A 114,961-nucleotide genomic window follows, 5' to 3' on the forward strand; every position below is an offset into this window, starting at 1 on the left:
CAGCCCAGCGTCAACCTGCCCGAGCGGCAGCGCCATGAAGGCTACCGCCGGCACCCCACGCCGCAGGAGCTGCAGGTGCCGGAAGTCTACTGAGGCGCTTCCTGCATCAGCGATGCTTGCTCGCGAACCGCAGGCGGCTACCGGAGTACCCTAATCAAGTGTCCGAGGGCAGGATTTGCCCGGGAAATGCCGGAATGGCGCTTGCGAAGAATGTTCGCAGGAGAATGGCTCTTCTTCCTTCGCGAACATCATGAAAAAGCTTGTCGCTTTCCTTCCGATGCAGTGCGCGGCGGTGATTACTGCAAGTGTCGCTTAGGGATCGAAACTGATCTGAAGACGCAGGCAGAATTGGATGCTTACAAGGCTCGCTGAACTAAGTGGATTTGAAACAACAAGCCCGCACGTTAGCGGGCTTGTTGTTTCATTCCTCCTGCTGCTCCGATGCTTCCAGCAGCTTTACTGCACCTGATACCTCTCGGTGCAGCCTTACTCTCCGCCCACCCCATTGCGCTGATGCCGATAAACACTCACCGCCTCATAAACCGCCTTGCGAAGCCGGTTGATGCCGCCAATCGGTTGGTGCTCCGGCAGGGCGTGCCACGGGTTGTAGGAGATGTTGTCGCAGGCGAGGTTCTGCTCGCGGCTGTCGAAGTCTTGGGGCGGGATGCTGACGGTGGCGACGGTCTGGAAGGGGGCGTCGGATTCGCTCCATTCGACGCTGGTGTCTTCGATGGGCATGTATTTGCTCGGGTCCTGTTTCTGCACTTGCAGGGCAAAGCAGGCGGGCACGCGGTCGACCGAGAGCTGCTGGTACATGGCGGTGCGCAGGAAGTTGGGCAGTTTTTCGTTGAGCTTGGGTAGCTGGTAGGTCGGGCAGCCTTCTGCCTGCGGGATGACGCGGAACTTGATGTTGTTCGCCTCGCCCAGCTTGTACGGCGCGATGCCGTTGTAGCCGGTTTCGAAGGGGCTGTCGGGCGCGGGGGCGAGAGTCTGCAGGGCGATGACCAGGTGGCGGATTTCCCAGGTGCTGGGCTTCCAGCTGGGGAAGAAGGCGGCGACCTTCTGGCCGCTGGCCTGGGCGGCGAAGTTCTGCCGGTATTCGGCGACGTCACGCACGAAGAACACCGGGTGGTTGAACATGACGAAGTCCTGCTCGGTGTCGTGTCCTTTTCCGGGCATCAGCTTGGCGCCGGGGACGTCGAGCAGCTTGATCGCCATGCCGCGGGCGTCGCGGGCGCTGTCGAACTGCGGGTAGGCGTTGCCGTTGGAGAAACGGACCATAGCGTCCCACTTGTGGCCGGGCTCGGCGAACACGCCCTGGCGCAGGCCGGGGGCAATGTCGCTGGCGACCGTGACTTCGGCCTTCACGCAGCCGTGGGCCTTGGCGTGGGCGTCACGCAGTACGCGAGTGTTGTCGCGGTGCTGTTCGACGATGCGCACAGCGTCTTCGATGATGGCCTGGGTGAGCTGGGCTTCGCCCGGCGGGATTTCTTCCTGGGCGGAAACGGGGCCGGAGAATTTCCAGGCGTAGTAGAGGCTGCCGATACCCCAGCCGAGCAGGCCGATGGCGGCGACGGCGAGCAGCAGACGGCCGAGCCATTTGCCGAGGAAGAGCCAGATTCGGGTGAGCAGGGAGCGCATGGCACGGGGTCCTTTGGTCTTTTCTTTTTGTGGAGGGGATTCCGTTCCCTGGCCTGTGCGGGCTTGGTGTGGGGCGTTTCCCTCTCCCTAGCCCTCTCCCTGAAGGGAGAGGGGGTGGGGGCGGTGATTCGGTGGTGTTCGGGAGCTTTACCTGTAGGAGCGAGCTTGCTCGCGAACTGATTTTCCGTTGGCGCCGGAGCTGGTTGGGTTCGCGAGCAAGCTCGCTCCTACAAAAAATAAAAGACAGTTCAGCGCTGGACGGTCATTCGCACTTCGGCCCAGGCGTCCACGGCGGGGTGGGAACGTTCGGGTCGAGTTTTCTTTCGTACTCGGCGTTGCCCAGCACCTTCAGGTATTCCACCAGTGCCCAGCGTTCTTCCGGCGACAGGGCGCGACCGATGACGCCATCCTGGCGGCAGCCGTCGCGGAATTCGTGGCCGCGGTTGCTGTTGCCGGTGATGCTGGTCTTGTAGAGGAAGCCGCCGGGGAAGCGCTCGGTGCGGTAGCCGGCGAACTTGGGATCGTACTCGAAGCTGCCGACCCAGAACTGTGCGTCGCGCTCGGCCACCGGGGAGAGCATCTGGAACAGGTTGGGCACCGAGCCGTTGTGCAGGAAGGGCGGGGTGGCCCAGATGCCGTCCAGCGGTCGGGCCTTGTAGGCGCGCAGTTCGCGAACGCCGATGGGCAGGCCATAGCCGTTCATTTCCTGCTGCTGCTCCGGGCCGATATGCGCGTCGCGGTAGGCGCGCTGCTCAACGAAGGCGGTGACGTAGGCCAGGCCCTTGGCGGCGGAGATCTTCGACAGGTCCAGCGCTTCCTCGGGTTTGGGGATCAGCACGACGTTCATGTTCTGCAGCTCTTCCACCTTGAGCTTCAGCGGGCGGACGTCGAAGGTGTGGTCGGCGATGTTGTCGGCGGTAGTCGGGTCGGTGCCGATCTCGCTGGTGGGGACCATCTTCATCGCCCATTCGGGGACGCGCTTCTCGGCGATGGTGTCGGCGGCGCCCAGCGCCTTGATGTGCGGGCCGTGGCAGTAGACGCAGTTGGCCTGGAACAGGGCGCGGCCCTGGGAGGCTTTCTTCAGGTCGATCTCGCCGAAGACGTCCTTCGGCCAGGCCGGCGGCTTGAGCTGCTTGAGGGTTTCTTCCAGGGTGTAGAGGTCGCGCAGGCGCACGCTGGAGGCGTAGCGCTCATCGCCCATCACCGGCTTGCCGTCGCTCTCGAACATGCGCAGGGTGGCGCCGACACCGAGAGCTTCGCCGATGTTGCGCGCCATGGGCTGCATGGCCGAGCCGTTCCACTGCACCCAATCGAATTTCCAGATGTCCCAGACCTGCGGGTAGTTCACCGGGGCGTTGGCGACGCGGTAGTTGGAGGCGTCGATGCCGTCGCCGAACACGCTGTTGGCGATACGGCCGAAGGCGTCGGCGCGGCCGGGGCCTTCCAGGGTCGGGTAGAGGCCGCGGTGGGTGTCGTTCCAGGCAGTGGAAACGAGGGTGCCGAGCACGTTGCGCACGTCGCGCTTGAGCGCGGCCTTGCCCTTGGGATAGCGGTCGCCCAGCACGCCCTTGGCGAAGCGGTCGAACTTCCACGGTACGTAGTAGGTGGACGCGAGGCTGGCGCCCAGCGCCTGGCCGAACGCGCCGCCGCGCAGGGTGGGTACGGTGGAGGCGATGGAGTGCATGGCCGCGCCGCCGTCGATGCGCACGGCAGTTCCCTTGTAGCGCAGCTCGCCGGTGTGGCAGGCGGAGCAGGTGATGTCGAGGTACCAGGCGCCGGTCTCGCCGTCCTGGTGACGGGCGAAGCCGACCGGTAGGTTGCCGGGATTCTTGGCCGTGGCGGCCAGGGTGTCGTCAGGGGCGCGGCCGATCTGCTCGGGCTCGATGAGGAAGCCGAAGCGCGCGAGGTTCTCGGGGCTGGCGAACTTTTCCTTGGAGAACGGCTGCTCCAGATGAGTGAACCAGTCGTAACGCAGGCCTTTCACCTGGGTGCCCTGGGGCGTGTAGTAGTAGGTTTCGCGGTCCTGTTTGGACCACTGCTCATCGAGGTGGATCATCTTCTGCGGAGGGGTGTATTCCGGAAGATTGGGATGCGCGGTGTACCAGGCGATGACGCCCCCGATGAGCAAGAGCAGCAGAAGGACTGCAAGCAGGACGCGGCCAAGAATGCGCATCGAAACTTCCTTGTTATGTGTGCGAAAAAGAATCGGACGTTTATGCCAAGTACGCGCCGGCTTGGCAAGGTGATGCCGCACGGAAATCAGGGTTTTGTCGCCTGACTGAGATGCGATACAGGTGCTAGGCGCTCGGGCGCAGTTCCAGTAGCAGGCTCAGGCAGATTGCCGCGCCGATCAGCATACCGATCAGGCTGGCGATGATCAGTGGCCAGCGCAGACCGGGGCTGTCGTCCTCGTCATTGGGAATGCGCGCGTGAATGATGCCCCAGAGATTTTCCGGTGGCGGCAGTTCCGGCCAGGGTTCGTCGCTGGGCGGCGCAGAGGGATGGCCGGAGAGCTGGTAGAGCAGGGCGATCATCCAGTCCAGCGCGGCGATGCGTGTGGGGTGGTAGCGGTCGGCGTCGGTCCAGACGCGGAGGTAGGTATCGACCAGCAAGGCGTCGGCGTCTGTCTGATCGGTCTTCAGCTTCAGCGCCAGTGGGTAGAGCCGTGGGGCGGTGCAGCGATAGAGCGTGGCGAACGCGCGAGCGTCCCCGTCGCCGCTTTCGGCGAGCAGGTAGCTGAGGAAGTTGGCTTCGTCCGGGTCGATGGCGGCCTCCGGCGGTGTCGCGGCGAGCGGCGTGGCTGGAGGTTAAGGATAGTTCGCGGAGCTTCTATGTAGGAGCGAGCTTGCTCGCGAATGGCTTTACCGGTTGCTCCGGTGTCGGGCGATTCGCGAGCAGGCTCGCTCCTACAGAATGCGTCCGATCAGGCCACTTCCTCGAAAGGCAGCCCGACATAGTTCTCCGCGATGGTCGTGCGGCCGGCCTCGGAGCCGAGGAAGTAGTCGAGTTCGGTCTCCAGCATGCGCCGGGTGAAGGCGTCGCTGTCGGGGAACTGGTGCAGCATCGAGGTCATCCACCAGGAGAAGCGCTCGGCCTTCCAGATGCGCCGCAGGGCGATGGGGGAGTACTGTTCCAGCAGCTCGCGGCGGCCGTTGCCGCAGACCTCCACAAGAATGCGATACAGCGTGTTCACGTCGCTGGCGGCGAGGTTCAGGCCCTTGGCGCCGGTGGGCGGGACGATGTGGCCGGCGTCGCCGACCAGGAACAGCCGGCCGTATTGCAGCGGCTCCACCACGAAGCTGCGCAGCGGGGCAATGCTCTTTTCCAGTGACGGCCCGGTGATCAACTGCTGCGCGGCATCCTCGGGAATACGGCGTTTGAGCTCCTCCCAGAAGCGCCCGTCGGACCATTGCTCCACCTTGTCTTCCAGTCCCACCTGCAGGTAATAGCGGCTGCGGGTGGCGCTGCGCTGGCTGCACAGGCTGAAGCCGCGTTCGCTGCTGGCATAAATGAGTTCGTGGCTGACCGGCGGGGTGTCGCTGAGCAGGCCGAGCCAGCCGAACGGGTAGACCCGCTCGAAGACGCTCAGACGCTCGGCGGGAATGCTGCGCCGGGCCACGCCGTGGAAGCCGTCGCAGCCGGCGATGTAGTCGCAGTCCAGGCGTACGCGTTCGCCCTGGTGAGTGAAAGTGACGTAGGGCTTCTCGCTGGTAACGTCATGCAGCGCCACGTCGGCTGCTTCGTACACGCTCATCGCGCCGCTGGCCGCGCGGGCCTGCATCAGGTCGCGGGTGACTTCGGTCTGGCCGTAGACCATGACCTGCTTGCCGCCGGTGAGGGCCTTGAGGTCGATGCGTTCGCGGCGGCCGTTGAGGACCAGTTCGAAACCGTCATGCAGCAGCCCTTCGGCGTCCATCCGGGTGCTGGCGCCGGCTTCGCGCAGCAGGTCGGCTGTGCCCTGTTCCAGCACGCCGGCGCGGATGCGGCCGAGTACGTAGTCGGGCGTCTGGCGTTCGAGGATCACGGTGTCGACGCCAGCCTTGTGCAGCAACTGGCCAAGCAGGAGGCCGGCCGGACCGGCGCCGATAATGGCAACTTGAGTCTTCATGGGATGGCTCCTTGGAGAGCGCTGTTGTTTTTGTCTCCTGCATTTTTTGTGGATGGGATTCACCTTTGAAGGTAATTTCCAACAGTCTTCTTGGACTTTTCATGGATGTGGGCGGTGATCGAACAGCGCGCTGACAGACTTGTGCCGGTGTTCCGCCTGTATGGCGAAACCACCGCGTGGCCGACGCCGGATCTGATCCACTGCGAATCCATCGCCTCGCGCAGCCGCCTGCACGATTGGGAGATTCGCCCGCACCGCCATAGCGATCTTGTACAACTGCTTTATGTGCAGTCCGGTGAGGCGGAACTGGAAGTGGAGGGCCGGGTGACGCCGGTCCGCGAGGCGTCGTTGCAGGTCACACCGGCGCTGGCGGTGCATGGCTTCCGCTTCGCCGAGGACGTGCAGGGCTGGGTGCTGAGCATGGGGCTGCCGCTGGCCGAGCAACTGGGCGGACTGCTGGAAAGCTCCGTGCTGGAACGGCCCGCGTGCTACATCGTGGGCGAGGGTAAGCGTCATCTTGATGCGTTGTTCGAATCCATCGACCGCGAGTACGCCGAGCACGCGCCGGGCCGCGACCTGATGCTGCAGTCGTTGCTCAACATGCTGCTGGTCTGGCTCAGCCGCCGGGCGCTGGAACAGTCCCGCGCAGAGGCGAGCCAGCAGGATCGCGGCGTCGAGCATGTACATGCCTTTTCCCGTCTACTGGAGCAGGACTTCCGCGAACATCATCCCATCGAACACTACGCGGCGGCGTTGGGCATCAGCGCCGCGCACCTCAATGCGCTGTGCCGGCGCCTGGCCGGGCAGTCGGCCTTGCAGATGATCCACCAGCGCCTGCTGCTGGAGGCCAAGCGCAACCTGGTGTACACAGCCATGACCATTCAGCAGGTGTCGGACAGCCTGGGCTTTTCCGAACCGGCCTATTTCTCCCGATTCTTCAAGCGCTACGCCGGGGTTTCGCCCCGTGCGTTCCGCGAGCCGCGTTGAGCCGCCATGAATATCGATTCGCGTATCAAGTTCCGCCACCTGGTGTGTTTCCTCGAGGTGGCCCGCCAGGGCAGCCTGGCCCGCGCGGCGGATGCCCTGGCGGTCAGCCAGCCGGCGATTTCCAAGACGCTCAAGGAACTGGAGGACCTGCTGGAAGCGAGCCTGTTCGAACGCGGCAAGAGCGGCGCCAGTCTGACGGAAGCAGGTGTCGCCTTCCTACGCTATGCCGGCCCCTGCGTGCAGGCGCTGCGCGACGGCGTGAACAGCCTGCGCGGCGGCGAGTATGCTTCCAGCACCGTGCGCCTGGGCGTGCTCTCCACCGTGGAAAGCCTGCTGATGCCCGAAGTGGTGCGCCGCCTGCACGAGCGTCATCCGGCGTTGGTGGTCAGCGTGGTGACCGGGCCGAGCGCGCATCTGCTCTCGCAACTGCGTGTGGGCGAGTTGGACCTGGTCGTTGGCCGCATGACCGAAAGCCCGCAGATCCAGGGCCTAGCCTTCGAGCACCTGTACAGCGAATCCATGACCCTGGTGGCTCGCGCCGGCCACCCGCTGCTGGGCCGCCCGCTGCCGCCCTCGGCGCTGGACGACTGGCCATTGGTCATGCCGTTGGCCGGCACCACTATCCGCAAGTCTGCCGACAGCCTGCTGGTGCAAAGCGGCCTCGGCCAGCCACGCCAGAAGCTGGAAACACTCTCCACGGTACTCAGCCGCCGTTATGTATTGACCAGTGATGCGCTGTGGATCGCCCCGCTGGACTCGGTGCGCCTGGACCTGCGCTCCGGTGAGATGGTCGAGCTGCCGCTGGATGTACAGGAACCGGGCGGTTCGGTAGGGGTTTGCAGTAACTCCACGTTGCCGCTTTCCCTGGGCGCGCACTGGTGCCTGGAGGTGCTGCGCGAGGTGGGCGAGGCGTACCGGGAAGGGACTTATCCATAACCAATAGGTTATGGGTTGTCGGCATCTTTTCAGTTTTCGACGTGGATCATGCGGGCGACACTCCGTCGCACTGCCTGATGCAACAGGCTCCTATAAATCCAACAACAGGAGACCGACATGTCCGATGCGGAAAACAGCCGCTTCGTCATTCGTGACCGAAACTGGCACCCCAAAGCCCTGACGCCTGACTACAAGACCTCCATCGCCCGCTCCCCGCGCCAGGCGCTGGTGAGCATTCCGCAATCGATTTCCGAAACCAGCGGCCCGGACTTCTCGCACCTGAAGAGGGGCGAGCACGACAACGATCTGCTGCTCAATTTCAATAATGGTGGCCTGCCCATCGGCGAGCGCATCATTGTCTCCGGTCGTGTGATGGACCAGTACGGCAAGCCCGTGCCACACACGCTGGTGGAGATGTGGCAGGCCAATGCCGGCGGCCGCTATCGCCACAAGAACGACCGCTACCTTGCGCCGCTGGACCCGAACTTCGGCGGTGTCGGCCGTGCGCTGACCGACAGTGAAGGGCGCTACATCTTCCGCACCATCAAACCCGGCCCGTATCCCTGGCGCAACGGCCCCAACGACTGGCGCCCGGCGCACATCCACTTCTCCATCAGCGGCCCGTCGATCTCCACGCGGCTGATCACCCAGCTGTATTTCGAAGGTGATCCGCTGATCCCGATGTGCCCCATCGTCAAATCCATCGCCAACCCGGATGCGGTGCAAAGCCTGATCGCCAAGCTCGACATGAGCAACGCCAACCCCATGGACTGCCTGGCCTACCGCTTCGACATCGTGCTGCGCGGCCAGCGCAAGACACACTTCGAGAATCGCTGAGGAGGACCGACCATGCCTATCGAACTGCTGCCGGAAACCCCCTCGCAGACCGCCGGCCCCTACGTGCACATCGGCCTTGCGCTGGCTGCCGCCGGCAACCCGGCCCGTGACCAGGAAATCTGGAGCGAGATGGCCAAGCCCGGCGCGCCTGGCGAACACATTCTGCTGATCGGTCACGTGTATGACGGCAACGGTCACCTGATCCGCGATTCCTTCCTGGAATTGTGGCAGGCAAATCACGAAGGCGTGTACGACGCTGCCTTCGATCTGGAAAAGCCCTTCAACGGCTTCGGTCGCACGGCAACGACCTTCGACGCTGGCGAGTGGCAGGTGCAGACCATCAAGCCCGGTGTGGTGAAAAATGCCGCCGGCGTGCCCATGGCGCCGCACATCAACGTCTCGCTGTTTGCCCGTGGCATCAACCTGCATTTGCAGACGCGTCTGTACTTCGACGACGAGGCGCAGGCGAACGCGGTGGACCCGGTCTTGAACCTGATCGAGCAGCCCGAACGTCGGCAAACCCTCATTGCAAAGCGTTGCGAGGTGGACGGGAAGCTCGCTTACCGGTTTGATATCCGCGTCCAGGGAAATGCGGAAACGGTGTTCTTTGACTTCTGATACACGACTACATGAGACATCCGCCGAACCGGTCGCCGACCGCGTTCGGCGGCACTTCGCGGCCGCGCTCGACGAGCGCGGCTATCGGGCGGACGAGGCGCAGGTGACGGCGGTAGAGCACCTCGCCACCTGGCTCGACGACTTCCTCGCCGGTCGCCATGGCTTCCTGCGTAAGCCGGTGGCCGGCGTCTACCTGTGGGGCGGCGTCGGGCGGGGCAAGAGCTTCGTCATGGACCAGTTCTTCGCTGCCGCGCCCACGCAGGCCAAGCGCCGCGTGCACTTCCATGCCTTCCTGCAGGAGTTGCAGTCGCGCATGCTGGCGATTACCGGGCAATCCGACCCGCTGGTGCGTGTCGCCCGCGTCATCGCCGAAGAAACCAAACTGCTGTGCTTCGACGAATTCCACGTGCACGACATCGGCGACGCCATGCTGCTGGGGCGGATGCTGAAGGTGCTGGTGGATGAAGGCGTCGGCCTGGTCTGCACCTCCAACTATGAGCCGGAAAACCTCTGTCCGAATCCGCTGTACCGTGAGCGCTTCCGTCCGGCCATCGAGCTGATCGAAAAGCGCTTCGACGTGATCTCGGTGGATGCCGGGCAGGACTATCGCGAACACAGCACATCGCTGGAAGAGTGGGGCAGCTTTCTCTGGCCGGCGCGCGCCGATGATCTCGAACTGATCGGTTCCCGACTGGGGTTGGCGGCGGACGCGAAGTTCGACGAGGTGCTCAGCGTCAACCATCACCCCCTGAAAGTGCATGCCCATGATGATCACTGTGCATGGATGGATTTCAGCGAGATGTTCGAACGCCCGCGATCGGCCAGCGACTACCTCTGGCTGATCGAGCATTACCCGCGGATGGCCGTGAGCGGCCTTGGCCCGCTGGCGGACTACCCGCCGGATGTGAGCATGCGTTTCCTCAACTTCATCGACATCGCCTATGACCGGCAACTGAAGCTTCAACTGTTCGCCTCGGTGTCGCTGGAGGACCTGGCGGCGGGCGGCGCGGCGCTGGACTTCTCGCGCACACTGAGCCGGCTGCGGCAGTTGAAGCTGGAGCCGCTTTAGCGCGCGCGCGGGCTGTCGAGATTTGTTCGCGAGCAAGCTCGCTCCTACAGGAAACGCCTGCGTGCTCTTCGTAGGACCGAGGGGGACGACTAGTCCTTGCTCGCGAACCGAGGTCGGCGCCGATGTGCCGGTCGCTGGTCGGCGGATAACACTGGCGCGTTATCCGCCCAACGTCAGTCACTTCAGGCGGCACGGGCGCTGATAAGCTCTGTTCGATAATCGATCAGTTGTGTTGCGATAATCGCCCGTGCGTGTCGATAATCGCCCGGCATTCGCCTGCCAGGATAACAACAATGACCGACGCTCCCCGTGCCAGCCTGCCGCCCCTCGCGCCGCCAATCATCGCTTCGCCCGCCAAGCGCATCGAGGCTTTTACCGGCGACCCGAATTTCATGACGTCGCTGGCTCGCGGGCTGGCGGTGATTCACGCATTCCAGGAACGCAAGCGCCACCTGACCATTGCGCAGATCAGCCATCGCACCGAGATTCCGCGCGCGGCCGTGCGCCGCTGCCTGCACACGCTGATGAAGCTGGGGTATGTCACGTCCGACGGGCGTACCTATTCGCTGCTACCCAAGGTACTGACCCTTGGTCACGCCTATTTGTCCTCGACGCCACTGGCGGTCACCGCGCAGCCGATCCTTGATCGTCTGAGCGAGCAACTGCACGAGGCCTGCTCCATGGCGACGCTGGAAGGCGACGAAATCCTCTACATCGCTCGCTCCGCTACGCCGCAGCGCCTGATCTCGGTAGACCTGAGCGTCGGCAGCCGCCTGCCTGCCTACTGCACCTCCATGGGCCGCATTCTGCTCGCCGGGCTCAATGACGACGCGTTGGAGGATTACCTCGCCCACGCCGACCTGCAGGTGAAGACCAGCCGCACCGTGCACACCCCGGAAATGCTTCGCGCGAGCATCGCCGAGATCCGCCAGCAGGGCTGGGTGATCATCGACCAGGAACTGGAAGTCGGCCTGCGCTCCATCGCCGTGCCGCTGAAAGACTCCGCCGGCCAGGTGTTGGCCGCATTGAACGTCGGCACCCACGCCGGGCGCGTATCGAGGCAGGAGCTTGAAACGCGTTTCCTGCCGGTGCTGCTGGAAGCCAGCCGTGAGTTGGGGACGCGGCTGTTCCATTGAGTGGTCGCCGTATGCGGCCCTGAGGTAATCCCGTTCGCTAACCGCCCACAGGCGCGATTATCGAATTGAACGGCTGAACGTCTCTTCGTACTGTTGCTCAACCCGTCCAGCCGGACGGGCAATAACAACAATGAGCGTCAGCCATGGCCCCTGTGTGCCTGCCCCATCTGCCGGTCCGTGCGTCCTCCGGCTCGCGCCTCATTCCTGTCCAGCTTGCGGGAGTGCAGGGCGATCCAGCCGGCCTTCCCGCGACGACGCCCTCGCAGGAAGTCTTCGCATGACCAGTTCCGCCCACGTGCCCGCTGCCGGCACTCTCGACGTCCAGTCCTTCATCAACGCCCAGCCCCTGTCGCTGTACCAGTGCCGCATCGTGCTGCTGTGCTTCCTCATCGTTTTCCTCGACGGCCTCGATACCGCCGCCATGGGCTTCATCGCACCGGCGCTGACCCAGGACTGGGGCATCGACCGCTCCAGCCTCGGCCCGGTGATGAGCGCCGCGCTGATCGGCATGGTGTTCGGCGCCCTGGGTTCCGGCCCGTTGGCCGACCGCTTCGGACGCAAGGGCGTGCTGGTGGTGGCGGTGTTCCTGTTCGGCCTGTTCAGCCTGATGTCGGCCTACAGCAGCAACCTCGAAGAACTGATGGCGCTGCGTTTGCTGACCGGCATCGGCCTGGGCGCGGCGATGCCCAACGCCACCACATTGCTGTCGGAGTACACCCCCGAGCGCCTCAAATCGCTGCTGGTGACCAGCATGTTCTGCGGCTTCAACCTGGGCATGGCGTCAGGCGGGTTTGTCTCCGCCAAGCTGATCCCGGCCTACGGCTGGCACAGCCTGCTGCTGCTCGGTGGTGTGCTGCCACTGCTGCTGGCGGCGGTGCTGCTGGTGTGGCTGCCGGAGTCGGCGCGCTTCCTGGTGGTGCGCAATCGCGGCGCGGACAAGGTCAAGCGCGTGCTGGCGCCCATCGCGCCTTCCGAGGTGGTTGCCGCCCGTGACTTCAGTGTGCCCGAGCAGAAGACGGTGCAGAGCCGCAACGTGTTCAAGGTGATCTTCTCCGGCACCTACAGCGCGGGAACCCTGTTGCTGTGGCTGACCTACTTCATGGGGTTGGTGATCGTCTACCTGCTCACCAGCTGGCTGCCGACGCTGATGCGTGATGCCGGTGCGAGCATGGAGCAAGCCGCGTTCATCGGCGCGCTGTTCCAGCTCGGCGGGGTGCTCAGCTCGGTGGCGGTGGGCTGGGCCATGGACCGCTTCAATCCGCACAAGGTCATCGGCATCTTCTACTGCCTGGCCGGGGTGTTCGCCTACTTTGTCGGGCAGAGCCTGGGCACCGTGACGCTGCTGGCGACCCTGGTGCTGGCCGCCGGCATGTGCGTGAACGGCGCGCAGTCCGCGATGCCATCGCTGGCGGCGCGCTTCTACCCGACCCAGGGCCGCGCCACCGGGGTGTCCTGGATGCTCGGCATCGGCCGCTTCGGCGCCATTCTCGGCGCCTGGATCGGCGCAACCCTGCTGGGCCTGGGCTGGAACTTCGAGCAGGTGCTCACCGCGCTGATCGTGCCTGCTGCTATCGCCACGGCGGCGGTGGTGATCAAGGGGCTGGTGAGCCACGCCGACGCCACCTGACGGAAGCTTCCGACAGGGCCGCGATGCAAGGTCGCGGCCCTTCCTCCGGCGAGCTTTCCGAGCAGCTCGACGATCGACTGTCTGTCGGTGACTTTGACGTCAAAAGGATGAACGGTCGCTGAGCGTGTATGAACGGTCGAAAAAGTGCCTCGTTTCGTTGAATTGGATTCAACTCCCTGAAGAAATTGCTGTCGGACCAATAGCCAATCTTTGTCCTGGCACCCCGAAAGGGGGGCTCCATACGGGGCCCGGCCACCTGACCATCGTTGGAAAAGTCCATGTTTCTTCATGCAGTTGGATGCTCATTTCCCCGCCCGGATTCGTGGCGGGGCCCCGGACGCCAGGAAGGCTTCTCCCTGGTGGAGATGATGGTGGTTGTCGCGCTGCTGGCGATCTTCGCCGGCGTGGCGTTGCCGGGTTTCCGCTACCTGATCGAATCCAGTCGGGTGCAGAGTGGCGCCTCGACCCTGTACCGGTTGCTCCAGGCGTCTCGCGCTGACGCCGTGAATACTCGCCAGACCCTCACGCTCTGCCCCAGCAGCGGCAACCTGCAATGGGTGGTCGTGCGCGCCAGTACCTGTGGCTCGCTCGCCAGCACCCTGGTCAGCCAGCGCCTTGACCTGCCGGACAGCCTCAGCGTCAGCAGCAGCGTCAACACCCTCTCGTTCAAGCCCGATGGCACCGCTGCGGCCGCCGACCTGGGCATTTCCAGCAGCGGCACCAGCAAGGCGTTCAACATCAAGGTGGCGGCCTCGGGCTACATCAACCTGCAGGGAGCGAGCGCGCGATGAGCCGGCGCATGGCGGGGTTCAGCCTGGTCGAGGTCATGGTGGCCTTGCTGGTCACCTGCTTCGGCGTGCTCGGCATGCTGGCGATGCAGGGACGCACCATCGGCTATGCGCAGGACACGATCCTGCGCAGCAATGCCGCGGAACTGGCCGATGAGCTGCTGGAGATGATGCGCACGGACCTGTACTCCACGCAGGACGGCAGCTCCACCCAGGTGCTGCCGCCGACCAGTTGGGGTTACTACAAGGCCGCCAACGCGTCCTTTCCCGCTGCACCCAGCAGTTGCGCCTCGCTGGCGGCGCTGACCGCCAGCCAGCGCCTGGCCTGCTGGGCGCAGCGGGTGAACCAGGCGCTGCCGGGAGCCTCGGACCTTTCCAGCGAGTTCTACGTTTGCCGTACCAATGGCACCAGCAAGTGCAGTGGCAGCGGGTCGGCCATCGAGATCCAGCTGGCCTGGCGGGTGAAGGCAGGGGAGTGCCTGGATGCCAACGCCACCGGCGACAACACCATCTGCCGATATGTGCTGCGGGAGGAACCTTAGGATGCCTCGGCCAAGTGCGCGTCGGCAGGGTGGTGTAACGCTCATCGAATTGATGATCGCCATGGGCCTGAGCCTGTTCCTGATCCTGGGTGTGACCCAGATGTTCCTCGACGGGCAGAACCGCTCGCGCTACTTCGACGGCCAGGCGCAGAACCAGGATAACGCCCGCTACGCCCAGCAGATGCTCGAAGGGCGCCTGGCGAAGGCCGGATACCGGCGCCTGCCGTCCTCGCGAATGACCGCGGCGTTTCCCGCACAGACCAGCAACGGCTGCATTTTCACCGCCGGCCAGGCGCTGGTGCGGGTGGACGCCAATACCCTGTGCCTGCGCTACCAGCCGCGTGACACCAACGATACCGACTGCACTGGTGCCTCGCTGGGCAGCCGTAGCGGGGTGAACAAGCCCTACAGCACCTACAGCCCGAGCAACAACGTGGTCGAGAAGCTCACCCTGAGCAATGGGCAGTTGACCTGTAACGGCACCACCCTGGTGGAGAACGTCGTGGCCACGCGCTTCGACTTCGGTGTGGACGGCAGCAGCGACGAATTCAATCGCCAGGTGGCGCAGTACGTCGCCACCCCCGCCAGCGGCCAGACAGTGCGCAGCGTTCGCTATTCGTTGTTGCTCGCCAGCAGTGATTCGGTCAGCGGCGGCCTGGCCGCCACCACCTGCCAGCGCTGGCAGGACATCTACGGCAGCAAGGCCTGCACGGATGGCGACGGGCCCGTGCGGCGCATCGTCAGCGGTACCAGCATGTTGAGGAACCTGATGCCATGAACCGACATTCTTCCCGCCGGCAGCGCGGCGCGGTGTTGTTCGTCGCGCTGGTGATGTTGTTGCTGATTACCCTGGCTGCGGTCAGTGGCATGCGTGGCATGCAGTTGGAAGGCCGAATGACCGGCAACCGCCTGGAGCAGCAGCGCCTGATGAGCGCCGCCGAGTCCGCATTGCGCGAGGGGGAAGGGCGCCTGCGCCAGAGCAGCCGAGCGCTGGACAACTGCACGGCAGGGACCACGCCCTGTTTCACCGCGGCAGCGACGACCTACGCCACCGATTTCAGCAAATCCACTTTCTATACCGGCATGGACGGCGGCACCAGCCTGCTGCGCAGCGCGCGCTGGTACCTGCGCTACATCTCGAACAACTGCAAGGGTGGTGGGGGTGGCAGCGCCAACTCCTACCTGTCGAAGGGGCAGGTGGGGTGCACCTACTACTACGAGGTCAACTCCCAGGCCTACAAGGGAACGGCCACCAGCAAGGCCTGTGGTGCCGACGCGCTGTGCCTGCGCTCGACCTTCGGGCTGGTGATCCAGTGAATCGTTGCAGTCGTACAAGGATGCCGACGTCATGGCTTACTCCATGAGAATGTTGCGCGCGACGCTATTCCTGCTGCTCTCCTGCCTGGCTGGTGCCCCGGTCTGGGGCGCGTCCCTGGCGCAGACGCCGCTGTTCGTCAGCAACATCGCTCCGCCGATGAACATGCTGGTGGTCGGCCGCGATCAGAAGTTGTACTTCCCGGCCTATAACGATGCCTCCGACATCGACGGCGATGGCCAACTGGACACCTACTACAAGCCCGGCATCGACTACACCGGCTACTTCGACTCCTACAAGTGCTACATCTACGACGTGCTCAGCGGCACCTTCGCGCCGTCCAGCACCACCAGCACCAAGAAGTGCAGCGGTGCCCTGGGCCGCTGGAGCGGCGACTACCTCAACTACCTGACCATGTCGCGCCAGGACGTGCTGCGCAAGGTGCTCTACGGCGGCTATCGCTCCACCGACAGCACACTGTCGACGGTGCTCGAACGCGCCTTCATCCCCAACGATGCCCACAGCTGGGGCAAGGAGTACCTGAGCGTCGCCCGCGATGGCTACAGCCTGTCCGACTACACCCCGATCCCGGTCCCTACCAATGGCAAGTACGTGCTCTTCGCCAACACCTCGATCGGCTCCAGCACCCTGGGCTCGTACAACAGCAGCGCCGCACCGAGGCTGCGGATCATCACCAGTCTGCAGCAGGCCCTGCTCGGGACTTACCGGATCTGGGGCTGGGTCTCGCGGGAGTCGGCCCAGGGCACCAACACCCTCACCAGCACCACCAACAGCGACACCACCATCATTCCCGCCTACGACCTCAACGTCCGGGTGCAGGTGTGCGTGGCCGGCCTGTTGGAAAGCAACTGCGCCCAGTACGGCAGCCTCTACAAGCCCACCGGTGTGCTGCATGACTATGGCGCCGCCGACAAGATGTACTTCGGCCTGGTCACCGGCACTTACGCCAACAACCTGCGCGGCGGCGTGGTACGCAAGGCGGCGGCGTCCTTCAGCAATGAATACAACAGCTCCACCGGCCGCTTCCTGACCGATTCCACCACCGGAACCGGCTGCCTCAACGGCCGCTGCTACGTGAACAACAGCGGCATTGTCGCCAACCTCGACCGCCTGGTGTTCTCCGCCGGCTGCACCGACTCCAGCGGGTACAACCTCAACCCGCTGACCAACGGCAAGTGTGTCGACTGGGGTAACCCGCTGGGCGAGATGGCCTACGAGACCCTGCGCTACTACGCCGGCAAGGCACCCACCGCGGCCTACGCCGCCGGCACTGCCGACTCCAACCTGGGCCTCTCCAGCCTGACCAGCTGGAGCAATCCGTACAGCACCTATCCCTCCTGCACCCGGCCCTTCATGACGCTGATGAGCGACGTGAACCCGAGCTACGATTCCGACGTGCCCGGCAGCAGCCTTGGCACCGACAGCCAGCCGACCAGCGACATAAGCTTCAATTTCGCCAGCATCGGCGCGACCCTGTGGAGCCGTGAGGTAGGCGGTAGCGCCTCGGTGAACGTCGGCCAGTCCGGCGGCACCAACGACTCTGCGCCCACCGCCAAGACCGCCAGCAGTTTCGCCACCATCCGCGGGCTGGCCGAGGAACCCACGCGCCAGGGCAGCTACGCGACCTCGGCCGTGTCTTTCTTCGGTAGTCAGAACGCGTTGACCACCGTCGGCGCGAACAAGGTGCAGAGCTTCTCCATCGCCCAGTCCTCGACCCTGCCCAACATCCGCATCAAGACCAGCAAGGGCACGCTGCGGCTGGTGCCGTTCAGCATGAACGTCAGCCAGAACGTGGTCAGCCAGATCACTGGCTTCTACATCGATACCCTGGCCAAGGACAGCGCCGGCAACCTCACCTCCATCACCTTCCGCGTGGTCTACGACGACTCCGCCCAGGGCCGCGACTACGACATGGACGCCATCGTGCTCTACACTGTAACGGCCAGGAGCGACGGCACCGTGGACGTCACCAGTCAGACCGAATATTCGGTGGCCGGCGACGAATCGCACATGGGCTACACCATGGCGGGCACCACCAAGGATGGCGTCTACCTGGAAGTCACCGGCGGCGGCAGCGGCTCCGTGCGCAACAAGCTCGATACGCCTGACGGCAAGTATCCCGGCGACTGCTCGGCGACCGGCGTGACCTGTGCGCTGCTGCCTGGCCTCAATGGCAGCAGCGGGGCGCTCAGCGGCAATCGCCTGGCCTACCACTCGCGCAACTTCACGCCCTCGGCCACCACCGCCGTGACCAACCTGCAGGACCCCATGTGGTACGCCGCCAAGTACGGCAAGACCGACCTCACCAATTGGGACCGCGATGGCGACGGCGTGCCGGACAACTATTTCCTGGTCAGCAACCCGAGCAAGCTGGCCTCCCAGCTCAAGTCCGCGTTCGACGACATCCTCCAGCTCAACACCTCGGTCGCCGCCGTGGCGGTGGACTCGCAATCGCTGGACAGCGGCAGCTACACCTACGGCAGCAGCTTCGTCACCGGCGACTGGACCGGCGACCTGCTGAAGAAACAGCGCATCCTGACCACCAGCAGCTCCGGTGCGATCACCACAAGCACGACCACCTTGTGGCGGGCTTCGGCGCAACTGGGCACGCCCAGCGCGCGCAATATCCTGTTCGCCAAGAGCGGCTCGCTCACCGCGTTCAACTGGAGCAACCTGACTGCTGCCCAGCAGACTCAGCTCAACCGCACCGTCGCCGGTGTCGTGGACAGCCAGGGGCAGGCGCGGGTCGGCTTCCTGCGCGGCGAGAACAACACCTTCCGCACCCGTACGACGCTGCTTGGCGACATGATCAATTCGGCGCCGGTGCTGGTCAGCGGCTCCGACTACCTGGCTTCGCGCGCTGATGCCCTGGAAGGCAGCACGACCTACGCGGCGTTCGCCACGGCGCTGGCGGCGAAACCCTCTGTGGTCTACGTCGGCGCCAACGACGGCATGCTGCACGCTTTCAATGCGTCCACGGGTGCCGAAATCTTCGCCTTCATCCCCAGCGCGGTGATCCCCAACCTCAACGCCCTCACCGCGCCGGACTACGGCAAGCAGCAGGGCACCGAGCACCGCTATTTCGTGGACGGTACCCCGGTGGTGTCCGACGTCTACTACGGCTCGGCCTGGCACAAGGTCCTGCTGGGCAGTCTCGGAGCCGGCGGCCGCGAGGTGTTTGCGCTCGACGTCAGCGACCCCACCGCGCCCAGGCTGCTCTGGGAGTTCACCAGCGACAACGACAGCAGCCTGGGTTACACGGCGGCGCGGCCTTCCATCGCACGTCTGCACAACGGCAAGTGGGTGGCACTGGTGCCCAACGGCTACGACATTGGCAGCAGCAGCGCCTCGCTGCTGATCATTGACATCCAGACCGGCACGCTGCTGAAGAAAATCACCGCCACCCCAAGCCTGACCGCCGCCGAAACCGCCTCGTTGGATGCCCTCAACAATGGCCTGTCGCGGCTGTTCGTGGCCGACGCCAACAACGACGGCATCGCCGACTATGCCTATGGCGGCGATCTGCTGGGCAACCTCTGGCGTTTCGATCTGATCGACACCAGCCAGGGCGACCCGCTCAACAGCACCGCCTCGGAGGCGCGCTATGCCGTGTCCTTTGGCGGCAACCCGCTGTACGTCGCGCGCAATACCAGTGGCACGCGCCAGCCGATCACCACCGCGCCGTACCTGGTCGATCATCCCGGCGGCATCGGCTACATCGTGGCCTTCGGCACGGGCCGCTACCTGCTCACTGCCGACAAGACTTCCACCGCGCAGCAGAGTGTCTACGGCATCTGGGATCGCAAGATTGCCGGCGAAGCCACCAGCTCCTCGCTGACGGCCGCGCGCACGCGCAGCAACCTGCAGGCGCAGACACTCAGCGCGGGCACCCTCAACGGCACGTCGATCTACACCCTGAGCAACAACGACGTGGCCTGGTACGACACCTCAGGCAACACGGCCGACGCCAACGTCAACAAATGGGGCTGGTATTTCGACTTCCCGGTGGCCGGCGAACGGCAGATCTACGACATGACCCTCTACGGCTCCAGCCTCATCTTCACCAGTTCCACGCCGCAGACCGGTACCTGCGCCGCCGGCCTCTCCGGCACCCGCTACGCCATCGATCCGGAGCGCGGCGGGCTGGTGCCGTACAACGTCTTCGACCTGAACAACGACGGCACCTTCGATGCGCTCTCGGCCTTCATCACCGGAGGCGGCGACATTACCGTCTCGGGTGGTTACACCTACAGCGGCTCCGACAGCGGCACCACGGGCCTGCCGGATGCCATTCACACCAACACCGGCACGGTCAGCGGCCGGCGTACCTGGCAGATACAGCCGGCCAACTGACAAGGAGAAAGCATGAACGCACGTCGGCGGGAAAGGGGCTTTACCCTGATCGAACTGATGATCACGGTGGTGATAGTGGCGATCCTCGCCGCCATCGCCTTCCCCAGCTACCAGCGCTACGTGCTGCGCAGCCATCGCGTCGAGGGCCAGGCGCTGCTGAGCGAGGCGGCCGCCCGCCAGGAGCGCTACTACTCGCAGAACAACGCCTACGCGAGCACTGCCGCCGCGCTGAACATGACCAGCTACGTCAACGGCCTGCAGTACTACAGCCTGGCGATTTCCAACGTCACCGCCACCGGCTACACGCTCACTGCCACCGCCACGGGAGCCCAGGCCAAGGATACCCAGTGCTCTACCCTGACGCTCGACCAGGCCGGCACCCGTGGTAATACCGGCACGGGCACCGGCACCAGTTGCTGGCAATGAGTGCGTGATAAAAGCGGGCGATTGGCGAACACTGCGCCACAGGTCCAATTGCGCACGCCGGGAGCTGGCCCTAGGGTGAAGCGGATCAGCGGGCCTGCCTTGCACCTCGAGCGCCCGCGCGACCGTCCATCTCCGCCAATGCCCGTATTCCGGGCCACGGCATAGACTGGGCGCACGAGTCGCGACGAAGAGCGCGGCCAAACACAAGAGTGAGTGCCTGTATGCAAAGCCTGCTGAGCGAGCGCAGCCGCGTGTTCGAGCGTGCCGACCCCTATGCGGTGTCCGGCTACGTCAACCAGCATGTGGGCACCCACGACCTGCGCCTGCCGGCTCACGGCCATCCCCAGGCCAGCCTCAACCATCGCCGTTTCGCCAGCCTCGACCTGTGCCGCATCAGTTACGGTGGCGCGGTGCGCGTCACCTCGCCGGCGCTGGAAAGCATCTTCCACCTGCAGATACTGCTTAGCGGCCACTGCCTGTGGCGCGGCCAGCGCCAGGAACACTACCTGGCACCGGGCGAGCTGCTGCTGATCAATCCGGACGATCCGGTCGACCTGACCTACTCGGACGATTGCGAGAAATTCATCCTGAAGATTCCGGTGACCCTGCTCGAAGCCATCTGCGCCGAGCAGCGCTGGAATCATCCACGCGTGGGTGTGCGCTTCACCGAGAACCGCTACCAGCTGGGCGAACTGGAAGGTTTCGTCAACCTGCTGTCGATGGTCTGCCAGGAGTCTGAAGCCGGCGAACGTCTGGCACGGGTCGACGAGCACTACCAGCAGATCGTCGCCAGCAAATTGCTCACGCTGCTGAAGACCAATGTCAGCCGCGAGCCTATCGCCGGTGCCAGTGCCTCCTTCGAGCGCATCGAGGCCTACATCGAAGGCCACCTGCGCGAAGATATCGACGTCGAGGCTCTGGCGCGGCAGGCGTCCATGAGCCTGCGATCGCTCTACGCGCTGTTCGAGCGCCATGCCGGCGCCACACCGCGCCAGTACATCCGCCGCCTCAAGCTGGAGCGCATCCGCGCCTGCCTGGCGGACCCGGCCTGCAACGTCCGCAGCGTGACCGAGCTGGCGCTGGACTATGGCTTCCTGCACCTGGGGCGGTTTGCCGAGGGGTATCGGCAGCAGTTCGGGGAGCTGCCGTCGGAGACCTTCAAACGCCGAGCCTGATCCGCTCCAGCTGGTCGGCCCTGGCTCTAAGATTCGATTGGCGTGCAGTCTGGGTGTCCGGCGCCGCATCGGCGCGCGCGCGGACTCTTTGTTTCGCCCCCTCGGGCGACCTACTTTGGCAAACGCCCCAAAGTAGGCAAAGGTCTTGCCCCTCCATCCGGTTTTTCGCTTAGGCGAAAAATTCCCTCGTTGAATCGCAGTTTCAGGGGCACGCGCTGACGGGCCATCCCTGGCCCGACAGCGCTCTCGCGGCATCCATGCCGCTCAACCCCTGAAACTCCGATCCAACGAGGCCTCCTGAAAGGGGCGTTCCGGAGTGCTCGGAGGTCGCTCTGGAAGTCCTCAAGAGCAATCAGGAGCAGGTATTCCCTGTAGGAGCGAGCTTGCTCGCGAAGTCGCCTGCCACGTATCCCGCGCATCCGCTCACCAGCACGCCTGCACAAAACGGATACCACTCTGCACAAAGCGGATATTGCCCCCGCCAACCCAGCCCTAACCTGAGCCTGCCTGAACAATAACAACGGAGGCCCCGGCCATGTCCCTGGGTATCGACTACTTGCGTTCGCTGCTTGAGGAAAACCCCGAGGAGGGCGTCTACCGCTGCCGGCGGGAGATGTTCACCGACCCGCGCCTGTTCGACCTGGAGATGAAACACATCTTCGAAGGCAACTGGGTCTACCTCGCCCATGAAAGCCAGATTCCCGAGAAGAACGACTTCCTGACCACGATGATCGGTCGCCAGTCGATCTTCATCGCGCGCAACAAGGACGGCGTGCTCAACGCCTTCCTCAACGCCTGCAGCCACAAGGGCGCCATGCTCTGCCGGCACAAGTCCGGCAACCGCGCGAGCTACACCTGCCCGTTCCACGGCTGGACCTTCAACAACTCCGGCAAGCTGCTCAAGGTGAAGGACCCGGCCGAGGCCGGCTACCCGGAAGGCTTCAACTGCGAAGGCTCCCACGACCTGACGAAAGTAGCGCGCTTCGAGTCCTATCGCGGCTTCCTCTTTGGCAGCCTGAAGGCCGAGGTCAAGCCGCTGGTGGAGCACCTGGGCGAGTCGGCGAAGATCATCGACATGATCGTCGACCAGTCCCCCGAAGGCCTGGAAGTGCTGCGCGGGTCGAGCAGCTACATCTACGAAGGCAACTGGAAGCTCACCGCCGAGAACGGTGCCGACGGCTACCACGTCAGCTCCGTGCACTGGAACTACGCTGCCACGCAGAACCAGCGCCAGCAGCGCGAAGCCGGCGAAGAAGTGAAGACCATGAGCGCCGGCGGCTGGGCCAAGCAGGGCGGCGGCTTCTACTCCTTCGACCACGGCCACCTGCTGCTCTGGACCCGCTGGGCCAACCCCGAGGCGCGCCCCGCCTTCGAACGCCGCGACGAACTCGCCCGCGACCATGGCCGTGCCCGCGCTGACTGGATGATCGAGAACTCGCGCAATCTCTGCCTGTACCCCAACGTCTACCTGATGGACCAATTCAGTTCGCAGATCCGCATTGCCCGGCCCATCGACGTCAACCGCACCGAGATCACCATCTACTGCATCGCGCCCAAGGGCGAGAGCAGCGAGGCGCGCGCCCAGCGCATCCGCCAGTACGAGGATTTCTTCAACGTCAGCGGCATGGCCACGCCGGACGACCTGGAGGAATTCCGCTCCTGCCAGCAGGCCTACCAGGGCAGTGCCGGCGGCTGGAATGACATGTCGCGCGGGGCGAAACACTGGGTCGAAGGCGCCGATGACGCGGCGCGGGAAATCGACCTGGCACCTGCCCTGTCCGGCGTGCGTACCGAGGACGAAGGCCTGTTCGTGCTGCAGCACCAGTATTGGCAGCAGACCATGATCGATGCGCTCACCGCCGAGCAGGCCAAGCGTATTGCCGTGAAAGAGGAGGGCGTGTGATGAGCCGCTACGAACTCGTGCGCGATTTCCTCTACCGCGAGGCCCGCTACCTCGACGACAAGGACTGGGATGCCTGGCTGGAGTTGTACGCCGCCGACGCCACCTTCTGGATGCCCTCCTGGGACGACCGCGACCAGCTCACCGAAGACCCGCAGCGGGAAATCTCGCTGATCTGGTACGGCAACCGTGGCGGCCTGGAAGACCGCGTGTTCCGCATCAAGACCGAGCGCTCCAGCGCGACCCTGCCGGACACGCGCACCTCGCACAACCTCAGCAACATCGAGGTGCTCGGTGAGGCCGATGGGCAGTGCCAGGTGCGCTTCAACTGGCACACCCTGAGCTTCCGCTACAAGACCGTCGACAGCTACTTCGGCACCAGCTTCTACACGCTCGACGTGCGCGGCGAGCAACCGCTGGTCAAGGCGAAGAAGGTGGTCTTGAAGAACGACTACGTCCGGCAAGTCATCGACATCTACCACATCTGATTCGCCGTCAGGGCTGTGCGTCGCGCGCGTGGATTCGCCACGTGCGCCGCTGCCTGCGCGGCACCGAGGTGCACGCCATGAACCACAAGATCGCCCTTAACTTCGAAGACGGCGTTACCCGCTTCATCGACGCCAGCCCCAGCGAGACCGTGGCCGATGCGGCCTACCGCCAGGGCATCAACATCCCGCTGGATTGCCGCGACGGCGCCTGCGGCACCTGCAAGTGCTTCGCCGAAGCCGGCCGCTACGACCTGGGCCCGGAATACATCGAGGACGCGCTGAGCGAGGACGAAGCCGCGCAGGGCTATGTGCTCACCTGCCAGATGCGTGCGCAAAGCGATTGCGTGGTACGCGTGCCGGCTTCCTCGCAAGTCTGCAAGACCGCCCAGGCCAGCTTCGAGGCCAGCATCAGCGCGGTGCGCCAGCTCTCCGAAAGCACTATCGCGCTGTCGATAAAGGGCGAGTCGCTGAGCCGGCTGGCCTTCCTGCCGGGGCAGTACGTGAACCTGCAGGTTCCGGGCAGTGGGCAGAGCCGGGCCTACTCCTTCAGCTCGTTGCAGAAGGACGGCGAGGTCAGCTTCCTGATCCGCAACGTGCCGGGCGGCCTGATGAGCAGCTTCCTCAGCGGCCTCGCCAAGGCCGGCGACGCCATGTCCCTGGCCGGTCCGCTGGGCAGCTTCTACCTGCGCGAGATCAGGCGCCCGCTGTTGCTGCTGGCCGGCGGCACGGGCCTGGCGCCGTTCACCGCGATGCTCGAACAGATCGCCAAGCGCGGCAGCGAGCATCCGCTGCACCTGATCTACGGCGTCACCCACGACTTCGACCTGGTGGAGATGGATCGCCTGGAAGCCTTCGCCGCGTGCATCCCCAACTTCACCTGGAGCGCCTGCGTGGCCAGCCCGGAGAGCAGCTATCCGCGCAAGGGCTACGTCACCCAGCACATCGAGCCTGTGCACCTGAATGATGGCGAGGTGGACATCTACCTCTGCGGCCCGCCGCCGATGGTCGAGGCGGTGAGCGCCTACATCCGCGAGCAGGGCATCACGCCGGCGAATTTCTATTACGAGAAGTTTGCCGCCAGCGCTGCGTGAGTCCCCTTTACCCCGTCAGCCGGTGAGCGCCGCTTTTTGTAGGAGCGAGCTTGCTCGCGAACAGCTACGCAGCGGTGCATGGTTCGCGAGCAAGGGCTAGGCGCCCCCCTCGGTCCTACAGAGTGGGCACACCCCGACGTAACGAGGTCACTATGAACCGATTCAACAACAAGATCGCCCTCGTCACCGGCGCCGCCCAGGGTATCGGCCGGCGCGTTGCCGAGCGGCTGGTGGAAGAGGGCGCGAAGGTCATCGCCGTGGACCGCTCCGAGATCGTCCACGAACTGCAGGATGCCCTCGGCCAGCACGGCGAAGTCCTTACCCTGACCGCCGACCTGGAGCGCTTCGCCGATTGCCAGAGCGTGGTCGACCAGGCCATCGAATGCTTCGGCCGTCTCGATATCCTCATCAACAACGTCGGCGGCACCATCTGGGCGAAACCCTTCGAGCACTACGCCGAAGACGAGATCGAAGCCGAGGTGCGCCGTTCGCTGTTCCCCACGCTCTGGTGCTGCCGCGCCGCGCTGGTGCCGATGCTGGAGCAGGGTGCGGGCGCCATCGTCAACGTCTCGTCCATCGCCACCCGCGCGGTGAATCGCGTGCCCTACGGCGCGGCGAAAGGCGGGGTGAATGCGTTGACTGCCTGCCTGGCCTTCGAGACCGCTGAGCGTGGCGTGCGGGTCAACGCCACCGCGCCCGGCGGCACCGAGGCGCCGCCCCGGCGCATCCCACGCAACGCGACACAGCAGAGCGAGCAGGAGAAGGTCTGGTACCAGCAGATCGTCGACCAGACCGTGAGCAGCAGCCTGATGAAGCGCTACGGCAGCATCGACGAGCAGGTCGGCGCGATCCTCTTTCTCGCCTCTGACGAAGCCAGCTACATCACCGGCGTGACCCTGCCGGTGGGTGGCGGCGACCTGGGCTGAGGCGCGGCGATGTTGCGATTACGGCAGTGTTGCGCCGATCAGTTGCAGGCAGCGTTGCAGCGGCCCGCTGACGTCGCCGCGGCGCTGGCTGAGGATGATCGGCGAGACCGCCTCGGCGTCGGTCAGCGTGGCATAGCCGATGTCGGCGCGGTGCTGTTGCTGCACCGACGCCGGCACCAGCGCCACGCCCAGGCCGGCGGCGACGAGGCCGATGGCGGTCTGCAGTTCGTTGGTCCACTGCGCAACGCGCACGCTCAGGCCGTGATTGGCGAACAGCGCCAGTACATGGTCGGCATAGCTGGGGCGCGGGTTGGCCGGGTAGAGCACGAAGTCCTCGCCGGCCAGTTGCGCAAGGCTCAGCGGGGCGCCGAGCAGGTGATGCCCGGCTGGCAGCACGGCGACCATCGGTTCCTCGCGCAATACCTGCTGGGTAATGGCCGGGTCGTCGATGCGGATACGCCCGAAGCCGATGTCGATGCGCCCGCTTTTCAGTGCCTCGACCTGTTGCACCGTGGTCATTTCCTGCAGCCCCAGTTCCAGAGCGGCATCGCCGCGCAGCTCGCGGATCAGCTCGGGCAAGCCGTCGTACAGCGTCGAGGGCGCGAAGCCGATGCCGAACCATTGGCGCTCGCCACGACCAATGCGCCGGGTGCTCTCGCAGATGCTTTCCAGCTGCGCCAGCAGGGTGCCGGTCTGCTCGTGGAAGTAGCGTCCGGCGTCGGTCAGGCGCAGCGGCCGGCCGCGTTCCAGCAAGGGCACGCCGAGCAGCTCCTCGAGCTGCTGGATCTGCCGGCTCAGCGGCGGCTGGGCGATGTGCAGGCGCTCGGCGGCGCGGGTGAAGTTGAGGGTGCCGGCCACTTCACGGAAGTAGCGCAGGTGTCGCAGCTCCATGATACCTCCAGGGTATGCAACAAGACGGCATCGATATTGGACTGGCCGCAGGGCCCAGCGCAATCCTTCGTCAATCGTGAAAAGACCTTCCGGGTATCGCCAGTGCGTTGCCCGGTTCCACCAGAAACCCCAGAACGGAACGCCGTCCATGAGTAGCCCCGTCATCGAGCGCATCGAGTCGATCATCGTCGACCTGCCGACCATCCGCCCGCACAAGCTGGCCATGCACACCATGCAGCAACAGACGCTGGTGATCATTCGCCTGCGCTGCTCCGACGGCATCGAGGGCATCGGCGAAGCCACCACCATCGGCGGCCTGGCCTACGGCAACGAGAGCCCGGAAAGCATCAAGGCCAACATCGATGCGCACTTCGCGCCGCTGCTCCAGGGCCAGGACGCCAGCAACCTCAACGCCTGCATGCAGCGCCTGGACAAGTCGATCAAGGGCAACACCTTCGCCCGCTCCGGTATCGAGAGCGCGCTGCTGGATGCGCAGGGCAAGCGCCTGGGCCTGCCGGTCAGCGAACTGCTCGGCGGCCGCGTTCGCGACAGCCTGGAAGTGGCCTGGACCCTGGCCTCCGGCGACACCGCCCGCGATATCGCCGAAGCCGAGCAGATGCTGGACATCCGTCGCCACCGCATCTTCAAGCTGAAGATCGGCGCCAACCCGCTGGAGCAGGACCTCAAGCATGTGGTGGCGATCAAGCAGGCCCTGGGCGAGCGCGCCAGCGTGCGTGTGGACGTCAACCAGGGCTGGGACGAATCCCAGGCCATCCGTGGCTGCCAGGTGCTCGGCGAGAACGGCATCGATCTGATCGAGCAGCCCATCTCGCGCATCAACCGCAGCGGCCAGGTGCGCCTGAACCAGCGCAGCCCGGCGCCGATCATGGCCGACGAGTCCATCGAGAGCGTGGCCGACGCCTTCAGCCTCGCCGCCGACGGAGCCGCCAGCATCTTCGCCCTGAAGATCGCCAAGAACGGCGGCCCGCGCGCCGTGCTGCGCACCGCGCAGATCGCCGAAGCCGCCGGGATCGCGCTGTACGGCGGGACCATGCTCGAAGGCGCCGTCGGCACCCTGGCGTCCGCCCACGCCTTCATCACCCTGGAGAAGCTGACCTGGGCCACCGAGCTGTTCGGCCCGCTGCTGCTCACCGAGGAAATCGTCACCGAGCCGCCGGTTTACCGCGACTTCCAGCTGCACGTTCCGCGCACGCCCGGCCTGGGGCTGACGCTCGACGAAGAGCGCCTGGCGCGCTTCCGCCGTACCTGACTTTCAACCTGTTCCCGACTGCCCGATAGAGGAGATGACCCGATGCTGTTCCACGTGAAGATGACCGTGAAATTGCCCGTCGACATGGACCCGGCCAAGGCCGCCCAGCTCAAGGCCGACGAGAAGGAACTGGCCCAGCGCCTGCAGCGCGAAGGCAAATGGCGCCACCTGTGGCGCATCGCCGGGCACTACGCCAACTACAGCGTGTTCGACCTCGCCAGCGTCGAGGAGCTGCACGACACCCTGATGCAGCTGCCGCTGTTCCCGTACATGGACATCGAGGTCGATGGGCTCTGCCGCCATCCGTCCTCGATCCACTCCGACGACCGCTGATTTTCGTTCCGTACGACTCGACAAGAACAAGACTTGAGGATCGCACCATGACCGTGAAGATTTCCCAGACTGCCGATATCCAGAAGTTCTTCGAAGAAGCCAGCGGCGCCCTGAACGATGCGGGCAACCCGCGCGTGAAGAACCTCGTCCTGCGCATCCTGCAGGACACCGCGAAGCTCATCGAAGACATGAACGTCACCCCCGACGAATTCTGGAAGGCGGTGGATTACCTCAACCGCCTGGGCGCGCGCCAGGAAGCCGGCCTGGTCGTGGCCGGCCTGGGCATCGAGCACTACCTCGACCTGCTGCTGGACGCCCAGGACGCGGCGGTGGGTATCGAAGGCGGCACCCCGCGCACCATCGAAGGCCCCCTGTACGTGGCCGGCGCGCCGCTGTCCGAAGGCGAGGCGCGGATGGACGATGGCCAGGACGCGGGCACCGTGATGTTCCTTTCCGGCCGCGTGTTCGACCTCGACGGAAAGCCGCTGGCCGGCGCCGTGGTCGACCTCTGGCATGCCAACACCAAGGGCACATACTCCTACTTCGACAGCAGCCAGTCCGAGTACAACCTGCGCCGGCGCATCGTCACCGACGCCGAGGGCCGCTACAAAGCGCGCAGCATCGTGCCCAGTGGTTATGGCTGCCCGCCGGACGGCCCGACGCAGGAACTGCTGAACCAGCTCGGCCGCCACGGCCAGCGCCCGGCGCACATCCACTTCTTCATTTCCGCACCGGGGCACCGCCACCTGACCACCCAGATCAACCTGGCCGGTGACCAGTACCTGTGGGACGACTTTGCCTATGCCACCCGCGATGGGCTGATCGGCGAGGTGCGTTTCGTCGAGGATGCGGCTGTCGCCAAGGGGCGCGGTGTGGAAGGGCGTTTTGCCGAGATCGAGTTCGATTTCCAGCTGCAGCAGGCGGCTTCCGCCGATGCCGAAGACCGCAGCAATCGCCCTCGCGCCTTGCAGCAAGCCTGAAACCTGTAGGAGCGAGCTTGCTCGCGAACGGATTCCCCGGCCGCTCCAGCGCTGGACGGGTTCGCGAGCAAGCTCGCTCCTACAAAAGGCCGTGCCTTTCGCACACTCGTTCAAGTGGCAATCCATCCGCCCCGAGCAGCCGTTAGCCCCCTAAGAGAAGTGTTCGATATTCGCACCAATAGTCGATTATCGCATTGTTCGCCCATCCCCCCAGCGGTACCTTTTTCCCACCAGCACCACCCTACACAACGAGACCGACAATGGCTGAACTCCTGACTCTCCGCGAAGCGGTCGAGCGCTTCGTCAACGATGGCGACACCGTCGCGCTCGAAGGCTTCACCCACCTGATCCCCACCGCGGCCTCCCACGAGCTGATCCGCCAGGGCAAGAAAGACCTGCACCTGGTGCGCATGACGCCCGACCTGGTCTACGACCTGCTGATCGGCGCCGGCTGCGTGCGCAAGCTGACCTTCTCCTGGGGTGGCAACCCTGGCGTCGGTTCGCTGCATCGCCTGCGTGACGCGGTGGAGAAGGGTTGGCCGCGCGAACTGGAGATCGACGAGCACAGCCACGCCGACCTCGCCAACTCTTACGTCGCCGGCGCCTCGGGCCTGCCGTTCGCCGTGCTGCGCGCCTACGCAGGCTCCGACCTGCCGAAGGTCAACCCGAACATCAAGTTCATCAACTGCCCGTTCACCGGCGAGCAACTGGCCGCCGTGCCGTCGGTACGTCCGGACGTCACTGTGATCCACGCGCAGAAGGCCGACCGCAAGGGCAACGTGCTGCTGTGGGGCATCCTCGGCGTGCAGAAGGAAGCCGCCCTGGCCGCCAAGCGTTGCATCGTCACCGTGGAAGAAATCGTCGACGACCTCAACGCGCCGATGAACTCCTGCGTGCTGCCGACCTGGGCGCTGTCCGCCGTCTGCCTGGTGCCGGGTGGTTCGCATCCGTCCTACGCCCATGGCTACTCCGAGCGCGACAACCGCTTCTACCAGGCCTGGGACCCGATCGCCCGCGACCGCGACACCTTCAACGCCTGGATCGATACCTACATCCGTGGCACGAAAGATTTCAGCGAGTTTCGTAGCAAGCTCGCGGAGGCCAAGTAATGAGCGCCTACAGCACCAATGAAATGATGACCGTGGCTGCCGCCCGCCGCCTGAAGAACGGCGCCGTCTGCTTCGTCGGCATCGGCCTGCCGTCCAAGGCTGCCAACCTGGCGCGCCTGACTGCATCGCCGGACGTGGTCCTGATCTACGAATCCGGCCCCATCGGCGCCAAGCCCAGTGTGCTGCCGCTGTCCATCGGTGACGGCGAGCTGGCCGAAACCGCCGACACCGTAGTGCCCACCGGTGAGATCTTCCGCTACTGGCTGCAGGGCGGTCGCATTGACGTCGGTTTCCTCGGCGCGGCCCAGGTCGATCGCTTCGGCAACATCAACACCACCGTCATCGGCGATTACAACAAGCCGAAAGTGCGCCTGCCCGGCGCCGGCGGCGCGCCGGAGATTGCCGGTTCCGCCAAGGAAGTGCTGATCATCCTCAAGCAATCCCACCGCACCTTCGTCGACAAGCTGGCCTTCATCACCTCGGTCGGCTTCGGCGAGGGCGGCGACCACCGCCAGCAATTGGGCCTTCCCGGAAAAGGCCCGGTGGCGATCATCACCGACCTCTGCATCATGGAGCCGGAAGCCGGCAGCAACGAATTCATCGTCACCTCGCTGCACCCGGGCGTGACCCGCGAGCAGGTCGTCGAGGCAACTGGCTGGGCGATCCGCTTCGCCGACAAAGTCACCGAGACCATCGCGCCGACCGACGTCGAACTGGAAGCTCTGCGCGCCCTGGAGGCCCGCACTGCTGCCGCCCACGGTCAGCTGGGAGGTGAGGAATGAGCCGCGAGGTCTTCATCTGCGACGCCGTGCGCACGCCCATCGGCCGCTTCGGCGGCTCGCTGGCCGGCGTACGCGCCGACGACCTTGCCGCCGTGCCGGTGAAGGCGCTGCTGGAACGTAACCCGCAGGTCGACTGGGCAGCGCTGGACGAGGTCTACCTCGGCTGCGCCAACCAGGCCGGCGAGGACAACCGCAACGTCGCGCGCATGGCACTGCTGCTGGCGGGCCTGCCGGAGAGCGTGCCGGGCGTCACCCTCAACCGTCTCTGTGCCTCTGGCCTGGACGCGGTGGGTACCGCCTTCCGCGCCATCGCCAGCGGCGAGGCCGAGTTGGTCATCGCCGGCGGCGTGGAGTCCATGTCCCGCGCGCCCTACGTGATGGGCAAGGCCGACAGCGCCTTTGGTCGCGGGCAGAAGATCGAGGACACCACCATCGGTTGGCGCTTCATCAACCCGCTGATGAAGGCCCAGTACGGCGTGGACGCCATGCCGCAGACGGCCGACAACGTGGCCGACGATTACAGCATCAACCGCGCCGACCAGGACGCTTTCTCCCTGCGCAGCCAGCAGCGTGCCGGCGTTGCCCAGGCCAGCGGCTACTTTGCCGAGGAAATCGTTCCGGTGGTGATCAAGGGCCGCAAGGGCGAGACAGTGGTTGATACCGACGAGCACCCGCGCCCGGACACCACGCTGGAAGCGCTGGCCAAGCTCAAGCCGGTCAACGGCGAGGGCAAGACCGTGACTGCCGGCAACGCCTCGGGCGTGAACGACGGCGCGGTGGCACTGATCCTTGCCAGCGCCGAAGCGGTGAAGAAACATGGCCTGACGCCGCGCGCGAAAGTGCTCGGCATGGCCAGCGCCGGCGTCGCCCCGCGCGTGATGGGCATCGGCCCGGTGCCGGCGGTGCGCAAGCTGCTGGAGCGCTTGAACCTGTCGATGGGCCAGTTCGATGTCATCGAACTCAACGAAGCCTTTGCTGCGCAAGGGCTGGCAGTGACCCGCGAACTCGGCGTCGCCGATGATGATGCGCGGGTGAACCCCAACGGCGGCGCCATCGCCCTCGGCCACCCGCTGGGCGCCAGCGGCGCGCGCCTGGTGCTGACGGCCGTGCACCAGTTGCAGAAGACCGGCGGCAAGCTCGGCTTGTGCACCATGTGCGTGGGCGTAGGGCAGGGTGTGGCGCTGGTCGTCGAGCGCGTCTAGCTCTTGTAGGAGCGAGGGGGACGCCTAGTCCTTGCGCGCGAACAACCCCCGCTGCGGGGCTCAGGTTCGCGAGCAAGCTCGCTCCTACAGAGTCGTCCTCTGCGGTCATACTGTCCCGACCACGCCCGCCGATCTCCGGAGCTGCCTCGTGAGCACCAATCTTCTGTTCGACGCCTACTTCACCCAGCCCGCCATGCGCGCGATCTTCAGCGACCACGGCCGGGTGCAGGGCATGCTCGACTTCGAGGCCGCATTGGCTCGCGCCGAAGCCCGTGTGGGCGTTGTCCCGACGAGCGCCGTGGCGCCCATCGCCGCCGCCTGCCGCGCTGAACTCTACGATTTCGCGGCACTGGCCCAGGCCATCTGCAGCGCCGGCAATTCCGCCATTCCGCTGGTGAAGGCGCTGGGCAAGCGCATCGCCGCCGAGGATGCCGAAGCCGAGCGCTATGTGCATCTTGGCGCCACCAGCCAGGACGCCATGGATTCCGGGCTGGTCCTGCAACTGCGTGCCGCCATCGAGTTGCTGGAAAGCGATCTCGCCCAGTTGGCCGACGCGCTTGCCGTTCAGGCACAAGCCCAGGCCGGCACGCCCATGGTCGGCCGTACCTGGCTGCAGCACGCCACGCCCGTCACTCTCGGCATGAAGATCGCTGGCTGGCTGGGCGCGATTACCCGTCATCGCCAGCGCTTGAGCGAGTTCAAGCCGCGCCTGCTGTGCCTGCAGTTCGGCGGTGCCTCCGGCAGCCTCGCTGCCCTCGGTGAGCAGGGTTTTGCCGTGGCCGAGGCGTTGGCTGAAGAGCTGGACCTGCAACTGCCCGAGCAACCCTGGCACACCCAGCGTGATCGTCTGGTGGAGTTCGCCAGCCTGCTCGGCCTGATCGCCGGCAGCCTCGGCAAGCTGGGCCGTGATCTCAGCCTGCTGATGCAGACCGAGGCCGGCGAAGTCTTCGAGCCGTCCGCGCCGGGCAAGGGTGGCTCGTCCACCATGCCGCACAAGCGCAACCCGGTAGGCGCCGCGGTGCTGATCGGCGCGGCCACCCGCGCGCCGGGACTGGTCTCGACCCTGTTCGCCGCGATGCCCCAGGAGCACGAGCGCAGCCTCGGCCTGTGGCACGCCGAATGGGAAAGCCTGCCGGAGCTGTGCTGCCTCGTCTCCGGTTCCCTGCAACAGGCGCTGTCCCTCGTGCCGGGCCTGGAAGTCGACGCCGAGCGCATGCTCGCCAACCTCGATCTCACTCGCGGCCTGGTGCTCGCCGAAGCGGTGAGCATCGCCCTGGGCCAGCGCATCGGCCGCGATGCCGCCCACCATCTGGTGGAACAGTGCTGCAAGCAGGCGGTAAAGGACGGTGCGCACCTGCGCGCGGTGCTCGGCGCCAATGCCGAGGTCACTGCCCAACTGACTGCCGAGGAACTGGATCGCCTGCTCGATCCCGCCCATTACCTGGGCCAGGCGCGCCGCTGGGTCGACCGCGCGCTGGCCGAACATCAAGACCTTTCTTTGCGATAACTGGCTTTGCGATAACAGTCGCGATAGGAGCTTTGCATGCCTGCCGTACGTCTCGCCGATGGCGACCTGAACTACCTTCTTGAGGGGCCTGCTGGCGCCCCCGTGCTGGTGCTGTCCAACTCCCTGGGCACCGACCTGCACATGTGGGACGCGCAGGTCGCGGCCTTCAGCGAGCACTTGCGCGTGCTGCGTTATGACACCCGTGGCCACGGCGCCTCGCTGGTCACGCCCGGCCCCTACAGCATCGAGCAGAACGGCCGCGACGTACTGGCGCTGCTGGACGCGCTGGACATTCCGCGCGCGCATTTCTGCGGCCTGTCCATGGGCGGCCTGATCGGTCAGTGGCTGGGCATCCATGCGCCGGAACGCCTCGCGCGCCTGGTGCTGTGCAACACCGCCGCCAAGATCGGCACGCCCGAGGTGTGGAATCCGCGCATCGAGACTGTACTCAGCGGCGGTGCCGAGGCTATGCGTAACCTGCGTGACGCGTCGATCTCGCGCTGGTTCACGGCGGACTTTGCGGAAGGCTATCCGGGCAAGGTCGAGCCCATCGTCGGCATGCTCGCGCAGACATCGCCGGAAGGTTATGCGGCCAACTGCGCAGCCGTGCGCGACGCCGACTTCCGTGGCGAGATCGGCGCCATCACCGCGCCGACCCTGGTGGTCTGCGGTGCCGCCGATCCGGTGACCACCACCGATGACGGCCGCTTCCTGCAAGCGCGTATCCCCGGCGCCGAAATGGTGGAATTCCGCGCCGCGCACCTGTCCAACGTGCAGGCGGGGGATGCCTTCAGCCAGCGCGTACTGAGTTTCCTGCGCGCTTGATTGCTCTTCGTAGGAGCGAGCTTGCTCGCGAACCCCGACCCCTCAGCCGGATTGTTCGCGAGCAAGGGCTAGGCGCCCCCCTCGGTCCTGCAAGGTTCCGATTTGGAGTTTGAGATGGACGAAAAAGAACGCTACGAAGCCGGCATGCAGGTACGTCGCGCGGTGCTCGGCGATGCCCACGTCGACCGCAGCCTGGCCAAGCGCAACGCCTTCAACGAAGAGTTCCAGGAAATGATCACCCGCCACGCCTGGGGTGACATCTGGACCCGTCCCGGCCTGCCGCGCCACACCCGCAGCCTGATCACCATCGCCATGCTGATCGGCATGAACCGCGAGGGCGAGCTCACGCTGCACCTGCGCGCCGCGCGCAACAACGGGGTGACCCGCGAGGAGATCAAGGAAGTGTTGCTGCAGAGCGCGATCTATTGCGGCATCCCCGCTGCCAACGCCACCTTCCACCTCGCCGAGGCGGTGTGGGACGAGCTGGGTACCGAGTCGCTGGACGACGCCTGATCGTCAGCGCAGGCGTCCCCCGGACCACGCATCCGGGTGGCGTCTGATTTTGCCGGGAGGGTTCGCGAGCAAGCTCGCTCCTACAGGTTCGTTCCGCCGCGCTCTTCGTAGGACCGAGGGGGTGCCTAGTCCATACTCGCGATCCTGCCTGGGCATTGCGTATGACCAGCATTGGGCTCTTGTAGGAGCGGACTCCGTCCGCGATGGGTCTGCATCGCGCCGGAATCCATCGCGGACGGAGTCCACTCCCACGAGAGCAAGAGCCCCTAACCCTCTCCCGCAAGCGGGAGAGGGGACCGCCCGGGCAGGATGAAACCTAGACGTCAGCCGGCACGGACGGCTCCCTCTCCCTATGGGAGAGGGCTGGGGTGAGGGAAATGCGTAGGCACTGCGCTCCCCAGAGCCTCAGCTCTCCAGCTCCTTCCGGTCCCTGAACAACTCCAGCGCCTGCGGGTTGGCCAGGGCGTCGGTGTTCTTCACCGGCCGGCCGTGCACCACGTTGCGCACCGCCAGTTCGACGATTTTGCCGCTGATGGTGCGCGGGATGTCGGTGACCGCGAGGATCTTCGCCGGCACGTGGCGCGGAGTGGTGTTGCTGCGGATGGTCTGGCGGATGCGTTCCTGCAACGTCTCGTCCAACTCCACGCCATCACGCAGACGCACGAACAGCACCACGCGCACGTCGCCCTGCCAGTCCTGGCCGATGGCGATGGATTCCAGTACCTGCTCGACCTTTTCCACCTGGCGGTAGATTTCCGCCGTACCGATGCGTACGCCACCGGGGTTGAGCACGGCATCCGAACGGCCGTGGATCACCAGACCGCCGTGTTCGGTTTCCTCGGCATAGTCGCCGTGGGCCCAGACGCCGGGGAAGGTGGCGAAGTAGGCGTCGAGGAATTTCTCGTCGTTCTCGTCGTTCCAGAAGCCCACCGGGATCGATGGGAAGTGCTTCACACAGACCAGCTCGCCTTTCTCGCCGTGCACCGGCTGACCCGAATCGCCCCAGACCTCCACCGCCATGCCCAGCGCTTTGCACTGGATTTCCCCGCGCCATACCGGCGCGGTCGGATTGCCGATGGCGAAGCAGGAAACGATGTCGGTGCCGCCGGAGATCGACGACAGGCAGAGGTCGGGTTTCACGTCGCGGTAGACGTAGTCGAAGCTCTCGTGGGCCAGCGGCGAGCCGGTGGAGAGGAGCGCCTTCAGACGCTCCAGGGAGTGGGTCAGGCGCGGGCGCACACTGGCTTTCTCCAGCGCCGCGATGTACTTGGCGCTGGTGCCGAAGACACTGATGTGTTCCGCGTCGATCAGGTCCATCAGGCGCTCGGGGCCGGGGTGGAAGGGCGAGCCGTCGTAGAGCACCAGGGTGGCGCCCACAGCCAGTCCCGAGGCCAGCCAGTTCCACATCATCCAGCCGCAGGTGGTGTAGTAGAACAGCGTGTCGTCCTGCCCCAGGTCGACGTGCAGGCCGTGTTCTTTCAAGTGCTGCAACAGCACGCCGCCGGTGCCGTGGACGATGCACTTGGGCACGCCAGTGGTGCCCGATGAGTAGAGGATGTACAGCGGATGGTCGAAGGGCACCGGGGTGAACACCGGTTCGCCGCCGCTCTGGTAGAAGTCCTGCCAGAGGCTGACCTGCGCCGGGGTCTGGAAGTCGCTGCGGCGAGCGTGACCGTTGGCGTAGGGGACGATCACCAGCTGTTCCAGGCTGGGCAGTTGGGCGAGGATTTCGTTGAGCTTGGCGGTCAGGTCCAGCACCTTGCCGGCGTAGCGATAGCCGGCGCAGGCGATCAGCACCTTGGGTTCTATCTGGCCGAAGCGGTCGATTACGCCCTGGGTGCCGAAATCCGGCGAACAGCTCGACCAGGTGGCGCCCAGGCTGGTGGTGGCGAGCATGCCGACCACGGTCTGCCAGGTGTTGGGCATGAAAGCCGCGACCCGGTCGCCGACGCCCACGCCCGCTTCGCGCAGGGTGCGTTGCAGCCCGGCAACCTGAGCCGCCAGCTCGGCATGACTGATCACCTCGCGGCGTTCGTCTTCGCTGATGGCGATCAGTGCCGGCTTGTGATCGCGGCGGCGCAGCAGGTGTTCGGCGAAGTTCAGGGTGGCGCCGGGGAACCAGCGCGCATCGGGCATTTCCGGGCCTTCCTCGAGGACCGCCGTGGGCGCTTCGTGGAACTGCACGCCAAAGGTATCAACGATGGCCAGCCAGAAGGCTTCGCGCTCGGCGATGCTCCAGGCATGCAAGGCGGCGTAGTCGGGCAGGTCCAGCCCGTGCTGCTCGGCCACCTTGCGGCGGAAGGCGTCCATGCGGGTGGCGGCGATGCGTTCGGGGGAGGGGCTCCAGAGCGCCTGGTTCATCGACTACAACTCCAGCTGATTCGTGTTTGGCGGAAGGCACCGCCGACGAACGGTGCCTGCGCATCATGTCACGAAGCGCCGCAGGAACCCTCAAGTCACTGGGCGACCCAGCCGCCATCCATGTTCCAGGCGGCGCCGCGGACCTGGGCGGCAGCTTCAGAACACAAGAATAGCGCCAGCTCGCCCAACTGGTCGGCGGTGACGAAATCCAGCGATGGCTGCTTCTCCGCCAGCAGGTCGTGGCGAGCCTGTTCCGGGCTGGCGCCGGCTGCGATGCGCGCGTCGATCTGCTGTTGTACCAGCGGCGTCAGCACCCAGCCGGGACAGATGGCGTTACAGGTGATGGCCGTGGTGGCGGTTTCCAGGGCGGTGGTCTTGGTCAGTCCGATCACCCCGTGCTTGGCGGCCACGTAGGCGCTCTTGCCGGCGGAGGCGACCAGGCCGTGGGTCGAGGCGATGTTGAGGATGCGCCCCCAGCCACGCTGGCGCATACCCGGCAGCGCCAGGCGGCTGGTATGGAACACCGAGGAAAGGTTGATGGCGATGATCGCGTTCCAGCGCTCCACGGGGAAATCCTCCAGCGCTGCGACGTGCTGGATACCGGCGTTGTTGACCAGGATGTCGAGGCCGCCGAACTCGCGCTCGACGTAGGCGATCATCTCGGCGATCTGCTCGGGTTGCGCCATGTCCGCGCCGTGGTGACCGATGCGCGTGCCGTGCACCGACAGTTCACGCACGGCCGCGTCGATGTCGCCGAAGCCGTTGACCACCACATTGGCGCCCGCCTGCGCGAGCCGCGCGGCGATGCCCAGGCCGATGCCGCTGGTGGAGCCGGTGACCAGTGCGGTCTTGCCCTTGAGTGTCATGCAAATCTCCTCTGGAACGGGTTGCTCGCATTGCTGCGACTATCAATTCATAGGGCTGCCCAGAATTCGTTTGTGGCCTTGCGAGCTAGAGCAGAACAAGGAAAAAGCAGGCGAGGACGCGGCGTTGACGTGGAGTCAATGAGCAGTCATCGCCTGCTTTTGATGCAGTTATGCCGACGCGCAGCTAGCCACAAGCGGATTCTCAGACGATCCCGGTGGCGTAGAAGGTGCCGATCACTACGAACACCGCGAGGGTCTTGATCAGGGTGATAGCAAAGATGTCCTTGTAGGCCTCGCGGTGGGTCAGGCCGGTGACCGCGAGCAGGGTGATCACCGCGCCATTGTGCGGCAGGGTGTCCATGCCGCCAGAGGCCATGGCCGCGACCCGGTGCAGTACCTCCAGCGGGATGTTGGCGGCGTGGGCGGCGGCGATGAACTGCTCGGACATGGCCGCCAGGGCGATGCTCATGCCGCCCGACGCCGAACCGGTGATGCCGGCCAGGGTGGTGACGGTGATGGCCTCGTTGACCAGCGGATCGGGAATCTTCTTCAGCGCATCGGCCAGCACCAGGAAGCCCGGCAGCGAGGCGATCACGGCGCCGAAGCCATACTCCGAGGCGGTGTTCATCGCCGCCAGCAGCGCGCCGGACACGGCGGTCTTGCTGCCCTCGGCGATCTTGCTGCGGATCACCGCGAAGCTGGTCACCAGCACCAGCAGGATGCCCAGCAGCAGCGCCGCCTGCACCGCCCAGATGCCGGTCAGCTTGGCCACGTCGCTGGCCACCGGCGCGGCCATGCCGGCCAGTTGCAGGCTGTGGGTCTTGCCGTAGACCTGGGGAATCCAGTGGGTGAACAGCAGGTTGGCGACGCCCACCAGCACCAGTGGCGAGAGCGCCAGCAGCGGGTTGGGCAGCCTGATGTCGTCGGCGGTTTCCGGCTCGTTGCGCAACTCGTTGCCGTAGCCTTCACCGGCGGCGCGCGCCTTGCCGGCCTGGCGGCGCAGGAACAGCATGCCGACGCTGAACACGAACAGGCTGCCGATCACGCCCAGCCAGGGCGCGGCCCAGCCGGTGGTGTTGAAGAAGGCGGTGGGGATGATGTTCTGGATCTGCGGGGTGCCGGGCAGGGCGTCCATGGTGAAGCTGAACGCGCCCAGGGCGATGGTCGCCGGGATCAGCCGCTTGGGGATATTGCTCTGGCGGAACATCTCGGCGGCGAACGGATAGACCGCGAACACCACCACGAACAGCGACACGCCGCCGTAGGTGAGCAGGGCGCAGACCAGCACGATCACCAGCATCGCCTGGCTGGTGCCGAGCAGGCGGATGGCCGCGGCGACGATGGAGCGGGAGAAGCCCGACAGCTCGATCAGCTTGCCGAACACCGCACCGAGCAGGAACACCGGGAAGTAGAGTTTGACGAAGCCGACCATCTTCTCCATGAACACGCCGGTGAAGGCCGGGGCGACGGCGGAGGGGTCGGTCAGCAGCACCGCGAGCAGTGCGGCGATGGGGGCGAAGAGGATCACGCTGTAGCCGCGGTAGGCGGCGAGCATCAGCAGGGCGAGGGCCGCGAGGGCGATGACCACGCTCATCGAAGTATCTCCAGTTGTCGCGCGGCTCCGGGCCGCGCGTCGTTCTTGTTGTAGTAGGGGCGCGTGACGTTCGGGCGGTTACCAGAGCGGCAGCACGTAGCTGAGGATCAGGCGGTTCTCGTCCAGGTCGTTGCCGAAATGGCTGGAACGCACCGTCGCATTGCGCCACTTCACGCCGACGTTCTTCAGCGGGCCGCTCTGCACCACGTAGCCGATGTCGGTATCGCGCTCCCATTCCTTGCCTTCGGGCTTGCCCGCGCCCAGTTCGATATTGTCGCCGGACAGGTAGCGCGTCATGAAGGTCAGGCCGGGCACGCCAAGGGCGGCGAAGTCGTAGTCGTAGCGCGCTTGCCAGGACTTCTCGTCGCGGTTGGCGAAGTCGCCGATCTGCACGAAGTTGACCAGGAAGGCATCGGTGCCGCCGATGTAGGCGAAGCCGGTGTCGCCGCTCATCTTCTGGTAGCCGCCGCCGAAGCCGTGGCCGCCCAGGGTGTAGGTGAGCATGGCGCCGAAGGCGCGGTTGTCGACGTTGCTGTGGCCATCGTCGTCGGAGCGCGCGTAGCGCAGGTCGGTCTTCAGCGACTGGCCGGCGGCGATGGGCAGCACGTGCACCAGGTTGACGATGTGCTGGTCGTAGAGTCCGTCGAGCTTGGCGTAGCTGTAGCCGGTGGTGAGTTGCGGCGTCCACTTGTAGCTCAGGCCGGCGAAGTCGAACTGGTCGCTGCTGTCGGTGGCGACGATGCCGCGCGCGCTGCCGCTGGTGACGGTCATGTCCTCGCGGTTGGAGGAGTCGCGCTGGCTCACCTGGCGCAGGCGGCCGCCGTCGAAGGTCAGGCCGGCGAATTCGGCGGAGTTCAGGTGCGCGCCTTCGAAGGTCTGCGGCAGCAGGCGCGAATCGTTGGCCAGCACGGTGGGCAGCTTGGGCAGCAGGGTGCCGATCTTCAGCGTGCTCTTCGACGCGCGCAGCTTGGCGGTCAGGCCCAGCTCGCTGTAGTCGTCCGGCGCGCCGTTGACCTTGTCCTTGTCACGCGGCAGCAGGCCGGAGCCGGCGCGATCGGGGCTGGAGTCCAGCTTCACGCCGAGCAGGCCAAGGGCATCCACGCCCACGCCGATGGTGCCTTCGGTGTAGCCGGATTCGTAACGCAGCAGGAAGCCCTGCGCCCACTCTTCCTGCTTGGACTGCGCGGCGTTGTCCTGGCGGAAGTCGCGGTTGAAGTAGAAGTTGCGCAGCTCGACGCTGGCCTTGCTGTCTGCAAGAAACTCGGCGAAGGACTGGGGCGAAAGGGCGAGGGTGGAACCAAGGGCGGTGATGACGGCGGCATGATTGAGCGTGGAGCGGCTCATCGGGTGATCTCCTGGCGCGGCGCCGTGTGCGAAGCGGGACTAGCCGTGGTGTCCGCTGGGGTCTGTTCGCGTTCGGGCAACGTTGATTGTTGTTATGTCGGCTGTGCGGCGCGAGGGCCGCGAGAGGCGACATAGCCAGGACCGTGCCAGGATTGTAACTATTTGATTTTTAAGTCTTATTTTGAGAGTTACGCAAATGGGGAGAAGCCGTTTGTCTCTACTCGGAGACAAGGCGGCGGATATATTCGTTCTTGCGCCCTGGCTCAGATGCTGGAAGGCGTTGTCTCTTTTTTGAGACTAGTCTCTTTTTCAGGATTGAAGACCCAGCGCCGCCATCTTCTTGTAGAGCGTCGAGCGTCCCAGTCCCAGGCGTTGCGCGGCTGCATCGACGTTGCCGGCATGCTCAGCCAGGGTATTGGCGATGAGTTCACGCTCGAAGGCGTCGCGTGCGGCGTAGAAGTCCTGTCCGTCGGCCAGCTTGGCTTCTGGCGTGGTCGAGGAGGCCGGCAGTGGTTGCAGCTCGCCCAACGCCGAACGCAGGGCGGCGGCGTCGATCTGCGGGCGGTCGCCCAGCAGCACGGTGCGCTCCAGCAGGTTGCGCAGTTCACGCACGTTGCCCGGCCAGGCGTGCCGGGCGAGCAGGGCGAGGCCGTCGGCGTCCAGCTCGTAAAGCGTCTGGCGGTCGTCGCGCAGGCCATCGAGGATGGCTTCGCACAGTGCCGGCAAGTCCTCCAGGCGCTCGCGCAGCGGCGGGATCTCGATCGGCAGGACGTTGATGCGGTAGAACAGGTCGGCGCGGAATCGTCCGTCGCGCACCGCCGCATTCAGGTCGATGGAGGTGGCGGCGATCAGGCGAATGTCGCTGCGCAGCACTTCGTTGGAGCCTACTGGCTCGAATTCCTTTTCCTGCAGCACGCGCAGCAGCTTGCTCTGCAGGGTCAGCGGCATATCGCCGATCTCGTCGAGAAACAGCGTGCCGCCCTGGGCAATCTGCAACTTGCCGGCGCGACCCTTGCGGTCGGCGCCGGTAAAGGCGCCCGGCGCGGTGCCGAAGAATTCGGCTTCCAGCAGGGTTTCAGGAATGGCGGCGGCGTTGAGGCTGACGAAGGGTTTGTCGGCGCGCGGCGAGGTGGCGTGGATGGCGTGGGCGAGCAGCTCCTTGCCGGTGCCGGTCTCGCCCAGCAACAGGATCGGCGCCTCGCTGGCGGCACCCCGGCGGGCGCGGCGTTTTACTTCCAGGCTGGCCGGGCTGGTGCCGATGAAATGCCCGAAGCTGTACTTGGCCTGGCGCGCCTGCAGCAGCGAGCGGGTCGAGGCCAGTTCGGCCTGCATGCGCTGGTAGCGGGTGAGCAGCGGCGACAGCGCACGCAGTTCATCGAAGAGGGCGAAGCCGATGCCGCCGATGACCTCGCCCGCGTCATCGCGGATCGGCACGCGCATGACCACCAGCGGGTCCTTGGTCATGTCGAGGATGTCCAGCAGCATCGGCCGGCCGCTGCTGACCACCTCGCGCATCAGGCTGCCGGGGATCACCTGTTCGACGGGGCGGCCGATGGCCTGCTCGGCGCTGTCCAGACCGAAGCGTTGCGCATAGCGCTGGTTGATCCAGACGATGCGCGCCTCGCGATCGACTATCACCGTGCCTTCGCTGAACTGCTCGAATATTTCGAACAGCGAGCGGATCGCCAGTTGGCGAACGCTGGGGTAGTCCTTGAGGCTGTGGGTGTCGGTCATGGGCGGGCCGTGCGCGAAGAGGGCAGAGGGCGCACTGTACCGGGATGTGACGGCAGGGTCAGCAGCGGGTCATGGGGGGATTGTTTTTCGTAGGAGCGAGCTTGCTCGCGAACAAAACCCGCTGCGGGGCTCGGGTTCGCGAGCAAGCTCGCTCCTACAGGGGCATAGAGGCTGTGACGCTCCTACGCCACAGGCTGGCTCAGCGTTTGGAAAGCTGCGCCTTGGCCACCCGCGAGCCGTTGGGCTTGTCGAGCACCGCGCAGATGCGTTGGCCAGCATCGATCAGCTGGTCCAGGTCGACGCCGGTGTGGATGCCCAGGCCGTTGAGCAGGTAGAGCACGTCCTCGGTGGCGACATTGCCGGTGGCGCCCTTGGCGTAGGGGCAGCCGCCCAGGCCGGCGACCGAGCTGTCGAACACCGCGATGCCTTCCAGCAGGCTGGCGTAGATGTTCGCCGTGGCCTGGCCGTAGGTATCGTGGAAGTGCCCGGCCAGTTGCGCGCGCGGCACGCGTTGGCCGACGACTTCGAACATGCGGCGGGTGGCGCCGGCGGTGCCGACGCCGATGGTGTCGCCGAGAGAAACTTCGTAGCAACCCATGGCGTGCAGCTCCTCGGCGACGGCGGCAACCTGCGCCGCGTCCACCTCGCCCTGGTAGGGGCAGCCGAGTACGCAGGAGACGTAGCCGCGCACGCGCACGCCGTGCTGGCGTGCCGCTTCCATCACCGGGACGAAGCGCTCCAGGCTCTCCTTGATCGAGCAGTTGATGTTCTTCTGCGAGAAGGCCTCGGAGGCGGCGGCGAACACCGCGACTTCCTTCACCCGGGATTCCAGCGCGGCCTCGAAACCCTTCAGGTTCGGCGCCAGGGCGGCGTAGGTGACGCCGGCCTTCTGCTGGATGCCGGCGAAGACCTCGGCCGAACCGGCCATCTGCGGCACCCACTTGGGCGAGACGAAGCTGCCGACTTCGATGTAGCTCAGGCCGGCGGCGGTGAGGTCATCGACCAGGCGCACCTTGTCGGCGACGGCGATAGGTTGCTTTTCGTTCTGCAGGCCGTCGCGCGGGCCGACTTCGACCAGGCGGACGGATTTTGGCAGGGTCATGAAATGTCCTCGTTGGATGGGTGCGAAGGGCGCTATTGCTCTTCGTAGGAGCGAGCTTGCTCGCGAATGCATTGCACCCTGGGTTACCGGAGTGAAGCGGGTTCGCGAGCAAGCTCGCTCCTACACAAGTGGCATCGGCGTCAGGCTGGCGCTTCTTCCAGTTCGACCAGCGCGGTGCCTTCGGACACCAGCTCGCCTTCGCTGCAATACAGCGATTTCACCACGCCAGCGTGCGGCGCGCGAATGCTGTGTTCCATCTTCATGGCTTCGAGCACCACCAATGCGGCGCCGGCTTCGACACTCTGGCCGGGCTCAACCAGGATGCGCACGATGCTGCCATTCATCGGCGCGCCCAGGCCGCCCTGGTGCGAGTGCGCGGCTTCGGCTTCGGCGATGGCGTCGAAACGCTGCACGCTGACCAGCTCGCCGTTCCACTCCAGATAGAGGCTGTCGCCACGGCGGATCACCTGGTGGCGGCGGCGCAGTTCGCCGTCGTTCACGTCCAGCCATTGCCCATCGAGCTTGGCGATGCGCTGGCCGTCGGCATGGCGCAGGCGCACTACCTGGGACTCGCCCTTGGCCAGCAGGTGCAGGTCGGTTTCCCCCGGCAGGCCGCTGCGCCAGCCGCTCTGGGCGGACCACGGCGAGTGGGCGTCGTCACCGCGCACGCGGGCGGCTTCGCTCTGCACCCAGGCTTCGCCGGCAAGCTGCCAGAAGCGCTCGGGCAGGGCGGTCGGAGTGGGTAGCAGGGTGTCCTGGTAACGGGCGATGAAGCCGGTATCCAGCTCGCCTTCGGCGAAGGCCGGGTGGGCCAGCACGCGGCGCAGGAACGCCAGGTTGGTCTTGAAGCCGCCGACCGCGGTTTCGGCAAGCATCGACAGCAGGCGCTGGCGGGCTTCCTCGCGGTTCTCGCCCCAGGCGATCAGCTTGGCCAGCATCGGGTCGTAGAATGGCGAGATGTCGTCGCCCTCGCGGATGCCGCTATCGGTACGTCGGCCGGGACCGGCAGCGGGTTCGCGGTACAGCGCGAGGTGGCCGCTGGCGGGCAGGAAGCCGCCCTCGGGGTCTTCGGCATACAGGCGCACTTCGATGGCGTGGCCGTTCAGCGGCACCTGCTGCTGAGTCAGCGGCAGTGGCTCGCCACGGGCGACGCGGATCTGCCAGGCCACCAGGTCGAGACCGGTGATGGCTTCGGTGACCGGGTGCTCTACCTGCAGGCGGGTGTTCATCTCCATGAAGAAGAACTGGCCGCTGCCTTCGTCGTAGAGAAATTCGACGGTGCCGGCGCCGACATAGCCGATGGCCTGTGCGGCGCGCACGGCGGACTCGCCCATGGCGGCGCGCAGTTCGGCGGAGAGGCCCGGTGCCGGCGCTTCTTCCACCACTTTCTGATGACGACGCTGGATCGAGCAGTCGCGCTCGTTGAGGTACAGGCAATTGCCATGCTGGTCGGCGAACACCTGGATTTCCACGTGGCGCGGCTTGGTCAGGTACTTTTCCACCAGCATGCGCGAGTCGCCGAAGCCGGACTGCGCTTCGCGCTGGGCGGACTCCAGCGCCTCGGCCAGCTCGGCCTCGCGCTCGACCACCTTCATGCCCTTGCCGCCACCGCCGGCGGCGGCCTTGAGCAGTACCGGGTAGCCGATGCGCTGCGCTTCGCGCTGGAAGGTCGCGTAGTCCTGCGCCTCGCCGTGGTAGCCGGGCACCAGCGGCACGCCGGCGGTTTCCATCAGCGCCTTGGCCGCGGACTTGCTGCCCATGGCGTCGATGGCGCTGGCCGGCGGGCCGAGGAAGATCAGCCCCGCCTCTTCGCAGGCACGGGCGAAGCCAGCGTTCTCCGAGAGGAAGCCGTAGCCGGGGTGAATGGCCTGAGCACCGGCAGCTTTTGCGGCGGCCAGCACGGCGTCGGCGCGCAGGTAGCTCTCAGCGGGCTTGGCGCCGCCCAGGTCGATGGCGATGTCCGCCTCCTCGACGTGGCGGGCGTTGCGGTCGGTGGCGCTGTGTACGGCCACAGTGGTCAGGCCCAGGGCCTTGGCGGTGCGCATCACACGGCAGGCGATTTCGCCGCGGTTGGCCACCAGCAGGGTATCGATCTTCTTCATCAGACTTGCTCCTGCCAGGCCGGTTTGCGTTTCTCCAGGAAGGCGTGCAGGCCTTCCTGCCCCTCGGGGCTGATGCGAATGCGGGCGATGGCGGCTTCGGTGTAGCGGCGGCGTTCCGGGGTCAGTTCACCGGTGCCGATTTCATGGAACAGCGCCTTGCACGCGACCAGGGCTGCCGGGCTATTGTTCATCAGGTTGGCGATCCAGGCCTCGGCTTCGTCGTCCAGTTCGGCGGCGGGGTAGTGCTCGTCCACCAGCCCCAGCTCGCGGGCGCGGATGCCGCTGAAGCGTTCGGCGGTCATGGCATAGCGAGTGGCGGCACGCTGGCCGATGGCCTTGGTGACGAAGGGCCCGATGGTGGCCGGGATCAGGCCGATGCGCACTTCGGACAGGCAGAACTGCGCGTCCTCGGCGGCCAGCGCCATGTCGCAGCAGGAGACCAGCCCCACGCCGCCGCCGAAGGCCGCGCCCTGGACGATGGCGAGTGTCGGCTTCTTCAGCTGGTGCAGGTTGTAGAGCAGTTCGGCGAGCTGCTGCGCATCGTTCAGGTTGCCCTGGTAGTCCAGCTTCACGGACTCCTGCATCCACGAAAGGTCAGCGCCGCCGCAGAAATGCCGGCCACGGCCGCGCAGCACGACGAGGCGCACGCGCTCCTCGTTGGCCACGGCGTCCAGCGCCTGGATCAGTTCGGCGATGGTCTGGGCGTTGAAGGCGTTGTTCTTCTCCGGGCGGTTCAGCCACAGGCTGGCGACGCCGCGCGGGTCGATATCGAGTTCAATGTTCTGATAGTCGGTCATGGCAGCGGCCTTACATGCGGAAGACGCCGAAGCGGGTCGCTTCGACAGGCGCGTTGAGCGAGGCGGAGAGGGCGAGGCCGAGTACGTCGCGGGTCTGCGCCGGGTCGATCACGCCGTCGTCCCACAGGCGGGCGCTGGAGTAGTAGGGATGACCCTGGCGCTCGTACTGTTCGAGGATCGGCGCCTTGATCTTCGCCTCGTCCTCGGCGGAGAGCGCAGAGCCTGCGCGTTCGGCCTGCTCGCGCTTGACCTGGGCCAGCACGCCGGCGGCCTGTTCGCCACCCATCACGCCGATCCGCGCGTTGGGCCACATCCACAGGAAGCGCGGGTCGTAGGCGCGGCCGCACATGCCGTAGTTACCGGCGCCGAAGCTGCCGCCGATGATCACGGTGAACTTCGGCACCTGGGCGCAGGCCACCGCGGTGACCAGCTTGGCGCCGTGCTTGGCGATGCCGCCGGCTTCGTACTTCTGGCCGACCATGAAGCCAGTGATGTTCTGCAGGAACACCAGCGGGATGCCGCGCTGGCAGGCCAGCTCGATGAAGTGCGCGCCTTTCTGCGCGGCTTCGGCGAAGAGGATGCCGTTGTTGGCGAGGATCGCCACCGGGTAGCCGTGCAGGTGGGCGAAGCCGCACACCAGGGTGGTGCCGAACAGCGCCTTGAACTCGTCGAATTCGCTGCCGTCGACCAGGCGCGCGATGATCTCGCGCACGTCGAAGGGCTGCTTGCTGTCCACCGGAATCACGCCGTACAGCTCGTCGCTGGCGTACAGCGGCGCGCGCGGGGCGCGGGTGTTGAGCTGGCCCTGCTTGGTCCAGTTGAGGTTGGCAATGCAGCGGCGGGCGATGGCCAGCGCGTGCTCGTCGTCCTCGGCGTAGTGGTCGGCTACGCCGGAGGTCTTGCAGTGCACGTCGGCGCCGCCCAGGTCCTCGGCGCTCACCACCTCACCGGTGGCGGCCTTCACCAGCGGCGGGCCGGCGAGGAAGATGGTGGCCTGGTTGCGCACCATGATGGTCTCGTCGCTCATCGCCGGTACGTAGGCACCGCCGGCGGTGCAGGAGCCCATGACCACGGCGATCTGCGGGATGCCTTGCGCGCTCATGTTGGCCTGGTTGAAGAAGATCCGGCCGAAGTGCTCGCGGTCGGGGAAGACTTCGTCCTGGCGCGGCAGGTTGGCGCCGCCCGAGTCCACCAGGTAGATGCACGGCAGGCGGTTCTGCTGGGCGATGGTCTGGGCGCGCAGGTGTTTCTTCACGGTCAGCGGGTAGTAGCTGCCGCCTTTCACCGTGGCGTCGTTGCCGACGATCATGCATTCCACACCTTCCACCCGGCCGATGCCGGCGACCACGCCGGCGGCGGCGACGTCTTCGCCGTACACCTCATGGGCGGCGAGGGCGGAGACTTCGAGGAAAGGGGAGCCAGCGTCGAGCAGGCGGTTGATGCGCTCGCGCACCAGCAGCTTGCCGCGCGCGGTGTGCTTGGCCTGGGCGGCGGCGCCGCCGCCTTCGTGGACGCGGCCAAGGACGGCGCGCAGGTCCTGGACGTTCTCCAGCATGGTCGCGGCGTTGGCGGCGTATTCCGGGGAACGGGTGTTGAGTTGGGTGCCGAGGATGGTCATGGCGTCTCCACGAGCGGGATTCTTTTGTAGGAGCGAGCTTGCTCGCGAACAGCCCAGATGCCAGGCGGGTTCGCGAGCAAGCTCGCTCCTACAGGGACGGATGCGGATGGGTTCAGCGGGTCTCGTTGAACAGCTCGCGGCCGATCAGCATGCGGCGGATTTCGCTGGTGCCGGCGCCGATCTCGTAGAGCTTGGCGTCGCGCAGCAGGCGGCCGGTGGGGAACTCATTGATGTAGCCATTGCCGCCAAGGATCTGGATGGCGTCCAGGGCCATCTGGGTCGCGCGCTCGGCGGTGTAGAGGATCACCCCGGCGGCGTCCTTGCGGGTGGTCTCGCCACGGTCGCAGGCCTGGGCGACCGCGTAGAGGTAGGCACGGCTGGCGTTGAGCTGGGTGTACATGTCAGCGACCTTGCCCTGGATCAGCTGGAACTCACCGATGCTCTGGCCGAACTGCTTGCGGTCGTGGATGTAGGGGACGATCACGTCCATGCAGGCCTGCATGATGCCGATCGGGCCGCCCGCGAGGACCACTCGCTCGTAGTCCAGGCCGCTCATCAGCACCTTCACGCCACCGTTGACGGCGCCCAGCACGTTCTCCTCCGGGACTTCCACGTCATCGAAGAACAGCTCGCAGGTGTTGGAACCGCGCATGCCCAGCTTGTCGAACTTGCTGCCACGGCTGAAGCCTTTCCAGTCGCGCTCGACGATGAACGCGGTGATGCCGTGGGCGCCTTTCTCCGGCTCGGTCTTGGCGTAGATCACGTAGGTGTTGGCATCCGGGCCGTTGGTGATCCAGGTCTTGCTGCCATTGAGGACGAAGCGGTCGCCGCGCTTTTCGGCGCGCAGCTTCATCGACACCACGTCGGAGCCGGCGTTGGGCTCGCTCATGGCCAGGGCGCCGATGTGCTCGCCGCTGATCAGCTTGGGCAGGTACTTGGTCTTCTGCTCGGCATTGCCGTTGCGCTTGATCTGGTTGACGCACAGGTTGGAGTGCGCGCCGTAGGACAGGCCGACCGACGCCGAGCCACGGCTGATCTCTTCGATGGCGATGACGTGGGCCAGGTAGCCCATGTTGGCGCCGCCGTATTCCTCCGCCACGGTGATGCCGAGCAGGCCCATGTCACCGAACTTCTTCCACATGTCCATGGGGAACAGGTTGTCGGCGTCGATCTGCGCGGCGCGCGGAGCGAGTTCGCTGGCGACGAAGCCCTGCACCTGCTCGCGCAGCATGTCGATGGTTTCGCCGAGGCCGAAGTTGAGGGAGGGGTAGCTCATGGAAATCACCTGTACTTGTAGTTGTAATTTGATGAGAGAGCGGGCAGGGCGGCGAGATCAGCTCGTGGCGCGCTGCTTGCGGGGTTTGTCGGTCTCGGCCATGGCCGCCAGGCAGCGCTCCTCGGCCGTGTCCAGTTCCAGTTTCATCTGCTCGATGTCGAGCAACTGCTGCTCCAGCTGCGAGCGGCGCGCGGTGATCTTGTCGAGGAAGGTCTGCAGTTGCTTGGTGTTGCCGCTGGATGGGTCGTAGAGGTCGATCAGCTCTTTGCACTCGGCCAGCGAGAAACCGATGCGCTTGCCGCGCAGGATCAGCTTCAGGGCCACCAGGTCCTTGGCGCTGTAGATGCGCTCCTGGCCACGGCGCTCGGGGCTGAGCATGCCCTGTTCCTCGTAGAAGCGGATGGCGCGGGTGGTGACGTCCAGTTCGCGGGCCAGCTCGGAGATGGTATAGGTCGTGGGCATGGGAATCTTCTTGCTCGGTCGTTTACCTTTACGTTAACGTAAACCTGCCTTGGGTCACTGTCAATACAACGCGAGCGCGGCGTAGTGAAGGGGAATGGCGTGGGAATTGCCTGCTGCTCACTACTAGACTTTCCTACGTAGGGCTTCCCCTTTACGGACGCTGCCTGCGGGTGTACACAGCCCTGACCAGCTTGCGAGTTCCGCGCCCTGACATCCCTGAAATGGGGCACGGAACCTACCGGAGCGATGCATGACTACAAGAACAATAAGCAGCGACCTGCTGCGCGAAGCCCACCTGGCCCGTGAACGCCTGCAACAGGAGGGCGAGGTCCCCAGCGGCGTGCTCCGCGAGGAAATCGACGCCTCCTGGCGGCGCAGCCTTGGCCATGGCCTGGACTGCGCAAGCGGCACCGAGCATGGCCTCGACACGCGGGTCAAACCCGACGTGCTGCTGGCTGGCAACCGCCTGCTGCTCGACGCCGCCACCCCTGAACTCGACTACCTGCAACAGCGCCAGGGCCACGATGGCGTGATCATCCTGGCCAACGCCGACGCCACCATCCTCTGTGTCGAAGGCGCCCGCGAGCGCATGCAGAGCAAGGGGCTGGCCGACATCGTCCAGGGCGCCTGCTGGAGCGAAGCCTCGCGCGGCACCAATGCCCTGGGCACCGCACTGGTGGAAAAGCGCGCCACGCAGATCGACTGCGGCGAACACTTTCTCGACCGCCTGAGCCGTTTTTCCTGCACCTCGGTGCCCATCGAGGGGCCACAGGGCACGCTGCTCGGCGTTCTCGACATGACACGCGAAGGGCCGCTTTCCGGCCCGCGTGAAAGCCTCTCGCTGCTCAGCCTCGCGGTGTTCCAGATCGAGGCGCGGCTGTTCGCCGTCAGCCATCCGGGGCAGGTGGTGATCGCCTTCCATTATCGCCGCCAGTACCTGGATTCCGCCTGGCAGGGCCTGCTGGCGCTGGGGCTGGACGGCAAGGTGCTGGCCGTCAGCGGCCAGGCCTGCCAACTGCTCGGTGCCCACCGCGAAAGCCTGGTGGGCCGGCGCAGCGAAGAGCTTCTCGGTCTGCGCGGCGACCAGTTGCTCGGCCGCCTCTATCAGGGCGGTGTCGGCAGCCTGCAGACGCCCAAGGGCGAACTGTTCTACAAGACGCTCCAGGCGCCGCTGCGCAGCCACGCGGTGCCGGTCAGCGCCCGCGCGCCACGCCCGGCCGCCGGCCCGGAACTCGAAGCCCTCGCCGGCAGCCATCCGCGCTACGCCCGTGCCCTGCGCATGGCACGCCAGGGCCTGGTGAACGAACTCCCCGTGTTGCTGCTGGGAGAAACCGGCAGCGGCAAGGAAGTGGTGGCCCGCGCCCTGCACCAGGCCAGCGCGCGCAGCGACAAACCCTTTGTCGCGGTGAACTGCGCGGCGATTCCCGAAGGTCTGATCGAGTCCGAGCTGTTCGGCTACCGCGACGGCGCCTTTACCGGCTCGCGGCGTGGCGGCATGGTTGGCCGGCTGCAGCAGGCCCACGGCGGCACGCTGTTCCTCGACGAGATCGGCGATATGCCGCTGGCCCTGCAAGCGCGCCTGCTGCGCGTGCTACAGGAGCGCAAGGTGGCGCCGCTGGGTGCTGGCGAGGAGCAGGACATCGACGTCGCACTGATCTGCGCTACCCACCGCGACCTCAAGCGCCTGGTGGAAGAAAAGCACTTCCGCGAGGACCTCTACTACCGCGTCAACGGCATCAGCGTGAAGCTGCCGGCGCTGCGTGAGCGCGACGACCTCGCCGAGCTCGCCAGCGGCCTGCTGACTCGGCTGGGCGCGCCGAAGGTGAAGCTCTCCGCCGAATTGCTCGGCCTGCTGCGCGAGTACCACTGGCCGGGCAACATCCGCCAGTTGGAGATGGTCCTGCGCACCGCGCTGGCCATGCGTGAGGAGGGCGAGGAGGAACTGAGTCTCGATCACTTGCCCGACAGCACGCTGGACGAACTCAGCGCCGGCGAGCGCGCACCCAGCGGCAGTATCCGCGAGAACGAACTGGAGCTGATCCGCCAGGCGCTGGAGCGCCACCAGGGCAACGTCTCCGCTGCCGCCGACGCGCTGGGCATCAGTCGCGCCACGCTGTACCGCAAGCTCAAGCAACTCAAGGTGGGCTGATGTTCTTCACCCGCCTGATCGAGAGCGACGATCCGCAGGCGCTCAAGGCGTCGCTGCGCTGGTTGTACGGCTTCGTGCGCCCGCACAAGGCTGCCATCGTCGGCCTGCTGGGGTTGTCGTTCTGCGCCTCGCTGCTGGTACTCGCGCAGCCGTGGCTGACCAAAACGCTGATCGACGACGGCCTGCTGGCGAAGGACTTCCCGGTGCTGGTGATGATGGCCGGCGCGATGATCGTCGTCGGCCTGGTCGGCACGGCGTTGTCCGGTCTGAACCGCTACCTGCACACGCGCCTGTCCGGGCGCATCCTGTTTTCCCTGCGCGATGCGTTGTACCGCCACCTGCAGACGCTTTCGCCAAGCTTCTTCGGCCGCCGCCGCATCGGCGACCTGATGTCGCGGCTGGACGGCGATGTCGCCGAGATCCAGCGCTTCGCCGTGGACTCGCTGTTCTCTGCCGTGTCCAGCGTGATCGGCCTGGTCGGCGCGCTGGCGCTGTTGCTCACCCTGTCGTGGAAGCTCTCGCTGCTGGTAGCGCTGCTGATCCCCCTGGACGTGCTCTGGCTGCGCTGGATGCGGCGCAAGGTGGAGCGCGAGGCGCGTGGCCTGCGTGAGCGTTCGGCGGACCTTTCGTCGTTCTTCGTCGAGACGCTGCCGGCGATGAAATTCATCCAGTCCGCTGGCCAGCAGAACCGTGAAGCCGGGCGTCTGGAAGGGCTGGGGCAGGGCTATCTGGGCCAGTTGCTGCGCCTGCAACTCACCGAGTTCTTCACCCAGGCCGTGCCCGGCACGCTGATGTCATTGTCCCGCGCCTGCGCCTTTCTGGTCGGCGGCTATTGGGTAGTCCAGGGCACCTGGCAACTGGGTTCGCTGATCGCCTTTTCCACTTACCTGGGCATGGCCATCGGGCCGGTGCAGAGCCTGCTTGGCCTGTACGTTGCACTGCAGCGCATGACCGTCAGCCTCGGCCGGGTGATGGAGTTGCGCGGCGAGGATGCGACCATCGTTTCGCCCGCTACGCCACGGCCGATGCCGTCGGTGGGCGAGCTGCGCCTGGAGAACCTGCACTACGCCTGGCCGGGGCGCACGCAGCCGGTGCTACGGGATGTGCAGGCGGTGATTCCCGCCGGCCTCAAGGTCGCGCTGAGTGGCCCCTCGGGCGTCGGCAAGAGCACGCTGATCGACCTGCTGCAACGTTTCTACGACCCCGACCAGGGACGCATCCTGCTGGACGGCGTGGACCTGCGCCAGCTTGACCTGCAAGCCCTGCGTCGGCGCGTGGCGGTGGTCAGCCAGGACATTGTGCTGTTTCGCGGCAGCCTCGCCGACAACCTGGCCTACAGCGCGCCCGAGTCCAGCCGCGAAGCTATCGAAAAGGCCGCCCGCGCGGCGCAACTCGACGGCCTGATCGCCAGCTTGCCCGAAGGCCTCGACAGTCCGTTGGGGGAACGTGGCCAGCAGCTTTCCGGCGGGCAGAAGCAACGCATCGCCATCGCCCGCGCGCTGTTGCAGGACCCACTGATCCTGGTGCTGGACGAAGCTACTTCGCAGGTGGACGAGAGCACCGAGCGCGAGGTGATCGCGGCCATCGACCAGCTATTCGCTGGGCGCACGCGCCTGCTGATCAGCCATCGCACCTCGACCCTGGCCGCCGCCGACCTGCACCTGGAATTGCAGGATGGGCAGATGCGGGTGCGCGAGGCTCAGTCGGCGCAGCACCATGAAGCCTGAGCTGCGGGTTGGGGTGGTCGATAGTGGGCATGCTTTGGCGCAGGCGGGCTCAGTCGTCGGCGGGCAACGGTTTCGTCTCGCCGATGATGGATTGGACCGTCTGCCACTGTCGGTTGATCGCCTCGGCCATGGCAGTGCCGTCTGCGAAGCGATTCTTTCCCCGGCGCCCGATGCCCGCCTGTTCGTCGCCCAGGTCTTCGATGAACGTGGCGTGACCAGTCCATTGCAGATCGCCGCTGCGCTGCACTGGCTGGGCGAGCAGGGCGTGCGCGTGATCAACCTGAGCCTGGGCGTGCGCCAGGATCGGCCGATCCTGCGCGAGGCCGTGGCGGAGCTGATCGAGGCCGGCGTACTGGTTTGCGCGTCCAGCCCGGCGCGGGGCGAGCCGGTGTTTCCGGCGAGCTATCCCGGCGTGATCCGGGTGACCGGCGATGCGCGTTGCGGCGAAGGCCAATGGTCCTGGCTGGATAGCCCACAGGCGGATTTCGGTGCCTCTGTGAAAGTAAGCGGACGCTCGGGGGCGAGCCTGGGCTGCGCGGCCTTCAGTGGCCATCTGGCGGCGCTGCTGGTCGAGCGGCCGGAACTGTCCAATGTGCAGCTCGTCGGGTTGATGCGCGAGCGCGCGGCTTTTCGCGGGATCGAACGGAAGGTGGAGTTGTGAGCTCGGGGCTGTTCCCTCTCCCCAGCCCTGGCTGCGCGCCCCGCTCCGAAGGGAGAGGGAGCTGCCCTCTGCGGGTGCTCAGCTTTGGATCTGTCCTGTCGTTTCCGGCGTGCGCAGAAATGCCCCAGCGCACCGAACAGTCCCCTCGCCCTTCAGGGAGAGGGTTAGGGAGAGGGCAGCCGGAGCATGACTGAATTACCCATCTTGATCCTCGGCGCCGGCCCCGCCGGAGCCGCCGTCGCCCTCGGCCTGCGCCGTCTCGGTCATTGCGTCATCGTCATCAGCGAATGGCGCCGCTTCGCCGCCGTCGAAGGTGTCTCCCAGCGTGTACTCGAAGCCCTGCGCAATGCCGGCCTGAACCACGCCCTGAGCTGTGCCGCGCCGCCCTCGCAACGGCGCGTGCACTGGAATGGCGTGGAAAGTGCGCAGAACATCGAATGCGTCCTCGATCGCCCGCGCTTCGATGCGGGGCTGCGCGAGGACCTGAAGCACGGCGGTGTCGAGCTGATCGAGGCCCAGGTGCTGGGCGTGGCGGAGGATGGTTCAGGCTGGCGCGTGAAACTTGAAAACGGCCGGGAAGTGCAGGGCGCCTTCCTCGTCGAAGCCCGCGGCCGCCAGGCGCCATTGAATCAAAAGGGCCAGAAGGCCCGGCGCGGCCCGGAAACCCTCAGCCTGCTCAACCGCTGGCAGGGCGAGCCCGGTCCGCTGGCGACGGCAGTGGAGAGCCTGGCCGACGGCTGGGCCTGGATGGCTCGGCTGGAGGATGGCCGCTGCTACTGGCAGCTCACCCTGGACGTCGCCAGCAGCCAACTGCCGCCCCGCGAGCGGTTGCTGGACTACTGCCGCGAGCGCCGCCGCGCGTCGAAGCTGGTCCGGCAGTTCTTCGGTGATGCCGAGGAGCGTGAGCTGGACCTGCACGCCCGCAGCAGCACAGCGATCCTCTGCCTGGAAGCCTGCGGTGACAACTGGATTCGCGTGGGCGATGCGGCGATGGCGGTGGACCCGCTGTCCGGCAATGGCATTTTCCAGTCATTGTCCTCGGCCTTGCAGGCACCGCTGGTGATCAACACGCTGCTGCGTGCGCCGGAGCGGGCGGAGTTGGCCAGGCGCTTCCATCAGCAACGGGTCGAGCAGTTGTTCCTGCGCTTCGCCCGTGTCGGCCGCGACTTCTATGCCAGCGAAACACAGTGGGTCGACCAGCCGTTCTGGCAGGCGCGCCGTGACTGGCCGGACGAGCAGCCGAGCCACGTGCCGGCGGACTTCGCCAGCCTGCGGATCGAGCGAGCTCCGGTCCTGAAGGGCGAGTTCGTCGACGAAGCGGACGTGGTGGTCAGCGCCGACCAGCCGCTGGGCATCTGGCATCTCGACGGCCTGGAGCTGGCGCCCTGGCTGCGTCGGCTGCGCGCGGAGCCCGAGGCGCAGGTACTGGCGGACCTGCCGCCGGAGCGCCGCCGGGTGTTCCAGGGCTGGCTTTTGTCCCAGGGCTATCGGCCACAGCTTTAACCACTTCACGGAATTTCGAGGACTCGTCGGGCGATGATGCCCGGCTGCCCGACGGAGAATCCCATGGCCTTCCTGCGATCCGTTTTTGCCCTGTCGCTGATCCTGCTGACGCTGTTCGATACCTCGCTCGCCGCTTCGACGCCGGTGGCCGACACCGCCAGTGCGGAGCGCTTCCTGCGCCATTTGTATGCCAGCTATTCGCCGGACGGCCCGGGCGTGCCGAACAAGTCGCTGAAGGAAGAGGACGTTTACGATGCTTCGCTGATCGCGCTGATGAAGGCTGACCAGGACGCTGCCGACGGTGAGCTGGGCTACCTGGGTGGCGACCCGCTGTGCGATTGCCAGGACTGGGGCGATATCAAGGTGAAGTCGTTGGCGTTTACCCCGGTGGACGACGAACGAATCAAGGCGCGGGTGGTGCTCAAGGACGCATTGACGGGGGAGGACCGTGACCTTGGCCTCTTGCTGCATCGCACGGCTGGGGGGTGGCTGGTCGAAGACTGCTTCAACGAGCAGGGCAGCCTGGCCGAGAATCTGCGGCATAGCACCCGGGAGCTGCTGCAGTTGAAGAAAGACGCGGCCAAGCCCTGATTCAATCTGCGGTCTGAGTCCGGGTTCGGCTCTGTTCGCGAGCAAGCTCGCTCCTACAAAAAACACGGAGCTCCCTGTAGGAGCGAGCTTGCTCGCGAACCGCACGGCCCGAAGGCCATCGTGATCTGCCAATGAGCGCAGGAGCGGACTCCGTCCGCGACAGGTCCGCATCGCGCCAGACACCATCGCGGACGGAGGCTAGGCGCCCCCGTCGCTCCTACAACAGCAATGACTTACTTGCGGTCGATCCACACGGTCTGCGGGTTGGTGAACTCGCGCAGGCCGAAGTGCGACAGCTCGCGACCGAAGCCGCTCTTCTTCACGCCGCCGATCGGTACGCGGGGATCGGAAGCGGAGAAGCCGTTGATGAACACGCCACCGCTGACCAGGCGACGGGCCATGTGCTGGGCCTTGGCCTTGTCGGCGCTCCAGATCGCGCCGGAGAGGCCGAACTCGCTGTCGTTGGCCAGCTCCAGGGCATGCTCGGCGTCGCGGGCGACGATCAGCGACGCGACGGGGCCGAAGATTTCCTTCTTGAACGCGGTGTTGCCCGGCTTCACGTCGGCCAGCACGGTCGGCGCGTAGTAGTTGCCTTCGCCTTCGAGCTTGTGGCCGCCCAGCAGCAGGGTGGCGCCGTCGGCGATGGCCTGCTGTACCTGGCCATCCAGTTCGTCGCGCAGGTCGAAGCGAGCCATCGGGCCTACGAAGGTGTCGTCCGCCAGCGGGTCGCCGATCTTCAGCGCCTTGACCGCGGCCAGCAGCTTCTCGGTGAAGGCCGGGGCGATGGATTCTTCGAGGATCATGCGCTTGGCGGCGATGCACACCTGGCCGCAGTTGCCGAAGCGGCTGGCGACGGCGGCTTTCACGGCGGCGTCGAGGTCGGCGTCGGCGAGCACGATGAAGGCGTCGGAACCGCCCAGCTCCAGCACGCACTTCTTCAGCGCGGCACCGGCCTGGGAGGCGATGGCGGCGCCGGCGCCGACACTGCCGGTCACGGCGATGGAGGCGATGCGGTCATCGGCGATGGCCTTGGAAACCAGCGGTGGCTCGACGTTCAGCACCTCGAACACGCCTTCCGGCAGGCCGGCCTGCAGCCAGGCGTCGCGCAGCTGATAGGCGCAGCCCATGACGTTCGGCGCGTGCTTGAGCACGTAGGTGTTGCCGCCCAGGATGATGCTCACCGCGCCACGCATGACCTGCCAGGTGGGGAAGTTCCACGGCATCACGGCCAGCACCGGGCCCAGCGGCAGATAGGAGATGTACGCGCCTTCGATGCTGGTCTTCTCGTCTTCGAGCATGGCCGGGCCGTTGTCGGCGTACCACTCGCAGAGGTTGGCGCACTTGTTGATCTCGCCACGGGCCTGGGTGACCGGCATGCCCATTTCCTGGGCTTCCATGCGGGCCATCGGCTCGACGTTGGCGCGCAGGACTTCGGCCATCTTGCGCAGCACGGCGACACGTTCGGCGATGCTGGTGTCGCGCCATTGGCGGAACGCGGCATCGGTGCGGGCCAGCGAGGTTTCCAGCTGGGCGGCGTCTTCGAAGGTGTAGCGGGCCAGTTCCTGGCCGGTGGCGGGGCTGCGGGAGATGGCAGCGGGGATGGCAGCGATCTGGTTCATGGTGAGTCCTGCTTGTTCTGTGTAAGGGCGCAAGGCCGGTCGTTCGTCCGGACGCACTGGCTCCGGAATGACGCTGAAATTAAGATGCCCGTTCATTCATGTAAAATGAATAATCAAGAAAGACTCTTTCTCTCGGAGAGAATGATGGACCTGACCCAGCTGGAAATCGTCCGCGCCGTCGCCCACGAGGGCAGCATCACAGCAGCAGCGGCCCGTCTGCACCGCGTGCCTTCGAACCTGACCACGCGGATCAAGCAGCTGGAAGCGGAGCTGGGTACCGAGCTGTTCCTCCGTGAAAAACTGCGCCTGCGTCTGTCGCCGACTGGCCGCAGCTTTCTCGATTACGCCGAGCGCATCCTCGATCTGGTCGATGAGGCGCGGCAGGTGGCGGTGGGCGCCGAGCCCCATGGCGGCTTCTCCCTGGGTTCGATGGAGAGCACGGCGGCGGTGCGTATCCCGGAGATGCTCGCGCGTTATCACCAGCAATGTCCGAAGGTGCAGCTGGACCTCTCCACCGGTCCTTCGGGCGAGATGATCGACGGGGTGCTCTCCGGCCGTTTCATCGCCGCCTTCGCTGATGGCCCGGCCAACCACCCGCAACTGGACGGCCAGCCGGTATACCGCGAGGAACTGGTGCTGATGAGCGCCAAGCATCATGCGCCGGTGCATGACGCGCGGGACGTGGCGGGGGAGACGGTGTTCGCCTTCCGCGATACCTGTTCCTACCGCAAGCGCCTGGAGGGCTGGTTCGCCGAGCACCGCGTGGTGCCGGGCAAGATCGTCGAGATGGAGTCCTACCACGGCATGCTCGCCTGCATCGCGGCGGGTGGCGGCGTGGCGATCATCCCGCGGGCGATGTTCGAAAGCCTGGCCGGCGGCCGCAACGTGGCGATCCACCGGTTGGCGCCGCAGCATGCCGACGCGACGACCTGGCTGTTCTGGCGACGGGGTACCGATACGCCGGCGCTGCGGGCATTTATCGGACTACTGGATGCGCCCCTGCCCGAGGCCGCAGTGGCCTGAGGCCGGGCCTTTGCACGTGCTGTTTCGACGGCTTTACGTAACGCCTTCGAGACAGCGGTTAAATATTCACCAGCGCCTCTTGCAGCGGCTTTGCGCTGCGCTAACGTGAATTTCTCTGTCCGTCGTGCGAAGGCGGAAAACGCCCTTCGCGGCAGGGCGTTTTTCCCCTGGCCTTCAGCCCGGAGCGGATGATGGAGACACGTAGCAAGAGACGACGCGCCAATGCGTTGCAGATCACCTTGATGGGCGCGGGGCTGATGTTCTTCGCCCTGGCCCTCGCGGTTTCCCTGGTCAGCCTGTGGCCGCAGTCCTACCCGAAATTCCCCCCTGCCGGCGCCGTCGGCGACCCGGGCGTGCAATGCCTGATCGGCTGGTGCCCGGGGCCGGACGCGCGGCTGCTGGTGATGGTCATGGTCGCCGGCGCGCTGGGTAGCTTCGTCCATGTCGCGAAGTCCTTTGGCGACTTCGTCGGCAATGACCGCTTCATGGCCAGCTGGATCTGGTGGTATCTGCTCAAGCCCTGCATCGGCATGGCGCTGGCGCTGATGCTGTACCTGATCGTTCGCGCGGTGTTCCTGACAGTGAACGTCGCCAGCGACTCGGCCAGCGTCAATCTGTACGGGCTGATGGCCATGTCCGGGCTGGTGGGGATGGCCTCCAAGCAGGGCACCGACAAATTCGCCGAAGTTCTCGACAGCCTGTTCCGAACCCGTCGGAGCAGCGGCGACGCCCGGCGCAAGGACCAGCTGGAAAACCCCGTGGCGGTCATTACCGAGGCACAGCCTCCGGTCCTCGATGCCCAGTCGCTGTATGTCACGCTGCGCGGCAAGGGTTTCAGTCGCGGCGCACGGGTGCTGGTGAATGGCGTGGAGCGCGAGACGTCGCTGGCCGACAGCTCGCGGCTGGCATTCCAGCTGTTGCCCGAGGATGTGGCCGCCGCCGGCAGCCTGGCCGTAGTGGTGGTCAACCCACCGCCAGGAGGCGGGCCATCCGCATCGCTGATGCTGGAAGTGAGCGCACCGCCGCCGGTCGAAGCGGAACCAGAGCCGCCGCATGCTGATCCCGTGGCGATGGTGGTGGCTTCGGCCGAAGAGGATTCTGCGGTGGCGCTGCACTGATTCCCCAATGGCGCTTAGGTTCTTGTAGGAGCGAGCTTGCTCGCGAACCGCTTGACGCCCAAGGTGCCGGTAGAACCGTTCGCGAGCCAGCTCGCTCCTGCCGGAAGCTCGTGGTGCGAGAACGAAAAAGGCCCCGGAAGGGGCCTTTTTCATGGGTGCCGGACAGCGTCAGGCGCTGCTGTTTACCGTCTCGCGCTTCACCGGCTTGGCGGCTGGCGCGTGGTGCTCGTCGTGGTCGTGATCATCGCCGACCACCTGGACCTCGTTGCCCTCGGCGTCATACAGCTTGCCGTTCTGGAAGTAGTCACCTTCGTTCAGTGCGGCGATGTCGCGATAGCGCAGGGTGCGCTCCTCGGCAGCGACGAACACCGATTGCTGGTTGGAGTTACCGGTCTTGAGATGGTTGAACAGCAGGTTGAGACCGATGGCCATGATCGCCGCCGAGCTGATGCCCGAGTGGAAGATGGTGGCGAACCAGCTGGGGAAGTGCTCGTAGAAGCTGGGGGCGGCGATCGGGATCATGCCGAAGCCGATGGAGGTGGCGACGATGATCAGGTTCATGTTGTTGCGGTAGTCGACCTTGGACAGGGTGCGGATGCCGCTGGCCGCCACAGTGCCGAACAATACGACGCCGGCGCCGCCGAGCACGGAGGAGGGCACTGCGGCAATCACCCGGCCCATCACCGGCAGCAGGCCGAGGGTCACCAGGATCAGACCGCCGGTGGCCACCACGTAGCGGCTCTTCACGCCGGTCACGGCCACCAGGCCGACGTTCTGGGCGAAGGCGCTCTGGGTGAAGGAGCCGAAGATCGGCGCCAGGATGCTCGACGCCATATCCGCACGCAGGCCGTTGCCCAGGCGCTTGGAGTCAACCTTGGTGCCGATGATCTCACCGACGGCGAGGATGTCCGCCGAGGTTTCCACCAGGGTCACCATGATCACGATCAGCATCGACAGGATCGCGGCGACGTGGAAGGTCGGCATGCCGAAATGGAAGATCGCCGGGAAGGCCACCATCGGGCCTTCGGCCACGCGGGAGAAGTCGGTCATGCCCAGGGCGGCGGCGATCAGGGTACCGATGACCATGGCCAGCAGGATCGACAGGCGCGAGATGGACGCGCTGCCGAGTTTGCTCAGCAGCAGGACGATCACCAGGGTGAGGGCAGCCAGGCCGATGTTGGCCATGCTGCCGAACTCCGGCGCCTTGGGGTTGCCGCCCATGGCCCAGCGTGCCGCCACTGGCATCAGCGTCAGGCCGATGGTGGTGATGACGATGCCGGTGACCAGCGGGGGGAAGAACTTGGTGATGCGCGAGAACACCGGTGTGATCAGGAAACCGATGAAGGATGCCGCCATCACCGCGCCCAGCACGGCGTTCAGGCCGCCGCCCTCATAGCCGCCGCCAAGGATGGCGATCATGGTGGCGACACCGGCGAAGGATACGCCTTGCACCAGCGGCATCTGTGAGCCGAAGAAGGGGATACCGAGGGTTTGCAGCAGGGTGGCCAGGCCACCGGCGAACAGCGAGGCAGCGATCAGCAGGCCGATCTCGCTTGGGCTGAGCCCGGCCGCCTGGCCGAGGATCAGGGGCACGGCGACGATACCGCCGTACATGGTCAGAACGTGTTGCAGGCCGTACGCCAGGTTGGCGCCGATTCCGAGGTTCTCGTCTTCCGGGCGTGCTCCGGCGGACGCTACAGCTGAACGATCATTCATGGCTGAGGACTCGCTTGTTTTTGTTGTGCGGCCACTGTAGACAAAGTCCGTGGGAAATATCCACTGTTTTGTATACATGTTTATGGCCGATGGTCCGGAATCTGACCGGTCGGTTATGTGTTTTTTCAGGTTCGATGGCTCTGCAATCGGCGTTCTGCATGAAATCCTGACTCGGCGTGCGTTGCACGAAATGTGTGCACATGTGAATCCAAAAGCACCAGTTGGCTGCATGCAAAGCTCCGGAAGGTTCTTTGCGGCCACCTGTACACAGGTCTTCGCAAATTGCGGGCCAGGGATGCTCTCGGCTCACCGCGTTCCCCTGTGCCGGCCGGTCCTGCTATAACCGTTCGCCTTGGTTTTCGCCGGACTTCAGAAAAGATGGCCCTTCCGCCGCTGCACAGCTTCAGGGTGTTCGAAAGCGTGGCCCGCCTGGGCAGCCTGGCCGCGGCTGCTGTCGAGCTGCACGTCACCACCGGTGCGGTCAGTCAGCAGGTCAAGGCGCTGCAGACGAGCCTGGGCGTGGAGCTGTTCGAGAAGCGCGGTCGGCAACTGGTACTGACCGCCAGTGGGCGGTCGCTGCAGAAGAGTGTGGCCAGTGCGATGGGCGAGATCACCGGGGCCGTCCAGGCGTTGCAGGCTGGGCTACGGCCGGAGGAGGATCGGGTCGATATCTGCCTGTCGATCCCGCCGGCCGAGGGCGTGGAATGGCTGACCCGACCGCTGCTGCGCTTCATGGAGGAATCGCGTTCGGTGCGGGTGAGCGTGATCACCGCGCCGGGCATGCCCCAGGTGGACTGGCGCCGCGCCGATGTGGCTGTGATCTACGGCACGCCGCCATGGCCGGGCGTCTGGTGGCGTCTGCTGCATGGCATCCGCATGACGCCGGTGTGCAGCCCGCAGTACCTGCGCGGGCCGTTGGCCATTCAGGTAGCCGCCGACCTGGCCCGGCATCGCCTGTTGCATGAGGACGACGGCAGCCAGTGGCAGCAATGGCTGGCCGAGGCAGGCCCCAATCGCGGTGGTGCCGAGGACATCCATTTCGAGGATTTCGGCATGGTCCTGCAGGCGGCGCGCGATGGCTTTGGCGTGGCGCTCAGCGACGAGACGGTCTCCCAGCGCGACCTCGACGAAGGCCGCCTGGTGCGCCCGCTGCCGACCTGGGTGGCGGCGGTGCACAACTACTACGTCGTCTGCCCCGAGGCGAAACGCGAACGCCCGGAGGTCCGGGCGTTCATTGACTGGTTGCTGTCGGTGGGCGAGTAGCGCTCAACCCGGGAACGCTGTGGGTCGGTGAGCCTGTAGGAGCGAGCTTGCTCGAGAATCGGGGGCAGCCTGATACAAAAGTTCAGGACAGCACGCCGCTGTTCGCGAGCAAGGACTGGGCGTCCCCCTCGGTCCTACAAAAGACGGGTTGGGGCAGGCCTCAGTAGCCGTAACCCCGCCCATCCGTGAACTGGATGTTGGTCAGGATGCTGATGTCCTTCTCCACCTTGTACAGCTCCGAGCTCCTGATCAGTTCCGGGTCGCTGAAGGCTTCGCCCTTGGCGCGGCCGGTCTGGATCTGCTGCATCTTGTCGCGAACCGCCACCACGTCGGCGTAAGTCATGGCCGGCACCTTGCTCGGGTCCTCGTCGGCGTGGGCGCCGTAGAGGGTGGTCTGCGGGTTGATCACCTTCAGCGTGGAATCCAGTGAGGCCACGTAGTCCTTGAGGTTCCCCGCCAGCAGCCAGGACGGGTAGAGGTGGTCGCCGGAGAGCAGGATGTTGTGCGCCTCATCAAACAGCGCGACCTCGTCCGGCGTGTGGCCGGGCATGCTCAACAGGCGCAGCTTGAGTCCGCCCAGGTCGATCACCTCGTCGGGCTTCACCAGCCGCGCGACCTTGAAGGGCGCCAGGGTCATGTGGTCGATGTTGCCCAGGTAGACCGGTTCAGGCACCTGGTAGAGGCCGTCGGCGCGCCGGAATCTGGCGGTGAAGGGTGTATCCACCAGGTAGATGCTCTGGAAGTTGTGCAGCCCGCCCAGGTGGTCGAAGTGCAGGTGCGAAGGCAGTACCGAAAGCGGCTTGTCGGTGATCTGGCGGGCAACCTTGGTGATGTCCTCCTTCTGGTTGGCGCCCGAGTCGAACATCAGCGCCTGGTTCGAGCCCACCAGCAGGTACGAATAATTCTTCTGGTAGTAGGTCGGCTCGCCGATGGCGTAGAGGAAGTCCGTCAGCTTGTGCACCACGAAGGCCGGGCTTTCAGCAGTGGGCGCTTGCGCCGCGGTCGCGGCGAAGGGCGCGCCGAGGAGGGTGGTGGAAGCCAGGGCCAGGGCTTTGATCAGTGTGCGCATGGGGCGCGAACCTCTTTGTCGTTGTTGTCGATGGGGATGGCGGCAGGTGACTCCGCCGGTTCATCTCACCGCTGGCGAGGGCGCACTTCAATGCACGTTTTTTGCGAGCCGAAGGTTCAGTTCAGCTAAAGCCTGGTGGGATTAGCGAAGCTGATTTGTGCGGTCCTGCATAAGCAGGGCTAATTGTTCATTCGGGGATTTCATGGCAGCGATGGCGCCATGGCGGTAGAACTGTGCGGGTCGGGCGCGCTGTTCGTGCCCCATTCCCACTGTTTCCGGAGCTATTCCAATGAAGTCCAGATGGACCGCCATGCTTTGCCTGCTGAATACCCTGTCCGTCGCCTGGGGCGACTACAACAAGCGCAATTTCGTCCGCCGCTGAAGCGGGCAACCCGAGCGTCAGAATCACCCTGTTTCGCCGTACACCAAGGAAATCGCCATGCAGCCCGTCACGCCACACATCGATCCCGCCATTGCTGCCATCGCTCCCGGCTTTCGAGCCTTGAGCATTACGGTGGAAGCCGCGCCCATCCGCCATCCTGAGGTGGCGGAGCAGGCCCTGGCGCGAGCTTGCGCCGCGTTGGCGGCGAGCGAGCCGTCCTGGGCCGAGGCGCATCTGGCGGCCTGGGCCGAAGTATTCCGACGCTTTGGCGCCAAGCCCCAGCGCACGCCCTGTTCGGCGGAGGCGCTGCGCAAGCGCGCGCTGCGTGACGGCAGCCTGCCGAGCATCGATCCGGTGGTGGACCTCTACAACGCCATTAGCGTGCAGTTCGCGATTCCGGTAGGTGGAGAAAACCTCGCCGCCTACGCCGGCCCTCCACGTCTGGTGATCGCCAACGGCAGCGAGACCTTCGACACGATGAAGGACGGCGCGCCGGCCCACGAGTCGCCCGACGCCGGCGAAGTCATCTGGCGTGACGACCTCGGTGTCACCTGTCGCCGCTGGAATTGGCGGCAGGGCGTGCGCACCCGCCTGGACGCCGAGGCACAGCGCATGTGGTTCATTCTCGAAAGCCTGCCGGAAATGCCGCTGGAGGCCCTGCACGAAGCAGGCGAGCAACTGGTCGCCGGGTTGCAGCAGATGATGCCGGGCGCCAAGGCCGAGGCGCTGTTCGTGGAGTGCCGGACGTAAGGCTCTACTGCATGAGGCTATCAAGTAGGCGCAGAGCATATCCGCCATCGCGTCACTGAAAGCATCGATCTGCTGCTGCTCGACGGCGCCAAGGGGCTCTATCCGGAGATTCTCGCCCTGGTGCAAAACCACCTGCGCCCCGGCGCGCTGATCGTCGCTGCCAATGCCGATTACAGCCTCGAGTACTGGCCGAAGTGCGCCTGCCAGGCGGCCGCTATCTGTCGATTCCCTTTGCCGACGATGTGGAGCTGTCCATGCGCCTGGGTTGATGGTCGCGCGCGAGTGGTGGCTACAGCGGCGGTCGGGCCACCGGCGCGTGCCGCGCCATGAGCTCCACGATCCAGTCGATGAACACCCGCAACTTGGCGCTGACGTGGCGATTGGGCGGGAAGGCCACGAACAGCGGCATGGTTTCCATCGTCCAGCCGGCGAACAGCTCCACCAGTTCGCCGCGCGCCACGGCGTCGTCGGCCATGTAGCGCGGTAGCCAGAGCACGCCCATGCCGGCGATTCCGGCGGCGAGGTAGGCGTTGCCGTCATCCACGGTCAGCACCGGGCGACCGTGCACCTGCACGGTTTCGCCGTCCTTGTGCAGGGCGTAGGACAGTGGCTTGCCGGTACGCGCCCAGAGGTAGCCGACGATGCGTTGCCGGCCGTTCTCCAGGTCGCGTGGATGTTGCGGTACGCCGGCGTGCTGCAGGTACGCGGGCGCGGCGAACACACCCAGCGGCAAGTCGGCGACGCGCCTGGCCATCAACGACTGGTCGGTGAGTTCGCCGCCGCGCACCACACAGTCCACGTTCTCGTCGATCAGGTCGACCATGCGATCGCTGACGCCCATGTCGATCTGGATATCCGGGTAGCGCGCATGGAAGTCGGGCAGGGCGGGGATCAGCAGCAGGCGCGCGAGCGGGCTTGGCACGTCAACTCGCAGCCGGCCACGTGGCGCAGCGGCGGCACTGGAGAGGCTGGTTTCGGCATCGTCCATGTCCGCCAGCAGGCGCACCACGCGCTCGTAGTAGGCGGTGCCGTCGGCGGTGAGGTTGAGCTTGCGCGTCGTACGATTGAGCAGGCGCACGCGCAGGCGCGCTTCAAGCTGCTGGATCAGTTGGGTCACGCTGGTGCGGCTCATGTGCAATGTGTCGGCGGCCCTGGTAAAGCTGCCGGTTTCCACTACGCGGGCGAAGGCTTGCATCGCATCGAATCGGTCCATGGCGGCTCCGGCTGGCCCATGAAAAAGGGCACTTAAGAGGGATGATTGTTTGGATTCTACAAACAATGCTGACCAGTATTGCCCGATTATCACGGCGGTTGCGGGCCGTAACCTGCCTCCATCGTTGAAACCGGGGCCACAGCGCCCCTCGATGGAGCAAGCAGATGAGTACACGTGACGTGGTTTTCCCCGCCGGCCGCCAGGCGCTTTATGAACGCAACCGCTATTCCCCGGCGATCCGCAGCAATGGCCTGCTGTTCGTCTCCGGCCAGGTTGGCAGCCGCGAGGACGGCTCGCCAGAGCCTGGGCTCGATGCCCAGGTGCGTCGAGCCTTCGACAATCTCAACGCGGTGTTGGCCGCTGCCGGTTGCACCTTCGAGGATGTGATGGACGTGACGATCTTCATGGTCGACCCCCAGGCGAATTTCGAGCGCGCCTGGCAGGTCGCTGCCGACTACTGGGGCGCCGCGCCCTATCCGACGGTCACGGCGGTGGGCGTGACCTGGCTGTACGGCTTCGATTTCGAGATCAAGGTGATTGCGCGATTGCCGCAGGACTGAGCCGGCCGCAAGGCAGGGCGGCGAGACGGGACGGGCGCGTTTCATTACCATGCCGTCCTGTTTTGCCCTGCCAGGATTTCCCCATGACTGCTCCGACCTTCCGCACCGCCACGTCCGCCGACACCGACCGCTGCTTCGACATCGAGATCACCGCCTACGAAGGCGACGAAGCGGCCACGCGGGAGAAAATCGCCACGCGTATCGCGCAGTACCCCGAAGGCTTCCTGATCATGGAGTTGAGCGGCGAGATCATCGGCTTCATCAACAGCGGCTGCGCGTTCGACGTGGTGATGTCCGACGAGGCGTTCAAGGAACTCATCGGCCACGATCCGGCGGCGCCCAACGTGGTGATCATGTCGGTGGTGATCGACCCCGCACAGCAGGGCAGGGGTTTCGCCTCGGTGCTGATGCGCACCTTCATCGAGCGCATGACCCGCCTGGGCAAACGCACCATTCACCTGATGTGCAAGGACCGCCACGTCCCGCTCTACGAGCGCATGGGTTATCGCTATGTGAAACCGTCGGCGTCCGACCACGGCGGCATGGCGTGGCATGAGATGGTCATGGAATTGCCTGCCGCCTGATCGCTCAGCGCTCGGGTTTGTCGTCCACCCGGTCGCGGGTGGCGCGTTCGGCCAGTTGGTCGAAGGTCTCCGGCAGCAGCGCGGCTTCGCCCTGTTCATCGAGCAACTGGCGGAACACCAGGTGGTCCGGGAAGCTGCGGCTGATCAGCGTGAGCAGTTCGGTGCCGCGCTCGGTGAGTTCGAAGTTGTTGCCGGTGCCGCCGTGTTCGCGCGGGCGTTCCTGGATATAGCCGTTGGCGAACAAGTCGCCTTCCAGGTCGCCGGCGACCTTCTTCAGGTGATCGACGCTGCCTTCTATCGGCTCACCCTGCAAGCGGTGCTGCTCGGCCACTTCCTCGCCGCACTCGCGGGCCTTGTAGGGTTCGTTGGCGCAAGCTTGCGCACGCAGCAGCAGGCGTTCGATCAGATCCCAGTCGTAGCTCATGGCGTGTCCTCCGGGGTTGAGAAGGCAGGGGCTTCCTGATGTGCGACCCGGAGCCGTGCGCAGGGTTCGAACTTCCTGCGCAGCGGTGCGCAGGCTCGTCGCCGCGCAACCATCAATTACGTCGAGATTCACTATCGATGCAATCGAGTGGTGCGCGGGGCGTGCGCGGCTGACTATCTGTCCCAAGAGCTTGTTGAACCGAGCAAGGGACAGAATCGATGAACACTCCGCGCCCCACACCCAATCGCCTGGCTGCCCGCATCGCCCTCGGTCCGCTGTTGCTGGTCGTTGCCAGCCTGACCGGTTGCGCGACGACCTCCGAAACCCGGCTGAGCTGGGACAGTCTTGGCGGCACTACCGCCCAGGACAGCGGCGCTTACCTGAACTGTGTCGACGGCAGGCTTACCCCCGGCACCGCCACCTACGTCAGCGACAGCGGCAGTACCCGTCAGCTGCTCACCGGCAGCGCCGACCCCAGGCAGGCCAGCGGCATCGTCGAGGTGACCCCGATCGCCGGCGGCAACCACTTCAGCGCCTACCAGCGCACTGCCTGGCAGGACAAGGGCGAGTTGCTGGACGCCGCCTACCAGTGCGCGCAGCACAGTTGATGATCTGATACGTCTTCGAGCGGGTCGCTCCCCCCAGCGACCTGCCCAGCGCCGGCAGGCGGCGAGTAGCCTGCGCCAGCGTCTGCCTCCGGGCTTTCGCTGATTGACTCTCCAAGGGCGCTTCCCCCAGTGCCCGCATCTCGCCCGCCGAGCCCCCACTCGGTGGGCGTTTTTTTTAATTTACGACTGTTGTGTATTCTGATCGGGCATGCCAGTGTGTGCGCCCTGGCGGCTGTATTCGCCTTTCATTGCTCGAAGCGGCGCACCCGGCTTGTCCGCCGGGCGCTGAACGATGCCGCCGGCCGACGGTACACTCACTCCCGTCGCGTAACAGAAGTACAAGAGAATCGAGATGAACACGCATTTTCCGACTTGCGCCGTCTGGGTCCGTCGCGACGCAGACCTGCCCCTTCCCACCAACCTTCAGCCGACGGTGAAAGCATGATCGAGGTAACCGAAGTTTCCATTGCGCAGCTGCGTGAAGCCCTGGAGTCGGGCCGCACCACCGCGGTCGAACTGGTCAAGGCCTACCTCGCGCGCATCGACGCCTACGATGGCCCGACCAAGCTCAACGCCGTGGTCGTACGCAACACCGAGGCCCTGAAGGAAGCCGAAGCCTCCGACGCTCGCCGCGCCCGTGGCGAGACCCTCGGCCCGCTGGACGGCATCCCCTACACCGCCAAGGACAGCTACCTGGTGAAGGGCCTGACCGCCGCCTCCGGCAGCCCGGCCTTCAAGGATCTGGTCGCCTACCGCGACGCCTTCACCGTCGAGCGCCTGCGCGCCGGCGGCGCCATCTGCCTGGGCAAGACCAACATGCCGCCGATGGCCAACGGTGGCATGCAGCGCGGCGTGTACGGCCGTGCGGAAAGCCCGTACAACCGCAAGTTCCTCACTGCGCCGTTCGCCTCGGGCTCCTCCAACGGTGCCGGCACCGCGACCGCCGCGAGCTTCTCGGCCTTCGGCCTGGCGGAAGAAACCTGGTCCAGCGGTCGTGGCCCGGCCTCGAACAACGGCCTGTGCGCCTACACCCCGTCCCGTGGCGTGATCTCGGTGCGCGGCAACTGGCCGCTGACCCCGACCATGGACGTGGTGGTGCCCTACGCGCGCACCATGGCTGATCTGCTGGAAGTGCTCGACGTAGTCGTGGCCGAAGACACCGACAAGCGCGGCGACCTCTGGCGCCTGCAGCCGTGGGTGCCGATCCCTGCCGTTTCCGAAGTGCGCCCGGCGTCCTACCTGGACCTCGCCGCCGGCCCCGAAGCGCTCAAAGGCAAGCGCCTGGGCGTGCCGCGCATGTTCATCAACAAGGACGAGCTGGCCGGCACCAGCGAGAAGCCCGGCATCGGCGGCCCGACCGGCCAGCGCATCAACACCCGCGCCTCGGTGATCGACCTCTGGGAACAGGCCCGCAAGGCCCTGGAAGCCGCCGGCGCCGAAGTCGTCGAAGTGGACTTCCCGCTGGTGTCCAACTGCGAGGGCGACCGCCCGGGCGCGCCGACCGTTTACAACCGTGGCTTCGTCAGCCAGGAATTCCTGCATGACGAACTGTGGGAGCTGTCCGGCTGGGGCTTCGACGACTTCCTGCGCGCCAACGGCGACCCCAAGCTGAACAAGCTGGCCGATGTCGACGGTCCGCAGATCTTCCCGCACGATCCGGGCACCTTGCCCAACCGCGAGGACGACCTGGTCGCCGGCATGGACGAGTACGTCAACATGGCCAAGCGCGGCCTGAAGACCTGGGATCAGATCGAGAGCCTGCCCGATGGCCTGCGTGGCCTGGAGAAGACTCGCAAGCTCGACCTGGAAGACTGGATGGACGGTCTGAAGCTGGACGCCGTGCTGTTCCCCACCGTGGCCGACGTCGGCCCGGCGGACGCCGACGTCAATCCGGAATCGGCCGACATCGCCTGGAGCAACGGCATCTGGGTTGCCAACGGCAATCTGGCGATCCGTCACCTGGGCGTGCCGACCGTCACCGTGCCCATGGGCGTGATGGCCGACATCGGCATGCCAGTGGGCCTGACCTTCGCCGGTCGCGCATATGACGACTCCGCGCTGCTGACCTTCGCCGCGGCCTTCGAGGCCACCGGCTCCAAGCGCCTGGTGCCTCCGAGCACACCGCCGCTGGGCTGATCGGCTCCGGTCCGATGAGAAACCGCGCCTCTGGGCGCGGTTTTTTTATGCGCGCGAAGTGAGGGGCCGCGTTGTCAGGGTCGGGGCCATGGTTCGCGAGCAAGCTCGCTCCGACAGGTTGGCGCCGGCAGGTCTGTGTAGGAGCGAGCTTGCTCGCGAACCGATTCGATGCCGGTGTTGACCGGGGAGACGGGACGCTGCGCCTGGCCCCGATCGCGCAAATGGCGCGCCGATCCGCCTTCACTTCGCCGACTTCACGTTGCCGTAGCGTGCCTCCTTGGACGGCGAGTAGCCGTAGAACGATGTGTAGCACTTGCTGAAATGGCTGGGCGAGACGAAGCCGCAGGCCAATCCTGCTTCGTACATCGGGGCGCGGTTTTTATTGCCAGAAGCGGTAAGTGCGACGTTTGCTGGCGTGTTGATGGGCCAGGGTTCGCGAGCAAGCTCGCTCCTACAGGGTGCGGCGGTCCTGCTCTTTGTAGGAGCGAGCTTGCTCGCGAACCGATTCGATGCCGGTTTTCACCGTGGAGACGGGACGCTGGGCCTGGCCCCGATCGCGCAAAGGGTGCGCCGATTCGCCTTCGTAGGAGCGGACCTTGTCCGCGAAGGTTCGCTTCGCGGAGAAGCTCCGCTCCTACGGGAGCCGCGCTCACTTCGCCGACTTCACGTTGCCGTAGCGTGCCTCCTTGGACGGCGAGTAGCCGTAGAACGACGTGTAGCACTTGCTGAAGTGGCTGGGCGAGACGAAGCCGCAGGCCAATCCCACTTCGTACATCGGCAGGCTGGAGTGCTGCAGCAGGCGGCGGCTTTCGGTGATGCGCAGCTCCAGGTAATAGCGCACCGGCGTGGTCCCCAGTTGCTCCTGGAACAGCCGTTCGATCTGTCGCTTGGAGCGCCCGACATAGCTCGACAGCTGGTCCTGGCTCAGTGGTTCCTCAATGTTCGCGCTCATCAGGTTGATCGCTTCGCGCAGCGGTTCGCTGAGCTTTTCGTGCAGCGCCGGGCGGGTGCGGCGGAAGCGTGATTCCTCGAAGGCGAGGATATCGACGATGGCATCCACCAGCTCGCGGCCGTGGCGCGCGTTGATCCATTCCAAGACCAGGTTGAAGGCGCCGGTGGGGCTGGCGGCCGTGAGGCGGTCGCGGTCGGCCTGGTAGCTCTCGCTGGTGACGTCGCTGTGGCGGGCGATCTCCGCCAGCGTCGCGCGATTCTCCGGGTGGATCGCGCAGCGATAGCCGTCCAGCAGGCCGGCCTGGCCGAGGAACCAGGCGCCGTTCCACAGGCCGGCGAGGGCGATGCCCTTGTCGGCGGCGATCTGCAGCAGGCGCGTCAGCTCGGGGATCGCGCGCAGCGGCGTGCGCAGGCCGCCGCAGATTACCAGCAGGTCCAGCTCGGCGAGCTGCGCCGAGGTCAGCGTCTCGCCGGGACAGATCACCAGGCCAAGGTCGCTGGTGACCGACTCGCCGTCGAGGCTGAAGGTCTGCGTGACGAAGGTCTGCGCGCGGATCAGGTTGGCGGTGACCAGCGTATCCAGCGCCTGGGTGAAGGCGGGGAGGGAGAAGTGTTCGAGCAGCAGGAAGCCCACCCGCTCGGGGCGGATGGGCTGCCTGGGTTCGCTGTCGAGGTAGCGCAGGTTGCGACCCTGCATGGCCCCACTGAACTGGCGGCGTTCGACCAATCGGCACCTCGTCTGCGTATGTGGGCGTGCGGTTCAGCCGCGTACGGCGCTGCGGCCGATGGTGGCCTGGGTGTGGGGCGACGTGCGCCGGCTGGTCTGGCTGAGCAGGATGATGATCACCGTCAGCGCCAGGGTCGAACTCACCTCGATGCGGTGCGTCGGCATGATGAACATCACCACCAGGATGAAGCTGATGATCCCGATCACCAGCCAGGTCAGCCAGGGGAACAGCCACATACGGAACACCAGTTCGTGGTTGCGTCGGCGCAGGATGCCGCGCATGCGCAGCTGCGACACGGCGATGGCGAGGTAGACGAGCAGGGCGATGGAGCCGGAGCTGGCCAGCAGGAACTCGAACAGTCGGCCGGGCGCAAAGAAATTCAGCAGGGTGGTGAACATGCCGATCAGCGTGCTGGCGATCACCGCCGCGCGCGGCACGCCTGCGGCGGAGGTACGCTGGATGAAGGCCGGCGCGTCGTGGCGGCGGCTGAGCGAATAGATCATCCGCGAGGCGATGTACACCGAGGAGTTCAGGCAACTGGCCACCGCGACCAGCACCACCAGGTCCATCAGCAGTTGTGCGTTGGGGATGTTCAGCAGCTCCAGGGTGCGCTGGTAGGAGCCGATCTCCACCAGGCGCGGGTCGTTCCATGGCACCACCGAGATGATCACCAGGATCGACAGCAGGTAGAACACGCTGATACGCCAGATCACCGAGCGTGTGGCCTTGGCGATGTTGCGACTGGGATCGCTGGATTCGGCGGCGGCGATGGTCACCGCCTCGGTGCCGATGAAGCTGAACAGGGTGGTGATCAGTGCGCTGAAGATCGCCGTCCAGCCGTTGGGCATGAAGCCGCCATGCTCGCCCACCAGCTTGTGCAGGCCGCTCACTTCGCGCCCCGGCAGCAAGCCCAGCAGCGCCGCCGCGCCGAGGCCGATGAAGGCGACGATGGCGACCACCTTGAGCATGGCGAACCAGAACTCGAATTCGCCGTACTTGGCCACGCTGAACAGGTTGGTGATGGTGAGCAGCAGGGTCATCGACAGGGCGAACACCCAGGTCTCGACCTGGGGGAACCAGTTGTTGAGGATGACCCCGGCGGCGATGGCTTCGATGGGGATGACCAGCACCCAGAACCACCAGTACAGCCAGCCGATGGTGAACCCGGCCCAGCGGCCGATGGCCTGGTCGGCGTAGGCGGAGAAGGAGCCGGTGTCAGGGCTGGCCACGGCCATCTCGCCGAGCATGCGCATCACCAGCACCACCAGCAGCCCGGAGAGGGCGTAGGCGACGATGGCGGCGGGGCCGGCGGCGGCGATCGCGTGACCGGAGCCGACGAACAGCCCCGCGCCGATGATGCCCGCGATGGAGAGCATGGTTACATGGCGGGGCTTGAAGCCCTGCACCAGATCGCCATTGGCGCCTTTTGCACTGGGAGCACTCATCTGTCGGCCTTTTATTGAAATTGTTATGTAGGGCGCGATGACGCGTAGCCGGGCGCAGCTTCCCGCAGCCGCTGGTGCGCAAGGCGAGGCGGGGAGTCCGCGTGGCGGCAATGCGCTTCACGCGGGGCTCAAGCTAAGGCAGTGGGTGGGTGGCGAGTTGCTCGAAATCGCCGCGGGCATGACCAAAAACGACATCGGCGGCAGCCGGAGTAGTGGCCACCGGCCGCTCTGGAACCATGGTTCCTGTGCGCGAAGGCCCGCCGCCGAAGCCGGCGGGCGCTCGCTTAACGGTGGGCGTCGGGCAGGCTGGCGAGGAGTTTTTCCAGCAGGCCGGTGAGCTTTTTCTGCTCAGCCGAACTCAGGCCGGAGAGCACCCGGCGCTGGTTATCCGCGTGGGCGCCGACGGCTTCGTCGATCAGCGCCAGGCCCGCTTCGCTCAGCCCGACCAGCGAGCCTCGGCCGTCCTCGGGGTTGGGCATGCGCTGCACCAGGCCCTGTTTCTCCAGGCGGTCAAGGCGATTGGTCATGCTGCCGGAGGAAATCATCGCCGCCTCGTAAAGCACCGTGGGCGTGAGGCGGAAGGGCGGGCCGCTGCGGCGCAGGGTGGCGAGCACGTCGAACTCGCCCGGCTGCAGGCCGTACTCGGCGAACAGTGGGTTGAGGTGGTCGCGGGCGATCAGTTGTGCGGCCTCGCCGAGCCGGCCGAGCAGGAGCATGCCGTCGGTATCGAGCTCGGGTAGTTGCTGGCGCCATTGCTCGACGGCGAACGCGGCTCTGTCCATGGGGGGGCTTCCTTTTTATCTTGATGTCGAGATACATTGGATTTGTCTTGATGTAGAGATATTCGCCTGTGCCGCCGCTTGGATCAAGTGCCGGCGCCCCACTGAAAGGATGCGTCCCATGTCCCGAAGCATTTCCCTGGCCGCCTGCCTGCTGGCGGTCGTATTGGCCGGCCTCAACCTGCGCCCGGCGCTGGCCTCCATCGGTCCGCTGCTGGATGCGCTGCAGGCGTCCGCAAAGCTGTCCGACAGCCTTGCCAGCCTGCTCACCAGTCTGCCGGTGCTGCTGATGGGCCTTGGGGCGCTGGGTGCCGCGCAGCTGTTGCGCCACTTCGGCGTGCGTCGTGGTGTGGCCCTCGGACTGGTGCTGATCGCCCTGGCCTGCGCGCTGCGTCTGCTGCCCGGGCAGGTCGGCCTGCTGGGAGGCGCGGTGCTCGCCGGCCTGGGTATCGCCGCCTGCCAGGCGCTGCTGCCGGTGTTCATTCGCCAGCGCTTCGGCGCGCGGGTCGGCGGGGCGATGGGCGCCTATTCCACGGCGATCATGGGCGGGGCGGTGCTGGCCAGTGCGGCTTCGCCGTGGCTGGCGAAAGCCTGGGGCGAGTTGCCAGCGCTGGCGTTCTGGGCGCTGCCTGCCGTATTGGCGCTGCCGGTCTGGATGCGAGCCGCGAAGGGCGAGGCGCCCGCCAGTTCGGCAGCACCGGCCTTTTCCGGTATCGCCCGGCGCGGGGCCTGGCTGGCGCTGTTCTTCGGCCTGGGCACGGGCGCCTACGTGCTGGTGCTGGCCTGGTTGCCGCCGTACTACACCTCCCTGGGGTGGACGCCGGCCCAGGCAGGCGCCTTGCTTGGCGGGCTGACGATGACCGAGGTAGTCGCCGGCTTGCTGGTGTCCGCCTTCATCGACCGTCTGCCGGACCGTCGCCCGGCGTTGCTGCTGGCGATCGCGTTGCTGCTCGGCGGCCTGATCGTGCTGGTGCTCTGGCCGCAGCAGCTGGTATTGGTAGCCATGATCGGGCTCGGGTTGGGCATCGGCGCGCTGTTCCCGCTGTCGCTGATCGTCGCCATGGATCGCGCCCGCAGCCCCGCCGAAGCCGGTGCGCTGGTTGGGTTCGTGCAGGGCGTGGGCTACCTGATCGCGGCGCTGTTCCCGCTGCTGGCGGGGCTGGCGCGACAATCCATGGCCAGCCTGGCACCGGCCTGGATCGGCATGGCGCTGGTCTGCCTGGTGATGCTTGTCCTTGCCAGCCGCTTCGCACCGCCGCGCCCGTCGGCAGGTGAGGTGCAGGTCTGCTGAGAAATCCATGGCGCGGTCATTCGGGTCTAGGCTGAGTACTTTCGTCTGCCCAGGTGACCCGCCATGTCCCTCGTCCTGTTCGGCCATCCGTTTTCCTCCTACACGCAGAAGGTGCTGATCGCCCTCTACGAGAACGCCACGCCTTTCGAGTTTCGCGGCCTCGGCCCGGATGAGCCGGAAAATGGCGCGCACTGGCTGCGCCTGTGGCCGCTGGCAAAATTCCCGGTGTTGCTGGACGGCGCACACAGCGTCGCCGAGACCAGCATCGTCATCGAGTACCTGCACCTGAAGCACCCTGGCCCGGTGCGCCTGTTGCCGGACGATGCGCTGAAGGCTTTGGATGTGCGCTTCCTCGACCGTTTCTTCGACTGGCACGTGATGACCCCGGTACAGCACGCCGTGCTGGGCGCCATGAGCGGCGAGGCGACCAAGCGTGCGGAAGGGCTGGCCCATGCGGTGAGCAAGCTCGAACTGGCCTATGCCTGGCTGGAAGAAGAGTTGGCCGGCCGCGCCTGGGCGGCGGGGGACAGCTTCAGCCTTGCCGACTGTGCCGCCGCGCCATCGCTGTTCTATGCCGACTGGACCCACCCCATTGGCGACCAGTATCCGACCCTGCGCGCCTATCGCTCCCGCCTGCTGGCGCGTCCTTCGTTCGCCCGTGCGGTGGAGGAGGCAAGGCCGCACCGACCGCTGTTCCCGCTGGGGGCGCCGGATCGGGATTGAGTTTCCCCAGAGCCAGTGCCGCCTGCTTTTGTAGGAGCGAGCTCGCTCGCGAACCGCCCAGCATCCAAGTCGCCGGTAAATCTGTTCGCGAGCAAGCTCGCTCCTACAGAGGGCCCTCGGTTCGGCTACTGCGCAGGCTTCTGGAAGCAGGCACAAAAAAATCCCCCGCGCACTGCCGTGAGCGAGGGATGCAAGACCCGCGCAGGGGATGCGCGGGCGAGGTAGACAAGGTTGAGTTACAGCCGGATCAGCACCGATTTCAGCTCGGTGTAGTGCTCGATGGCGGCGGCACCCATCTCGCGGCCCACGCCGGACATCTTGAAGCCGCCAAAGGGCAGCGCCGGGTCCAGTGCGCTGTGGCAGTTGACCCACACCGAGCCGGACTTGATGCGCGGCACCATGCGGTGCACCGCCGCCAGGTCGTTGGACCAGATGCTCGCGCCCAGGCCGTAGGGGCTGTCGTTGGCCAGGCGCAGGGCGTCCTCGATGTCGTCGAAGGGCATGGCGACCAGTACCGGGCCGAAGATTTCTTCCTGCACCAGCGGGTTCTTCTGGTCGACGTCGACGATCACCGTGGGTTTGACGAAGTAGCCGGGGCCGAACTGCTCGCCACCGCAGGCGATGGTGGCGCCCTTGTCGCGGCCCAGTTCGATGTAGTCGAACACGCGCTTCTGCTGTTTGGCGGAGATCAGCGGGCCCATGTCGATGCTCGGGTCCAGGCCGTTGCCCAGCTTCATGCCATTGGCGATGCCGGAGATGTCGGCGATCACGTTGTCGAAGTGCTTGCGCTGCACGTACAGGCGCGAACCGGCGCAGCAGACCTGGCCCTGGTTGAAGAAGATCGCCTGTGCGGCGCCGGCGGCGGCGGTGGCAAGGTCCGCGTCGGCCATGACGATGGTCGGCGACTTGCCGCCCAGCTCCAGGGTCACGCGGGTCATGTTGTCCATGGCCGCCTTGCCGATTTCCTTGCCCACCGGGGTTGAGCCGGTAAAGGTCAGCTTGTCCACCAGCGGATGATGGGAGAGGGCGGCACCCGCGGTGATGCCCGCGCCCGTGACGACGTTGAACACGCCGGCCGGGTAGCCCGCTTCGAGCACCAGCTCGGCGAGTTTCAGTGCGGATAGCGGGGTTTCGTCGGCGGGCTTCAACACCACGCTGCAACCGGTGGCCAGCGCTGGGCCGAGCTTCCAGCAGGCCAGCAGCAGGGGGAAGTTCCAGGCGACGATGGCGCCCACCACGCCGACCGCTTCGCGGCGGATGTAGCCGTGGAATTCGCCATCGGGCATCAGCGGCATGGACACGTCCACCGTGGTGCCTTCGATCTTGGTGGCGTAGCCGGCCATGTAGCGCAGGAAGTCGATAGCCAGTTGCACGTCCATCACGCGGGCGACGGCGGCGCTCTTGCCGTTGTTCAGGCACTCCAGCTCGGCCAGCAGGTCGGCGTCGCGCTCCATCAGGTCGGCGAGCTTCCACAGCAGGTTCTGCCGCTCACGCGGGCGGGTGCGGCTCCAGGCGGAGTCATCGAAGGCCTGGCGCGCGGCGCGCACGGCGCGGTCGACATCGGCGGCGGTGCCGGCGGGTACCTGGCAGAGCACTTCGCCGGTGGCCGGGTTGCGCAGGTCCATCAGGGCGCCGTCGCTGGCGGAGGTCCAGTCCGCGCCGATGAGCATCTTCGGCGCGCGCTGCAGGAAGGCGCGGGATTCGGGCTTGATGGGCAGGGAAGCGAGCATTGCGGTGGCCTCTTGTTGTCTGTTTCAGGAACGTTGAGGCGGAGCATCGCAACGGCTGTGCCAAGGCTGTTATTTACATTTAACTAATTGAAATTTAAGTAATTATTTAATTTATGAATGACGACGAAGTGGAGCTGCTGTCGCACATTGCGACAGCAGTTGAGACGTTTGAAGGGGCGTTTTCAGAGGGGGCGGAGCAGGGCGTGCCCTCTCCCTAACCCTCTCCCTGAAGGGAGAGGGGACTGGCCTGGCGCGAAGCGTGGCCACGGTACTTTCCTGCTGACATGCTGCTTTCGCTGGGGTGCGATAGCGCGTAGGCGCTGGGAACCACGGCAGCCAGAACGGCACGGAAACCCCCTCTCCCTTCAGGGAGAGGGCTGGGGAGAGGGGCTCTCCGGTTTGGTACGACCCTTCAGTTGCTGATATCCCGATCCTTGGTCTCCGGCAGGAACAGGATGCCCAGTACCGCCGTCATCACCGCAATGACGATGGGGTACCAGAGGCCGTAGTAGATGTCCCCGGTGGCCGCCACCATGGCAAAGGCGACGGTGGGCAGGAAGCCGCCGAACCAGCCGTTGCCGATGTGATAGGGCAGCGACATCGAGGTGTAGCGGATGCGCGTCGGGAACAGTTCCACCAGCCAGGCGGCAATCGGCCCGTAGACCATGGTCACGTAGATCACCAGGATGGTCAGCAGCACCAGCATCATCAGGTGGTTGATCTTCGAAGGGTCAGCCTTCTCGGGGTAGCCGGCTTCCTTGAGCGAGGCGGCCAGCTGCGCGGTGAAGACTTCGGACTGCACCTTGAACTCCGCCGCCGGCATGCCGGCCCCTTCGAAGCTGGCGATGACCTTGTCGCCGATGTGCACCTGGGCCATCGCGCCGGTCTCGGCCTTGAGGTTTTCGTAGGGGATCGCGCGCTTGGCCAGCAGGCTCTTGGCCATGTCGCAGGAGCTGACGAATTTGGCCTTGCCCACCGGGTCGAACTGGAAGGAGCAGGCGTTCGGGTCGGCGACCACGGTTACCGGGTTCTTCTCCTGGGCGGCGAATACGTCCGGGTTACCGAACTGGGTCAGGCCGTGGAAGATCGGGAAGTAGGTCAGCGCCGCGAGGATGCAGCCGGCCATGATGATCTTCTTGCGGCCGATGCGGTCGGACAGGCTGCCGAAGAACACGAAGAACGGTGTCCCCAGCAGCAGCGAGCCGGCGATCAGCAGGTTGGCGGTCTGCGCGTCGATCTTCAGCGTCTGCAACAGGAAGAACAGCGCGTAGAACTGCCCGGTGTACCAGACCACGGCTTGCCCCGCAGTGCCGCCGAGCAGCGACATGATCACCACCTTGAGGTTGTCCCAGCGGCCGAAGGATTCGGTCAGCGGTGCCTTGGACGCCTTGCCTTCTTCCTTCATCTTCAGGAATACCGGCGACTCGGAGAGCTGCAGGCGGATGTACACCGAGATGATCAGCAGCAGGATCGACAGCAGGAACGGAATCCGCCAGCCCCAGGCTTCGAACGCCTCGGTGCCGAGCACGGTACGGCAGGCCATGATCACCAGCAGTGAGAGGAACAGCCCCAGTGTCGCAGTGGTCTGGATCCACGAGGTGAAGAAGCCGCGCTTGCCCTTGGGGGCGTGCTCGGCGACGTAGGTTGCCGCGCCGCCGTACTCGCCGCCCAGTGCCAGGCCCTGCAGAAGTCGCAGGGTGATCAGGATGATCGGCGCGGCGACGCCTATGCTGGCGTAGGCCGGCAGCAGGCCGACCACGGCAGTGGAGATGCCCATGATGATGATGGTGATGAGGAAGGTGTGCTTGCGCCCGATCATGTCGCCCAGGCGGCCGAACACGATGGCACCGAAGGGCCGTACCGCGAAGCCGGCGGCGAAGGCCAGCAGGGCGAAGATGAAGGCAGTGGTTTCATTGACCCCGGCGAAGAAGTGCTTGGCGATGATCGCCGCCAGGGAGCCGTAGAGGTAGAAGTCGTACCACTCGAACACCGTACCCAGGGAGGAGGCAAAGATGACCTTGCGCTCCTCCTTGGTGATTCCGCTGTGAGGAGCGTTGCCCGCGGCCGGGCTGTATGTCTGCGCCATGTTCGTCTCCGTCTTGTTGTTGTTTTGGGCCGGAGTCCCTCTGTTTCCGTTACCGCACTCAAGCCCAGGGCTGATGACAGGTCGTACGGATTGCGCGATGCGTGAATACAGGCGGCCCTGCGGCAGGCCGCAAGGTCACCTGAAAGCATAATCGTTCTCACGCATCTGGCCACTCGCGACCACCGGCAAAGCCCCGGCTGGCGCGGATTGGCACCTGTTCTGGACAAGCTGGATGACGCAAGGCGTCTGGCTGGCGCCTCGAGGTTTGCCACTCCCTGGCTGGAAATGCGCGCAATTAGACCATCGTCTATAACGGCTGGGGCTGTCTCAGGCTGCTACAGCTGTCGCGATCTGCCACGCCTGGTGGTTCGGCACCTGAGCGCAGCCGACTGTTTCACAAGGATTTTTCCCTCTGGCACGCAACGTGAAGAGCTCGGGATTTCGCCCAGCGCCACGTCGGCGCTGCACAAGGAGGCCTGGCTTGAAGAGGATGCACCTGTCGTTGCCGTGGATTGCGGGGCCGCTGGCCGCCGCGCTGACCTGCCTTGTGCTGTGGCTGCTGCCCGGTGCGGGCAATGCCTTGCTCTGGGGGCTGGCTGGCCTGATTGCGCTCGGCGCAGTGCGGAGCGAGTGGCGTGGACTGTCCTGGCCGGTAGCCCTCGGCGCGCTCGGCGGCGCCTGCCTGGCCCTGGGGCTGCACCTGGTGGCCGACCACTTCCAGCTGCGTTACGCGTGGCTCTACAGCAGCGCGGCGCTGCCGGCCTACCTGAAGTTCTCCAACCTCTGGGGCGGTGACGAAGGTACGGTGCTGCTACTGGCGACCTTCTGCATGGCCATTGCCCTGAAGAGTTCGTCCCTGACCGGCTGGGCAGGGCGCGGCATGGCGCTGATCGCCGCCTGGTACGTCGCCACGGCCGCCTGGCTCGGACCCTTCAGCGCGACGCCGGCGGACTGGCTGGCGGCGCAGCCGAGTCAGGGCATGAACGCCCACCTGCAGACTTTCTGGATGTCGCTGCATGCACCGTTGATCCTCTGCGCCTACGCCTGGGTGCTGGCGCCGGCCGGTGCCGCGCTGGAAGCGCTGGGACGAGGCGGCCATGCCTATGGCTGGGTGATGCCGCGCTACAGCCGCCGCGCCTGGCTGGTCCTCAGCGCCGGTATTGGCGTGGGCATGGCATGGGCCATGGAAGATTTCACCTACGGCCAGTTGTGGCACTGGGACCCGGTGCAGACCTCGGCGTTCATCATCTGGGCGCTGCTCGGCGCGGTGCTGCACGGTGCTCGTCGCTGGCGTGCGGACGGTTCCTACGCACGGATGCTGCCCGTGCTCAGCCTGCTGGCGGCGGCCATGGCCTGCGGCGCCATGGCGGTGACCCGCAGCACGGTGCTCGCCAGTTCGCACCGCTACATCGGCACCACCTCCTGGTTCAGCCATCTGGCGCTGGCATTCATCCTGCTGGCCTTTGCAGCGTTCCATCTATTGTCGGGGTGGCGCTTGCGCAAGCGAGCAGGGCGGCGGCGCGGGGCCTCGGACTGGACGCTTGACGTCGCCATCTACCTGTTCGCCGGCACCGGCTTGCTGGCCCTCGGTGCGCTGCTCCAGGCGCACCTCTACGAATGGCTGGGAATGGAACGGCCGAGCGAGCTGAAGCCCTTCTTCGAGACCCTGACCGCCTGGGCCACCACCGCCGAGATGGACAGCCTGCGCCGCGCCTTCGACCAGTGGGACGTCAACGGCTACGGCTTGGCAAACGCGGTGGTGCCGCTGCTGGCGGCACTCGGCCTGATGGGCGGCTACAGCTTCCTGCGCCGTTGCGGTCGCCCCCGGCTGGCGCTGCTGGCGACTGTACTGATGGCCGCTGTGATGCTCTGGACCGGCTGGCGCGGCGGCTGGCTGAGCGGCGGCTACAACGGCGACGGCATGCTCTCGCAGAACATCGTGCGGGTGCTGCCGTGGCTGGACGCGGCACTGCTGGGCGGCGCCTTCCTGATGCTCAGTTGCCTGCTGTGGGGCGTGCAGAGCCTGTGGCGCAGCCGGCGGGTGGGCAACCTGCGCTACAGCGGCGGGCTGGCGCTGGTGCATGGCGGCGCGGTGATCGCGCTGGTGGGCGGATTGGCCGCCACGGCGCTGAACAGCTACCAGCAGATCAGCATCCCGCCGGGTACGTCCTTCGAAGAGTGGCACGCGGTGATCGGCGGCATGCAGATGCGCGTCTCGCCGGACTCCAGCCGCCCGGATTTCTCCGGCTACCACGCGGTGGCCAAGGTCGAGCTGCGCGATGGCGAGCGAACCTTGGCCGGCCACGCGTTGTTCCAGGACAGCCGGGGCAACCCGCCGGCCTACCAGGGACCGGTGCGCCAGCTCTGCGAAATCCTCGACTACCACTACGCGCGCTTCGCCTCGGACCGCGGCTATGTGCTGCATCCATTCATCGTCCGCGGCTGGAGTGGTGATCTGCAGATCTGGGTGCCGGCTTCGGCGCGTCTGCTCAAGGAAACGGGCGACGACATCGAGAGCGTGGTGGTGGTGCGCCGTTTCCCGTTCCTCTCGCTGGTGTGGGTCGGCTTGCTGACCATGCTGTCCGGCGCCTTGTTGCTGCCGGCGGGCGGCGCTTTGCGCAAGCCGGACCATACTGCTTCGCAGGGTGTCTCACAGGCCCTGTCTCAGAGTTAGACAGCAATCGCGAAATGTGACGTCGCAACCCCGGTGGCACCCACCGGGCGTGCCTGCAAATACCGCCGAAGGCCTGATTTGGCGGGGTTTGCAAAGGAGTGGCACACAACCTGCAAAACTGCTTTCAAGAGCTCGCTCTTGGAATCTGCTGACGATCTTGCGAGCTAGAGCAGAACAAGGCGAAATCGGGCGAGGGAGCGGAGTTTACTCGCTGTAAATGAGCATCCCGAAATCGATTTCAACGCAGTTTTGCCGACGCGCAGCAGATCGTAAGCAGGTTCTTAGCCCATCGGTGGGCGCCAATAACCAACAAGAATACCGAGGAGGCCTGACCTTGAAGATGACACGACTTCGGCACTATCTGGGTGCCGGAACCCTGGCCGCACTGGCCCTTGCGCTCCACCAGACGGCCCAGGCCGCACCCGAAGGCCAGGCGATCATCAACGCCAAGTGCCAGGCGTGCCACACGCCCGAAGGCAACAATTCCCTCAGCCGTATCAGCCACCAGCGCAAGACCCCCGAGGGCTGGCTGATGAGCATCGGCCGCATGCAGGTGATGTACGGCCTGAAGATCACCGACGAGGAGCGTCGTGCGGTGGTCAAGTTCCTCGCCGACAAGCAGGGCCTGGCACCCAGCGAGACCGAAGGCGTGCGTTACGCCCTCGAGCGCCGGCTGAACACCGTCGAGAAATTCGATACCAACTTCGAGCAGATGTGCGCCCGTTGCCACTCGGGCGCGCGTATCGCCCTGCAACGTCGCCCGGCGGCGGAGTGGGAGAAGCTGGTGAACTTCCACCTCGGCCGCTGGCCGTCGCTGGAATACCAGGCCCTGGCCCGCGACCGCGACTGGTTCGACCTGGCGAAGAAAGAGATGGTCCCGGAGCTGGCCAAACGCTTCCCGCTGGAAGACAAGGCCTGGAGCGACTGGCAGAAGAACCGACCCAAGGCCGAGACACTGGCTGGGGAATGGAGCTTCGCCGGGCACATGCCGGGCAAGGGTGATGTTGCCGGCACCATGAAGGTGGCGAAGGATGGCGATGATGCCTTCAAGGTCAGCGTGACCGGCAAGTATGCCGACGGCTCGCCGTTCGACGGCGAGGGCAGCGCGGTGCTCTACAACGGCTACGAATGGCGCGGCGCGGTGAAAGTCGGCGACGTGACCATGCGCCAGGTATTCGCCGCCCTCAATGGCCAGATGCAGGGCCGCATGTTCGACAAGGCCCACGACGAGCGCGGCCTGGACTTCGTCGCGGCGAAGGACGGCACCAGCCACGTGCTGGGCGTGCAGCCTGCCTACCTGAAGGCCGGTGCAGAGACCGAAGTCAGCGTCGTCGGCACCGGCCTGAAGGGCAAGCCATCGTTCGGCAAGGGCGTGGAGGTGGTGTCGGTGGTTTCCGAGACGCCCGAGCGCGTGACCGTCAAGGTCAAGGCCGATGCCGCTGCCGCCGTGGGCGAACGCGATGTCACCGTGGGCACCGCCAAGGGCGGCAGCCTCGCGGTGTACAAGGACATCGCCGAAGTGAAGGTGGTGCCGGAGTTCTCCATCTCCCGCATCGGCGGCAATGGCGGCTCCACGCCCAAGGTCCAGGGCAGCTTCGACGCCGAGGCCTGGGGCAAGGGCGCCGATGGCAAGCCGTTCCGCATCGGTGTGTTCCCCGCGCATTGGTCGGTGGAGCCCTTCGATGATCGCGCCAAGGAAGATGAGGACGTGAAGTACGCCGGGGTGATGGACGCTGACAGCGGCATCTTCACACCGGGCGACGCCGGCCCGAATCCGGCGCGCAAGATGATGACCAACAACGCCGGCAACCTGAAGGTGATCGCCGCGGTGGACGACGCCGGCCAGTCGCACAAGGGCGAAGGGCACATGATCGTCACCGTGCAGCGTTGGAACAACCCGCCGATTCCGTGATGAACGGGATCAGATGAACTGAACGCCTCACTTGGGGCCCTGATCAGGATCGAGCGAGCTAGAGACGGACAAGGCAAAAACAGCGGTGGAAGCGGAGTTTGCAACTGCAAATGAGCATTCCGCAGATGTTTTTAACGAAGGCCGGCCGACGCGCAGCCGATACTGGCAGGGAACCCGGGCGGGGATGACAAGTATGTTCCGGGAGGTCGCCATGGGCGCCATCTTGAATCTGGTCGAGCGCAACCTGCATGAAGTGCAGGTCGACGCCGACCGCCTGTTGTTCCATATCCCCAGCTCCTCGCTGTTCGCCAGCGACGAGTTGACCGGCGGGATCATCGACGCGCTGCGCGGGCATGCCTGCTCGCCGGACGAGCTGACCCAACGCCTGGCCGGGCGCTTCGGCGCCGAGGAAATCGACGAGACCCTGCGCGAGCTGATCGCGCTGGAACTGGTCAGCGACGGCTCGCCGCTGACCCCTGAAATCGGCATCAAGAAGGTTGACCGCACCGCGCTCAACACCGTGGTGCTGAACGTCAACACCGGCTGCAACCTGAGCTGCACCTATTGCTACAAGGAAGACCTGGACAAGCCCTCCGCCGGCAAGAAGATGGCCGCGGAAACCGCCGAAGCCTCGGTGGAAATGCTGATCCAGGAGTCCCCCGACGAGCAGCGCTACACCGTGGTGTTCTTCGGCGGCGAACCGCTGTCCAACCGCCCGCTGATCGAGCACATGGTTGCGTATTGCGAGCGCCGTTTCGGTGAGCTGGGCAAGACGGTGGACTTCGTCATGACCACCAACGCCACGCTGCTCACCGAGGAAATCGTCGACTGGCTCAACGCCCATCGCTTCGGGCTGTCCATCAGCATCGACGGGCCGAAGACGGTGCACGACCGCAACCGCATCACCGTGGGCGGGCAGGGCACCTATGACGTGGTGCGGCGCAAGGCCGATATGCTGCTGTCGCGCTACACCGCGCGGCCGGTCGGCGCACGGGTGACCCTGACCACCGGTGTCACTGATGTCGAGACCATCTGGAACCACCTGTTCAACGAGATGGGCTTCGCCGAAGTCGGTTTCGCCCCGGTCACCTCGGGCGATATCAGCAGCTACAACCTCACCGGGGACGAGCTGAAGGCGGTCTTCGCCGGCATGAAGGCCCTCGGTCGCCGCTACCTGGACGAGGCGTTGCAAGGGCGCAATATCGGCTTCTCCAACCTGCACCAGCTGATCACCGACATCCACGAAGGGCAGAAGAAAGCCCTGCCGTGTGGCGCCGGGCTGAAGATGCTGGCGGTGGACCACAAGGGCGAGCTGAACCTGTGCCACCGCTTCACTGGCTCGTCACTGCCGACCTTCGGCAACGTCCATGAAGGGGTGAAGCAGGCCGAGCTGAACGACTTCCTGTCGCAGCGCCTGGACCGTACCGACACCGGCTGCGCCAGCTGCCACATCCGCAACCTCTGCTCCGGCGGCTGCTACCACGAGAGCTATGCGCGCTATGGCGACCCGGCGCACCCCACCTACCACTACTGCGAACTGATGAGGGACTGGGTCGATTTCGGCATCGAGGTCTACAGCCGGATCATGGCTTCCAACCCCAGCTTCATCGACCGCCACATCACTCCGCGGAAGGCGCACTGACATGAAACATCTTAAAGCGATCAACACCAAAGCACAGAAGCTCGAACAGGCCGCCGCCGAGGATCGCATCGAGGACGTGGTGGCGATGAACTCCGTGGCTGGTTGCGCAGCCACCACCGACCCGGGCTGGGAAGTCGACGTGTTCGGCGGCGTGTCCTCGCTCTGCCAGCCGATGGAAGCGGACCTCTACGGCTGCTCCGACCCTTGCTGGTGGCCGGCCCAGGTGCCGGACATGATGAGCACCTACCCCGACTGGAACAAGGATGCGCAGGCTTCGGCCGAGAACTGGCGCAACCTCGGCACCGTATTCCCGGACGACAAATGAGCAGTCAGAAGAACAAGAGGAAAACCTGCATGTCCAGAAAAGCATTCGCCGCCGCGCTCGGTGGCCTCTCGCTGGCCTGCGCGCTGCAAGCCGTCGCCGCCGATGCCGGCGCCGATACGGGCAAAGCGCTGGAAAGTGGCCACGAGTACCTGATCAGCACCAACTACCCGAACAATCTGCACGTCATCGACATGCAGACCGACAAACTGTTCAAGACCTGCACCATCCCCGGCGCCTACGGCCCAGGCATGACCCAGCTGTCGCCGGACCGCAAGACCGTCTACATCCTCAGCAACCACTACGCGGACATCTACGGCATCCAGCTCGATGACTGCAAACCGGTGTTCCACGCCACCATCGCGCAGAAGCCGGGCGAGAACGCGCGGGCGATGTTCTCCATGACCGTCAGCCATGACGGCAAGGAGATCTACGCCATCGCCAACCCGACGCTGATCCTCGCCGAGCACTACGAGGTGCAGCAGCCGCGCCTGCAGGTGTATTCGGTGGCTGACGGCATGGGCGCCAAGCCGGTGCGCACCTTCCCGGCGCCGCGTCAGCTGACCATCATGCAGAGTGGCGACGACGGCACCCTCTACGTGGCGGGCCCGGACATCTACAAGGTGGACGTGAAGACCGGCAAGTTCGACGTGATCATCCCCAGTCGCAACTGGAAGCGTCCCAACTACGCGCCGCCAGATGTGCTCTACGTGTGGAACCAGCAGACCTACCCGCGTGACTTCTCGCTGCTCTACACCACGGCGAAGTTCAAGGACGCCAAGCAGGACATGGCCACGGCCGACTTCCTCTACGGCTTCTTCAACATCGACCTGGCTACCGGCAAGACCGAGACCGTCGACTTCGGACCGGTCACCGAGGTGTACTTCAGCGGCATCCGCTCGGCCAAGGACCGCAACATCGTCTACGGCGTGCTGAACCGCCTGGCCAAGTACGACATCAAGGAGCAGAAGCTGGTCAAGGCGGCGAACCTGGACCACTCGTACTACTGCCTGTCGACCAACAAGGCCGGCACCAAGCTGTACCTGACCGGCACCCTGAACGACGTGGCGATCTTCGATGCCGACAGCCTGGAGCGCCTCGGCGATCTGAAGCTGCCCGGCGGCGATATGGCGATCACCACCAGCCAGGCGTTCGTGGCCAACTGATAGTTACCGAGCGAGACCCGATGCCCGGAGCACCTGCGTGCTCCGGGCATTTCTTTTCGGGCCGACTTCAGACTTCCGGCTCGGGGCTCAGATAACGCTGCGCACCGCAGCGCGTACAACGCTGGCAAACCATCGGCACATGGCCGACCTCGGTCAGATTCCCTTCATCCCAAACACAGCCCAGGAAAAAGCAGCGCAATCGCATGTGTCCTCCTCCGGCATCGCCGGTGTTGAGACAGGCAGAAAGGTGCAGGGTGGCTCCCGGTTTGTTCTTGTGTGGAGACGCAGGCAGCCTCTCGCGTGCCCTCTAGAATGGGCAATCTAAACCGCCAAATGGCCGCCATGGCCCGTCCAGTGCAGTCTGCCGCCGCTCTGGTTACCACTCGTCACCCTTAGGAAATGGGTCTTGACAGATAATATTATGAGCATAATATTTAGCTTCAGATGACGGCCATAATTCAAATCGGGTCGGACATTCCAGACGGCCTGCGGGCCCTCACATCCCTTGCATGCGGGGCGGAGTCGCCCCACTGGAGAAAGAACCATGAATGCCAAATCCGAACTGGGCCGCGCACTGATCACTGGCGCTTCTTCCGGCATCGGCGCCACCTACGCGCAACGCTTGGCCGCCCAGGGCTATGACCTGCTGCTGGTGGCCCGCGACCAGCAACGCCTGGAAGCCCTGGCCGCTCGTCTGGGTGAGGAATACGGCGTTTCGGTGGATGTGCTCAAGGCTGACCTTACCCGCCGCGAGGATCGTGCTCGCGTCGAAGCGCGCCTGGCCGAGGATGCCAGCATCAGCCTGCTGCTGAACAACGCCGGCGTGGCGATCAACGGCACCCTGCTGGAAACCGACCTGGATCGTCTGGAAAGCATGATCGAGCTGAACGTCACCGCCACCGCGCGCCTGGCTGGCGCCGCCGCCAAGGCCTTCGTCGGGCGTGGTCGCGGCACCATCATCAACGTGGCCTCGGTGCTGGCGCTGGCGCCGGAGTTGTTCAACGGCAGCTACAGCGCCACCAAGGCCTTCGTGCTCAACCTGACCCAATCCATGCAACAGGAACTGGCCCCGCAAGGGCTGCGCATCCAGGCCGTGCTGCCAGGCGCCACCCGTACCGAAATCTGGGACCGTGCCGGCACCGACATCTCCGCACTGCCGGCGGAAATGCTGATGGACGTGAACCACATGGTCGACGCCGCGCTGGCCGGTCTGGCCCAGGGCGAAGTGGTGACCCTGCCGGCGCTGCCGGATGCGGGTGAGTTCGAAGCCTTTACCGCCGCGCGCCTGAAGATGGCGCCGAACCTCTCGCGCAGCGCCCCGGCGCAGCGTTATGGCGTGGCAGTGGCGTAACCGAGTAACTGAGTGGCGAAAAGCTTGCCCCGGCCTTGCGCCGGGGCTTTTTTATGCGCATCTGGAAATTGATGCGGCCGGTCTCATTGTAGGAGCGAGCTTTCTCGCGAACCGCTTCCCACCGTGCCGTGCAGGTTCGCGAGCAAGCTCGCTCCTACGACTGCCCACCGCGCCGTAGGAGCGGACCTTGTCCGCGAAATCCTGCGGCGGATCATGGACCAACAGGTGAATACCGGCCCATTGCGTAAATGGGCCGGACACGGCCTGGCAGCCGCGACAATCACTCCGCCGCGTCAATCTCCCGCTTCAGATGCCGTCGTGTGCTTTCCAGGATGCGGTCGGACATCGCCGGATCAGCCACGCTGCGCGACAGCACCAGCGCACCTATCAGCGTGGCGAGCAGCGCCACGCTCTCGTCCTCGGCGTGCTCGCTGGGCAGTGCCTTCTCGATGGCGTCGATGCGCGCCTGGACGATGGCGTCGGTGGTGGCGCTGGCATGGCCACGGGCGCCCAGCTCCGCCGAGATGGTCGGCAGCGGGCAGCCCTTGCCGGGCGTGTTGCGGTGGCCGGGGGAGAGGTACTGGTCGATGAAGCCAGGCAGCGGCTCGGCCTTCTGGAACTGCTGGTCGACCACCGGGCGCAACTGCTCAGCGGCCTGCTGCAGGGCGATTTCCACCAGCTCGTCCTTGGATTTGAAGTGCGCGTAGAAGCCGCCGTGAGTCAGGCCCAGGGCCTTCATCAGCGTCTGCAGGCCGGTGGCGTCCACGCCTTCGCTGCGGAAGCGTTGTGCTGCCTCGTTGATGATGCGTTCGCGGGTCTGGGCCTTGTGGTCTTCGGAATAACGCATGACCGGTCTCCTGCGGATCATGGAATGCTGAGTGACATTCTAACGCAGGGTGGGCGAGGGGAGGTGATTCAGGGCAGGCACCGGCGTACGCGCAAAGACGATCGCGGACGGAGTCCGCTCCTACCCAAGGCTGAGCCCGTAGGAGCGGACTCCGTCCGCGATGTTGTCGCACCGCTCGAAAACTCTCCTTGCAGGAGCGGGTTCTCAGCTCAGCGCACGGCCTCCAGCAACGTCGCCACACCCTGCCCGCCGCCAATGCACTGGGTCGCAATGGCATAGCGCCCGCCGGTTTCCTTCAGCAGCGCCGCTGCCTTGCCGGTGATGCGTGCGCCGGTAGCCCCCAGCGGATGACCGATGGCCAGGGCGCCGCCGTGCAGGTTGACCCGGTCGATATCCAGTTCAAGCCCGCGCAGGCAGGCCAGCGCCTGGCTGGAGAAGGCCTCGTTGATCTCCACCAGGTCGATGTCGGCCATGCGCAGTCCGCTGCGGTCCAGCAGTTTGCGGGTCGCGTAGAGCGGGCCCATACCCATGATTTCCGGCGGGCAGCCAACCACGGCGACGGCTTTCACCCGCGCCAGGATGTCCAGGCCGTTGTCGCGGGCGAAGTCTTCGCTGCACACCAGCACGGCCGCTGCGCCATCGGTGAGCGGCGAGGCGGTGCCGGCGGTGACGCTGCCGCCGAAGGCGGGTTTGAGCTGCGCCAGTGCTTCCAGGTTGGTGCCGGGCCGGATGCAGCCATCTTCGCTGACCACACCGTTGGGCGTGTCGATGGGCACGATCTCCGCTGCCAAAAGGCCCTGCTCGCGGGCGCGGGCGGCCTTGGCGTGGGAATCCACGGCCATGGCTTCCTGGTCCGCACGCGATATGCCGAAGCGCTCGGCGACGATCTCGGCGGTCTGCCCCATGGGCATGTAGGCCTGCGGGAATTCTGCCAGCAGGCGCGGGTTGGGCGACAGGTTGAAGCCGCCCATGGGTACACGGGTCATGGATTCCACGCCCGCGCAAATGAAGGCATCACCGGCGCCGAGTTGGATCTGCCCGGCAGCGAAGTGGATGGAGGTCATGGACGAGCCGCAGAAACGGTTCACCGTGGCGCCGGCCACCGTCTCCGGCAGCCCGGCGAGGAAGCCGGTGATGCGCGCCAGGTTCATGCCCTGTTCGGCCTCGGGGTAGGCGCAGCCCATGATCAGGTCTTCGATCAGCTTGGCGTCCAGGCCGCTACGTGCGACCAGGCCCTTGACCGTCTGCGCGGCGAGGTCATCCGGACGCACGTCGATCAGCGCGCCTTTCTTGGCGAAGTGGAAGGGGGAGCGGGCATAACCCGCGATCACTACGGAAGTCATGGTCAGTCTCCTGAACAGCTGTCAGCGCCCGAGGATCAGGCAGGTGGTGGACCCTGTGGCGTAGAGCCTGCCGTCCACGTCGTACAGGCGGCCCTCGGCAAGGGCTGTGGAACGGCCGATATGCACGATGGTGCCCTCGGCGCGGATCGGCCCGGTGTCACGGGTCAGCGCGCGGATGTAGCTGATGCGCAGGTCGGTGGTGGTGTAGCCCAACCCGGATTCGAGCATGGTGTGCACCGCACAGCCCATGGCCGAGTCCAGCAGTGTGGCCGCGTAGCCGCCGTGCACAGTGCCCAGGGGGTTGTAGTGGCGCATGTCCGGGGTGCCCTGGAAGATGAAGCGACCCTGGCTCCACTCCAGCGGCACGAAGCCGATCAGCGCATTGATCGGCGGGGCAGGCAGTTCGCCGGCGCCGATGCCATCGAAGAACTCCTGCGGCGTCTTGCCACGCAACTCCTGCAGCGAAACCACGCCGGGCTCGGCCAGGCGCTGGCGCATCTGCGCGGCCGCCATCTCCCAGGCAGCAATCTTCTGTTCACGGGTCAGGGTCAGTTCGGTCATCGCAAGGCTCCAGCAATTAAATATTACGGTCATCATACTAGCATTGAATGATGATCAGAATATAAGTGATGGATGCGCCATCCAGCAGGGCTGAAGCGACAGGTCGAGAACAGTAAAGCGAGGGCAGGCAGGAGAGGGCGGCTGGCGGAGCGAGCTCCGCCAGCGCGGGGACGGAGCTTACTCGGCGGTGGCGGTCATGCCGGCCGCACGGGCCTGGCTACGCTGGGCCTTGTACTGCAGGGCGACGGCGGGCACCGGCGAGGCGACACCGGTCTCCACCCAACGGCGGATGCGCGCGGCGTCGGCCACGTGGGTGCGCTTGCCGAAGGCATCGAGCAGGGCCAGGGCAACCGGACGGCCGTTCATCATGGTGACCATCACCAGGCAGTGGCCGGCATCGTTGGTGAAGCCGGTCTTGGTCAGGCGGATGTCCCACTTGCCGTTGCGCACCAGCGGGTTGGTATTGAAGAAACTCAGCGAGTAGCTGGGCTTGCTGAAGCGTGCGTCGCTGGTCGCCGTAGTGCTCATCGCGCGGATCTGCGGATAGGTGTAGGCGGCCTTGGCCAGGCGGATCAGGTCGTTGGCGTCGGAGACGTTGTGGATCGACAGGCCGGTGGGCTCGACATAGTGGGTGCTGGTCATGCCGAGGGATTTCGCCTTGGCGTTCATGGCCGCGACGAAGGCCCTGGAACCGCCCGGATAGTTGTGGGCGAGGCTGGCGGCGGCGCGGTTTTCCGAGGACATCAGGGCCAGCAGCAGCATGTTCTGGCGGCTGATCATGCTGCCCAGGTGAACGCGGGAGAACACGCCCTTCATCTCGGCGGTCTCGGAAATGTCCACGGGGATCAGCTCATTCATCGGCAGCTTGGCGTCCAGGGTGACCATGGCGGTCATCAGTTTGGTCACCGAGGCGATGGGCACCACCAGGTTGGGATTGCTGGAGTAGAGGGTCTTGCCGTTCTCCAGGTCGACCACCAGGGCGCTACCGGAGGCGAGCACCAGCTCTTTGGGGGACGCCGCCTTGGCGGGGGTGGCAGCGAAAGTGTTCGATGAACAGACAACAGCGGCGCAGGCAAACAGCAGGCTCAGTATCGAACGACGACTAGTCATGGATGTGATTCGCAAGCATTGAGTGGGAATTTGTCTACATCCATGTAGGCATTTTCGGCGAATTCTAATGCAAGGTCCGCCTGGGCGCACGTAGCGCGCAACGTCTCAGATTGCGACAGGTTGAGACGTTGCGCTGACCGCCGTGCAGAGGCCGCGACCCGTGCAGGCAATCGCGGCGCGGCAGCTTGCCCGAGCTGTTGCGAAATGCAACCGGCCAGGTGCATTGACGAAGCACGTTAAATCTTCTGAAGGGCGCGCCGGCTATGGGGTTCAGGTCCTATGGCACGCTTTGTGACTGACTATCCTGAAATGTGCGGAGGCAGCCGGCGTATCGCGTGGTCGATGGTCGGGGTTGCGTTTACCTTTACGTTAACGTAAACATGCTTCGCAGCCCGCGACCGATCAGTCAGATTGCGCGGGCAGGTTGGCCTACGGCGCTCTGCGCCGCTGCCTGGCCGATCGTTCAGCGTTGATCCCAGAACAAGCACAACAAGGGAAAGCCATGAACCACCTGAGTTACACCCGCGGCCCCCAGGACAAACCCCTGCTGGCGATGACCGTTGGCGCTGCCTTCGATACCACCGTCGGGCGTTTCGCTGCGCGCGAAGCCCTGGTCGTGCGTCACCAGAACCTGCGCTACACCTGGGCCGAACTGGCCGAGGTGGTCAATGGCGTCGCCCGCGCTTTCCTTGCCCTGGGCCTGCGTCCCGGCGACCGCCTGGGCATCTGGGCACCCAACTGCGCGCAGTGGTGCATTACCCAGTTCGCCAGCGCCAAGGTCGGCGCCGTGCTGGTCAACATCAACCCGGCCTATCGGGTGAATGAACTTGAGTACGCGCTCAAGCAATCCGGCTGCCGCTGGCTGGTGTGCGCAGACGCTTTCAAATCCTCCGATTACCACGGCATGCTCGCCGACCTGCTGCCCGAGCTGGGACAGGGGCGGCCGGGCGAGCTGTCCAGCGACCGCCTGCCGGAATTGCGCGGGGTGATCAGCCTGTCCGATAGCGCACCCGCCGGCTTCCTGCGCTGGAGCCAACTGGAGCCGCTGGGCCGGGGTATTGCCGCCGCCGAACTTGCCGAGCGCCAGGCGCTGCTGCAGTTCGACGAGCCGATCAATATCCAGTACACCTCCGGCACCACCGGCTTCCCCAAGGGCGCCACGCTCAGCCACTACAACATCCTCAACAACGGCCTGATGGTCGGCGACAGCCTCGGCCTCACCGAGCACGACCGCCTGGTGATCCCGGTGCCGCTGTACCACTGTTTCGGCATGGTGATGGGAAATCTCGGCTGCCTGACCCACGGCTCTACCATGATCTACCCGGCGCCCAGTTTCGAGCCCGAGGCGACCCTGGCGGCAGTGGCGGAAGAAAAAGCCACCGCGCTGTACGGCGTACCCACCATGTTCATCGCCGAACTGGACCACCCGACTCGCCGCGACTTCGACCTGTCGAGCCTGCGCACCGGCATCATGGCCGGCGCCACCTGCCCGATCGAAGTGATGCGCCGGGTCATCGACGAGATGCACATGGCCGAAGTGCAGATCGCCTACGGCATGACCGAGACCAGCCCGGTATCGCTGCAGACTGGCCCGGAGGACGACCTGGAAACCCGCGTCACCACCGTGGGTCGCACTCAGTCGCACCTGGAAAGCAAGATCATCGACGCCGACGGCCGCATCGTCCCGCGCGGCACCATCGGTGAGCTGTGCACCCGTGGCTACAGCGTGATGCTGGGCTACTGGAACAACCCGCAGGCGACCTCCGAGGCCATCAGCCCGGCGCGCTGGATGCTCACCGGCGACCTCGCCGAGATGGACGAAGCGGGCAACGTGCGCATCGTCGGCCGCAGCAAGGACATGATCATCCGCGGCGGCGAGAACATCTACCCGCGCGAGATCGAGGAATTCCTCTACACCCACCACGCCGTGGCCGACGCCCAGGTGATCGGTATCCCCGACGAGAAGTACGGCGAAGAGCTGGTGGCCTGGGTCAAGTTCCACCCCGGCCACAGCGTCGAGGAAGATGAGCTGCGCACCTTCTGCAAGAACGCCATCGCCCACTTCAAGGTGCCGCGTCACTTCCGCTTCTGCGACGAGTTCCCGATGACGGTGACCGGCAAGATCCAGAAGTTCCGCATGCGCGAGATCAGCATCGAAGAGGTGCGCGCCAAGCGTGGTTGATCGTAATTCGCCTTCCTGCGCCCTGGCGCGCGTACCCGGTATCGGGGCGCCATGGGCGTAGAGAAGGGCACCATCTCCATCCGCCTGGTCAGCGAAGCGCTGGCCGAGTTTCGTCGCGCCGGCCGCGACGACGGCCCGCTATTGGCCGCCGCCGGCATTGCCCCGGAGCTGTTCGGCAAGCCCTACGCGCGGGTTTCCAGCCTGGCCTACGCGCGGCTCTGGCTGCGTCTGGCGAAGGAGATGGACGACGAATTCTTCGGCATGAACGCCCGGCGCATGAAGTCCGGCAGCTTCAACTTCATGGCCGCCGCGGCGATTGGTGAGCCGACCCTGGAAACGGCCATGAACGCCGCCCTGCGCTTCATGGGCCTGGTATTCGACGACTTCACCCCGCGCCTGGTGCGCCAGGACGGTCTCGCCGCCATCGTCCTTGACGAACCTGAGAGCCGACCGCCGCGCGCCTTCTGCTACTTCACCCTGTGGCTGATGCTGCACGGCCTTGCGTGCTGGCTGGTAGGGCGGCGCATTCCGATCCTGGCCATCGAGTTGCGCTGCGCCCAGCCGGATTTCATTGCTGACTACCGAGTGATGTTTACCGAGAACCTCAACTTTGCGCGCCGCCAGTCGCGCCTGCTGTTCAACGCCGAAGCCCTGGAGCTGCCGGTGCGCCGCGACGAGCGCGAGCTGCGGCGTTTCCTCAATGGCGCGCCGGCCAACATCCTGGTGCGCTACCGCGACCCGCAGAGCCTCGCGGCACGTACCAAGGCCTACCTGCGCAGCCTGAAGTTCGAGCGCTGGCCGGACCTCGATGCGCTGGCCAGCCATTTCTACATGGCGCCCTCGACCCTGCGTCGCAAGCTGGCCGCCGAAGGGCAGTCCTACCAGGCGCTCAAGGACCAACTGCGCCGCGATCTGGCCATTGCGCGGCTGGACAGCGGCGACGGTAACTTTGCCGACCTTGCCGAGGAGCTGGGTTTCGCCGACACCAGCGCCTTTTACAAGGCCTTCCGCAAATGGACCGGATCGACGCCCGGGCAATACCGCGCGCTGATCCGCCAGGAGCCCTGAAATTTAAGGGCCCGGCTCAAGTAGCCGCCTTACAAGCCGATAAAACCTCAAAGAATTGCTTGTTGCTCAAGGACGCCAACCATGCCCCTGTCCCGCCTCTCGATCCAGTGGAAGATCACGCTGCTGACCGGCCTCTGCCTGCTCTGCATCGTCTGCCTGCTGGTCGGTCTCTCGCTGTTCCGGATGAACCACGATGCGCAGCTGATCAAGGCGGCCAACGCAGACATGCTCAAGGACGCGGCCAAGTCGCGGATGCAGGCGCGCAGCGAGCAGCAGGCGGAGATCATCCAGCGCTTCTTCACCGACGTGTACCACTTCGGCAACCAGTTTTCCCGCCAGGTCAGCCAGTTGCGCGAGCAGTCCACCAAGCACGGCGCTGACACCGCCGTCGTGCGCAAGGACCTCAACCTGCTGGTGCGTGACGGCCTGAAGAGCAACCCGAACCTGCTCAGTCTCTACGTGGTCTTCGAACCCGATGCGCTGGACGGCCAGGACGCCAACTTCCACGACCAGGCCGACGCCGGCAGCAACGAGAAGGGCCGCTTCGGCGCCTACTGGGCGCAGAAAGCTTCCGGTGAGATGACCGGCCTGGCCGTGACCGAGGACATGATCGCCGACACCACGGCCATGCTCGACGGTAGCCCGTTCAACACCTGGCAGCTGTGCCCGCTGCAGACTCGCAAGGCCTGCGTACTCAACCCCTATTTCGACAGTGCATCGGGCACCAAGGTGCTGATGACCACCGTGACCTTCCCGTTGATCGACCAGGGCAAGGTCATCGCCGTGATCGGCATCGACATCAGTCTCAGCCGCCTGCAGCAACTGGCTGCCGATGGCGATCGCCAGCTCTATGACGGTGCCGGTAGCGTGAGCATCGTCAGCCCCGCCGGCCTGCTCGCCGGCTACAGCAGCAACGAAGCGCTGCTCGGCCAGCCACTGGAAAAAGCCATTCCCGGCCAGGCCGCCGAGCTGCTTTCCCTGCAAGCCAGCGGCCGCCCGCAGGTGCTGGAGAAGGACGGCCAGTTACGCGTGGTCGAGCCGCTGCTGCCGATCCCGGACGCCACCAAACCCTGGGCTGTGGTGCTCGATGTACCGCAGGACGTGCTGCTGGCGCCCGCGCTGGAACTGCAGAAACAACTGGATGAGCGCAACTCCAGCGGCGCGCTGTGGCAGACCATCTTTGGCCTGATCGCTGCCATCGTTGGCCTGCTGCTGGTCTGGCTCACCGCCCGCGGCGTGACCCGCCCGATCCTCGGCGTCGCCGCCATGCTGCGCAACATCGCCAGCGGCGAGGGCGACCTGACCAAACGCCTGGACTACGCCGGCAAGGATGAGCTCGGCGAGCTGGCCGGCTGGTTCAACCGCTTCCTCGACAAGCTGCAGCCAATCATCCGCGACGTGAAATCCTCGGTGCACGACGCCCGCGCCACCGCCGACCAGTCTTCGGAGATCGCCAGTCAGACCAGCGCCGGCATGCAGCAGCAATTCCGCGAAGTCGACCAGGTCGCCACCGCCTCCCAGGAGATGAGCGCCACCGCCCATGACGTCGCCAACAGCGCCGCCATGGCCGCCGACGCCGCGCGCGGTGCCGACGGAGCCACCCGCGACGGCCTCAGCGTGATCGACAACACCACCCGCCTGATCGACGAACTGGCCAGCGACATGAGCAGCGCCATGAGTCAGGTGGAAGGTCTCGCCGCCAGCAGCGAGCAGATCGGCTCGGTGCTGGAAGTGATCCGTGGCATCGCCGAACAGACCAACCTGCTGGCTCTCAATGCGGCCATCGAAGCGGCCCGTGCCGGTGAAGCGGGTCGTGGCTTTGCGGTGGTTGCCGACGAGGTACGCAACCTCGCCAAGCGCACCCAGGATTCGGTGGAGGAAATCCGCCAGGTCATCGAAGGCCTGCAGAACGGCACCCGCGATGTAGTCGGCGCCATGAGCAACAGCCACCGCCAGGCGCAGGACAGCGTGAATCAGGTCGAACAGGCCGTGGCGGCGCTGAAGCGCATTGGTGACGCGGTGGGCGTGATCACCGACATGAACCTGCAGATCGCCAGCGCCGCCGAGGAGCAGAGCGCGGTGGCCGAGGAGATCAACCGTAACGTGGCGGGGATTCGTGATGTGACCGAGTCACTGTCCAGCCAGGCGCAGGAATCGGCGCAGGTCAGCCAGTCGCTGAACAAGCTGGCGAACCATCAGCAGGGGTTGATGGATCAGTTCCGCGTTTGACGTCCGCACGCATGCTCTCGTAGGAGCGGAGCTTCTCCGCGATCCGCCTGTGAGGCCGGCGCCAGATCAGGTTCGCGAGCAAGCTCGCTCCTACAGAGAGGCGCCGGTGTTTCCCGGTAGGAGCGCGCTTGCTCGCGGACCGCACCGCACCCACCCCGTCGCGGGCGCAGTCCGCTACAGCGGAAACCTACGCATCACGCAGCACCAGAGCTGTCCAATCCGCTCATCCAGATTGGCGGCTTTCGACATTGCCCGCACGCCCGCGCGGCGGGAACATCAGGGAACTCCAACAAGAACAACCCGGGAGTCCCAAGCGATGCGTTCCCATACCGCCGCCACGGCCGAGTTCGACTACCGCGCCACCGCCGACGCCGTCCTGGCCGGCAACCTCGATGCTCTCAATGCCTGTGTTGAATGCTGCGACCGCCATGCCATTCCCGGCCGCGTCGCACTGTTCTGGGAGGGCAAGGACGGCGACAGCGCTTCCTACACCTTCACCCAGTTGAAAGAGCTTTCCGGCCGCTTCGCCAGTTTCCTCCACAGCCTCGGCGTGCGCCCTGGCGATGTGGTGTCCGGCATGCTGCCGCGCACGCCGGAGCTGCTGGTCGCCGTGCTCGGCACCTGGCGCCTGGGCGCCGTCTACCAGCCACTATTCACCGCCTTCGGGCCCAAGGCCATCGAACACCGGGTCAAGCTGGCCGGCAGCAAGGTGGTGGTCACTGACGGCGCCAACCGCGGCAAGCTCGACGAGGTACCCGACGCGCCCACGCGGGTGACTGTCGGCGGCCCGAAGGGGCAGGGCATCCGCCATGGCGACTACAGCTTCTGGGCCGAACTGGAACGCCACTCGCCGGACTTCGAGCCGGTGCTGCGCAGCGGGGAAGACACCTTCCTGCTGATGTTCACCTCCGGCACCACCGGGTTGGCGAAGCCGCTGGCCGTGCCGCTGAAGGCCATCGTCGCCTTCGTCGGCTACATGCGCGATGCCGTGGGCCTGCGCGAGGAGGATTCGTTCTGGAACCTCGCCGATCCGGGCTGGGCCTACGGTCTCTATTACGGTGTCACCGGGCCGCTGGCCATGGGGCATCCGATCACCTTCTACGAAGGCGCGTTCACGGTGGAGAGCACCTGCCGCATCGTGCGCAAGTACGGCATCACCAACCTGGCCGGATCGCCCACCGCGTACCGCCTGCTGATCGCGGCCGGGGAGGTAGTCTCCAAACCGCTCAAGGGGCGCCTGCGCGCAGTGAGCAGCGCGGGAGAGCCGCTGACTCCGGAAGTCATCCGCTGGTTCGCCAGCGAACTGGGCGTGACCATCCATGACCACTACGGCCAGACCGAGCTGGGCATGGTGCTGGCCAACCACCACGAACTGCAGCACCCGGTGCATATGGGTGCGGCTGGCTACTCCATCCCCGGCCATCGCGTGGTGGTGCTGGACGAGCAGGGTAACGAGCTGCCCGCCGGCCAGCCCGGCGTGCTGGCCATGGATCGCAAGCGTTCGCCGCTGATGTGGTTCGCCGGCTACCAGGGCATGCAGACCAAGTCCTTCGTCGGCGACTACTACCTCAGCGGCGATACCGTGGAGTTGAACGCTGACGGCAGCATCAGCTTCGTCGGTCGCGCCGACGACCTGATCACCACCTCCGGCTACCGTGTCGGACCGTTCGATGTGGAGAGTGCGCTGATCGAGCACCCGGCGGTGATCGAGGCGGCGGTGATCGGCAAGCCGGACCCGGAACGCACCGAACTGGTCAAAGCCTTCGTGGTGCTCTGTTCGTCCTACCGGCCGGGCGCGGAGCTGGCCGAGGAGCTACAACAGTACGTGCGCAAGCGACTGTCCGCGCACAGCTACCCGCGGGAAGTGGAGTTCGTCGACGAACTGCCCAAGACCCCCAGCGGCAAGATCCAGCGCTTCCTCCTGCGCAACCAGGAGATCGCCAAGCAACGCGAAGCGGCCGAGAAAGCGGCAGCTCACTAAATCTAGCGGAGAGACTTCATGCAGATCCAGAACAAGGTATTCCTCATCACCGGCGGCGGCTCCGGCCTCGGTGCGGCCACCGCGAAGCTGCTGGTGAGCGCCGGCGCCAAGGTGGTGCTGGCTGATGTCAACGCCGACGCCGGCGCCGCCCAGGCTGCCGAATTGGGCGAAGCCAACGCGCGCTTCATCCGCACTGATGTGTGCAGCGAGGCCGACGGCAAGGCCGCCGTTCAGCTTGCACTCGACACCTTTGGCGCGCTGCACGGCCTGGCCAACTGCGCCGGCGTGGCACCGGCGGAAAAAGTCATCGGCCGCAACGGCGTGCATGGGCTGGACAGCTTCACCCGCACCATCAACATTAACCTGATCGGCACCTTCAACATGCTGCGCCTGGCCGCCGAAGCCATGGCGCAGAACCAGCCGGATGCCGGCGGCGAGCGCGGCATCATCATCAACACCGCCTCGGTGGCGGCCTTCGACGGGCAGATCGGCCAGGCTGCGTACTCCGCCTCCAAGAGCGCGGTGGTTGGCATGACCCTGCCCATCGCCCGCGAACTGGCGCGTTCGGGCATCCGCGTGATGACCATTGCCCCTGGCATCTTCGAGACGCCGATGATGGCCGCCATGCCCCAGGAAGTGCGCGACTCCCTCGGCGCCAGCGTGCCGTTCCCGCCGCGCCTCGGTCGCCCGGACGAGTACGCCGCGCTGGCCCGCCACATCATCGAGAACAGCATGCTCAACGGCGAGGTGATCCGCCTCGACGGCGCCATCCGCATGGCCGCGAAGTGAGCAGGAGGAGAGAGTCATGAACGATCCCATCGTCATCGTCAGCGCCACCCGCACTCCCATGGGCGGCTTCCTCGGCGACTTCAAGGACGTCACCGCCGCCACCCTCGGCGCCGCCGCGATCCGCGCGGCCGTCGAGCGCGCCCGCCTGGGCGCCGAAGAAGTGGACGAAGCCGTCCTCGGCTGCGTGCTCGCTGCCGGCCAGGGCCAGGCGCCGGCACGCCAGGCGGTGCTCGGTGCCGGGCTCGCACGCGGCACGCCCTGCTCCACGGTGAACAAGATGTGCGGCTCGGGCATGAAAGCCGCGATGATGGCCCACGACGCCATCCTCGCCGGCAGTGCCCGCGTCGCCCTGGCCGGCGGCATGGAGAGCATGTCCAACGCGCCGTACCTGCTGGAGCGCGCCCGCAGCGGCTTCCGCATGGGCCACGGCAAGGTGCTCGACCACATGTTCCTCGACGGCCTCGAAGACGCCTACGACAAGGGCCGCCTGATGGGCACCTTTGCCGAGGACTGCGCCGAGAAATACGGCTTCACCCGCGAGCAGCAGGATGCCTACGCGATCACCTCGCTGACCCGCGCGCAGAAGGCCATGAGCGAAGGGCGCTTCAAGGACGAGATCGTCGCAGTGACGGTCAAGGCCGGCAAGGAGCTGCGCGCCATCAGCGAAGACGAGCAACCGCCGAAGGCCAGGCTGGACAAGATTCCGACCCTGAAGCCGGCCTTCCGCGAAGGCGGCACCGTGACGGCGGCCAATGCCAGCTCCATCTCCGACGGCGCCGCTGCGCTGGTGCTGATGCGCCTGTCCGAAGCCGAGAAACGTGGCCTGACGCCGCTGGCGGCGATCCGCGGGCATTCGTCCTATGCCGACGCACCGAACCTGTTCCCGACCGCCCCGGTGGGCGCGGTTGAACGCCTGATGCAACGCACTGGCTGGGCGATCGGCGACGTCGATCTGTTCGAGGTCAATGAAGCTTTCGCCGTGGTCGCCATGGCCGCCATGCGCGACCTGGACATCCCCCACGACAAGCTCAACGTCCACGGCGGCGCCTGCGCCCTTGGCCACCCCATCGGTGCCTCCGGCGCACGGGTGATCGTGACCCTGCTGTCGGCGCTCAAGCAGTACGACCTCAAGCGCGGCGTAGCCTCGGTGTGCATCGGTGGCGGCGAGGCCACGGCCATCGCGGTCGAGCGTCTGGCCTAAGGAGCGAGACATGATTCCCAGCGAAGAAGACATCCAGATCCGCGACGTTGCCCGTCAGTTTGCCCAGGAGCGGCTGAAACCCTTCGCCGCCGATTGGGACCGCGAGCATCGCTTCCCGGCTGAAGCCATCAAGGAAATGGCCGACCTCGGCTTCCTCGGCATGCTGGTGACGGAGCAGTGGGGCGGCGCGCAGACCGGCCACCTGGCCTACGCCATGGCGCTGGAAGAGATCGCCGCCGGCGACGGCGCCTGCTCGACCATCATGAGCGTGCACAATTCGGTGGGTTGCATGCCCATCGCCAAGTTCGGCAATGACGAGCAGAAGCGCCAGTTCCTCGTGCCCCTGGCACGAGGCGAGATGATTGGCGCCTTTGCGCTGACCGAACCGCAGGCCGGCTCCGACGCCAGTTTCCTCAAGACCCGCGCGCGCCGTGATGGCGATCATTACGTGTTGAACGGCAGCAAGCAGTTCATTACCTCCGGCAGCCATGCTGGCCTGGTGATCGTCTTCGCGGTCACCGACGCGGCGGCAGGCAAGAAGGGTATCAGCGCCTTCATCGTGCCCACCGACACGCCCGGCTACCGTGTGGTGCGCGTCGAGGACAAGCTTGGCCAGCACGCCTCTGACACCTGCCAGATCGCCTTCGACGACGTGCGTATCCCTGCCAGCTATCGGCTGGGCGAGGAAGGGCAGGGTTACGCCATTGCTCTGGCGAACCTGGAGGGTGGGCGCATCGGTATTGCTTCGCAGGCCGTCGGCATGGCCCGCGCCGCGTTCGAATACGCCCGCGACTACGCCCACGAGCGCGAGACCTTCGGCAAGCCGATCATCCAGCACCAGGCCGTGGCTTTCCGCCTGAGCGACATGGCCACCGAAATCGCCGTGGCGCGGCAGATGGTCCATCACGCCGCCAGCCTGCGCGAGGCCGGCTTGCCGTGCCTGACCGAAGCGTCCATGGCCAAGCTGTTCGCCTCGGAAATGGCCGAGCGCGTGTGCTCCGCGGCGATCCAGACCCTCGGCGGCTATGGCTATCTGCAGGACTACCCGGTTGAACGCATCTACCGCGACGTGCGCGTGTGCCAGATCTACGAGGGCACCAGCGACGTGCAGCGGCTGGTGATCGCGCGCAGCTTGTAAAGGGTTTGCCGGCAGACCCCGGCCTGTTCGTTGGACAGGCACTTCGGCAGTCCGGGGTCTGCGGGTGGCTTGTCAGGCGGGACGGATTGCTTTTCGTAGGAGCGAGCTTGCTCGCGAACAATGCTCACCGGCAATTTTGTGGCTGTTCGCGAGCAAGCTCGCTCCTACAAGGTTGGCCATGGCAAGTGGGCCAGGCGCAGGAAGGCGTGGAGCGCAGCGATACCCATCCACAGGCATCGCCTGAAACATCAGGCCCGCTCGGCAGCTTCGCGTGCTTCCCGCGCTGTCACCTGCTGGCACAGCTCGATGATCTGCTCGCGCATCCAGCGGTTGGCCGGGTCCTGGTCGGTGCTTTCGTGCCAGTACAGGTGGGTTTCCAGCTTGGGCACGTCATTCACCGGCAGGTCGACGAAATGCAGTCCGTGGTGGCGGGCGAAGCGCTCGGGCACGGTGACCACCATGTCGGTCTGCTGCACTACGGTCGAAGCCATCAGGTAGTGCTGCGAGCGCAGGGCGATCTTGCGCTGCAGGCCCATTTTGCCCAGCGACAGGTCGACATAGCCCAGGCCGCTGCGGCGGCTGGAAATCTGGATGTGTGCCACCGACAGGTATTCCTCCAGCGTCACCTTGTCCTTGGCCAGCGGGTGACCCTGACGCATGGCGCAGACGTAGCGGTCCTCCATCAGCTTGACGTGGCGTACCTGCGGGTCGGTATTCAGCGGAGCGTCGACGGCGAAGTCCAGGCGGCCGGCGGCCAGTTCCTTGGTGGTCTCGCGGCGCTTGGAGAGGAAGCTTTCGATGTGCACGTTGGGCGCCAGGCGACGCAGGCGCTGGAACAGCGGTGGCAGGACGATGGCCTCGGTGAGGTCGGTCATGCTGATGCGGTAGGTCTTGCTCGCCTGGGTCGGGGTGAAGGTGCGGCTTTCCTGTACCGAGACGCGCAGCAACTGCAGTGCGTTACGCACCGGCCCGATGATGTTCTGCGCCATGGGCGTGGGCACCATGCCTTGCGCGGTCCGCACGAACAACGGGTCGTTGAAGGTTTCACGCAGGCGGGCGAGGGCGTTGGAGACGGCGGGCTGGGTAATACCAACGATCTGTCCGGCGCGGGTCAGGTTGGCTTCGGTGTAGATCGCGTCGAAGACGATGAACAGGTTCAGATCGACCTTGCTGAGGTTCATTACCAGGGCTCCGCTTGTCATTGTTTTGGTCCGATCATACCCGAACCGGCGCTCAGGTCCATATAGGTTATGAATGTTCATTGATTCGGATAATAGGCTGGGTAAATGCACTTGGCTGTTCTAGCATCATCACCACACAAACAACCGCCGCCAGAAGGTTAGCCCCCATGGATTTCGCTTATTCCGCCAAGGTTCAGGACCTGCGTGAGCGCCTCACCGCGTTCATGGAAGCCAACGTCTATCCCGCCGAGAAGGTATTCGAGGAGCAAGTGGCTCAGGGCGACCGCTGGCAGCCCACGCAAATCATGGAAGACCTCAAGGTCAAGGCGAAAGCCGAAGGCCTGTGGAACCTGTTCCTGCCCGAGTCCGAACTGGGCGCCGGCCTGACCAACATGGAATACGCGCCGCTGGCCGAGATCATGGGCCGCTCGCTGATCGGCTCCGAGCCGTTCAACTGCGCCGCGCCAGACACTGGCAACATGGAAGTCCTGGTGCGCTACGGCAGCGAAGAGCACAAGCGCACCTGGCTGGAACCGCTGCTGCGCGGCGAGATCCGCTCCGCCTTTGCCATGACCGAGCCTGGCGTGGCTTCTTCGGATGCGACCAACATGGAAGCCAACGCGGTGCGTGACGGTGACGAGTGGGTCATCAATGGCCGCAAATGGTGGACCTCCGGCGCCTGCGACCCGCGCTGCAAGATCATGATCTTCATGGGCCTGACCAACCCGGACGCGCCGCGCCACCAGCAGCACTCGATGATCCTGGTGCCCACCGATGCCCCCGGCGTGAAGATCCTCCGTCCGCTGCCGGTATTCGGCTACGACGACGCCCCGCACGGCCACGCCGAAGTGCTGTTCGAGAACGTCCGCGTGCCCTACGAGAACGTGCTGCTAGGCGAAGGCCGCGGCTTCGAGATCGCCCAGGGCCGCCTCGGCCCAGGCCGTATCCACCACTGCATGCGCTCCATCGGCATGGCCGAGCGCGCGCTGGAACTGATGTGCAAGCGCTCCGTCAGCCGTACTGCCTTTGGCAAGCCGCTGGCCCGCCTGGGCGGCAACATCGACCACATTGCCAACTCGCGAATCGAGATCAACCAGGCTCGCCTGCTGACCCTCAATGCCGCGTACATGATGGATACCGCCGGCAACAAGATCGCCCAGAGCGAGATCGCCCAGATCAAGGTCGTGGCGCCCAACGTCGCCCTGCAGGTGATCGACCGCGCCATCCAGATGCACGGCGGCGCTGGTGTTTCCAACGATTTCCCGCTGGCGTACTGGTACGCCATGCAGCGCACCCTGCGCCTGGCCGACGGCCCGGACGAAGTGCACCGCGCGGCCATCGGCAAGTTCGAGATCGGCAAGTACGTACCGCGTGACGCGCTGCGCAGCAGCCGCTGATCGCAACCCGCAATGAATAAAAAAGGCCCGCATTCGCGGGCCTTTTTTATTGCAGGGGCGTGGTGCTTTTCGTAGGAGCGGACTCCGTCCGCGATGTGCATCAGTCCGGCTCCGAGCTGCCGGAAACCTATCGCGGACAAAGTCCGCTCCTACGCTCGCTGTCAGGCGCGGGTCGTGCGCGACTCACAAAGCACAAGGCCAGCTTGCGCTGGCCTTGTCGTTTCGTTCATGCCTCGGGTGAGGGTTCCGGCCTATCTATCCTGGCCTGCTGCTCCAGCCACCATTCTCGCCGGGTATGCAACTGTGCGGCAAAGGCGCGCGCAGCAGCTTCATGGGGGAAACGCAGCGCGCGACGACCGAGGCGGACCTGCCAATAGGCCCGGCCGCGAAACTCAACGGCTTCGATCCTCACCTCCAGCGCTTGCATGGATCCTCTCCTGGCTGACGATTTCCAGCGGTTCCTCGCCGGTTCTGCGGGTCTTGAGCAAGGATAGCAGTATGCCACCCGCCAAAAGGCCGAAGGTTACGCCAAGGGACAGGGCCGCGGGAACCTTGCCGATGAATCCGTGCAGGAAAATCTTCGTGCCGATGAAGACCAGGACCAGCGCCAGGGCGTACTTCAGGTAGACGAAGCGGTGGATCATCGCCGCCAGCGAGAAATACAGGGCGCGCAGGCCGAGGATGGCAAAGATGTTCGAGGTGTAGACGATGAACGGGTCCTGGGTGATGGCGAAGATCGCCGGCACGCTGTCCACGGCGAACACCAGGTCGGCGATTTCGATCAGGATCAGCGCCAGGAACAACGGGGTGGCGTAGCGCACCAGCTTGCCCGAGGCATCCGGCATCTTCACGAAGAAGTGATGCTCGTGGATGGTGTCAGTCATGCGGATGCGCTTGCGCAGGAACTTCAGCACCGGGTTATTGGCCAGGTCCGGCTCGTCGTCATGCTTGCTGAACAGCATCTTCACGCCGCTGAACAGCAGGAAGGCGCCGAACACGTACATGATCCACTCGAATTCCTTCACCAGCGCGGCGCCCAGGCCGATCATCAGCGCACGCATGACGATGGCGCCGAGGATGCCCCAGAACAGGACCTGGTGCTGGTAGCGGCGGGGGATGCCGAAGAAGCCGAAGATCATCGCCATGACGAACACGTTGTCCATCGATAGCGATTGTTCGACGAGGAAACCGGTGTAGTACTCCACCGCGCTGGTGGCGCCGAACTCGTACCAGACCCAGCCACCGAAGGCCAGGCCGCAGGCGAAGTAGCCGGCGGAAAGCATCAGGCTCTCGCGCACGCCGATCTCATGGTGATCGCGTTGCAGGACGCCCAGGTCGAGTACGAGCAGAAGAATCACGATGGCCAGGAAGGCCAGCCAGAACCAGGTGGCGGTTCCGAGGAATGGTTCGGTCAAAAAGGCGTGCAGAGCTGTCATTTGGCCCCTCCCTTAGTGTCGTTGTCGAAAAGTGACTCCGACATGGCGGTTGGCAACCGTCAGAGGGGCCCGGCGTCACTGGCGGGAAAATAGCAGAGCGGACGCCTCAGGCAAGCGATGGAACGTAACAAGTTCCTACATGACTTCGGGACTGAGGAATCAGCGTCTGAAGGAAAGTCTAGACGCTGATCCTCGGAAGGCTCGTAATTGGCCAGGCGATTCAGTAAACCCAGACCTCAACGCGGCGGTTCTTCACCCGTCCGTCGTTGTCGCTGTTGGCTGCCACCGGCAGGGCGTCGCCCATGCCGCTGATCTCGCGGAACATCACGCCTTCCTTTGCCAGCTCGCGGCGCACGGCCATGGCGCGCAACTTGGAGAGCAGCTCGGCGCGGGCCGGGTCCTGCTTCGGATCGCCAAATCCAACCAGCACTGCCTGCTTGTTCATCTTGCCGTTCTGCTGCAGGTAGGCGAGCAGGCGGTCGATGTCACGCTGTGCCTTGTTGTCCAGGGTGGCGCTGCCTTCGCGGAAGCGGAAGTTTACCGACAGGCGCTCGGCATCGCGCGCCAGGGCCTGGTAGTTCTCCGGCATGCTGGCACGCGGCGCCATCTTCACTGCCTGCACGCGCTGGCCGACGAAGCCGTTGGCGCTGACCAGCGCCTGGCCCTTGTCGCCCTGGGCGAATTGCAGCAGGGCGCGGGCCCAGCGGTTGGGCTCCTCGGGCTTCATGTAGAGGAACAGACGGCGCGACAGCGGATAGTCCTCGGTCGCGATCAGGGTGGTGGACGGCGCCATTGCCTGGGAGTCGCCGTCGGCAATGCGCAGTGCCTTGGCCTTCTGGATCGACGACAGCCCGACGAAGCCTATGCCTTGCGGGTCCTTGCTCACTTCGGTCGACAGCAGGTCGCTGGACTCGAACCGCTGCACGCCACTGGCCAGTGCCTTGCCGTGGCTGGCCAGCACCAGCTCCTTGAAGGTATCGAAGGTGCCGGAGTTGTCGTCGCGGGAATACAGTCGGATGGCGCCGCCGCGCCCGCCGATTTCTTCCCAGGTCTTCACCTCGCCGGAGAAGATTTTCGCCAGCGTATCGGTGGTCAGCTCATCCAGCGGGTTGGCCGCGTTGACGATGATTGCCAGGCCGTCGATGCCGATTACCTGTTCGGCCTTGGCGCTGCGCAGGTTGCCCGACGCCGACAGACCCGCAACCTCGGCATCCTTGATCGGGCGCGAGGCGGCGGCCAGCTCGGCGGTGTTGTCCTTCAGGGCGACGAAACCGGTGCTGGAACCGTGCGCGGCGAGGTCGATGATGGCCTCCTTGCCGTCGGCAGTGCGACCGATGATGTGCTGCTCGTTCTCCGTCTTGCCCGGCTTGGCGCTGACGTCGCTGTAGCCTTCGCTGACCAGCAGGCCCTTCACCAGCTCCGGCAGCAGGTGCGCGCCGATGGTATTGGAACCCTGGATGCGCAACACCGGCTCGCCGCCCTGGGACGAAGGCAGGGCGGCGAATGCCGACCAGGGGAATGCGTAGCAGATGAACGCGATAGTGAGCCAGGCGATGGTGACGGGCCAGGGTTGGGCATCGCTGGGGCTCGACTTGTACTGCATGGGTCAACTTCCATTTGAGGCATCGTTGGCGCGGCAGATTAAGTCGAAATCATTGCACCGATATGACGCTTCGCTGCAACGCGCGACTGTAGTCAATGTCGTCAGAAATTTCCGTCCAATTTCGGGATGTTTCTGATTTCTGGCTGCTTGGGGGCGTCGGTATACAGGGCGCTCCAGGTTGGCGTATGGGAGTGCAAGATGGACGAGATCATCGATTTCGCGTCGGTGCTGATGAAGCTGGTGATCATCCTGACGGTCATGCTGATGTCCTGCACCCTGGTCGTGCTGCCGGATACGGCCATGGCGCTGGCGGCGCCGATGCTGCTGCTCGACGTTCCGCTTTTTGTATTCAGCACTGCGCTGGATCTGAGGGGAGTTTTCCTTCCCCGGTCAGAAAACAGCGCTGGGATAAAACCTCTGTTTCAGAGCCGTCGCGGCTAAGTCGGGAAAACGCGCATGTTGCCTACAGCAACTGGGGGCTTGTAGGGCGCTAATAGGAAAAAATCCTCGGGTTCTTCAGGCAAGCCTGATAACACCGATTCCGTGACCAAGCGAAACTTGCGCAGTTTCGAATGGTCCCGACGGAAGAAAATCATGACCTCACCCCACAGTGCTCCCAGGCCAGCAATGGTCGGCACCGAGCATCACGTCAAACTGATTCCGCTCGCCGTCCACCGTCCTGCCGCCCTGTCCTGGGGGCGCCCCTGGCGCAAGCATTCACTGAACCTGCCTGCGCCCAGGGTCATGAGGTTCCAGGGCCTGCAACTGCCGATGCAACCGTTGCGCTCATGGCTGCACCTGCTATCCAGGGCGGGGATGCTGGGGCGGCCAGCGCCACTACCGTTTTCGCTCCAGCCTGACGAGGATATCGATGCCCCGGCGGATATCGCTGATCTTGGCTTCGAGCTGTCCGCGGATATGCTGCTGGACTTCGCTCAGTTCGCCCAGGCAGCGCGGCTGAAGAGCGAGGAGGAGGGCGCCGCAGGCGACGTCGCGGACGAGGAGACGATCCTGTCTGCCCGGAGAGCAGAACCTGCAGGCTCTTTCGCGGGTACCAGAGAGGACGAAATACCGCCGTTCGGCCCGGCGGAGCCTGAGTCGCTGTCGCTGGACTCCATCATTGATCAGGACTTCCCGGAATTGCATGCGTCGGCTCAGCCGCCTGACGCCATGCCATCGGTAGAACCTGCACCGCAGCAGACAGAGGTGCTAGCAGTCGAGACACCGGACGAGCCGGAGTCGCTGACGCCTGCCGAGCAATCCGTATCGGAAGTCGTTGAGCCGATCGCGGCACAACAGCTGGAAAACTCGTCGATTCGCGAGGCTGAGCAGCAAAGCGCACAGGAGGTCCGAGCGCTGTCCGAGGCGGAGGCGCTTGAAACCCAGGCAGCCATCTCATTGGAGGTGCTGGAAGCGCCGGGAGATATCGAGCAGCCCACACCAGTCGTGGGGCCGGCCGCCGAAACGAAAGTCGCGGGAACGATAGTCGTCACTGCGAGAGTGGCGCCGCGGGTGCCTGACGTCGTTGAGCCATCTGCGCCCGAGCCCCTGGAACACTGCGAGCCGGAGCGAGAGGAAGTACCGGAAGTGGTCGCAGCGGATGTTTCCACAGCGCTGGAGCCTGCCGAGGAGATCACCTCGGCAGTAGCAAACGATGCCGGGCTCGCGTTGGCTGAAGCACAGCACATCGTCGAGGAGCCACAGCCAGCAGTGCTCGACGTTGCCGAGCAAACGGCCCCGCCGACGACCGCGCAAGACATGCCGACAACGACAGAACTCGCTGAGCTGTCGGCCCGTGAGGTGCCGGAGGCTGCCATGCAGTGGGAGCTGGTAGAGCCCATCCAGCCGTCCGAGCGGATCGGCATCGCGGTCGAGGAGGCGGAGCTGCTTCCGAGCGAGCATCCCCCATCAGATGATCACGATGCCGATGAATGCTTCGAACCGATGATTTCGAGCCTGGCGGAGGCATTCGCTCTGCTGGCCGCCGCCGGTGGGCATGGCGAGCCTTGCGAAGAAATCCGGGTAGCGCAGTCGCACGACACCAACCTGTCGCCCGCAGAGCACGCAGTTGCCGCCCCGGAGGCGGCTGACAGCCCCCCTGAAACAGTGGCGCTTCAGGGAATATTGATCCAGAAGGAATCCGAAATGACCGAAATGCACGACGATGTAGTAGCCCAGGCCGATGTGCAGGAAAGCGCTATCCCGATCACCTCGGCTGAGTTGCAGGAAGTGGCGGCCACACTGAGCGTTCCCCATCTCGACGCTGACCCGGACGATGTCCTGTCCGATGTCCAGAACACCCTCAATTCGCTGGCCGGCATGGCGCAGGGTCTGACTCACCAGAAACAGGCGGCAGGTCGCTTGCAGGAAGAGCTGGAAGAGTGGAACAGCCAGCTTCAGGAACGTGAGCGTCTGACCGCCGACAAGGAAGAGCGTCTGCTGCAGATGGAGAGCCATCTCAAGCAGGCCAAGACCAACCTGGACCGCATGGCTGCCGAGAACAACCGCCTGCTGGCCGAGCGTAGTGAAGCGCTGAAGAACCTGGCTCACACGGTTGACCTGCGCGACAAAGCCACCGCCAAGCGTGCCGAGTCCATTCAACTTGAACAGCAGCGTATCGACGAGCAACTGGCGGCCCTGCGTAGCCGCGCCGGTGAGTTGGACGAGCGCGAAAGCGCCATCAAACGCAAGAGCGAGGAACTGACCGTGCGCCTCAAGCAGCTGCAAAGCGCCAAGGACAAGTTCAGTACCATCGTCAAGAGTTTCAACGAAACCGTGCAGTTCAACACCACCTTGTCCGCCATTTCCAAGACGGTGACTGAGTAAGCCCAACGGCCGATGCGTTCAACGGACGTATCGGCCGGCTTCATGCTTCGCAGAGTGGACCTCGCCGAGACATGGAATTGTCCGGTGGCGTCTATCTGTCCCGAACCAATTTTCACTCTGCAAACACCAGCGGGAATGCCGAGAAATCGGCTTGCAGGGCGAGAGCTAATTCGCCGATCTGTCTGGCAGACAGCAACACCGAGGCCTTAACAACAAGGAATAACATGGCCCGAATCGTACTTGTTGAACCCTCCCGGCGTGACTTCACGGCGCTGCGTCGATTCCTGCATACAAGCGGCCATCAGTGCGATCTGCATTTCAAGCTTGCGCGACAGGCGCTGACCCACTTGAAGGTCGGTGATTGCGAGCTTCTGATTGTGACGCTGGAACTGCCGGACATTCACGGGTTGGAGCTCGTCACGATGTTGCGGCGCGGTGGTCAGCTGAAATCCTCCACACCTGTACTGGTCTGCTCCAGTCTTGGCTCCTCGCTGAATATCCATCATGCCATCCGGACCGGGGTATCCGGTTTTCTGCGCGCGGACGATCGTCTGAGCCTGATCGGGAGAGCCGTGGATGCTGTACTGGCTGGCGGCACTATCTTTCCCGAACATCGCCGCGTGCCGGTCGGCGCTAACCCCAGGTTGGATTCCGCACTGGTCTTTCCGACCCACCTGATTGCCGTTCTGCATGGCTTGCGCAGGGGATGCTCCGTCGCTTCCCTGGCGGAGCATCTTTCGTTGTCAGGGGCAAGCATCGGACAGCACAAGCGTCAACTGATGCGCAAGCTCTCCGCCAATTCGCTGGATGACCTGTTTCGCATCAGCGAAGAGATCGGGCTCCTGTAGAGACGCGTGGCCCCTGAAGTGCCCTGCTCAATATTGCTCAATGGACGCCTTCTGCTGGGGCGCTCGATGGAATTCAGTGGCTCTTGCATAGTTTTCCTGCGGCCATGCAGGAATTCACTGACATTCAGCTGGGGGCCTCCTTGTAAGAATTCGACCTGCAACCTGCTTCGCGCTTTCAAATCCACGGAGTCGCGGGGCTAACCAATCACCTAACCATTGGCACGCTTCGGGACGCCGGGCGATGGGGGGTTGGCGTGAGGTCGATCACCCTCAGGGCAGGACGTTTCATGACATCAGATACGCATCAGTTCGAAGGGCAAGAGGATCATGGCGGGCTCGCCATGAATGCCTCGGGGCAATCCGAGCAGGCAACCATGTCTCTTGCAGTCGGCCAGATTGCCGAGCGAAGCAAGCCACTGTTCCGCTTCCCGAACGCCGTGTCGCTGCGTGCCAAAGGTTCGCCACGTCCTTCCCTGTCGACGGGGCATATTCCGAGCGAGGCGGAGGCAACCGCAGTGGAGAGCTCTGTCGACGAGAGCGGAACGGATGAGCCCGCCTGTACGGAGCCTTCAAAACAGTTCCAGTCGTTCTGCACGGACAGCGACCTGGCACAAGTCAGTGCGGTGCAGGGCGCGGAGCCACCGGCTCTGGAGGCCTTCGATCTATTGGAAAG

At 65.4% G+C, this 114,961-nt stretch carries 95 protein-coding genes and 3 pseudogenes (2 of these 98 running past the window's edge); 63 read left to right on the forward strand and 35 right to left on the reverse strand.

The window, feature by feature from the left end:
* A protein-coding gene (gene ppk2 / locus ACNFH5_RS13970) for a polyphosphate kinase 2 (protein WP_416746802.1) crosses the window boundary here: on the forward strand, positions 1–93 show its end. It extends 825 nt beyond the left edge of the window; only the last 93 of its 918 coding nucleotides appear in the window; its start codon lies off the left edge, out of view; it ends in the stop codon at positions 91–93.
* Positions 94–486: 393 nt separating this feature from the next.
* Here the strand turns inward: ppk2 and ACNFH5_RS13975 are convergent, their stop codons facing one another.
* The 4 genes from ACNFH5_RS13975 to pobA form a co-directional block, all read right to left on the reverse strand.
* Complete coding sequence (locus ACNFH5_RS13975) at positions 487–1,641, reverse strand: catalase family protein (RefSeq protein ID WP_416746804.1); 1,155 nt, start codon at positions 1,639–1,641, stop codon at positions 487–489.
* A 262-nt stretch (positions 1,642–1,903) separates the two neighbouring features.
* Positions 1,904–3,814: a di-heme-cytochrome C peroxidase gene (locus ACNFH5_RS13980; RefSeq protein WP_416746806.1), complete on the reverse strand. Its 1,911-nt coding sequence runs from the start codon at positions 3,812–3,814 to the stop codon at positions 1,904–1,906.
* Positions 3,815–3,938: 124 nt separating this feature from the next.
* Entirely contained in the window at positions 3,939–4,253 is a 315-nt protein-coding gene (locus tag ACNFH5_RS13985; protein WP_416746808.1) for a hypothetical protein, read from the reverse strand.
* A 311-nt stretch (positions 4,254–4,564) separates the two neighbouring features.
* Positions 4,565–5,749: a 4-hydroxybenzoate 3-monooxygenase gene (gene pobA / locus ACNFH5_RS13990; RefSeq protein WP_416746810.1), complete on the reverse strand. Its 1,185-nt coding sequence runs from the start codon at positions 5,747–5,749 to the stop codon at positions 4,565–4,567.
* 117 nt (positions 5,750–5,866) lie between these two features.
* Here pobA and ACNFH5_RS13995 point away from each other — a divergent pair, with 117 nt between their 5' ends.
* From ACNFH5_RS13995 to ACNFH5_RS14080, 18 genes are all read left to right on the forward strand, one after another.
* Positions 5,867–6,736, forward strand: coding sequence for a helix-turn-helix domain-containing protein (locus ACNFH5_RS13995; protein ID WP_416747312.1), 870 nt, complete (start codon positions 5,867–5,869; stop codon positions 6,734–6,736).
* A gap of 6 nt (positions 6,737–6,742) precedes the next feature.
* Entirely contained in the window at positions 6,743–7,672 is a 930-nt protein-coding gene (gene pcaQ / locus ACNFH5_RS14000) for a pca operon transcription factor PcaQ (protein WP_416746812.1), read from the forward strand.
* Positions 7,673–7,789: 117 nt separating this feature from the next.
* Positions 7,790–8,509, forward strand: a complete 720-nt coding sequence (gene pcaH / locus ACNFH5_RS14005) for a protocatechuate 3,4-dioxygenase subunit beta (RefSeq protein WP_416746813.1) — start codon at positions 7,790–7,792, stop codon at positions 8,507–8,509.
* 12 nt (positions 8,510–8,521) lie between these two features.
* Positions 8,522–9,127 (forward strand): protocatechuate 3,4-dioxygenase subunit alpha, encoded by a 606-nt coding sequence (gene pcaG / locus ACNFH5_RS14010; RefSeq protein ID WP_138526627.1) that lies wholly within the window; start codon positions 8,522–8,524, stop codon positions 9,125–9,127.
* Positions 9,117–10,196, forward strand: a complete 1,080-nt coding sequence (gene zapE, locus ACNFH5_RS14015; RefSeq protein ID WP_416746816.1) for a cell division protein ZapE — start codon at positions 9,117–9,119, stop codon at positions 10,194–10,196. The genes pcaG and zapE overlap by 11 nt, the downstream gene beginning before the upstream one ends.
* A gap of 293 nt (positions 10,197–10,489) precedes the next feature.
* The gene (locus ACNFH5_RS14020; RefSeq protein ID WP_017519476.1) at positions 10,490–11,332 is read left to right on the forward strand and encodes an IclR family transcriptional regulator; all 843 of its coding nucleotides are present in this window, start codon (positions 10,490–10,492) and stop codon (positions 11,330–11,332) included.
* Between the two features lie 277 nt (positions 11,333–11,609).
* Positions 11,610–12,959, forward strand: a complete 1,350-nt coding sequence (locus tag ACNFH5_RS14025; RefSeq protein WP_416746818.1) for an MFS transporter — start codon at positions 11,610–11,612, stop codon at positions 12,957–12,959.
* Positions 12,960–13,237: 278 nt separating this feature from the next.
* The gene (locus tag ACNFH5_RS14030) at positions 13,238–13,750 is read left to right on the forward strand and encodes a GspH/FimT family pseudopilin (protein ID WP_416746820.1); all 513 of its coding nucleotides are present in this window, start codon (positions 13,238–13,240) and stop codon (positions 13,748–13,750) included.
* The gene (pilV, locus tag ACNFH5_RS14035; protein ID WP_416746822.1) at positions 13,747–14,289 is read left to right on the forward strand and encodes a type IV pilus modification protein PilV; all 543 of its coding nucleotides are present in this window, start codon (positions 13,747–13,749) and stop codon (positions 14,287–14,289) included. Before ACNFH5_RS14030 ends, pilV begins: the two co-directional genes overlap by 4 nt.
* 1 nt (position 14,290) lies before the next feature.
* Positions 14,291–15,067 carry a PilW family protein gene (locus ACNFH5_RS14040; RefSeq protein ID WP_416746824.1) on the forward strand — a complete coding sequence of 259 codons (777 nt, stop codon included), beginning with the start codon at positions 14,291–14,293 and terminating at the stop codon, positions 15,065–15,067.
* Positions 15,064–15,606 (forward strand): pilus assembly PilX family protein, encoded by a 543-nt coding sequence (locus ACNFH5_RS14045; protein WP_416746826.1) that lies wholly within the window; start codon positions 15,064–15,066, stop codon positions 15,604–15,606. Before ACNFH5_RS14040 ends, ACNFH5_RS14045 begins: the two co-directional genes overlap by 4 nt.
* 31 nt (positions 15,607–15,637) lie before the next feature.
* Complete coding sequence (locus tag ACNFH5_RS14050) at positions 15,638–19,978, forward strand: PilC/PilY family type IV pilus protein (RefSeq protein ID WP_416746828.1); 4,341 nt, start codon at positions 15,638–15,640, stop codon at positions 19,976–19,978.
* Between the two features lie 12 nt (positions 19,979–19,990).
* Positions 19,991–20,404, forward strand: a complete 414-nt coding sequence (locus ACNFH5_RS14055; protein ID WP_416746830.1) for a type IV pilin protein — start codon at positions 19,991–19,993, stop codon at positions 20,402–20,404.
* A gap of 221 nt (positions 20,405–20,625) precedes the next feature.
* Positions 20,626–21,579, forward strand: coding sequence for an AraC family transcriptional regulator (locus ACNFH5_RS14060; RefSeq protein WP_416746832.1), 954 nt, complete (start codon positions 20,626–20,628; stop codon positions 21,577–21,579).
* A gap of 535 nt (positions 21,580–22,114) precedes the next feature.
* A complete protein-coding gene (gene benA / locus ACNFH5_RS14065; protein WP_416746834.1) occupies positions 22,115–23,482 on the forward strand; it encodes a benzoate 1,2-dioxygenase large subunit in 1,368 nt (455 codons plus the stop codon).
* Positions 23,482–23,967, forward strand: a complete 486-nt coding sequence (benB, locus tag ACNFH5_RS14070) for a benzoate 1,2-dioxygenase small subunit (RefSeq protein ID WP_037016985.1) — start codon at positions 23,482–23,484, stop codon at positions 23,965–23,967. Before benA ends, benB begins: the two co-directional genes overlap by 1 nt.
* A 77-nt stretch (positions 23,968–24,044) precedes the next feature.
* Entirely contained in the window at positions 24,045–25,058 is a 1,014-nt protein-coding gene (gene benC, locus ACNFH5_RS14075) for a benzoate 1,2-dioxygenase electron transfer component BenC (RefSeq protein ID WP_416747314.1), read from the forward strand.
* A gap of 152 nt (positions 25,059–25,210) precedes the next feature.
* Positions 25,211–25,984 carry a 1,6-dihydroxycyclohexa-2,4-diene-1-carboxylate dehydrogenase gene (locus tag ACNFH5_RS14080; RefSeq protein ID WP_416746837.1) on the forward strand — a complete coding sequence of 258 codons (774 nt, stop codon included), beginning with the start codon at positions 25,211–25,213 and terminating at the stop codon, positions 25,982–25,984.
* An 18-nt stretch (positions 25,985–26,002) separates the two neighbouring features.
* On the opposite strand, the gene ACNFH5_RS14085 is transcribed toward ACNFH5_RS14080, so the two are convergent.
* Positions 26,003–26,875, reverse strand: coding sequence for a LysR family transcriptional regulator (locus ACNFH5_RS14085; RefSeq protein ID WP_416746839.1), 873 nt, complete (start codon positions 26,873–26,875; stop codon positions 26,003–26,005).
* 148 nt (positions 26,876–27,023) lie between these two features.
* Here ACNFH5_RS14085 and ACNFH5_RS14090 point away from each other — a divergent pair, with 148 nt between their 5' ends.
* The 9 genes from ACNFH5_RS14090 (at position 27,024) to pcaC (ending at position 35,396) form a co-directional block, all read left to right on the forward strand.
* Positions 27,024–28,145: a muconate cycloisomerase family protein gene (locus tag ACNFH5_RS14090; RefSeq protein WP_416746841.1), complete on the forward strand. Its 1,122-nt coding sequence runs from the start codon at positions 27,024–27,026 to the stop codon at positions 28,143–28,145.
* A 42-nt stretch (positions 28,146–28,187) separates the two neighbouring features.
* The gene (catC, locus tag ACNFH5_RS14095; RefSeq protein ID WP_017519458.1) at positions 28,188–28,478 is read left to right on the forward strand and encodes a muconolactone Delta-isomerase; all 291 of its coding nucleotides are present in this window, start codon (positions 28,188–28,190) and stop codon (positions 28,476–28,478) included.
* A 47-nt stretch (positions 28,479–28,525) separates the two neighbouring features.
* Entirely contained in the window at positions 28,526–29,458 is a 933-nt protein-coding gene (gene catA / locus ACNFH5_RS14100; protein ID WP_416746843.1) for a catechol 1,2-dioxygenase, read from the forward strand.
* 260 nt (positions 29,459–29,718) lie between these two features.
* A complete protein-coding gene (locus tag ACNFH5_RS14105) occupies positions 29,719–30,567 on the forward strand; it encodes a CoA transferase subunit A (protein WP_205336281.1) in 849 nt (282 codons plus the stop codon).
* The gene (locus ACNFH5_RS14110; RefSeq protein ID WP_416746846.1) at positions 30,567–31,349 is read left to right on the forward strand and encodes a CoA-transferase subunit beta; all 783 of its coding nucleotides are present in this window, start codon (positions 30,567–30,569) and stop codon (positions 31,347–31,349) included. Before ACNFH5_RS14105 ends, ACNFH5_RS14110 begins: the two co-directional genes overlap by 1 nt.
* On the forward strand, positions 31,346–32,551 hold the full coding sequence (gene pcaF / locus ACNFH5_RS14115) for a 3-oxoadipyl-CoA thiolase (RefSeq protein WP_416746848.1): 1,206 nt from the start codon (positions 31,346–31,348) through the stop codon (positions 32,549–32,551). The genes ACNFH5_RS14110 and pcaF overlap by 4 nt, the downstream gene beginning before the upstream one ends.
* 148 nt (positions 32,552–32,699) lie before the next feature.
* Positions 32,700–34,058 carry a 3-carboxy-cis,cis-muconate cycloisomerase gene (locus ACNFH5_RS14120; RefSeq protein ID WP_416746850.1) on the forward strand — a complete coding sequence of 453 codons (1,359 nt, stop codon included), beginning with the start codon at positions 32,700–32,702 and terminating at the stop codon, positions 34,056–34,058.
* 36 nt (positions 34,059–34,094) lie between these two features.
* Positions 34,095–34,883, forward strand: a complete 789-nt coding sequence (gene pcaD / locus ACNFH5_RS14125) for a 3-oxoadipate enol-lactonase (protein ID WP_416746852.1) — start codon at positions 34,095–34,097, stop codon at positions 34,881–34,883.
* Positions 34,884–34,997: 114 nt separating this feature from the next.
* Positions 34,998–35,396, forward strand: coding sequence for a 4-carboxymuconolactone decarboxylase (pcaC, locus tag ACNFH5_RS14130; RefSeq protein WP_024765605.1), 399 nt, complete (start codon positions 34,998–35,000; stop codon positions 35,394–35,396).
* Between the two features lie 405 nt (positions 35,397–35,801).
* On the opposite strand, the gene ACNFH5_RS14135 is transcribed toward pcaC, so the two are convergent.
* The 11 genes from ACNFH5_RS14135 to ACNFH5_RS14185 form a co-directional block, all read right to left on the reverse strand.
* Positions 35,802–37,757: an acetoacetate--CoA ligase gene (locus ACNFH5_RS14135; RefSeq protein WP_416746854.1), complete on the reverse strand. Its 1,956-nt coding sequence runs from the start codon at positions 37,755–37,757 to the stop codon at positions 35,802–35,804.
* Between the two features lie 95 nt (positions 37,758–37,852).
* Positions 37,853–38,623, reverse strand: a complete 771-nt coding sequence (locus tag ACNFH5_RS14140; protein ID WP_416746856.1) for a 3-hydroxybutyrate dehydrogenase — start codon at positions 38,621–38,623, stop codon at positions 37,853–37,855.
* Positions 38,624–38,825: 202 nt separating this feature from the next.
* Entirely contained in the window at positions 38,826–40,217 is a 1,392-nt protein-coding gene (locus ACNFH5_RS14145; protein ID WP_416746858.1) for a GntP family permease, read from the reverse strand.
* A gap of 78 nt (positions 40,218–40,295) precedes the next feature.
* On the reverse strand, positions 40,296–41,561 hold the full coding sequence (locus ACNFH5_RS14150) for an OprD family porin (protein WP_416746860.1): 1,266 nt from the start codon (positions 41,559–41,561) through the stop codon (positions 40,296–40,298).
* 309 nt (positions 41,562–41,870) lie between these two features.
* On the reverse strand, positions 41,871–43,295 hold the full coding sequence (locus ACNFH5_RS14155) for a sigma-54 interaction domain-containing protein (protein ID WP_416746862.1): 1,425 nt from the start codon (positions 43,293–43,295) through the stop codon (positions 41,871–41,873).
* A gap of 199 nt (positions 43,296–43,494) precedes the next feature.
* Entirely contained in the window at positions 43,495–44,397 is a 903-nt protein-coding gene (locus tag ACNFH5_RS14160) for a hydroxymethylglutaryl-CoA lyase (protein ID WP_416746864.1), read from the reverse strand.
* A 140-nt stretch (positions 44,398–44,537) separates the two neighbouring features.
* Positions 44,538–46,499 (reverse strand): acetyl/propionyl/methylcrotonyl-CoA carboxylase subunit alpha, encoded by a 1,962-nt coding sequence (locus tag ACNFH5_RS14165; protein WP_416746866.1) that lies wholly within the window; start codon positions 46,497–46,499, stop codon positions 44,538–44,540.
* Positions 46,499–47,296, reverse strand: a complete 798-nt coding sequence (locus tag ACNFH5_RS14170) for a gamma-carboxygeranoyl-CoA hydratase (protein ID WP_416746868.1) — start codon at positions 47,294–47,296, stop codon at positions 46,499–46,501. Before ACNFH5_RS14170 ends, ACNFH5_RS14165 begins: the two co-directional genes overlap by 1 nt.
* 10 nt (positions 47,297–47,306) lie before the next feature.
* Positions 47,307–48,914: a carboxyl transferase domain-containing protein gene (locus tag ACNFH5_RS14175; RefSeq protein WP_416746870.1), complete on the reverse strand. Its 1,608-nt coding sequence runs from the start codon at positions 48,912–48,914 to the stop codon at positions 47,307–47,309.
* Positions 48,915–49,026: 112 nt separating this feature from the next.
* Entirely contained in the window at positions 49,027–50,190 is a 1,164-nt protein-coding gene (locus ACNFH5_RS14180) for an isovaleryl-CoA dehydrogenase (protein ID WP_416746872.1), read from the reverse strand.
* Between the two features lie 57 nt (positions 50,191–50,247).
* Entirely contained in the window at positions 50,248–50,652 is a 405-nt protein-coding gene (locus ACNFH5_RS14185) for a MerR family transcriptional regulator (protein WP_416746874.1), read from the reverse strand.
* A gap of 250 nt (positions 50,653–50,902) precedes the next feature.
* Here ACNFH5_RS14185 and ACNFH5_RS14190 point away from each other — a divergent pair, with 250 nt between their 5' ends.
* The 5 genes from ACNFH5_RS14190 (at position 50,903) to ACNFH5_RS14210 (ending at position 57,283) form a co-directional block, all read left to right on the forward strand.
* A complete protein-coding gene (locus tag ACNFH5_RS14190) occupies positions 50,903–52,801 on the forward strand; it encodes a sigma-54-dependent Fis family transcriptional regulator (RefSeq protein WP_416746875.1) in 1,899 nt (632 codons plus the stop codon).
* A complete protein-coding gene (locus tag ACNFH5_RS14195; protein ID WP_416746877.1) occupies positions 52,801–54,528 on the forward strand; it encodes an ABC transporter ATP-binding protein in 1,728 nt (575 codons plus the stop codon). Before ACNFH5_RS14190 ends, ACNFH5_RS14195 begins: the two co-directional genes overlap by 1 nt.
* Positions 54,518–55,189, forward strand: coding sequence for a S8 family serine peptidase (locus tag ACNFH5_RS14200; protein ID WP_416746879.1), 672 nt, complete (start codon positions 54,518–54,520; stop codon positions 55,187–55,189). The genes ACNFH5_RS14195 and ACNFH5_RS14200 overlap by 11 nt, the downstream gene beginning before the upstream one ends.
* A gap of 186 nt (positions 55,190–55,375) precedes the next feature.
* Positions 55,376–56,692 carry an NAD(P)/FAD-dependent oxidoreductase gene (locus tag ACNFH5_RS14205; RefSeq protein ID WP_416746881.1) on the forward strand — a complete coding sequence of 439 codons (1,317 nt, stop codon included), beginning with the start codon at positions 55,376–55,378 and terminating at the stop codon, positions 56,690–56,692.
* Positions 56,693–56,755: 63 nt separating this feature from the next.
* Positions 56,756–57,283 (forward strand): DUF3828 domain-containing protein, encoded by a 528-nt coding sequence (locus tag ACNFH5_RS14210; protein ID WP_416746883.1) that lies wholly within the window; start codon positions 56,756–56,758, stop codon positions 57,281–57,283.
* Between the two features lie 233 nt (positions 57,284–57,516).
* Here the strand turns inward: ACNFH5_RS14210 and ACNFH5_RS14215 are convergent, their stop codons facing one another.
* Positions 57,517–58,902: an NAD-dependent succinate-semialdehyde dehydrogenase gene (locus ACNFH5_RS14215; RefSeq protein ID WP_285887990.1), complete on the reverse strand. Its 1,386-nt coding sequence runs from the start codon at positions 58,900–58,902 to the stop codon at positions 57,517–57,519.
* A 144-nt stretch (positions 58,903–59,046) separates the two neighbouring features.
* On the opposite strand from ACNFH5_RS14215, the gene ptrR reads away from it, so the two are divergent.
* Entirely contained in the window at positions 59,047–59,925 is an 879-nt protein-coding gene (gene ptrR, locus ACNFH5_RS14220) for a putrescine utilization regulator PtrR (RefSeq protein WP_416746885.1), read from the forward strand.
* Positions 59,926–60,116: 191 nt separating this feature from the next.
* Entirely contained in the window at positions 60,117–61,043 is a 927-nt protein-coding gene (locus ACNFH5_RS14225; protein WP_416746887.1) for a hypothetical protein, read from the forward strand.
* Between the two features lie 168 nt (positions 61,044–61,211).
* Here ACNFH5_RS14225 and ACNFH5_RS14230 read toward each other — a convergent pair whose 3' ends face one another.
* A complete protein-coding gene (locus ACNFH5_RS14230) occupies positions 61,212–62,759 on the reverse strand; it encodes a nucleobase:cation symporter-2 family protein (RefSeq protein ID WP_416746889.1) in 1,548 nt (515 codons plus the stop codon).
* Positions 62,760–63,137: 378 nt separating this feature from the next.
* On the opposite strand from ACNFH5_RS14230, the gene ACNFH5_RS14235 reads away from it, so the two are divergent.
* Positions 63,138–64,022, forward strand: coding sequence for a LysR substrate-binding domain-containing protein (locus tag ACNFH5_RS14235; RefSeq protein ID WP_416746891.1), 885 nt, complete (start codon positions 63,138–63,140; stop codon positions 64,020–64,022).
* A 160-nt stretch (positions 64,023–64,182) separates the two neighbouring features.
* On the opposite strand, the gene ACNFH5_RS14240 is transcribed toward ACNFH5_RS14235, so the two are convergent.
* Entirely contained in the window at positions 64,183–65,091 is a 909-nt protein-coding gene (locus tag ACNFH5_RS14240) for an MBL fold metallo-hydrolase (protein ID WP_416746893.1), read from the reverse strand.
* A gap of 439 nt (positions 65,092–65,530) precedes the next feature.
* Here ACNFH5_RS14240 and ACNFH5_RS14245 point away from each other — a divergent pair, with 439 nt between their 5' ends.
* Positions 65,531–66,223, forward strand: a complete 693-nt coding sequence (locus ACNFH5_RS14245) for a B3/4 domain-containing protein (protein ID WP_416746895.1) — start codon at positions 65,531–65,533, stop codon at positions 66,221–66,223.
* Positions 66,224–66,280: 57 nt separating this feature from the next.
* Positions 66,281–66,492: pseudogene (locus tag ACNFH5_RS14250) on the forward strand (O-methyltransferase); the annotation flags it as partial.
* 20 nt (positions 66,493–66,512) lie between these two features.
* Here the strand turns inward: ACNFH5_RS14250 and ACNFH5_RS14255 are convergent.
* The gene (locus ACNFH5_RS14255; protein WP_416746897.1) at positions 66,513–67,436 is read right to left on the reverse strand and encodes a LysR family transcriptional regulator; all 924 of its coding nucleotides are present in this window, start codon (positions 67,434–67,436) and stop codon (positions 66,513–66,515) included.
* 164 nt (positions 67,437–67,600) lie between these two features.
* Between ACNFH5_RS14255 and ACNFH5_RS14260 the strand changes: the two genes are divergently transcribed.
* Positions 67,601–67,996 (forward strand): RidA family protein, encoded by a 396-nt coding sequence (locus ACNFH5_RS14260; RefSeq protein WP_416746899.1) that lies wholly within the window; start codon positions 67,601–67,603, stop codon positions 67,994–67,996.
* A gap of 83 nt (positions 67,997–68,079) precedes the next feature.
* The gene (locus ACNFH5_RS14265) at positions 68,080–68,580 is read left to right on the forward strand and encodes a GNAT family N-acetyltransferase (RefSeq protein WP_416746901.1); all 501 of its coding nucleotides are present in this window, start codon (positions 68,080–68,082) and stop codon (positions 68,578–68,580) included.
* 4 nt (positions 68,581–68,584) lie between these two features.
* Here the strand turns inward: ACNFH5_RS14265 and ACNFH5_RS14270 are convergent, their stop codons facing one another.
* Complete coding sequence (locus ACNFH5_RS14270; protein ID WP_416746903.1) at positions 68,585–69,004, reverse strand: transcriptional regulator; 420 nt, start codon at positions 69,002–69,004, stop codon at positions 68,585–68,587.
* 218 nt (positions 69,005–69,222) lie between these two features.
* On the opposite strand from ACNFH5_RS14270, the gene ACNFH5_RS14275 reads away from it, so the two are divergent.
* Both ACNFH5_RS14275 and ACNFH5_RS14280 read left to right on the forward strand, forming a co-directional pair.
* Positions 69,223–69,612, forward strand: coding sequence for a hypothetical protein (locus ACNFH5_RS14275; RefSeq protein WP_416746905.1), 390 nt, complete (start codon positions 69,223–69,225; stop codon positions 69,610–69,612).
* A 441-nt stretch (positions 69,613–70,053) separates the two neighbouring features.
* On the forward strand, positions 70,054–71,748 hold the full coding sequence (locus ACNFH5_RS14280) for an amidase (protein ID WP_416746907.1): 1,695 nt from the start codon (positions 70,054–70,056) through the stop codon (positions 71,746–71,748).
* A 240-nt stretch (positions 71,749–71,988) separates the two neighbouring features.
* Here ACNFH5_RS14280 and ACNFH5_RS14285 read toward each other — a convergent pair.
* From ACNFH5_RS14285 to ACNFH5_RS14300, 4 genes and pseudogenes are all read right to left on the reverse strand, one after another.
* Positions 71,989–72,114, reverse strand: a pseudogene (locus ACNFH5_RS14285) (AraC family transcriptional regulator); the annotation flags it as partial.
* A 283-nt stretch (positions 72,115–72,397) separates the two neighbouring features.
* Positions 72,398–73,396, reverse strand: coding sequence for a GlxA family transcriptional regulator (locus ACNFH5_RS14290; RefSeq protein WP_416747316.1), 999 nt, complete (start codon positions 73,394–73,396; stop codon positions 72,398–72,400).
* Positions 73,397–73,459: 63 nt separating this feature from the next.
* On the reverse strand, positions 73,460–74,872 hold the full coding sequence (gabP, locus tag ACNFH5_RS14295; protein ID WP_416746909.1) for a GABA permease: 1,413 nt from the start codon (positions 74,870–74,872) through the stop codon (positions 73,460–73,462).
* Between the two features lie 284 nt (positions 74,873–75,156).
* Positions 75,157–75,654 carry a MarR family winged helix-turn-helix transcriptional regulator gene (locus ACNFH5_RS14300; RefSeq protein WP_416746911.1) on the reverse strand — a complete coding sequence of 166 codons (498 nt, stop codon included), beginning with the start codon at positions 75,652–75,654 and terminating at the stop codon, positions 75,157–75,159.
* Positions 75,655–75,772: 118 nt separating this feature from the next.
* On the opposite strand from ACNFH5_RS14300, the gene ACNFH5_RS14305 reads away from it, so the two are divergent.
* A complete protein-coding gene (locus tag ACNFH5_RS14305; protein ID WP_416746913.1) occupies positions 75,773–76,942 on the forward strand; it encodes an MFS transporter in 1,170 nt (389 codons plus the stop codon).
* Between the two features lie 63 nt (positions 76,943–77,005).
* The gene (locus ACNFH5_RS14310; protein WP_416746915.1) at positions 77,006–77,665 is read left to right on the forward strand and encodes a glutathione S-transferase family protein; all 660 of its coding nucleotides are present in this window, start codon (positions 77,006–77,008) and stop codon (positions 77,663–77,665) included.
* Positions 77,666–77,901: 236 nt separating this feature from the next.
* Here ACNFH5_RS14310 and ACNFH5_RS14315 read toward each other — a convergent pair whose 3' ends face one another.
* Positions 77,902–79,395 carry an aldehyde dehydrogenase family protein gene (locus ACNFH5_RS14315; RefSeq protein WP_138216217.1) on the reverse strand — a complete coding sequence of 498 codons (1,494 nt, stop codon included), beginning with the start codon at positions 79,393–79,395 and terminating at the stop codon, positions 77,902–77,904.
* 412 nt (positions 79,396–79,807) lie between these two features.
* Positions 79,808–81,481, reverse strand: a complete 1,674-nt coding sequence (locus tag ACNFH5_RS14320; protein WP_416746917.1) for an MFS transporter — start codon at positions 81,479–81,481, stop codon at positions 79,808–79,810.
* Positions 81,482–81,971: 490 nt separating this feature from the next.
* On the opposite strand from ACNFH5_RS14320, the gene ccsA reads away from it, so the two are divergent.
* The 5 genes from ccsA (at position 81,972) to peaD (ending at position 89,197) form a co-directional block, all read left to right on the forward strand.
* The gene (gene ccsA, locus ACNFH5_RS14325; RefSeq protein ID WP_416747318.1) at positions 81,972–84,155 is read left to right on the forward strand and encodes a cytochrome c biogenesis protein CcsA; all 2,184 of its coding nucleotides are present in this window, start codon (positions 81,972–81,974) and stop codon (positions 84,153–84,155) included.
* 340 nt (positions 84,156–84,495) lie between these two features.
* Positions 84,496–86,067 (forward strand): quinohemoprotein amine dehydrogenase subunit alpha, encoded by a 1,572-nt coding sequence (peaA, locus tag ACNFH5_RS14330; RefSeq protein WP_416747320.1) that lies wholly within the window; start codon positions 84,496–84,498, stop codon positions 86,065–86,067.
* Between the two features lie 211 nt (positions 86,068–86,278).
* Complete coding sequence (gene peaB / locus ACNFH5_RS14335; protein WP_416746919.1) at positions 86,279–87,709, forward strand: quinohemoprotein amine dehydrogenase maturation protein; 1,431 nt, start codon at positions 86,279–86,281, stop codon at positions 87,707–87,709.
* Between the two features lies 1 nt (position 87,710).
* Positions 87,711–88,034 carry a quinohemoprotein amine dehydrogenase subunit gamma gene (gene qhpC, locus ACNFH5_RS14340; RefSeq protein WP_015477047.1) on the forward strand — a complete coding sequence of 108 codons (324 nt, stop codon included), beginning with the start codon at positions 87,711–87,713 and terminating at the stop codon, positions 88,032–88,034.
* A 29-nt stretch (positions 88,035–88,063) separates the two neighbouring features.
* Entirely contained in the window at positions 88,064–89,197 is a 1,134-nt protein-coding gene (peaD, locus tag ACNFH5_RS14345; RefSeq protein ID WP_416746922.1) for a quinohemoprotein amine dehydrogenase subunit beta, read from the forward strand.
* A 67-nt stretch (positions 89,198–89,264) separates the two neighbouring features.
* On the opposite strand, the gene ACNFH5_RS14350 is transcribed toward peaD, so the two are convergent.
* Positions 89,265–89,402 carry a PSPA7_2676 family Cys-rich small protein gene (locus ACNFH5_RS14350; protein WP_416746924.1) on the reverse strand — a complete coding sequence of 46 codons (138 nt, stop codon included), beginning with the start codon at positions 89,400–89,402 and terminating at the stop codon, positions 89,265–89,267.
* Between the two features lie 339 nt (positions 89,403–89,741).
* Here ACNFH5_RS14350 and ACNFH5_RS14355 point away from each other — a divergent pair, with 339 nt between their 5' ends.
* Entirely contained in the window at positions 89,742–90,548 is an 807-nt protein-coding gene (locus ACNFH5_RS14355; RefSeq protein ID WP_416746926.1) for an SDR family NAD(P)-dependent oxidoreductase, read from the forward strand.
* Positions 90,549–90,828: 280 nt separating this feature from the next.
* On the opposite strand, the gene ACNFH5_RS14360 is transcribed toward ACNFH5_RS14355, so the two are convergent.
* The 4 genes from ACNFH5_RS14360 to pbpG all read right to left on the reverse strand — a co-directional run bounded on the left by ACNFH5_RS14360 (position 90,829) and on the right by pbpG (position 94,409).
* On the reverse strand, positions 90,829–91,395 hold the full coding sequence (locus ACNFH5_RS14360) for a TetR/AcrR family transcriptional regulator (protein WP_416746928.1): 567 nt from the start codon (positions 91,393–91,395) through the stop codon (positions 90,829–90,831).
* A gap of 209 nt (positions 91,396–91,604) precedes the next feature.
* Positions 91,605–92,744, reverse strand: a complete 1,140-nt coding sequence (locus ACNFH5_RS14365; RefSeq protein ID WP_416747322.1) for a thiolase family protein — start codon at positions 92,742–92,744, stop codon at positions 91,605–91,607.
* A 15-nt stretch (positions 92,745–92,759) separates the two neighbouring features.
* Complete coding sequence (locus ACNFH5_RS14370) at positions 92,760–93,236, reverse strand: PaaI family thioesterase (protein WP_416747324.1); 477 nt, start codon at positions 93,234–93,236, stop codon at positions 92,760–92,762.
* 240 nt (positions 93,237–93,476) lie between these two features.
* Positions 93,477–94,409: a D-alanyl-D-alanine endopeptidase gene (gene pbpG, locus ACNFH5_RS14375; RefSeq protein ID WP_416746931.1), complete on the reverse strand. Its 933-nt coding sequence runs from the start codon at positions 94,407–94,409 to the stop codon at positions 93,477–93,479.
* 502 nt (positions 94,410–94,911) lie between these two features.
* On the opposite strand from pbpG, the gene ACNFH5_RS14380 reads away from it, so the two are divergent.
* The 8 genes and pseudogenes from ACNFH5_RS14380 to ACNFH5_RS14415 all read left to right on the forward strand — a co-directional run bounded on the left by ACNFH5_RS14380 (position 94,912) and on the right by ACNFH5_RS14415 (position 104,997).
* Positions 94,912–96,591 carry an AMP-binding protein gene (locus tag ACNFH5_RS14380; protein WP_416746933.1) on the forward strand — a complete coding sequence of 560 codons (1,680 nt, stop codon included), beginning with the start codon at positions 94,912–94,914 and terminating at the stop codon, positions 96,589–96,591.
* Between the two features lie 51 nt (positions 96,592–96,642).
* Entirely contained in the window at positions 96,643–97,659 is a 1,017-nt protein-coding gene (locus tag ACNFH5_RS14385) for an AraC family transcriptional regulator (protein ID WP_416746935.1), read from the forward strand.
* A gap of 252 nt (positions 97,660–97,911) precedes the next feature.
* Positions 97,912–99,030: pseudogene (locus tag ACNFH5_RS14390) on the forward strand (HAMP domain-containing protein); the annotation flags it as partial.
* A gap of 102 nt (positions 99,031–99,132) precedes the next feature.
* Entirely contained in the window at positions 99,133–99,888 is a 756-nt protein-coding gene (locus ACNFH5_RS14395; RefSeq protein ID WP_416747326.1) for a methyl-accepting chemotaxis protein, read from the forward strand.
* A 316-nt stretch (positions 99,889–100,204) separates the two neighbouring features.
* The gene (locus ACNFH5_RS14400; RefSeq protein ID WP_416746937.1) at positions 100,205–101,869 is read left to right on the forward strand and encodes an acyl-CoA synthetase; all 1,665 of its coding nucleotides are present in this window, start codon (positions 100,205–100,207) and stop codon (positions 101,867–101,869) included.
* A gap of 18 nt (positions 101,870–101,887) precedes the next feature.
* The gene (locus ACNFH5_RS14405) at positions 101,888–102,658 is read left to right on the forward strand and encodes a 3-hydroxyacyl-CoA dehydrogenase (protein ID WP_416746939.1); all 771 of its coding nucleotides are present in this window, start codon (positions 101,888–101,890) and stop codon (positions 102,656–102,658) included.
* A gap of 16 nt (positions 102,659–102,674) precedes the next feature.
* Positions 102,675–103,859, forward strand: coding sequence for an acetyl-CoA C-acyltransferase (locus ACNFH5_RS14410; RefSeq protein ID WP_416746941.1), 1,185 nt, complete (start codon positions 102,675–102,677; stop codon positions 103,857–103,859).
* 10 nt (positions 103,860–103,869) lie between these two features.
* Complete coding sequence (locus ACNFH5_RS14415) at positions 103,870–104,997, forward strand: acyl-CoA dehydrogenase family protein (protein WP_416746943.1); 1,128 nt, start codon at positions 103,870–103,872, stop codon at positions 104,995–104,997.
* A 248-nt stretch (positions 104,998–105,245) separates the two neighbouring features.
* On the opposite strand, the gene ACNFH5_RS14420 is transcribed toward ACNFH5_RS14415, so the two are convergent.
* Positions 105,246–106,178, reverse strand: coding sequence for a LysR family transcriptional regulator (locus tag ACNFH5_RS14420; RefSeq protein ID WP_017518016.1), 933 nt, complete (start codon positions 106,176–106,178; stop codon positions 105,246–105,248).
* A 167-nt stretch (positions 106,179–106,345) separates the two neighbouring features.
* Here ACNFH5_RS14420 and ACNFH5_RS14425 point away from each other — a divergent pair, with 167 nt between their 5' ends.
* On the forward strand, positions 106,346–107,575 hold the full coding sequence (locus tag ACNFH5_RS14425) for an acyl-CoA dehydrogenase (protein ID WP_416746945.1): 1,230 nt from the start codon (positions 106,346–106,348) through the stop codon (positions 107,573–107,575).
* A 392-nt stretch (positions 107,576–107,967) separates the two neighbouring features.
* Here ACNFH5_RS14425 and ACNFH5_RS14430 read toward each other — a convergent pair whose 3' ends face one another.
* Together ACNFH5_RS14430 and ACNFH5_RS14435 are read right to left on the reverse strand one after the other, a co-directional pair.
* Positions 107,968–109,011 carry a TerC family protein gene (locus tag ACNFH5_RS14430; RefSeq protein ID WP_416746947.1) on the reverse strand — a complete coding sequence of 348 codons (1,044 nt, stop codon included), beginning with the start codon at positions 109,009–109,011 and terminating at the stop codon, positions 107,968–107,970.
* A gap of 220 nt (positions 109,012–109,231) precedes the next feature.
* Complete coding sequence (locus ACNFH5_RS14435; RefSeq protein ID WP_416746949.1) at positions 109,232–110,614, reverse strand: substrate-binding domain-containing protein; 1,383 nt, start codon at positions 110,612–110,614, stop codon at positions 109,232–109,234.
* A gap of 198 nt (positions 110,615–110,812) precedes the next feature.
* On the opposite strand from ACNFH5_RS14435, the gene ACNFH5_RS14440 reads away from it, so the two are divergent.
* From ACNFH5_RS14440 to ACNFH5_RS14455, 4 genes are all read left to right on the forward strand, one after another.
* Complete coding sequence (locus ACNFH5_RS14440) at positions 110,813–111,055, forward strand: hypothetical protein (RefSeq protein WP_416746951.1); 243 nt, start codon at positions 110,813–110,815, stop codon at positions 111,053–111,055.
* Between the two features lie 153 nt (positions 111,056–111,208).
* Positions 111,209–113,440, forward strand: a complete 2,232-nt coding sequence (locus ACNFH5_RS14445) for a hypothetical protein (protein WP_416746953.1) — start codon at positions 111,209–111,211, stop codon at positions 113,438–113,440.
* 224 nt (positions 113,441–113,664) lie between these two features.
* The gene (locus ACNFH5_RS14450; protein ID WP_416746955.1) at positions 113,665–114,288 is read left to right on the forward strand and encodes a response regulator; all 624 of its coding nucleotides are present in this window, start codon (positions 113,665–113,667) and stop codon (positions 114,286–114,288) included.
* A gap of 254 nt (positions 114,289–114,542) precedes the next feature.
* Positions 114,543–114,961, forward strand: the beginning of a protein-coding gene (locus ACNFH5_RS14455; protein ID WP_416746957.1) for a hypothetical protein. Its footprint extends 874 nt past the window's final position; only the first 419 of its 1,293 coding nucleotides appear in the window; its start codon is at positions 114,543–114,545; its stop codon lies off the right edge, out of view.

The sequence above is a fragment of the Pseudomonas sp. NY15435 genome (assembly GCF_048068295.1).
In the GTDB taxonomy this organism is placed as follows: domain Bacteria; phylum Pseudomonadota; class Gammaproteobacteria; order Pseudomonadales; family Pseudomonadaceae; genus Pseudomonas.

Coding starts and splice junctions, on each gene's coding strand:
- ACNFH5_RS13975 (WP_416746804.1), bottom strand. CDS start 1,641: ATGCGCTCCCTGCTCACCCGAATCTGGCTCTTCCTCGGCAAATGGCTC.
- ACNFH5_RS13980 (WP_416746806.1), bottom strand. CDS start 3,814: ATGCGCATTCTTGGCCGCGTCCTGCTTGCAGTCCTTCTGCTGCTCTTG.
- pobA (WP_416746810.1), bottom strand. CDS start 5,749: ATGAAGACTCAAGTTGCCATTATCGGCGCCGGTCCGGCCGGCCTCCTG.
- pcaQ (WP_416746812.1), top strand. CDS start 6,743: ATGAATATCGATTCGCGTATCAAGTTCCGCCACCTGGTGTGTTTCCTC.
- pcaH (WP_416746813.1), top strand. CDS start 7,790: ATGTCCGATGCGGAAAACAGCCGCTTCGTCATTCGTGACCGAAACTGG.
- pcaG (WP_138526627.1), top strand. CDS start 8,522: ATGCCTATCGAACTGCTGCCGGAAACCCCCTCGCAGACCGCCGGCCCC.
- ACNFH5_RS14020 (WP_017519476.1), top strand. CDS start 10,490: ATGACCGACGCTCCCCGTGCCAGCCTGCCGCCCCTCGCGCCGCCAATC.
- ACNFH5_RS14025 (WP_416746818.1), top strand. CDS start 11,610: ATGACCAGTTCCGCCCACGTGCCCGCTGCCGGCACTCTCGACGTCCAG.
- ACNFH5_RS14030 (WP_416746820.1), top strand. CDS start 13,238: ATGTTTCTTCATGCAGTTGGATGCTCATTTCCCCGCCCGGATTCGTGG.
- pilV (WP_416746822.1), top strand. CDS start 13,747: ATGAGCCGGCGCATGGCGGGGTTCAGCCTGGTCGAGGTCATGGTGGCC.
- ACNFH5_RS14040 (WP_416746824.1), top strand. CDS start 14,291: ATGCCTCGGCCAAGTGCGCGTCGGCAGGGTGGTGTAACGCTCATCGAA.
- ACNFH5_RS14045 (WP_416746826.1), top strand. CDS start 15,064: ATGAACCGACATTCTTCCCGCCGGCAGCGCGGCGCGGTGTTGTTCGTC.
- ACNFH5_RS14050 (WP_416746828.1), top strand. CDS start 15,638: ATGGCTTACTCCATGAGAATGTTGCGCGCGACGCTATTCCTGCTGCTC.
- ACNFH5_RS14055 (WP_416746830.1), top strand. CDS start 19,991: ATGAACGCACGTCGGCGGGAAAGGGGCTTTACCCTGATCGAACTGATG.
- ACNFH5_RS14060 (WP_416746832.1), top strand. CDS start 20,626: ATGCAAAGCCTGCTGAGCGAGCGCAGCCGCGTGTTCGAGCGTGCCGAC.
- benA (WP_416746834.1), top strand. CDS start 22,115: ATGTCCCTGGGTATCGACTACTTGCGTTCGCTGCTTGAGGAAAACCCC.
- benB (WP_037016985.1), top strand. CDS start 23,482: ATGAGCCGCTACGAACTCGTGCGCGATTTCCTCTACCGCGAGGCCCGC.
- benC (WP_416747314.1), top strand. CDS start 24,045: ATGAACCACAAGATCGCCCTTAACTTCGAAGACGGCGTTACCCGCTTC.
- ACNFH5_RS14080 (WP_416746837.1), top strand. CDS start 25,211: ATGAACCGATTCAACAACAAGATCGCCCTCGTCACCGGCGCCGCCCAG.
- ACNFH5_RS14085 (WP_416746839.1), bottom strand. CDS start 26,875: ATGGAGCTGCGACACCTGCGCTACTTCCGTGAAGTGGCCGGCACCCTC.
- ACNFH5_RS14090 (WP_416746841.1), top strand. CDS start 27,024: ATGAGTAGCCCCGTCATCGAGCGCATCGAGTCGATCATCGTCGACCTG.
- catC (WP_017519458.1), top strand. CDS start 28,188: ATGCTGTTCCACGTGAAGATGACCGTGAAATTGCCCGTCGACATGGAC.
- catA (WP_416746843.1), top strand. CDS start 28,526: ATGACCGTGAAGATTTCCCAGACTGCCGATATCCAGAAGTTCTTCGAA.
- ACNFH5_RS14105 (WP_205336281.1), top strand. CDS start 29,719: ATGGCTGAACTCCTGACTCTCCGCGAAGCGGTCGAGCGCTTCGTCAAC.
- ACNFH5_RS14110 (WP_416746846.1), top strand. CDS start 30,567: ATGAGCGCCTACAGCACCAATGAAATGATGACCGTGGCTGCCGCCCGC.
- pcaF (WP_416746848.1), top strand. CDS start 31,346: ATGAGCCGCGAGGTCTTCATCTGCGACGCCGTGCGCACGCCCATCGGC.
- pcaD (WP_416746852.1), top strand. CDS start 34,095: ATGCCTGCCGTACGTCTCGCCGATGGCGACCTGAACTACCTTCTTGAG.
- pcaC (WP_024765605.1), top strand. CDS start 34,998: ATGGACGAAAAAGAACGCTACGAAGCCGGCATGCAGGTACGTCGCGCG.
- ACNFH5_RS14135 (WP_416746854.1), bottom strand. CDS start 37,757: ATGAACCAGGCGCTCTGGAGCCCCTCCCCCGAACGCATCGCCGCCACC.
- ACNFH5_RS14140 (WP_416746856.1), bottom strand. CDS start 38,623: ATGACACTCAAGGGCAAGACCGCACTGGTCACCGGCTCCACCAGCGGC.
- ACNFH5_RS14145 (WP_416746858.1), bottom strand. CDS start 40,217: ATGAGCGTGGTCATCGCCCTCGCGGCCCTCGCCCTGCTGATGCTCGCC.
- ACNFH5_RS14150 (WP_416746860.1), bottom strand. CDS start 41,561: ATGAGCCGCTCCACGCTCAATCATGCCGCCGTCATCACCGCCCTTGGT.
- ACNFH5_RS14155 (WP_416746862.1), bottom strand. CDS start 43,295: ATGACCGACACCCACAGCCTCAAGGACTACCCCAGCGTTCGCCAACTG.
- ACNFH5_RS14160 (WP_416746864.1), bottom strand. CDS start 44,397: ATGACCCTGCCAAAATCCGTCCGCCTGGTCGAAGTCGGCCCGCGCGAC.
- ACNFH5_RS14165 (WP_416746866.1), bottom strand. CDS start 46,499: ATGAAGAAGATCGATACCCTGCTGGTGGCCAACCGCGGCGAAATCGCC.
- ACNFH5_RS14170 (WP_416746868.1), bottom strand. CDS start 47,296: ATGACCGACTATCAGAACATTGAACTCGATATCGACCCGCGCGGCGTC.
- ACNFH5_RS14175 (WP_416746870.1), bottom strand. CDS start 48,914: ATGACCATCCTCGGCACCCAACTCAACACCCGTTCCCCGGAATACGCC.
- ACNFH5_RS14180 (WP_416746872.1), bottom strand. CDS start 50,190: ATGAGCTACCCCTCCCTCAACTTCGGCCTCGGCGAAACCATCGACATG.
- ACNFH5_RS14185 (WP_416746874.1), bottom strand. CDS start 50,652: ATGCCCACGACCTATACCATCTCCGAGCTGGCCCGCGAACTGGACGTC.
- ACNFH5_RS14190 (WP_416746875.1), top strand. CDS start 50,903: ATGACTACAAGAACAATAAGCAGCGACCTGCTGCGCGAAGCCCACCTG.
- ACNFH5_RS14195 (WP_416746877.1), top strand. CDS start 52,801: ATGTTCTTCACCCGCCTGATCGAGAGCGACGATCCGCAGGCGCTCAAG.
- ACNFH5_RS14200 (WP_416746879.1), top strand. CDS start 54,518: ATGAAGCCTGAGCTGCGGGTTGGGGTGGTCGATAGTGGGCATGCTTTG.
- ACNFH5_RS14205 (WP_416746881.1), top strand. CDS start 55,376: ATGACTGAATTACCCATCTTGATCCTCGGCGCCGGCCCCGCCGGAGCC.
- ACNFH5_RS14210 (WP_416746883.1), top strand. CDS start 56,756: ATGGCCTTCCTGCGATCCGTTTTTGCCCTGTCGCTGATCCTGCTGACG.
- ACNFH5_RS14215 (WP_285887990.1), bottom strand. CDS start 58,902: ATGAACCAGATCGCTGCCATCCCCGCTGCCATCTCCCGCAGCCCCGCC.
- ptrR (WP_416746885.1), top strand. CDS start 59,047: ATGGACCTGACCCAGCTGGAAATCGTCCGCGCCGTCGCCCACGAGGGC.
- ACNFH5_RS14225 (WP_416746887.1), top strand. CDS start 60,117: ATGGAGACACGTAGCAAGAGACGACGCGCCAATGCGTTGCAGATCACC.
- ACNFH5_RS14230 (WP_416746889.1), bottom strand. CDS start 62,759: ATGAATGATCGTTCAGCTGTAGCGTCCGCCGGAGCACGCCCGGAAGAC.
- ACNFH5_RS14235 (WP_416746891.1), top strand. CDS start 63,138: ATGGCCCTTCCGCCGCTGCACAGCTTCAGGGTGTTCGAAAGCGTGGCC.
- ACNFH5_RS14240 (WP_416746893.1), bottom strand. CDS start 65,091: ATGCGCACACTGATCAAAGCCCTGGCCCTGGCTTCCACCACCCTCCTC.
- ACNFH5_RS14245 (WP_416746895.1), top strand. CDS start 65,531: ATGCAGCCCGTCACGCCACACATCGATCCCGCCATTGCTGCCATCGCT.
- ACNFH5_RS14255 (WP_416746897.1), bottom strand. CDS start 67,436: ATGGACCGATTCGATGCGATGCAAGCCTTCGCCCGCGTAGTGGAAACC.
- ACNFH5_RS14260 (WP_416746899.1), top strand. CDS start 67,601: ATGAGTACACGTGACGTGGTTTTCCCCGCCGGCCGCCAGGCGCTTTAT.
- ACNFH5_RS14265 (WP_416746901.1), top strand. CDS start 68,080: ATGACTGCTCCGACCTTCCGCACCGCCACGTCCGCCGACACCGACCGC.
- ACNFH5_RS14270 (WP_416746903.1), bottom strand. CDS start 69,004: ATGAGCTACGACTGGGATCTGATCGAACGCCTGCTGCTGCGTGCGCAA.
- ACNFH5_RS14275 (WP_416746905.1), top strand. CDS start 69,223: ATGAACACTCCGCGCCCCACACCCAATCGCCTGGCTGCCCGCATCGCC.
- ACNFH5_RS14280 (WP_416746907.1), top strand. CDS start 70,054: ATGATCGAGGTAACCGAAGTTTCCATTGCGCAGCTGCGTGAAGCCCTG.
- ACNFH5_RS14290 (WP_416747316.1), bottom strand. CDS start 73,396: ATGCAGGGTCGCAACCTGCGCTACCTCGACAGCGAACCCAGGCAGCCC.
- gabP (WP_416746909.1), bottom strand. CDS start 74,872: ATGAGTGCTCCCAGTGCAAAAGGCGCCAATGGCGATCTGGTGCAGGGC.
- ACNFH5_RS14300 (WP_416746911.1), bottom strand. CDS start 75,654: ATGGACAGAGCCGCGTTCGCCGTCGAGCAATGGCGCCAGCAACTACCC.
- ACNFH5_RS14305 (WP_416746913.1), top strand. CDS start 75,773: ATGTCCCGAAGCATTTCCCTGGCCGCCTGCCTGCTGGCGGTCGTATTG.
- ACNFH5_RS14310 (WP_416746915.1), top strand. CDS start 77,006: ATGTCCCTCGTCCTGTTCGGCCATCCGTTTTCCTCCTACACGCAGAAG.
- ACNFH5_RS14315 (WP_138216217.1), bottom strand. CDS start 79,395: ATGCTCGCTTCCCTGCCCATCAAGCCCGAATCCCGCGCCTTCCTGCAG.
- ACNFH5_RS14320 (WP_416746917.1), bottom strand. CDS start 81,481: ATGGCGCAGACATACAGCCCGGCCGCGGGCAACGCTCCTCACAGCGGA.
- ccsA (WP_416747318.1), top strand. CDS start 81,972: ATGCACCTGTCGTTGCCGTGGATTGCGGGGCCGCTGGCCGCCGCGCTG.
- peaA (WP_416747320.1), top strand. CDS start 84,496: ATGACACGACTTCGGCACTATCTGGGTGCCGGAACCCTGGCCGCACTG.
- peaB (WP_416746919.1), top strand. CDS start 86,279: ATGGGCGCCATCTTGAATCTGGTCGAGCGCAACCTGCATGAAGTGCAG.
- qhpC (WP_015477047.1), top strand. CDS start 87,711: ATGAAACATCTTAAAGCGATCAACACCAAAGCACAGAAGCTCGAACAG.
- peaD (WP_416746922.1), top strand. CDS start 88,064: ATGTCCAGAAAAGCATTCGCCGCCGCGCTCGGTGGCCTCTCGCTGGCC.
- ACNFH5_RS14350 (WP_416746924.1), bottom strand. CDS start 89,402: ATGCGATTGCGCTGCTTTTTCCTGGGCTGTGTTTGGGATGAAGGGAAT.
- ACNFH5_RS14355 (WP_416746926.1), top strand. CDS start 89,742: ATGAATGCCAAATCCGAACTGGGCCGCGCACTGATCACTGGCGCTTCT.
- ACNFH5_RS14360 (WP_416746928.1), bottom strand. CDS start 91,395: ATGCGTTATTCCGAAGACCACAAGGCCCAGACCCGCGAACGCATCATC.
- ACNFH5_RS14370 (WP_416747324.1), bottom strand. CDS start 93,236: ATGCGCCAGCGCCTGGCCGAGCCCGGCGTGGTTTCGCTGCAGGAGTTG.
- pbpG (WP_416746931.1), bottom strand. CDS start 94,409: ATGACTAGTCGTCGTTCGATACTGAGCCTGCTGTTTGCCTGCGCCGCT.
- ACNFH5_RS14380 (WP_416746933.1), top strand. CDS start 94,912: ATGAACCACCTGAGTTACACCCGCGGCCCCCAGGACAAACCCCTGCTG.
- ACNFH5_RS14385 (WP_416746935.1), top strand. CDS start 96,643: ATGGGCGTAGAGAAGGGCACCATCTCCATCCGCCTGGTCAGCGAAGCG.
- ACNFH5_RS14395 (WP_416747326.1), top strand. CDS start 99,133: ATGCAGCAGCAATTCCGCGAAGTCGACCAGGTCGCCACCGCCTCCCAG.
- ACNFH5_RS14400 (WP_416746937.1), top strand. CDS start 100,205: ATGCGTTCCCATACCGCCGCCACGGCCGAGTTCGACTACCGCGCCACC.
- ACNFH5_RS14405 (WP_416746939.1), top strand. CDS start 101,888: ATGCAGATCCAGAACAAGGTATTCCTCATCACCGGCGGCGGCTCCGGC.
- ACNFH5_RS14410 (WP_416746941.1), top strand. CDS start 102,675: ATGAACGATCCCATCGTCATCGTCAGCGCCACCCGCACTCCCATGGGC.
- ACNFH5_RS14415 (WP_416746943.1), top strand. CDS start 103,870: ATGATTCCCAGCGAAGAAGACATCCAGATCCGCGACGTTGCCCGTCAG.
- ACNFH5_RS14420 (WP_017518016.1), bottom strand. CDS start 106,178: ATGAACCTCAGCAAGGTCGATCTGAACCTGTTCATCGTCTTCGACGCG.
- ACNFH5_RS14425 (WP_416746945.1), top strand. CDS start 106,346: ATGGATTTCGCTTATTCCGCCAAGGTTCAGGACCTGCGTGAGCGCCTC.
- ACNFH5_RS14430 (WP_416746947.1), bottom strand. CDS start 109,011: ATGACAGCTCTGCACGCCTTTTTGACCGAACCATTCCTCGGAACCGCC.
- ACNFH5_RS14435 (WP_416746949.1), bottom strand. CDS start 110,614: ATGCAGTACAAGTCGAGCCCCAGCGATGCCCAACCCTGGCCCGTCACC.
- ACNFH5_RS14440 (WP_416746951.1), top strand. CDS start 110,813: ATGGACGAGATCATCGATTTCGCGTCGGTGCTGATGAAGCTGGTGATC.
- ACNFH5_RS14445 (WP_416746953.1), top strand. CDS start 111,209: ATGACCTCACCCCACAGTGCTCCCAGGCCAGCAATGGTCGGCACCGAG.
- ACNFH5_RS14450 (WP_416746955.1), top strand. CDS start 113,665: ATGGCCCGAATCGTACTTGTTGAACCCTCCCGGCGTGACTTCACGGCG.